This window comes from Methylobacterium sp. XJLW (assembly GCF_003254375.1).
In the GTDB taxonomy this organism is placed as follows: Bacteria; Pseudomonadota; Alphaproteobacteria; order Rhizobiales; family Beijerinckiaceae; genus Methylobacterium; species Methylobacterium fujisawaense.
In genome coordinates this window covers 2,388,287-2,501,245 of sequence record NZ_CP016429.1, presented here as the reverse complement: position 1 = coordinate 2,501,245, position 112,959 = coordinate 2,388,287, and the positions used below count along the sequence as shown (strand labels likewise).

General features: G+C 70.3%; 101 protein-coding genes, 1 tRNA gene, 2 pseudogenes and 1 riboswitch (2 of these 105 only partly in view). Of the genes and pseudogenes, 54 read left to right on the top strand and 50 right to left on the bottom strand.

Translation table 11 applies throughout. From position 1 onward, the window contains the following. Positions 1 to 379 carry the 5' portion of a DUF6455 family protein gene (locus A3862_RS11535; RefSeq protein ID WP_043759279.1) on the bottom strand. The gene continues 23 nt to the left of window position 1, outside the view, so the window shows 379 of its 402 coding nt (coding positions 1-379); the start codon lies at positions 377 to 379; its stop codon lies off the left edge, out of view. Positions 380 to 517: 138 nt separating this feature from the next. Here A3862_RS11535 and A3862_RS11530 point away from each other — a divergent pair, with 138 nt between their 5' ends. The 8 genes from A3862_RS11530 (at position 518) to A3862_RS31505 (ending at position 9,715) form a co-directional block, all read left to right on the top strand. Continuing rightward, positions 518 to 991 carry an SPW repeat protein gene (locus A3862_RS11530; protein ID WP_052083678.1) on the top strand — a complete coding sequence of 158 codons (474 nt, stop codon included), beginning with the start codon at positions 518 to 520 and terminating at the stop codon, positions 989 to 991. Beyond that, on the top strand, positions 952 to 2,610 hold the full coding sequence (locus A3862_RS11525; RefSeq protein WP_100794010.1) for a bifunctional aminoglycoside phosphotransferase/ATP-binding protein: 1,659 nt from the start codon (positions 952 to 954) through the stop codon (positions 2,608 to 2,610). Before A3862_RS11530 ends, A3862_RS11525 begins: the two co-directional genes overlap by 40 nt. A gap of 73 nt (positions 2,611 to 2,683) precedes the next feature. Next, positions 2,684 to 4,045 (top strand): S41 family peptidase, encoded by a 1,362-nt coding sequence (locus A3862_RS11520; protein ID WP_043387207.1) that lies wholly within the window; start codon positions 2,684 to 2,686, stop codon positions 4,043 to 4,045. Positions 4,046 to 4,084: 39 nt separating this feature from the next. Continuing rightward, positions 4,085 to 6,688, top strand: coding sequence for a magnesium-translocating P-type ATPase (gene mgtA / locus A3862_RS11515; RefSeq protein WP_111473605.1), 2,604 nt, complete (start codon positions 4,085 to 4,087; stop codon positions 6,686 to 6,688). Between the two features lie 90 nt (positions 6,689 to 6,778). Next, a complete protein-coding gene (locus A3862_RS11510; RefSeq protein ID WP_043352687.1) occupies positions 6,779 to 7,126 on the top strand; it encodes a DUF1476 domain-containing protein in 348 nt (115 codons plus the stop codon). Positions 7,127 to 7,206: 80 nt separating this feature from the next. Next, on the top strand, positions 7,207 to 7,857 hold the full coding sequence (locus A3862_RS11505) for a BON domain-containing protein (protein WP_043352676.1): 651 nt from the start codon (positions 7,207 to 7,209) through the stop codon (positions 7,855 to 7,857). Positions 7,858 to 7,868: 11 nt separating this feature from the next. After that, on the top strand, positions 7,869 to 8,345 hold the full coding sequence (locus tag A3862_RS11500) for a hypothetical protein (protein ID WP_081948758.1): 477 nt from the start codon (positions 7,869 to 7,871) through the stop codon (positions 8,343 to 8,345). A 656-nt stretch (positions 8,346 to 9,001) separates the two neighbouring features. After that, positions 9,002 to 9,715: a Crp/Fnr family transcriptional regulator gene (locus A3862_RS31505; protein ID WP_158498466.1), complete on the top strand. Its 714-nt coding sequence runs from the start codon at positions 9,002 to 9,004 to the stop codon at positions 9,713 to 9,715. A 402-nt stretch (positions 9,716 to 10,117) separates the two neighbouring features. Here A3862_RS31505 and A3862_RS11485 read toward each other — a convergent pair whose 3' ends face one another. Then, positions 10,118 to 12,664, bottom strand: coding sequence for a phosphoketolase family protein (locus A3862_RS11485; protein ID WP_111473603.1), 2,547 nt, complete (start codon positions 12,662 to 12,664; stop codon positions 10,118 to 10,120). 132 nt (positions 12,665 to 12,796) lie between these two features. Here A3862_RS11485 and A3862_RS11480 point away from each other — a divergent pair, with 132 nt between their 5' ends. Genes A3862_RS11480 through A3862_RS11470 form a run of 3 tightly spaced genes read left to right on the top strand, consistent with a single transcriptional unit; the run spans position 12,797 to position 14,661 of the window. Then, the gene (locus tag A3862_RS11480; protein ID WP_043352670.1) at positions 12,797 to 12,997 is read left to right on the top strand and encodes a hypothetical protein; all 201 of its coding nucleotides are present in this window, start codon (positions 12,797 to 12,799) and stop codon (positions 12,995 to 12,997) included. A 25-nt stretch (positions 12,998 to 13,022) separates the two neighbouring features. Beyond that, positions 13,023 to 13,667, top strand: coding sequence for a BON domain-containing protein (locus A3862_RS11475; protein ID WP_111473602.1), 645 nt, complete (start codon positions 13,023 to 13,025; stop codon positions 13,665 to 13,667). 10 nt (positions 13,668 to 13,677) lie between these two features. Further along, positions 13,678 to 14,661 carry a zinc-dependent alcohol dehydrogenase family protein gene (locus A3862_RS11470; RefSeq protein WP_111473601.1) on the top strand — a complete coding sequence of 328 codons (984 nt, stop codon included), beginning with the start codon at positions 13,678 to 13,680 and terminating at the stop codon, positions 14,659 to 14,661. Positions 14,662 to 14,778: 117 nt separating this feature from the next. Here the strand turns inward: A3862_RS11470 and A3862_RS11465 are convergent, their stop codons facing one another. Next, on the bottom strand, positions 14,779 to 15,774 hold the full coding sequence (locus A3862_RS11465; protein ID WP_043352660.1) for an ABC transporter ATP-binding protein: 996 nt from the start codon (positions 15,772 to 15,774) through the stop codon (positions 14,779 to 14,781). A gap of 212 nt (positions 15,775 to 15,986) precedes the next feature. Between A3862_RS11465 and A3862_RS11460 the strand changes: the two genes are divergently transcribed. From A3862_RS11460 to A3862_RS11450, 3 genes are read left to right on the top strand one after another with little or no spacing between them, the layout of a single operon-like run. After that, positions 15,987 to 16,802 (top strand): universal stress protein, encoded by an 816-nt coding sequence (locus A3862_RS11460; RefSeq protein ID WP_043387218.1) that lies wholly within the window; start codon positions 15,987 to 15,989, stop codon positions 16,800 to 16,802. Then, on the top strand, positions 16,802 to 17,134 hold the full coding sequence (locus tag A3862_RS11455) for a c-type cytochrome (protein ID WP_043759294.1): 333 nt from the start codon (positions 16,802 to 16,804) through the stop codon (positions 17,132 to 17,134). The genes A3862_RS11460 and A3862_RS11455 overlap by 1 nt, the downstream gene beginning before the upstream one ends. 12 nt (positions 17,135 to 17,146) lie before the next feature. Next, complete coding sequence (locus tag A3862_RS11450) at positions 17,147 to 18,007, top strand: universal stress protein (RefSeq protein WP_043759296.1); 861 nt, start codon at positions 17,147 to 17,149, stop codon at positions 18,005 to 18,007. 320 nt (positions 18,008 to 18,327) lie between these two features. Here A3862_RS11450 and A3862_RS11445 read toward each other — a convergent pair whose 3' ends face one another. The 7 genes from A3862_RS11445 to A3862_RS11415 form a co-directional block, all read right to left on the bottom strand. Further along, positions 18,328 to 18,774 (bottom strand): host attachment protein, encoded by a 447-nt coding sequence (locus A3862_RS11445; RefSeq protein ID WP_043352661.1) that lies wholly within the window; start codon positions 18,772 to 18,774, stop codon positions 18,328 to 18,330. A 17-nt stretch (positions 18,775 to 18,791) separates the two neighbouring features. Then, a complete protein-coding gene (locus A3862_RS11440) occupies positions 18,792 to 19,598 on the bottom strand; it encodes a universal stress protein (protein WP_043352654.1) in 807 nt (268 codons plus the stop codon). Positions 19,599 to 19,697: 99 nt separating this feature from the next. Continuing rightward, positions 19,698 to 20,345: a BON domain-containing protein gene (locus A3862_RS11435; protein WP_043759307.1), complete on the bottom strand. Its 648-nt coding sequence runs from the start codon at positions 20,343 to 20,345 to the stop codon at positions 19,698 to 19,700. A gap of 48 nt (positions 20,346 to 20,393) precedes the next feature. Then, positions 20,394 to 20,846: a response regulator gene (locus A3862_RS11430; RefSeq protein WP_043759308.1), complete on the bottom strand. Its 453-nt coding sequence runs from the start codon at positions 20,844 to 20,846 to the stop codon at positions 20,394 to 20,396. A 110-nt stretch (positions 20,847 to 20,956) separates the two neighbouring features. Then, positions 20,957 to 21,214, bottom strand: a complete 258-nt coding sequence (locus A3862_RS11425) for a hypothetical protein (protein ID WP_043759309.1) — start codon at positions 21,212 to 21,214, stop codon at positions 20,957 to 20,959. Positions 21,215 to 21,226: 12 nt separating this feature from the next. After that, complete coding sequence (locus A3862_RS11420) at positions 21,227 to 21,442, bottom strand: hypothetical protein (protein ID WP_043387181.1); 216 nt, start codon at positions 21,440 to 21,442, stop codon at positions 21,227 to 21,229. An 84-nt stretch (positions 21,443 to 21,526) separates the two neighbouring features. Next, positions 21,527 to 22,045: a potassium channel family protein gene (locus A3862_RS11415; RefSeq protein ID WP_043759311.1), complete on the bottom strand. Its 519-nt coding sequence runs from the start codon at positions 22,043 to 22,045 to the stop codon at positions 21,527 to 21,529. Between the two features lie 175 nt (positions 22,046 to 22,220). Here A3862_RS11415 and A3862_RS11410 point away from each other — a divergent pair, with 175 nt between their 5' ends. From A3862_RS11410 to A3862_RS11400, 3 genes are all read left to right on the top strand, one after another. Continuing rightward, the gene (locus A3862_RS11410) at positions 22,221 to 22,460 is read left to right on the top strand and encodes a biotin/lipoyl-containing protein (protein ID WP_043352632.1); all 240 of its coding nucleotides are present in this window, start codon (positions 22,221 to 22,223) and stop codon (positions 22,458 to 22,460) included. 71 nt (positions 22,461 to 22,531) lie between these two features. Further along, entirely contained in the window at positions 22,532 to 22,906 is a 375-nt protein-coding gene (locus A3862_RS11405) for an SPW repeat protein (protein ID WP_043387180.1), read from the top strand. Beyond that, positions 22,903 to 23,256, top strand: coding sequence for a c-type cytochrome (locus A3862_RS11400; protein WP_043352630.1), 354 nt, complete (start codon positions 22,903 to 22,905; stop codon positions 23,254 to 23,256). The genes A3862_RS11405 and A3862_RS11400 overlap by 4 nt, the downstream gene beginning before the upstream one ends. Positions 23,257 to 23,470: 214 nt before the next feature. On the opposite strand, the gene A3862_RS11395 is transcribed toward A3862_RS11400, so the two are convergent. The 5 genes from A3862_RS11395 to A3862_RS11375 form a co-directional block, all read right to left on the bottom strand. After that, positions 23,471 to 24,166 (bottom strand): dienelactone hydrolase family protein, encoded by a 696-nt coding sequence (locus A3862_RS11395; RefSeq protein ID WP_043387178.1) that lies wholly within the window; start codon positions 24,164 to 24,166, stop codon positions 23,471 to 23,473. A gap of 39 nt (positions 24,167 to 24,205) precedes the next feature. Further along, positions 24,206 to 26,224 (bottom strand): erythromycin esterase family protein, encoded by a 2,019-nt coding sequence (locus A3862_RS11390; RefSeq protein WP_043759314.1) that lies wholly within the window; start codon positions 26,222 to 26,224, stop codon positions 24,206 to 24,208. 101 nt (positions 26,225 to 26,325) lie between these two features. Then, positions 26,326 to 26,856, bottom strand: coding sequence for an Hsp20/alpha crystallin family protein (locus tag A3862_RS11385; RefSeq protein ID WP_043759316.1), 531 nt, complete (start codon positions 26,854 to 26,856; stop codon positions 26,326 to 26,328). A gap of 263 nt (positions 26,857 to 27,119) precedes the next feature. Beyond that, on the bottom strand, positions 27,120 to 27,539 hold the full coding sequence (locus A3862_RS11380; protein ID WP_043761449.1) for a CBS domain-containing protein: 420 nt from the start codon (positions 27,537 to 27,539) through the stop codon (positions 27,120 to 27,122). A gap of 206 nt (positions 27,540 to 27,745) precedes the next feature. After that, positions 27,746 to 28,564: a universal stress protein gene (locus A3862_RS11375; RefSeq protein ID WP_043386946.1), complete on the bottom strand. Its 819-nt coding sequence runs from the start codon at positions 28,562 to 28,564 to the stop codon at positions 27,746 to 27,748. A gap of 191 nt (positions 28,565 to 28,755) precedes the next feature. Here A3862_RS11375 and A3862_RS11370 point away from each other — a divergent pair, with 191 nt between their 5' ends. Then, positions 28,756 to 29,322, top strand: a complete 567-nt coding sequence (locus A3862_RS11370; RefSeq protein WP_075380915.1) for a flavodoxin family protein — start codon at positions 28,756 to 28,758, stop codon at positions 29,320 to 29,322. On the opposite strand, the gene A3862_RS11365 is transcribed toward A3862_RS11370, so the two are convergent. After that, positions 29,312 to 30,193 carry an RMD1 family protein gene (locus tag A3862_RS11365; RefSeq protein WP_403091468.1) on the bottom strand — a complete coding sequence of 294 codons (882 nt, stop codon included), beginning with the start codon at positions 30,191 to 30,193 and terminating at the stop codon, positions 29,312 to 29,314. The two genes, A3862_RS11370 and A3862_RS11365, sit on opposite strands and share 11 nt — an antisense overlap. Positions 30,194 to 30,270: 77 nt before the next feature. Here A3862_RS11365 and A3862_RS11360 point away from each other — a divergent pair, with 77 nt between their 5' ends. Beyond that, positions 30,271 to 30,639, top strand: a complete 369-nt coding sequence (locus A3862_RS11360; RefSeq protein ID WP_043759318.1) for an SPW repeat protein — start codon at positions 30,271 to 30,273, stop codon at positions 30,637 to 30,639. Between the two features lie 287 nt (positions 30,640 to 30,926). Here A3862_RS11360 and A3862_RS11355 read toward each other — a convergent pair whose 3' ends face one another. From A3862_RS11355 to A3862_RS11320, 8 genes are all read right to left on the bottom strand, one after another. After that, positions 30,927 to 32,324, bottom strand: a complete 1,398-nt coding sequence (locus tag A3862_RS11355; RefSeq protein ID WP_043759320.1) for a bifunctional enoyl-CoA hydratase/phosphate acetyltransferase — start codon at positions 32,322 to 32,324, stop codon at positions 30,927 to 30,929. A 12-nt stretch (positions 32,325 to 32,336) separates the two neighbouring features. Beyond that, positions 32,337 to 34,193, bottom strand: coding sequence for a PHA/PHB synthase family protein (locus A3862_RS11350; RefSeq protein ID WP_111473600.1), 1,857 nt, complete (start codon positions 34,191 to 34,193; stop codon positions 32,337 to 32,339). A 103-nt stretch (positions 34,194 to 34,296) separates the two neighbouring features. Beyond that, a complete protein-coding gene (locus A3862_RS11345; RefSeq protein WP_111473599.1) occupies positions 34,297 to 35,418 on the bottom strand; it encodes an ABC transporter permease in 1,122 nt (373 codons plus the stop codon). Positions 35,419 to 35,437: 19 nt separating this feature from the next. Continuing rightward, positions 35,438 to 38,182 carry a ribosome-associated ATPase/putative transporter RbbA gene (gene rbbA / locus A3862_RS11340; protein ID WP_111474337.1) on the bottom strand — a complete coding sequence of 915 codons (2,745 nt, stop codon included), beginning with the start codon at positions 38,180 to 38,182 and terminating at the stop codon, positions 35,438 to 35,440. Positions 38,183 to 38,190: 8 nt separating this feature from the next. Further along, the gene (locus A3862_RS11335; RefSeq protein WP_043386900.1) at positions 38,191 to 39,510 is read right to left on the bottom strand and encodes an HlyD family secretion protein; all 1,320 of its coding nucleotides are present in this window, start codon (positions 39,508 to 39,510) and stop codon (positions 38,191 to 38,193) included. Further along, on the bottom strand, positions 39,507 to 40,403 hold the full coding sequence (locus tag A3862_RS11330) for a CBS domain-containing protein (protein WP_111473598.1): 897 nt from the start codon (positions 40,401 to 40,403) through the stop codon (positions 39,507 to 39,509). Before A3862_RS11330 ends, A3862_RS11335 begins: the two co-directional genes overlap by 4 nt. A gap of 147 nt (positions 40,404 to 40,550) precedes the next feature. Further along, on the bottom strand, positions 40,551 to 40,841 hold the full coding sequence (locus A3862_RS11325; RefSeq protein ID WP_051044756.1) for a hypothetical protein: 291 nt from the start codon (positions 40,839 to 40,841) through the stop codon (positions 40,551 to 40,553). 195 nt (positions 40,842 to 41,036) lie between these two features. After that, entirely contained in the window at positions 41,037 to 41,381 is a 345-nt protein-coding gene (locus tag A3862_RS11320; RefSeq protein WP_043759339.1) for a hypothetical protein, read from the bottom strand. Positions 41,382 to 41,676: 295 nt separating this feature from the next. Here A3862_RS11320 and A3862_RS11315 point away from each other — a divergent pair, with 295 nt between their 5' ends. Beyond that, positions 41,677 to 41,931, top strand: coding sequence for a hypothetical protein (locus A3862_RS11315; RefSeq protein ID WP_043386906.1), 255 nt, complete (start codon positions 41,677 to 41,679; stop codon positions 41,929 to 41,931). Between the two features lie 81 nt (positions 41,932 to 42,012). Here the strand turns inward: A3862_RS11315 and A3862_RS11310 are convergent, their stop codons facing one another. The 8 genes from A3862_RS11310 to chpT all read right to left on the bottom strand — a co-directional run bounded on the left by A3862_RS11310 (position 42,013) and on the right by chpT (position 50,645). Next, the gene (locus tag A3862_RS11310) at positions 42,013 to 43,029 is read right to left on the bottom strand and encodes an asparaginase (protein WP_043386909.1); all 1,017 of its coding nucleotides are present in this window, start codon (positions 43,027 to 43,029) and stop codon (positions 42,013 to 42,015) included. A 146-nt stretch (positions 43,030 to 43,175) separates the two neighbouring features. Continuing rightward, positions 43,176 to 43,793 (bottom strand): hypothetical protein, encoded by a 618-nt coding sequence (locus tag A3862_RS11305; protein ID WP_111473597.1) that lies wholly within the window; start codon positions 43,791 to 43,793, stop codon positions 43,176 to 43,178. A 171-nt stretch (positions 43,794 to 43,964) separates the two neighbouring features. Then, the gene (locus A3862_RS11300; protein ID WP_043386914.1) at positions 43,965 to 44,828 is read right to left on the bottom strand and encodes a CheR family methyltransferase; all 864 of its coding nucleotides are present in this window, start codon (positions 44,826 to 44,828) and stop codon (positions 43,965 to 43,967) included. Then, a complete protein-coding gene (cheB, locus tag A3862_RS11295) occupies positions 44,825 to 46,045 on the bottom strand; it encodes a chemotaxis-specific protein-glutamate methyltransferase CheB (RefSeq protein ID WP_043386917.1) in 1,221 nt (406 codons plus the stop codon). Before cheB ends, A3862_RS11300 begins: the two co-directional genes overlap by 4 nt. A 57-nt stretch (positions 46,046 to 46,102) precedes the next feature. Continuing rightward, positions 46,103 to 46,495, bottom strand: a complete 393-nt coding sequence (locus A3862_RS11290) for a response regulator (protein ID WP_043352407.1) — start codon at positions 46,493 to 46,495, stop codon at positions 46,103 to 46,105. Positions 46,496 to 46,506: 11 nt separating this feature from the next. After that, a complete protein-coding gene (locus A3862_RS11285; protein WP_043386919.1) occupies positions 46,507 to 47,025 on the bottom strand; it encodes a chemotaxis protein CheW in 519 nt (172 codons plus the stop codon). A gap of 64 nt (positions 47,026 to 47,089) precedes the next feature. Further along, positions 47,090 to 49,819 (bottom strand): hybrid sensor histidine kinase/response regulator, encoded by a 2,730-nt coding sequence (locus A3862_RS11280; protein WP_043352405.1) that lies wholly within the window; start codon positions 49,817 to 49,819, stop codon positions 47,090 to 47,092. 103 nt (positions 49,820 to 49,922) lie between these two features. Further along, positions 49,923 to 50,645 carry a histidine phosphotransferase ChpT gene (chpT, locus tag A3862_RS11275; protein ID WP_043352403.1) on the bottom strand — a complete coding sequence of 241 codons (723 nt, stop codon included), beginning with the start codon at positions 50,643 to 50,645 and terminating at the stop codon, positions 49,923 to 49,925. A 375-nt stretch (positions 50,646 to 51,020) separates the two neighbouring features. Here chpT and A3862_RS11270 point away from each other — a divergent pair, with 375 nt between their 5' ends. Both A3862_RS11270 and A3862_RS11265 read left to right on the top strand, forming a co-directional pair. Beyond that, on the top strand, positions 51,021 to 54,002 hold the full coding sequence (locus A3862_RS11270) for a bifunctional [glutamine synthetase] adenylyltransferase/[glutamine synthetase]-adenylyl-L-tyrosine phosphorylase (protein WP_043759341.1): 2,982 nt from the start codon (positions 51,021 to 51,023) through the stop codon (positions 54,000 to 54,002). A 97-nt stretch (positions 54,003 to 54,099) separates the two neighbouring features. Next, positions 54,100 to 54,963 carry a 3'(2'),5'-bisphosphate nucleotidase CysQ family protein gene (locus tag A3862_RS11265; RefSeq protein WP_043759342.1) on the top strand — a complete coding sequence of 288 codons (864 nt, stop codon included), beginning with the start codon at positions 54,100 to 54,102 and terminating at the stop codon, positions 54,961 to 54,963. Here the strand turns inward: A3862_RS11265 and A3862_RS11260 are convergent. Then, positions 54,944 to 55,489: a YHS domain-containing (seleno)protein gene (locus A3862_RS11260; protein WP_043759343.1), complete on the bottom strand. Its 546-nt coding sequence runs from the start codon at positions 55,487 to 55,489 to the stop codon at positions 54,944 to 54,946. The genes A3862_RS11265 and A3862_RS11260 overlap by 20 nt on opposite strands. 183 nt (positions 55,490 to 55,672) lie before the next feature. Between A3862_RS11260 and A3862_RS11255 the strand changes: the two genes are divergently transcribed. The 9 genes from A3862_RS11255 to A3862_RS11210 all read left to right on the top strand — a co-directional run bounded on the left by A3862_RS11255 (position 55,673) and on the right by A3862_RS11210 (position 64,544). After that, positions 55,673 to 56,305 carry a DUF1134 domain-containing protein gene (locus tag A3862_RS11255; protein WP_043386928.1) on the top strand — a complete coding sequence of 211 codons (633 nt, stop codon included), beginning with the start codon at positions 55,673 to 55,675 and terminating at the stop codon, positions 56,303 to 56,305. A 111-nt stretch (positions 56,306 to 56,416) separates the two neighbouring features. Beyond that, a complete protein-coding gene (locus tag A3862_RS11250; protein ID WP_043759344.1) occupies positions 56,417 to 57,157 on the top strand; it encodes a hypothetical protein in 741 nt (246 codons plus the stop codon). Positions 57,158 to 57,301: 144 nt separating this feature from the next. Next, positions 57,302 to 57,604 carry a hypothetical protein gene (locus tag A3862_RS11245; protein WP_043352393.1) on the top strand — a complete coding sequence of 101 codons (303 nt, stop codon included), beginning with the start codon at positions 57,302 to 57,304 and terminating at the stop codon, positions 57,602 to 57,604. A gap of 169 nt (positions 57,605 to 57,773) precedes the next feature. Beyond that, positions 57,774 to 58,118, top strand: coding sequence for an LPS translocon maturation chaperone LptM (gene lptM / locus A3862_RS11240; protein ID WP_043759345.1), 345 nt, complete (start codon positions 57,774 to 57,776; stop codon positions 58,116 to 58,118). 165 nt (positions 58,119 to 58,283) lie between these two features. Next, positions 58,284 to 59,552: a diaminopimelate decarboxylase gene (lysA, locus tag A3862_RS11235; RefSeq protein WP_043759346.1), complete on the top strand. Its 1,269-nt coding sequence runs from the start codon at positions 58,284 to 58,286 to the stop codon at positions 59,550 to 59,552. Continuing rightward, positions 59,549 to 60,397, top strand: coding sequence for a glycosyltransferase family 2 protein (locus A3862_RS11230; RefSeq protein ID WP_236961952.1), 849 nt, complete (start codon positions 59,549 to 59,551; stop codon positions 60,395 to 60,397). The genes lysA and A3862_RS11230 overlap by 4 nt, the downstream gene beginning before the upstream one ends. Before the next feature lie 12 nt (positions 60,398 to 60,409). Continuing rightward, positions 60,410 to 60,501 (top strand) — tRNA-Ser (locus tag A3862_RS11225). A gap of 463 nt (positions 60,502 to 60,964) precedes the next feature. Next, the gene (locus A3862_RS11220; RefSeq protein ID WP_043759406.1) at positions 60,965 to 61,402 is read left to right on the top strand and encodes a hypothetical protein; all 438 of its coding nucleotides are present in this window, start codon (positions 60,965 to 60,967) and stop codon (positions 61,400 to 61,402) included. A 672-nt stretch (positions 61,403 to 62,074) separates the two neighbouring features. Next, a riboswitch (cobalamin riboswitch) is annotated at positions 62,075 to 62,272 on the top strand. 133 nt (positions 62,273 to 62,405) lie between these two features. Further along, positions 62,406 to 64,544: a TonB-dependent receptor gene (locus tag A3862_RS11210; protein ID WP_193376731.1), complete on the top strand. Its 2,139-nt coding sequence runs from the start codon at positions 62,406 to 62,408 to the stop codon at positions 64,542 to 64,544. Between the two features lie 1,661 nt (positions 64,545 to 66,205). On the opposite strand, the gene A3862_RS11205 is transcribed toward A3862_RS11210, so the two are convergent. Then, positions 66,206 to 68,674, bottom strand: coding sequence for a 2Fe-2S iron-sulfur cluster-binding protein (locus A3862_RS11205; RefSeq protein WP_100794019.1), 2,469 nt, complete (start codon positions 68,672 to 68,674; stop codon positions 66,206 to 66,208). A gap of 585 nt (positions 68,675 to 69,259) precedes the next feature. Here A3862_RS11205 and A3862_RS11200 point away from each other — a divergent pair. Then, the gene (locus A3862_RS11200; RefSeq protein WP_043759408.1) at positions 69,260 to 70,345 is read left to right on the top strand and encodes an efflux RND transporter periplasmic adaptor subunit; all 1,086 of its coding nucleotides are present in this window, start codon (positions 69,260 to 69,262) and stop codon (positions 70,343 to 70,345) included. Beyond that, positions 70,342 to 73,458 (top strand): efflux RND transporter permease subunit, encoded by a 3,117-nt coding sequence (locus A3862_RS11195; RefSeq protein ID WP_043759410.1) that lies wholly within the window; start codon positions 70,342 to 70,344, stop codon positions 73,456 to 73,458. The genes A3862_RS11200 and A3862_RS11195 overlap by 4 nt, the downstream gene beginning before the upstream one ends. A 527-nt stretch (positions 73,459 to 73,985) precedes the next feature. Here A3862_RS11195 and A3862_RS11190 read toward each other — a convergent pair. The 5 genes from A3862_RS11190 to rsgA all read right to left on the bottom strand — a co-directional run bounded on the left by A3862_RS11190 (position 73,986) and on the right by rsgA (position 78,643). Further along, complete coding sequence (locus A3862_RS11190) at positions 73,986 to 75,143, bottom strand: L-dopachrome tautomerase-related protein (protein WP_111473596.1); 1,158 nt, start codon at positions 75,141 to 75,143, stop codon at positions 73,986 to 73,988. 38 nt (positions 75,144 to 75,181) lie between these two features. Then, positions 75,182 to 75,454, bottom strand: a complete 273-nt coding sequence (locus A3862_RS11185) for a hypothetical protein (RefSeq protein ID WP_179697375.1) — start codon at positions 75,452 to 75,454, stop codon at positions 75,182 to 75,184. Next, positions 75,451 to 75,951, bottom strand: coding sequence for a hypothetical protein (locus tag A3862_RS11180; protein WP_124262962.1), 501 nt, complete (start codon positions 75,949 to 75,951; stop codon positions 75,451 to 75,453). The genes A3862_RS11185 and A3862_RS11180 overlap by 4 nt, the downstream gene beginning before the upstream one ends. Before the next feature lie 437 nt (positions 75,952 to 76,388). Continuing rightward, complete coding sequence (locus A3862_RS11175) at positions 76,389 to 77,360, bottom strand: NAD(P)H-binding protein (protein ID WP_083936173.1); 972 nt, start codon at positions 77,358 to 77,360, stop codon at positions 76,389 to 76,391. Between the two features lie 248 nt (positions 77,361 to 77,608). Further along, complete coding sequence (rsgA, locus tag A3862_RS11170; protein ID WP_111473594.1) at positions 77,609 to 78,643, bottom strand: ribosome small subunit-dependent GTPase A; 1,035 nt, start codon at positions 78,641 to 78,643, stop codon at positions 77,609 to 77,611. 348 nt (positions 78,644 to 78,991) lie between these two features. Between rsgA and A3862_RS11165 the strand changes: the two genes are divergently transcribed. The 5 genes and pseudogenes from A3862_RS11165 (at position 78,992) to istB (ending at position 84,606) form a co-directional block, all read left to right on the top strand. Next, positions 78,992 to 79,279 carry a co-chaperone GroES gene (locus A3862_RS11165; RefSeq protein ID WP_043356833.1) on the top strand — a complete coding sequence of 96 codons (288 nt, stop codon included), beginning with the start codon at positions 78,992 to 78,994 and terminating at the stop codon, positions 79,277 to 79,279. Positions 79,280 to 79,377: 98 nt separating this feature from the next. Continuing rightward, positions 79,378 to 81,030: a chaperonin GroEL gene (groL, locus tag A3862_RS11160; RefSeq protein WP_111473593.1), complete on the top strand. Its 1,653-nt coding sequence runs from the start codon at positions 79,378 to 79,380 to the stop codon at positions 81,028 to 81,030. Between the two features lie 295 nt (positions 81,031 to 81,325). Then, the gene (locus A3862_RS11155) at positions 81,326 to 82,141 is read left to right on the top strand and encodes a transglutaminase-like domain-containing protein (protein ID WP_043356830.1); all 816 of its coding nucleotides are present in this window, start codon (positions 81,326 to 81,328) and stop codon (positions 82,139 to 82,141) included. A 129-nt stretch (positions 82,142 to 82,270) separates the two neighbouring features. Further along, positions 82,271 to 83,768 (top strand): annotated as a pseudogene (gene istA / locus A3862_RS11150) (IS21-like element ISMdi7 family transposase). Next, positions 83,765 to 84,606: pseudogene (gene istB / locus A3862_RS11145) on the top strand (IS21-like element ISMdi7 family helper ATPase IstB). Before istA ends, istB begins: the two co-directional pseudogenes overlap by 4 nt. A gap of 117 nt (positions 84,607 to 84,723) precedes the next feature. Here istB and A3862_RS11140 read toward each other — a convergent pair. The 4 genes from A3862_RS11140 to A3862_RS11125 form a co-directional block, all read right to left on the bottom strand. Continuing rightward, the gene (locus A3862_RS11140; protein ID WP_111473592.1) at positions 84,724 to 85,092 is read right to left on the bottom strand and encodes a TIGR02300 family protein; all 369 of its coding nucleotides are present in this window, start codon (positions 85,090 to 85,092) and stop codon (positions 84,724 to 84,726) included. A 449-nt stretch (positions 85,093 to 85,541) separates the two neighbouring features. After that, positions 85,542 to 86,483: a cobalamin B12-binding domain-containing protein gene (locus A3862_RS11135; protein WP_236961950.1), complete on the bottom strand. Its 942-nt coding sequence runs from the start codon at positions 86,481 to 86,483 to the stop codon at positions 85,542 to 85,544. Positions 86,484 to 86,886: 403 nt separating this feature from the next. Then, complete coding sequence (locus tag A3862_RS11130; protein WP_051045092.1) at positions 86,887 to 87,363, bottom strand: BLUF domain-containing protein; 477 nt, start codon at positions 87,361 to 87,363, stop codon at positions 86,887 to 86,889. Between the two features lie 516 nt (positions 87,364 to 87,879). Continuing rightward, complete coding sequence (locus A3862_RS11125) at positions 87,880 to 89,328, bottom strand: DUF1254 domain-containing protein (protein ID WP_043759420.1); 1,449 nt, start codon at positions 89,326 to 89,328, stop codon at positions 87,880 to 87,882. A 737-nt stretch (positions 89,329 to 90,065) separates the two neighbouring features. Between A3862_RS11125 and A3862_RS11120 the strand changes: the two genes are divergently transcribed. From A3862_RS11120 to A3862_RS11105, 4 genes are all read left to right on the top strand, one after another. Further along, positions 90,066 to 90,551: a response regulator gene (locus A3862_RS11120; protein WP_078947140.1), complete on the top strand. Its 486-nt coding sequence runs from the start codon at positions 90,066 to 90,068 to the stop codon at positions 90,549 to 90,551. Positions 90,552 to 90,906: 355 nt separating this feature from the next. Continuing rightward, a complete protein-coding gene (locus A3862_RS11115; RefSeq protein ID WP_111473591.1) occupies positions 90,907 to 91,212 on the top strand; it encodes a hypothetical protein in 306 nt (101 codons plus the stop codon). 326 nt (positions 91,213 to 91,538) lie between these two features. Continuing rightward, positions 91,539 to 92,126, top strand: a complete 588-nt coding sequence (locus tag A3862_RS11110) for a phasin family protein (protein WP_111473590.1) — start codon at positions 91,539 to 91,541, stop codon at positions 92,124 to 92,126. 141 nt (positions 92,127 to 92,267) lie between these two features. Then, complete coding sequence (locus A3862_RS11105; protein ID WP_043356801.1) at positions 92,268 to 92,513, top strand: hypothetical protein; 246 nt, start codon at positions 92,268 to 92,270, stop codon at positions 92,511 to 92,513. A gap of 386 nt (positions 92,514 to 92,899) precedes the next feature. Here the strand turns inward: A3862_RS11105 and A3862_RS11100 are convergent, their stop codons facing one another. After that, positions 92,900 to 93,265 (bottom strand): hypothetical protein, encoded by a 366-nt coding sequence (locus A3862_RS11100; RefSeq protein WP_236961948.1) that lies wholly within the window; start codon positions 93,263 to 93,265, stop codon positions 92,900 to 92,902. A gap of 130 nt (positions 93,266 to 93,395) precedes the next feature. On the opposite strand from A3862_RS11100, the gene A3862_RS11095 reads away from it, so the two are divergent. From A3862_RS11095 to ftsH, 7 genes are all read left to right on the top strand, one after another. After that, positions 93,396 to 94,526, top strand: a complete 1,131-nt coding sequence (locus A3862_RS11095; RefSeq protein WP_043356800.1) for an ABC transporter permease — start codon at positions 93,396 to 93,398, stop codon at positions 94,524 to 94,526. Continuing rightward, a complete protein-coding gene (locus tag A3862_RS11090) occupies positions 94,523 to 95,269 on the top strand; it encodes an ABC transporter ATP-binding protein (protein WP_053609592.1) in 747 nt (248 codons plus the stop codon). The genes A3862_RS11095 and A3862_RS11090 overlap by 4 nt, the downstream gene beginning before the upstream one ends. Positions 95,270 to 95,565: 296 nt before the next feature. Beyond that, positions 95,566 to 96,786, top strand: coding sequence for an ATP-grasp domain-containing protein (locus A3862_RS11085; protein ID WP_111473589.1), 1,221 nt, complete (start codon positions 95,566 to 95,568; stop codon positions 96,784 to 96,786). A 144-nt stretch (positions 96,787 to 96,930) separates the two neighbouring features. Beyond that, positions 96,931 to 97,956, top strand: coding sequence for an NAD-dependent epimerase/dehydratase family protein (locus A3862_RS11080; protein ID WP_043759427.1), 1,026 nt, complete (start codon positions 96,931 to 96,933; stop codon positions 97,954 to 97,956). A 223-nt stretch (positions 97,957 to 98,179) separates the two neighbouring features. Beyond that, positions 98,180 to 98,905: an HAD family hydrolase gene (locus A3862_RS11070; RefSeq protein ID WP_053609596.1), complete on the top strand. Its 726-nt coding sequence runs from the start codon at positions 98,180 to 98,182 to the stop codon at positions 98,903 to 98,905. Next, positions 98,902 to 101,193, top strand: coding sequence for a glycoside hydrolase family 65 protein (locus A3862_RS11065; protein ID WP_111473588.1), 2,292 nt, complete (start codon positions 98,902 to 98,904; stop codon positions 101,191 to 101,193). The genes A3862_RS11070 and A3862_RS11065 overlap by 4 nt, the downstream gene beginning before the upstream one ends. A 401-nt stretch (positions 101,194 to 101,594) precedes the next feature. After that, positions 101,595 to 103,493, top strand: a complete 1,899-nt coding sequence (ftsH, locus tag A3862_RS11060; RefSeq protein ID WP_075380941.1) for an ATP-dependent zinc metalloprotease FtsH — start codon at positions 101,595 to 101,597, stop codon at positions 103,491 to 103,493. A 668-nt stretch (positions 103,494 to 104,161) separates the two neighbouring features. Here ftsH and A3862_RS11055 read toward each other — a convergent pair. Next, entirely contained in the window at positions 104,162 to 104,563 is a 402-nt protein-coding gene (locus tag A3862_RS11055) for an EF-hand domain-containing protein (RefSeq protein WP_043383999.1), read from the bottom strand. Positions 104,564 to 105,495: 932 nt separating this feature from the next. Between A3862_RS11055 and A3862_RS11050 the strand changes: the two genes are divergently transcribed. Together A3862_RS11050 and A3862_RS11040 are read left to right on the top strand one after the other, a co-directional pair. Next, positions 105,496 to 105,702 carry a hypothetical protein gene (locus tag A3862_RS11050; protein WP_043353665.1) on the top strand — a complete coding sequence of 69 codons (207 nt, stop codon included), beginning with the start codon at positions 105,496 to 105,498 and terminating at the stop codon, positions 105,700 to 105,702. 1,056 nt (positions 105,703 to 106,758) lie between these two features. Beyond that, complete coding sequence (locus A3862_RS11040) at positions 106,759 to 107,250, top strand: BA14K family protein (RefSeq protein ID WP_043759434.1); 492 nt, start codon at positions 106,759 to 106,761, stop codon at positions 107,248 to 107,250. Positions 107,251 to 107,394: 144 nt separating this feature from the next. Here A3862_RS11040 and A3862_RS11035 read toward each other — a convergent pair whose 3' ends face one another. From A3862_RS11035 to A3862_RS11025, 3 genes are all read right to left on the bottom strand, one after another. After that, positions 107,395 to 108,090: a VIT1/CCC1 transporter family protein gene (locus tag A3862_RS11035; RefSeq protein ID WP_043759436.1), complete on the bottom strand. Its 696-nt coding sequence runs from the start codon at positions 108,088 to 108,090 to the stop codon at positions 107,395 to 107,397. Positions 108,091 to 108,401: 311 nt separating this feature from the next. Continuing rightward, positions 108,402 to 108,653: a hypothetical protein gene (locus tag A3862_RS11030; RefSeq protein WP_043353668.1), complete on the bottom strand. Its 252-nt coding sequence runs from the start codon at positions 108,651 to 108,653 to the stop codon at positions 108,402 to 108,404. A 257-nt stretch (positions 108,654 to 108,910) separates the two neighbouring features. Then, entirely contained in the window at positions 108,911 to 109,171 is a 261-nt protein-coding gene (locus tag A3862_RS11025; RefSeq protein WP_111473587.1) for a hypothetical protein, read from the bottom strand. Positions 109,172 to 109,464: 293 nt separating this feature from the next. On the opposite strand from A3862_RS11025, the gene A3862_RS11020 reads away from it, so the two are divergent. After that, complete coding sequence (locus A3862_RS11020) at positions 109,465 to 109,716, top strand: hypothetical protein (protein WP_111473586.1); 252 nt, start codon at positions 109,465 to 109,467, stop codon at positions 109,714 to 109,716. 103 nt (positions 109,717 to 109,819) lie between these two features. Then, a complete protein-coding gene (locus A3862_RS11015; RefSeq protein ID WP_107059924.1) occupies positions 109,820 to 110,395 on the top strand; it encodes a phospholipase A2 family protein in 576 nt (191 codons plus the stop codon). Between the two features lie 104 nt (positions 110,396 to 110,499). Here A3862_RS11015 and A3862_RS11010 read toward each other — a convergent pair whose 3' ends face one another. After that, positions 110,500 to 110,955, bottom strand: a complete 456-nt coding sequence (locus tag A3862_RS11010) for a DsrE family protein (protein ID WP_111473585.1) — start codon at positions 110,953 to 110,955, stop codon at positions 110,500 to 110,502. Positions 110,956 to 111,083: 128 nt separating this feature from the next. Here A3862_RS11010 and A3862_RS11005 point away from each other — a divergent pair, with 128 nt between their 5' ends. After that, positions 111,084 to 111,902, top strand: a complete 819-nt coding sequence (locus tag A3862_RS11005) for a hypothetical protein (RefSeq protein ID WP_111473584.1) — start codon at positions 111,084 to 111,086, stop codon at positions 111,900 to 111,902. Positions 111,903 to 112,062: 160 nt separating this feature from the next. Here A3862_RS11005 and A3862_RS11000 read toward each other — a convergent pair whose 3' ends face one another. Next, on the bottom strand, positions 112,063 to 112,959 hold the end of the coding sequence (locus A3862_RS11000) for an efflux RND transporter permease subunit (RefSeq protein ID WP_043759442.1). It continues 2,277 nt past the right edge of the window; 897 of the gene's 3,174 nt are visible here — the last part of the coding sequence; its start codon lies off the right edge, out of view; it ends in the stop codon at positions 112,063 to 112,065.

The window sequence follows — 112,959 nt, the reverse complement described above, 5'->3', positions numbered from 1 at the left end:
GGCGCGCGGCGTTCGGGCAGAAATCCGGGTAGGTGCGGGCCGCCGTTCCGGCCCGGAGCTCGCGTTCGCAGCGGCTCCGCGCGCCGCAGGCCCGGCAAGCGGACTCGAGCGCCCGCATGGTCTCGGGCTCGCTCCGCCGAACGGCTTCGGGGTCGAGCTGCAGGCGTCGCATCAGGCTGACGACGCCCTGGAGCTTCGCGCAGGCTTCCGGCGACAGGCCGGCGGGCGCCGCGGCGTCGGCCTCCATCATCGTCTCCATCATCTCCTGGTCGATGTCCCGGATTTCCTGCGCCGCCTTCAGGAGGCAGCACCATCCGGTCATCGCGGCGGCGACGCCGAATGGATCGAAGGGGTCGGTCTTGTCGGCTGGTGCGGCCATCACAGACTCCTGAAAGTCCCTGCGTGCCCCACCGCGGCGGCGGCGCCCTTGATCCATCTCAAGGCCGATCCGGCGACATCGGCGCACATCTCGGTCGGCGGCGGCCCAGGGCCCGCCACACCCTGGGGACGAGGGGCGATGCGCACCATCGACAACCAGCCGGAAGACGTCTTCCTGGGGGGCTGGAACCTCATGCTGGGGGCGGGCCTGATCCTGGCGCCCTGGTACTTCGGCTTCCGATCCGAGGACATCGCGGCCTGGAACGCCTGGATCACCGGGGCGACGATCCTGGCCTTGGCGGCCCTGACGCTGATGCGCACCCGTGAGGGGGAGGTGTACGCCATCGGGGCGGCCGGTCTCTGGTCCTGCGCGGCCCCCTGGGCGCTGGGCTTCCAGGACGCCGCGGCCTGGGCTCACGTGGGCTTCGGCGTCGCCCTCCTCGTCTCGGCCGGCTCCTGGCTGTGGCGGCTGCAGGACCTGCCGGCTTCCCAGGGATCTGCCCAGAAATCCGCTTGGCAAACCGCGCCGCCCGCGGCCCGCGCGACGCCCAGGGTCAGCGAGGATCGATCCGCATGTCGACCGGGGACCAGGACGCCGTCGCCGCGTTCCTGACGCAGGCCCTGTCGGGCACGGGACAGGTGGAGACCGTAACCACCCACATCTCCCAACTCTTCCTGGCCGGCAGCCGCGTGTTCAAGCTCAAGCGCGCCGTCCGCTTCCCCTATCTCGACTTCTCGACCCCCGAGCGGCGCCTCGCCGCCTGCGAGGCCGAGGTCGTGCTCAACCGCCGCACGGCACCCGCGCTCTACCTCGGCGCCCGGCGGATCACGCGCGGACCGGACGGAGGCCTGGCCTTCGACGGGACCGGGAACCTCGTCGACGCCGTGGTCGAGATGCGGCGGTTCCCGCAGGCGGACCTGTTCGACACCCTGGCGTGCGAGGGGCGCCTCGGACCGGACCATATCGCGGACCTTGCCCAGGTCATCGCCGCCTTCCATGCCGGCGCGGAGATCCACCGCGACAAGGGCGGGGCCGCCGCCCTGACGGCGCTCGTCGACTTGAACGCGGCGGCGCTCCTGGCGACGGGGCTCGCCTCGACCGGCGCGGTGGCGACGCTGACGGCGCGGTTCCGGGCGGTTCTGGCGCGGCATGCCCCCCTGCTCGACGCCCGCCGCGCCGCCGGCAAGGTCCGCCGCTGCCACGGCGACCTCACCTTGCGCAACATCTGCCTGTTCGAGGGCAAGCCGACGCCGTTCGACTGCATCGAGTTCAGCGAGACCATCGCGACGACCGACATCCTGTACGACCTCGCCTTCGTCCTCATGGACCTCTGGCACCGGTCGCGCTTCGACCTCGCCAACCTCCTGCTCAATCGCTACCTCGATGGGGCGGACGAGACCGACGGTCTCGGATTGCTGCCGGTCCTGATGGCGCTGCGCGCGGTGATCCGCGCCCACGTCACGGCGGCTCAAGCGGCGGACGGAACCGGCGCGGCCGCCGCCGCCAGGACCGCCGAGGCGCGCGCGTATCTCGCCCTCGGGGAAGACCTGCTGACCGACAGGCCGGCGGGCCTCCTGGCGGTCGGCGGCTTCAGCGGTTCCGGCAAGTCGAGCGTCGCGGCGGCGGCGGCCCCCTGGATCGGCGCGGCCCCGGGCGCCCGGATCCTGTCGAGCGATCGGATCCGCAAGCGCCTGCACGGGGTCGACGCCCTGACGCGGCTCCCGGCGGCGGCTTATGCCCAGACCGTGTCGCGGCGCGTCTACGCGATCCTGCGGCGGGACGCCGGGCGGGTCCTGGCCGCGGGCCATTGCGTCGTCGCCGATGCGGTCTTCGACCGACCGACGGAGCGGGCGCAGATCGAGGCCCTCGCCCGAGACCGGGGGGCCCGGTTCTGCGGCGTCTGGCTGGAGGCCCCGGCCCCATTGCTCGCGCGCCGCATCGACAGCCGCGCCGGCGACCCTTCGGATGCCACCGCGACGGTCCTGGCGGCCCAGGTCGCGCGGGGTCGCGGCGCCCTCGCGTGGCACGAGCTCCGCGCCGATCAGCCCGTGGACGCGTTGCGCGCGACGGTCCTGTCGCTCCTGCGGAGCGTCGGCGTGACGGGCTGGCCGGCGGCCCGGCCACCCGACGGGTCACCGGCGACCCCGACCCCGCCGGATCGGCCGGAGCGGGCAGCGAGCATTCCGACGACGATCGCCATCGCGCAGGGCCCGCCTCCGCACACGCGGTGACGTTGACGCACGTCAAGGCGAGGCCGGGCGCGGAGAGCCATCCTCACCGCGCGCGTGGACGTCGAACCGGGCGATGCCGTTCAAACCGATCGCAAGCAAGGCGGCACGCGACCGGTCGGCCCCCGGTCGCGGCGCCGCGTGCTGCCTCGCCGGGGCGGCCTGGCTCGCCGGCGCCGCCGGCGCGCTGCTCACGAGCCCCGCCGCACCCGACGTCGGCCTACGCCCGGACGGGTTCCAGGACTCGCCCTATCGGGACCTGCGGCTCTTCGGGGCCGCATTCCACGCCATCCGGTCACGGGCGGCCGACATGCGCGGCGACGGTCCGTTGATCGACGCGGCCATCGTCGGGATGCTCGCCGCGCTGGACCGGCATTCACACTACCTCACCGCGGCCGAGTTCCGCCGGCTCGATGAGCAGGATACGGGGAGCTATGCCGGCATCGGCGTGGTCGTCGACGCGGACGGGACGGTGCGGCGCACGCTTCCCGATGCCCCGGCCGCGCGCGCCGGCCTCACACCCGGGACAATCATCCAGGAGATCGACGGCGTCGCCATCGGGCGCATCGCGCCCGACCAGGTCGCCGACCGCCTGCGCGGAGAGCCGGACTCGGCAGTGCGCGTGCGGGTCGTCCGGCCGGGCGAGCCTGCCCCGGCCGAGATGGTCCTGATCCGGGAGTGGCTGCCGCTGCACCCGGTGCGTCTGAAAGCCCTGGATACCGTCGCCTATCTCGGGCTCGACCACTTCGACGAATTCACGACCGGCCGGCTGCTCAGGGCGGTGGCGAACCTGAAGGCCGGCATCGGCCGTGACAGGCTCACGGGGTTCATCCTGGACCTGCGCGGCAATCCGGGGGGCCTCGTCGTGCAGGCCGTCGCGGTGGCCGGGGCCTTCCTCGGACGGGGCGAGATCGTGCGCCTGGTCGGCCGGGACCCCGGCAGCGTCGAGCGGTTCGCGCTGGACAGGACCGGTGCCGACGTGATCGACGGCCTTCCGCTGGTCGTGCTCGTCGACGGCGGGACCGCGTCCGCGGCCGAAATCGTCGCCGGCGCCCTTCAGGATCACCGGCGGGCGATTCTCATCGGGACGCGCACCTACGGCAAGGGGGCGGTCCAGACCACCTATGCCCACCGCGACGGGCGCGCGCTGCGCCTCACCACGGCCTGGTTCGTCACGCCCGCGGGCCGCCGGGTGGACGGCAACGGCATCGCACCCGACCGCGTGGTGACCCCGGACGGCATGGCGGCCGGGACGCAGGGCCGCCTATCGCCGGAGCCCGGTGCGGGCGGCGGCTCGCTGCAGGACGGCTTCGTCGCGGACGGCCTCATCGATCCGTCGCGGGACCGGCCGTTGACGGCGGCCGTGCAGCATCTGCTGGCCGTCAGCCAGAGCGGCGGCGGCTTGATCCACCGCAACGACCCCAGTCCCAACCGGTGATGTCGTGCCGCCGCGAGCGGGAGAGCGACGGGTCGACCCATGGAGATGACGGCGGTTCCGGCGCGCGCGCGCGACATCGCCACTCCGACGGAGCTGTCGTCGCCCGGGCCGAGCGGGGCGTTCTGGGTGCGCGGCCTCGAGACGCTCTGCGCCGAGCTCCAATGCGGGCTCGACGGGCTCGGCGCGGTCGACGCCGCGCGACGGCTCGAACGCTACGGGCCGAACAGCGATGCCGGGACGCGGGCCGGCGGCGCCCTGCAGGCCGTGCTCCGCCGCCTGCTCGAACCGCTCGCCCTGATCCTGATCGCGGCCGGCCTCGTCTCGGTCGTGACCGGCGACGTGGTGGGAGGCGTCATCATCGTCGCCATCCTCGGCCTGTCCATCGGACTCGACACGGTGCAGGAGGGCCACGCCACACGGGCCGCCGAGGCCCTGCGCCACACGGTGGCGCTGAAGGCGGAGGTCAGGCGGGACGGCAGCTTCGTCACGGTCCCGGTGGAGCAGGTGGTTCCCGGCGACATCCTGCGCATGCGGGCCGGCGACATCGTCCCGGCCGATGCCCTCGTGATCGACGGCGACGCCTTCACGGTGGCCGAGGCCGCCCTGACCGGCGAGCCCTACCCGGTGGAGAAGCGGGCCGGGCCGGTGACGTCTCCAGAGCCGGCGGAGGCCTCGAACGCCGTGTTCCGCGGCGCCGTCGTGCGGACGGGCAAGGCAACCGCCCTCGTCGTCGCGACCGGCCCCGCCACGATGTTCGGCGCGGCGGCCTCGGTTCTGGCCGAGGCGCGGGCATCCTCGCCCTTCCAGCGCGACCTCCACGCCTTCGGGCTCATGGTCGCCCGGCTGACCCTGGCCCTGGTGCTCAGCGTCCTGGCCGCCCGCGTCGTGCTCGGCCGCCCCGTGCTCGACTCCCTCCTGTTCGCGGTCGCGCTCGCCGTCGGCCTCACCCCGGAACTGCTGCCGATGGTCACGACGGTGACGCTCTCGCGGGGCGCTCTGCGCATGGCGGCCCGCAAGGTCATCGTGAAGCGGCTCGCCGCGATCCACGACCTCGGCGCGATGACGGTGCTGTGCACCGACAAGACCGGGACGCTAACCTCGGCCGAGATCGCCCTGGGCCGCAGCCTCGATCCGGCGGGCCGCGAGGACGCGCGGCCGTCGCGGCTCGCGGCGGTCGCGGCCGATCTCGGCGGGGATCGCAGCTCGCTCGACGCGGCCCTCGTCGACCATCACCCGAACGCGGGCCGGGCGTGGGTCCTGGCCGGCCAGCGGGCCTTCGACTACGGGCGCCGCACCGGGTCGGTCCTCGCGCAGGGACCGGAGGGGCCGCTGCTGATCCTGAAGGGCGCGCCGGAGGCGGTCCTGGCGCTGTGCACCGTGCGCCGCGCCGGCGAGGGGACGGAGCCGATGGGCCCGGAGGAACGCGGCGCGGCCCTCGGGCAGGTCCGGAGCCTGGCCGAGGAGGGGCTGCGCACCATCGCGGTCGCGTCGCGGCCCTGGTCGGGGCCCATGCGGCCGCCCGGAACCGCGGATGAGGCCGACCTCGTCTTCGAGGGCTTCTGCGCCTTCGCCGACCCGCCCAAACCGACGGCCGCCGCCGCCGTCACGCGGCTCGCGCGCGCCGGCGTGCGCCTGAAGATCCTGTCCGGCGACGACCCGGTGGTCGTGCGCCGCCTTGCCAGCCTCGTCGGGCTTCACACCACCACGGTCCTGTCCGGCTCCGAGGTCGCGGCCCTGAGCGATGCGGCGCTCGCGGTGCAGGCCCGCAAGGTGGACGCCTTCGGACGGCTCACCCCGGACCAGAAGGCGCGCATCGTGCGGGCGCTTCAGGCCAGGGGCGCGATCGTGGGCTTCCTGGGTGACGGCATCAACGACGCGCCGGGCCTCGCGCAGGCCGATATCGGCCTCTCCGTCGAGGGCGCGACCGGGGTCGCGCAGGCCGCGGCCGACATGATCCTGCTCGCCTCGGACCTCGCGGTCGTCGCCGACGGCGTCGAGGAGGGGCGGCGGACCTTCACCAACATCCTGAAGTACATCCGCATGGGCGCGAGCTCGAACTTCGGCAACATGCTCTCGATGGCGGTCGCGTCGGTGACGCTGCCGTTCCTCCCGATGCTGCCGACGCAGATCCTTCTCAACAACCTGCTCTACGACCTCTCGGAGGTCGGCATCCCCTTCGACCATGTGGCGCCGTCCGCGACCGCCCGGCCACAGGTCTGGGACATGGCGGCCATCCTCCGGTTCGCGGGCGTGATGGGCCCGCTCTCGTCGCTGTTCGACCTCCTGACCTTCGGCGCCCTGCTCTTCCTCTTCGGTGCCTCGGCGGAGGAATTCCGGACGGCCTGGTTCCTAGAATCCATGGCGACGCAGATCCTCGTGATCTTCGTCATCCGGACGAGCGGGCGCCCCTGGCGGGATCGTTCGAGCGCGGCGCTGGCGTGCTCCTCGCTCGCCGCGCTGGCGGCCGCGCTGGCCCTTCCCTTCACGCCGGCAGGGCCTTGGTTCGGCTTCCAGGCCCCGCCCCTGCCGACGCTCCTCGGCATCGCGCTGATCACCCTCGCCTACCTCGCGGCGGTCGAGACCGTGAAGCCCTGGGCCGCCCGCCCGCCGCACCGCGCCCGCCACCGGCGCGCCGAACCTTGATCTGCCTCAAGGCCGGCGGCGCCGGCCGGTTGAAGGATGGCCGAACCGCAGCCGGCGCGGTCCGGCACCGCTCACGGGATGGAGGCTTCCATGACCACGACGTTCGACGAGCGCGAGCGAGCCGCCGAACGCCGCTTCGTCCAGGAGGAGGAGGCGCGGTTCCACGCCCGCAACCGGCGCAACCGGCTCCTGGCCGCCTGGGCCTCCGAGCGGATGAACCTGACCGGCCAGGCGGCGGAAGACTACGTCACCGCCGTCACGGAGTACGCCGTCGTGACCGAGGACGAAGCGCTGATCGACAGGCTTCGGTCGGATCTCGGGGCGGCCGGCATCGACGCGACGATCCCCCGCCTGCGCACGGAGCTGGAGCGGTGCGCCGCGCTCGCCCAGGCCGAACGGCGCGTCGGCGTCGCGCTGAATCGAGGCTCCTCCGTCTAGGCCGCGCCGCAGCGCCGAGGAGCCCCCGCGCCATCGCGCCAGCCAGAACGATCGGGAGACACGCCATGAGGAAGGACCCCATGACCGACAAGGACCTGCGCCGGGCGGTGCTCGACGAACTCGACTTCGACCCGAGCCTGGACGCCGGGGATATCGGCGTCGCCGTCTCCGAAGGGGTGGTGACGCTCACCGGCCATGTCGGCAGCTACGCCGAGAAGGTGGAGGCGGAGCGCGCCGTGCGCCGCGTCCGGGGCGTGCGCGCCATCGCGCAGGAGATCGCGGTCCGCTACGCCGACGAGAAGAAGGTGGCCGACGACCAGATCGCAGCCCGGGCGCTCGCGATCATCGACTGGTCGGTGCATCTGCCGAAGGACGCCATCCAGGTGAAGGTGGCCGGCGGCTGGGTCACGCTGACCGGCACGGTGGACTGGCAGTACCAAGTGGCGGGCGCCGAGGCGGCCGTCCGGAAGCTCACCGGCGTGCACGGCGTGACCAACCTCATCGAAATTCGGCGGCAGGTGCCGCCGGCGGCGGTCAAGGACAAGATCCTGGAGGCGTTCCGGCGGGGCGCCCTGTTCGAGGCGGAGGGGATCAAGGTCACCGTCACGGGGGACAAGGTGACCCTGGAGGGGGCGGTGACGGCCTGGGCCGAGCGCGATGCGGCCGAGCGCGCCGCGTGGTCGGTGCCGGGCGTGCGCGCCGTCGAAGACCGCATCGTGGCCCTGAGCTGAGGAGGACCGCCATGTCCGGCGAATCGCACGCGCTCGACGCCGCCCCGCTCCAGGGTGGACGACCTCCGGGGAAACCCGATGCCCGGCCCGGACTGTCTCGCGTGACGCTGACGCTGGCGCGCTGCCCGGAGCATCCGGACGGCAGCACCGGACGGGGCTACGAGATCGTGGCGCCCCTCACGCCAGACGGGCACCTCGACCCGGCGCTCTGGCGCGAGACCCGCGACCGGTGCCGCGTCCGCCGCTTCTGGATCGGCGAGCCGGACCGGCACGGCCGCCTGGTGCACCGGGCCGGTGGCGAGGGCGGCGCGACTTGGCTGATCGACTACGAGGACTGGACGAACGAGGATGACGAGGCCGGCTACCATCTGGGTACCCACGTCTTCGTCGAAGGCGAGTACGTCTCGATCCGGGATGCCGGCGGCGCGGTCTACCGCACGTTCAAGGTCGCCCGCCTCACCCATCCGGACGGCGGGGACGGATCATGACGGGCGGGGGCGCGGACTGTCCCGTCTTGCCCCTGTGCCCGCCTCCGTCGGAGTTCGGGCCCGCCGAGAGCACCCTTCTGACGCGGTGGCGCACCTTCTGGCGCGATCTGCCGCTCGCCCGGGCCGGCGCGGTCGACCGTCTCCTGTACCGATGGGTGCGGCCGGCCGACATCGCAGCCTGTTCCGTCGGTTCGACGGAGGGGCGCGACGGCCGCGATGGCGGGGTCGGGATGGGGGGTGTGTGCGCGTGAGCGCGATGGAGCGTGCAGCCCCCCGCCGTCCCTCAGGGTGCGGCGATGATCTCCGGGGGCCGCCGGGCGGCAGGCGGTGCACCGTGCCGCGATGCCGGATGGCGTGGAGGCTTCGAACCGGGCGCCTTTGATCCACCGCAAGGCACGACCGCGGCGCGGCGCCGACCTGTTTCCATCCAGCGAGACTGGGGGCGCATGATGTCGATAGCCGAAGGGAAGACGCGCTCAAGGCTGAGCCACGAAGCGATCACCGCCCAGGGACGCGAGGCGGCGCAATCCCCCCCTGGCCCGACACGGCCCCCGACACTACCGCCGACACTCCCCCTGGCACGCGCCCGGGACGCGCAGACGGGCCGGCGGAAGTTCGCCCACGACCCCACGCGCCCGTCGGGCGTGGATTGGACCTTGACCATCCGGCGCAGGCTGGATCGGTCCGGCGGCGTCTGGGCCGCGGAGATCGATGCCCTCGCCGCATCCGTATCCCGGGTCGTGAACGTCGAGGCGGACACGGACATCGTGCGCGAGGGCGACACGCCGACCGAATGCCGCCTTCTGCTGGAGGGTTGGACGTGCCGGTACGTCCCCTTGAAGGACGGCAGGCCGCAGATTCTCGGCCTGCAACTCGCCGGCGACGCCCTGGACCTGCAGGGCCTTCTGCGGGGCGAGATGGATCATGTCATCGCCACGCTCACCCCATGCCGCATCGGCATCATTCCGCACGGCGTCCTGCACGGGCTCGTCGAGCGGCATCCCGGCATCGGCCGTCTGATTCAGGTCGAAACCGCCACCGAGGCGGCCATAACCCGCCGCTGGCTCCTGAATGCGGGGCACCGTCAGGCCTATGCGGGGATGGCGCACCTGATCTGCGAACTCTTCACCCGGGCCGCGGCGGCCGGCATGACCGAGGCCTTCCGATTTCCGATGCCCCTGACGCAGACGGAACTCGGCAGCGCCCTAGGCCTCACATCGGTCCACGCGAACCGAACCATGAAGAGGCTCCAGCAGGCCGGGCTCGTGTCCAAGCGATGCCGATGGATGACCATCGAGGACTGGGACGGTCTCCGGAAGGTCGCCGAATTCGACCCTGCCTACCTGAACCTGGATTTCCCGCCCCCCTGACCCGGGGTGGACACGGCCCGGGTTCGGCTCCCCCCGGATCCGGGTTTGGGGTGGCCCTCGCGGAGGGACTCATCCGCGATTGCGTCCAGCCCGGGGGATGGCGCGGCCCCGAAGACGGCCCGAAGACGCCTCGAAGACGCCTCGGGCGGCACGCGCGCTTCGGGCCGTCGCGACACCCCGAAGGTCGGGCACCGATACCGTGATCGCAGTCAGGAAGGGACGCCCGGGGGGTTCGTCCAGCGCGCCCAGCACCGGCGCGTCGAGGCCTCCGATCGGGAGCGCCGGTCATGACCGGTGTCGGCGACCGCGGGCGCGCCACGCCGGGTCGTCGGCACCCGGCCGGGACAGGGCGCGGCGCAGGCTGGAGGCGCCGGCGTCGAGGACGCGGATCATCGCCCGGCCTCAGGTGACGACCGTCCAGTCGTCCAGGGTTTCGCCCGGGCGAGGCTCTTCTCCCGTGGTCGGACCGCACTGCATGATGTCGCCGTCGATCCGCCGACGGTCCGGATGCGGGTGCGCATGCCGGTCCGGCCAGACCCAATCCCGCACCTCCGGCAGGTCGTCGCCGGTGCGACGGACATACGCGTGATGGGCCGCCAAGGCATCCCGCAGCGCCTGCTCGGCATGCTCGGCGCATGCCCCGAGATGGGGGACCGTCTGCAGCGCGGCGAGCGCGAGGTGGAAGCGGTCGAGGCGGTTCAGCACGCACATGTCGAAGGGCGTCGTGGTCGTGCCCTCCTCGATGAAGCCGTGGACGTGGAAGTTGCCATGGTTCGTCCGCTTGTAGGTCAGCCGATGGATGAGCCACGGATAGCCGTGATAGGCGAACACCACGGGCCGATCGGAGGTGAACAGGCTGTCGAAGGTTGCGTCGTCGAGCCCGTGGGGGTGCGTCTCGGGCGCAGGCAGCGTCATCAGGTCGACGACGTTCACCACCCGGACCTTGAGCGCGGGGACATGTCGGCGCAGCCAATCCACCGCGGCGAGCGTCTCCTGGGTCGGCACGTCGCCCGCGCAGGCCATCACCACATCCGGCTCCCCCGCACCCTCGTTGGAGGCCCAGTCCCAGATGTCGACGCCGGCCGCGCAATGGCGAACGGCCTCGTCCAGACTCAACCACTGCAGGGCCGGCTGCTTGCCGGCCACGACGACGTTGATGCGGTCGTAGGTGCGCAGGCAATGATCCATGACGCAGAGCAGGGTGTTCGCGTCCGGCGGCAGGTAGATGCGGGCCGTGTCGCCCCGCTTGTTCGCCACGAAGTCGATGAAGCCGGGGTCCTGGTGGCTGAAGCCGTTGTGGTCCTGCCGCCAGACATGGGACGAGAGAAGGATGTTGAGGGACGGCACCGGCCGGCGCCAGGGCAGGTCGCGCGCGGATTTCAGCCACTTGGCGTGCTGGTTCACCATCGAATCGACCACGTGCGCGAAGGCCTCGTAAGTCGCGAACAGGCCGTGCCGCCCGGTCAGCACGTAGCCCTCCAGCCAGCCCTCGCAGAGGTGCTCGCTCAGCACCTCCATGACGCGGCCGTCGCGGGCGAGGTTCTCGTCGCCCGGCAGGATCGCCTCCTGCCAGGCGCGGCTCGTCACCGCGAAGACCGCGTCGAGGCGGTTCGAGGCGGTCTCGTCCGGCCCCATGATGCGGAAGTTGCGCGTCGGCGCGTTCAGGGTCAGCACCTCCCGAAGGTAGGTCCCGAGCGCGCGGGTGGCCTCGGCCCTGGTGCGGCCGGGCTCCGGCACCGCGACGGCCGCCACGCTCAGGTCGGGTAGGCGCAGGGGCGCGCTCTTGTGCGCGTTGGCGTGCGGATTGGCCGAGATGCGCCGCGCCCCCTTCGGCGGCAGCGCGGCGAGTTCGGGGACGAGGGCGCCGTCCTCCGCGAACAGCTCCTCCGGACGATAGGAGCGCATCCAGGCTTCCAGGATCGCCCGGTGCTCCGCATTCTCCCGGACGGCGGCGACCGGCACTTGGTGCGCGCGCCATGTGCCCTCGACGGGCTTGCCGTCCACGCAATGCGGCCCCGTCCAGCCCTTGGGGCTGCGCAGCACGATCATGGGCCAGCGGGGCCGCTCGACGGCGCCGCGTCCGGCGCGCGCCCGGATCTCCGCGATGGTGTCGAAGGCGGCATCGAGGGCCGTGGCCATGGCCTGGTGCATCGGGGCCGGGTCGTCGCCCTCGACGAAGACCGGCGCGTAGCCGTAGCCGACGAGAAGGCTGCGCAGCTCGTCCGCGGGCATGCGGGCGAGGACCGTCGGGCTGGCGATCTTGTAGCCGTTGAGGTGCAGGATCGGCAGGACCGTGCCGTCGGAGCGCGGGTCGAGGAACTTGTTCGCGTGCCAGGCGGCGGCGAGCGGCCCGGTCTCGGCCTCGCCGTCCCCGACGATGCAGGCGACGGTCAGGCCCGGGTTGTCGAGGGCTGCCCCGAACGCATGCGCCAGAGAGTAGCCGAGTTCGCCGCCCTCGTGGATCGAGCCCGGCAGCTCGGGCGAGGCGTGGCTCGGGATGCCGCCGGGGAACGAGAACTGCCGGAACAGGCGGCCCATCCCGACCGCGTCCCGGGCCACGTCCGGGTAGATTTCGCTGTAGGTGCCCTCCAGGTAGGCGTTGGCCACGAGACCCGGCGCACCGTGGCCCGGTCCCCAAACGGCGATCATGTCGAGGTCGCGCTGCCGGATGATCCGGTTCAGGTGCGCGTAGATGAAGTTGAGGCCGGGCGTCGTCCCCCAGTGGCCGAGGAGCCGCGGCTTGACGTGCTCCGCCTTGAGCGGCTCGCGCAGGAGCGGGTTGGCCATGAGGTAGATCTGCCCGACCGACAGGTAGTTGGCGGCGCGCCAGTAGGCGTCGATCGTCCCGAGGCCATCGGGTCCGAGCGGCCCGGGCACGAAGGCCAGGCCGTGTCCGTCGTCCCGGCCTTCGCCGTCGTGGCGCTCCTTCGAGCCGTGCCTCGCGTCCATGTCGGCCTCCCGGCGGATCCGTAACCCGGGGCGGACCCTGCCGGGGGCCGGGCCCGGCGGCGTTGAGGTGGATCAAGGCCCTCCCCGGGCAGGACGGCAAGATGGCCCCGTCAGCCAAGACGGGAGCGAACGATGACCCTGGTGCTTCGATCCACCCACATCCGGACGGTGCGCCGCGTATGGATGCCGCTCAGGCTCGAGCCGCGGAACGACGCGGGCCGGCGCATCGTGGCGGATGGCTACCACTACGGGCGCATCGGCAGTCTGCAGGCCCTGGCCCTGGCCATCGCGGCATCGGCGGTGACGACTGTGCTGCTCTGGCTGGTCCTCTGAACCGAGCGACGCGGGGAGACGGGTGATGGACGACAAGACCGTGCACCAGCATGTGCTCGACGAGCTGGAATACGCTCCGATGATCGACGCGGCGCAGATCGGCGTCACCGTCGAGAACGGCATCGTGACCCTGACGGGGCATGTCCGCAACTACGCCGAGAAGGGCATCGCCGAGCGCGTCGTGCTGCGGGTCCGCGGCGTGCGGGGCGTGGTGGAGCGGATCGAGGTCCGTTATCCGAACTGCCCCATCGTCGGCGACGAGGCCCTGGCCGAGCGCTGCGCCCGGGTGCTCGCATGGGACGTGCAGATCCCGGAGAACGCGGTCACGCTCAAGGTCGAGAAGGGCTGCGTCACGCTCGACGGCTGTGTCCCGTTCTATCACCAGAAGGCGGCCGTCGATCAGGCGCTGCGGCGCCTGGCCGGCGTCATCGACATCGTCAATCTCATCGCGGTGAAGCCGCTGGCGCAGGCCACCGAGGTGAAGTCCCGCATCCTCGCGGCCCTGAGACGGAGCGCGCGGGATCCGGATACGATCCGCGTGCACGTGGACGGCGACAAGGTCACCCTCGACGGGTGCGTCGATGTCTGGAGCGAGCGCCAGATCGCCGAGCGGGCCGCGTGGTCGGCGCCCGGCGTCCGCGCCGTCGAGGATCGCCTGACCCTCGCGTGAGGCCGGTCCGATGCTGGCCATGGTCCTGCGGGAGATCGGCGCGGCCCTCGTCCCGGAGGAGCGTCCGGACCCGGACCCCGGGCCGGGCGAGGTGCGCATCCGGGTCGAGGCCTGCGCGGTCTGCCGGACCGACATCCACGTCATCGACGGCGACCTGCCCCAGGCCGTCTATCCCATCGTGCCGGGACACGAGGTCGTCGGGCGCGTCGAGGCGGTCGGCGCGGGCGTGACGGCGCCGCGACCGGGCATGCGGGTCGGCGTGCCTTGGCTCGGGCATGCCTGCGGGCACTGCGCCTACTGCGAGACGGGGCGCGAGAACCTCTGCGACGCCCCCGGCTTCACCGGCTGCACCCGCGACGGCGGCTTCGCGAGCCATCTCCTGGCCGAGGCCGCCTTCACCATCCCGCTCGACGCGCGCCTGGACCCGGTCGCGACGGCGCCCCTCCTGTGCGCCGGGCTGATCGGCTGGCGCACGCTGCGGATGGCCGGCGATGCCGGAACGGTCGGTCTCTACGGGTTCGGGGCGGCCGCCCACATCGTCGCCCAGATCTGCCGCTGGCAGGGGCGGCGCGTGTTCGCGCTGACCCGGCCGGGCGACCGGGACGCCCAGGACTTCGCGCGCACGCTGGGGGCCGCGTGGGCCGGCGGGTCGGACGAGGCGCCGCCCGAGCCGATGGACGCGGCCCTGATCTTCGCCCCGGACGGGAACCTCGTCCCGCGGGCCCTCGGCACCCTGCGCAAGGGGGGCCGCGTGGTCTGCGGCGGCATCCACATGAGCGAAATCCCGGCCTTCCCCTACGACCGGCTCTGGGGCGAGCGCTCGGTGCATTCGGTGGCGAACCTCACGCGCGAGGACGCCCGCACCTTCTTCGCCGTCGTGCCGCGGGCCGGCCTCGTCACGCACACCCGCACCTACGCGCTGACCCGCGCCAACGAGGCCGTGGCGGATCACCGGTCCGGCGCCCTCCGGGGCGCGGCGGTCCTCGTGCCCTGATCCCACGTCCCGGGCGTGAGGCTTTCCGGGAGGGCCACCGGGTCGAGGCGGTTTCGGGCGATCGGCGGGCGCGATCTGGCCCGGCCGGGCGTCGGGGCCCCCGGCCGGAGCGCCGCCTCAGGCGCCCTGCCGCGGGAGCGTGTCGAGGGCCTGCCGGAGCAGGGCGTACTTTGCCAGCGTGACGCGCCACTCCCGGAACCAGTCGATCAGGCCGCCCCACGGATCGTTGAGCTGCCTCAGGCCCGCGACGAAGGCCACGACGGTCCCGAGATCCGTCTCGCCGTTCACTACGAGGTAGCCGCCCAGCCCCAGGGTCAGCGCCACCCCGGCGTGGTGCATCAGGTTCATGAGGAAGTTCATCGAGAACTTCAGCTTGAAGATGCCCATGTTGAGCCGGAACACCCGCTCGATGCGCGCGTCCTGAAGTCCCGTGGCCTCGTGTCGGTGCCGGCCGATGATGCCGCCGCTGATGCGGCGCAAGGCGCCCGTCCGCGCGACCACGCGGCGGTTGATCGCCTGCTGCATCAGCGGCACGAAGACCATCTGCGGTACGAACACCGCCAGCGCCAGGGCCGCCATCAGCGGGTTGAGGTACAGCATGTACCCGAACGTCCCCAGCACGATGCCGCCCTCCAGGACCGGTTCCGAGACGCTCACGCCGACGAAGGCGCCGACCGGCTCCGCCTCCGCCAGGACGAGGGAGACCTCCACGCCCTCGACCGCCGCACGGTCGCCCGGGGCGAGGGTGCCGAGGTCCTGCAGCAGCGTCCTGCGGAGCCGGCGGACCGCGCTCTCGCTGACGTAGCTGCGGTATATGTTGAGCGCGAGCTTGAGGGCCCCCATCGCCGTGGCCGCCGCGATGTACAGGGCCGCGAGCAGGAGGATGGTTCGGGCGCTCCCGCCGGGAAGGGCCGCGTTGACGACCCGCCGCTGCAGCTCGAGGGGCGCCAGATCCGCCACGAAGAGGGCCGTCGCCATCGCCACCAGGGCCAGCTGATGGGCGCCGCTCGCGCTCGCGATGAAGGCCGGGAGGGTCCGCGGCGTCGCCAGCCCATCGCGGGAGGGCCCGAAACCGGGCAGGCCTGAAGCCAGGATCGCGGAAGCGGACGGCATGAGACCTCCATCCGCAACCTCATGTCCCCATCCGGCGGGACCGGGCATTGCGATCGGTCAATCGTCCCGGACATCGCGCCCACCGCGCGGCGGGACACGCGCCCTCGCGGCTTGCGCCGGCCCCGGTGCGGTTGAGCTGGATCAAGGCCCCGGCCACCCGCACGGGCAACAGTCGCCGGGCCGGGCGGACGGGCCCGCGCCGGGAGGTGATCATGCGGATCTCCAACATCTTGGTCTCGGTCGACCGCGGGGCCACGGCCGTCGACCGCGTCCGGCTCGCCGCCGACATCGCCTGGCGCTTCGACACCACCCTGATCGGCGTCGCCGCGCGGCAGCTCGTCACCATGATCCCGGTCGAGAGCGCCGACGCGTCGCAGCGCATCTTCGAGATCGAGGAGACGCGGGCGAAGGAGGAGCTGGCCGAAGGGCGGGCGCTGTTCGAGCGCGAGGCCGGCGAGCGGGTCAGGACCGCGTGGCGGGAGGCGCTGGCCGAGCCCCTGGCCTTCCTGGTGGAACAGGCCCGCGCCGCCGGCCTCGTGGTGGTGAGCCGTCAGGGGCCGGCCGACGGCGATCCCGGGCCGATGGGTGTCGCCGCGGGCGGCCTGCTGATGGAGGCGGGGCGTCCCGTCCTCATCGTGCCGCCCGGCCTCCATCGGCTCTCGGCCAAGCGGATCGTCGTGGCCTGGAAGGACACCCGCGAGGCGCGCAGGGCCGTCCACGACGCCCTGCCGTTCCTGGTGCGGGCCGACCAAGTCCATGTCGCGGTCGCGGGTCCGGAGGCGCGCCGCGAAGGCGCCACGGACGTCGCCGCGTACCTGTCGGGGCACGGCATCCGCGTCGCCACGCACCTGCTGCACAAGCCCGAGATCAGCGTCGCGGACGAGATCCTCCGCTTCGCCCGGCGGGAGGAGGCGGATCTGATCGTCATGGGCGCCTACGGCCATTCCCGGCTGCGCGAGTGGGTCTTCGGGGGCGCGACCCGCGAGATGCTGGAGACCACCACCGTTTGCTGCCTGATGAGCCACTGATGCGCACGACCCGCCTCCTTCTCGCCGGCGTCCTGGCTGCCCTCCCGCCTCTGCCCGCCGTGCCGGCGACGGCCTGGAACCTGCAGATCCGGCAAGGCGAGACCCTCGCGCGGACCAACTGCGCCCGGTGCCACGCCATCGGGCGGGCCGGGGAAAGCCCGCTGCGGGCCGCGCCCCCCTTCCGCGATCTCCACACGCGCTACCCCGTCGAGGATCTCGGCGAGGCGCTCACCGAGGGGATCCGCACGGGCCACCCGACCATGCCCGAGTTCCGGTTCGATCCGGACCAGGCGCAAGACCTGATCGCCTACCTGAAATCGCTGGAACGCTGAGGGAGAGCCTCGATGTACCTCCGCTGCCTCCTCGTCCCGACCGGCCCGGGGATCGACGCGACGCGTCGGCTGGAGGCGGCCATGCGCCTCGGGCGGCGCCTGCACGCGCATATCGGCGTCGCCTTCATGGCGCCCGGCCCGGAGCACGTGCTGGCCGCCATGGCGAGCCTCGTGCCGATGGACGGCACGACCATCGAGGCCATCCAGCAGAGCGTCCGGGAATCGGCGGCCGAGGGCAAGGCGGCCTTCGAGGCGTGGTGCGGACGCGCGGGCGTGCCGGTGATCGCGAAGGCCGAGCGCCTGGACGCCACCTTCGCGACGTGGACCGAACTCTCCGGAGAGGTCGAGCCGCTCCTGACGCTGACCGGGCGGGTCAACGACCTCGTCATCGTCGACCGCCCGGATCCGGACGAGCCGTTCACGGGCCGCGCCCTCGACACTGCCCTGTTCGCCGTCGGCCGGCCGACCCTGGTCGTCGGCGAACACATCCCCCACGACCTGCTGGACCACGTCGTGATCGCCTGGAACGGCAGCCTGGAGGCGACGCGCCTGATCGGCCAGTCCATCACGCTGCTGCACGAGGCCGCGCGCGTCACGGTCGTCCACGCGCAGACCGAGCGCTTCGCGGAGGTGCGGGCAGCGGATCTGTGCGCCTATCTGCGCTGGCACGGCATCGTGGCGGAGGCCGTCAGTCTGCCGGTCGAGGACGGGACCCCGGTCGGCGCGGCGATCCTGGCGGAGGCGGGACGGCGCAACGCCTCCCTGCTGGCCATGGGCGCCTACACGCACAGCCGCGTGCGCGAGTTCCTGCTCGGCGGCGTCACCCGCCATGTCATCGAACACGCTGGCATTCCGGTGCTCATGGCCCACTGAGTGCGGGCCTGGGCAGGGGCCTCGGTTTCGGCCGGGCGCCCGGTCGCGATGCGGTTCCACCGCCGCAGCCGGGTCCGGGGGGCGCCGGTTGCGCCTCTGCGTCCGGATCCGGCCGGAGAGCGCAATTGTAGCCGGTATCGACGGCGCGCCAGAACAGGTCCCGGAACGCCGCCCCGTGGCGCGAGAGGATGGCGTCGATCAGGACCCGGGCCGCGGCGGCGTCCGCCGCGCTCCAGTCCCCCGGGCATGGGGCCGGCGGCGTCCCGGCCTCGTCGGCCCCTGCCGCGTCGACTTCTGGCGCGTCGGCTTCTGGCGCGGGGTCAGGCATTGGCGAGGCAGCGCTCGATCTCCTCGACCGGGTGCTTGGTCAGATCCTTGTCGACCTCCGCCACGACGACCCGCCGCAGGCGCTCGGGCAACGCGCGCCGCATCTCGGCGAGGGTCTTCGGCGGGGCGACGACGATCAGGGCCGTGACCGGATCGAAGGCGTCCAGCGCGTGGGCGACCGCTTTCGCGAAGCGTCGCTCGGCGAGATCATGCCAGTCCGTCTGCGCGATGGCGCTGCGCTGGTCTCCGAGCCTGACCCGCGGCGGCCTGTCGGTGCCCTGCGCGTGGGTCGGCGGGTTCGGGGGCGCCTCGAACGCGAGCTGGACCTGGAGGTCCGGCTTCGGGTGGACGCTCACGTTGCGGAGCACCAGGGCCTTGCGGCCGTCGCAGACGACGACGTAGCCGCCGTGCGGGATCATGCGGGTGCGTGTATCGGACATGCCGCCCATCCCTGCTCTCAGTGGCTCATCAGGCAGCAGACCGGGGCGCCGGCCAGCAGTTCGCGGGTGACGCCGCCGACGACCCACTCGCGCAGACGCCCGTGCCCGTAGGCGCCCGTGACGATCAGGTCCGCCCCATGCTCTGCCGCCGCCTCGACGAGCGCCAGGGACACCAACTCGCCCTGGGCATCGCGCCGGACGCGGATGGCGGAGACGTCATGGGCCTGAAGGAGGCGGAGGGTATCCTGCCCCTCGGAACTGGCTCCGTCGTCGACGGAGACGACGAGCACCTCCGAGGCGCGCTTCAGGAAGGGCAGCGCGTCCCAGACCGCCCGGCGCGCCTCGCGCGTGTTCTTCCAGCCGATCACCACGCGCTTCGCGTCGAGATGGTCCAGATCCGGCGGCACCACCAGCACCGGACGGCCGAGCTGCATGACCGCATCGGCCGGATCCACCGCGAACAGGGGGGGCCCGGGGACTCCGCGGCCGACCACCACGAGGTCGGCGGCCGCGGACTGTGCCGCCAGGAACGCCACCGGGACATCGAGGTTGGAGCGCCACTCGAGGCGGTTGCGGCCGCCGGCCGCCGCCGCGAAGGCCTCGTGGGCGACCCGGAGGTCGTTCAGGACGGTCTCGCCGGAATCGGCCAGCGCGTAGGCGCTCGCCGGCGTCGGGCCCACCGGCGGGACGACATAGGCCGGCTGCTCCGCGGCGACGCCGATCAGGCGGGCGTTGAAGTCGTCGGCGAGGCGGCCTGCCAGGCGCACGCGGTTTCGCGCGCCATCCGTCAGGTCCATGGCGACCATGATGCTCGCATAGGTCATGGAACGTCTCCGGCTCGAAGGACGGTGGCGGGACGGCGGCGGGATGACGGCGGGCCCGGCCGGCGCCTCCCGTCGGTTCGGGCCTCAGCCCAGCGTCGGTCAGCTCAGCGTCAGGTGGTCCTCGACGGCGCGCACGCCCGGCGCCGACCACGCCGCGTTCTCGGCGAGCCGGCGCTCGTGCCACGCGTTCACCTTGCCCTCCAGGACGACCTTCGCGTCCTTGACGGTGACCTTGATGGCGTCCGCCTCGAGTTCGGCGTTGCGCTTCAGCGCCGCCAGGATCTTCGCACGCACATCGGGCACGCTCGCCTTCGGCGCCACCTCGATGGTGTTGAGGATGCCGGCCACGCCCGCGAGGCGCTTGATCGACCGGTAGGCTTCTTCCTTCTGATACTGCCAGTCGACCCGGCCGGTCAGCGTCACCCAGCCGTTCTGAACTTTCACCTGCACCGCACCCTTCGGCACGGTCGCGGACCAGTCGAGCATCTGCACGGCGCGCTGGGCGAGGTCCTCGTCGCGCGGCGGCGTCTCGCCGCCGAAGCGGACCTTGATCTCCTCGACGACGCCGCGCACCCCGCGCACCTTCTGGGCCGCCTTCTCGGCGGCGACGCGCTCCGTGTAGCTGGCGACGTGGCCCGTGAGCGTGACGATGCCGTTCTCGACGGCGACGCCGATATGTGCGGCGTCGATGCTCGGATCGAAGTCCAACTCGTCGATGACGTTCTGGCGGATCAGCTTGTCGCCCATGTCGGTCTCCTCCGATGAGGTCCAGGCCGTGCCCGGTCGACGCCGACGCTAGGCCCGGCAGGCGGTCGGGCATTGATCCAGCGCAAAGGGGGCGCCCGCCGGCCTCCGATCCGGCATCGGGCAGGCCCGGGTGCCGCCGGCAACGGCGCAGCCGGCGGTCACGGTGGAGACCATCGCCCGGGCCTCGAACAACCGGTCGAACTGCGGCACGTCCGAGAAGGCGCGCGGAACGCGTGCGTTGCCCGAGATCAGGGCGAAGGGGATACCCTTCCGGCGCAGGGCGCAGGCCAGCGGGAAGCCGGAGCCGTGATTCAGGTCGATGCTGACCACCGCGAAGTCCGGAGGCGTCTCGTCCAGGCAGCGGGCCGCCTCCGCGCTGGTTCCGTAGGGTCCGCGCACCGCGCAGCCGGCCTCGGCGAGGACGTCCTCCAGCCACATGCCCGGCAGGGCCTGCGGCTCCGCCACCAGCACGACCGGCCTGCCCCCTGGTCCGCTCCTCATCGCCCGTCTCCCAGTGCCGTTGCGGTGCGGCCAGGATGGACCGGTCGGTCCGGTCCGCGTTGCGCCAGGTCAAGGGCGGCGTGACCGTACCGCACAGGGCCGTGCCGGGCTCATGCCGCGGAACGCGCCGCGGCCGGCTTCGCCGCGAACCGGATCGAGCGGGCCACCCTGAGGGCCGCCGCGAGGTCGTCCCGGTCGGTGCCGTAGCGGTGCCAGAGATTCTCCAGCCAGTCCGGAGGCCCGGCCTCGGCCTCCGGGATCTCGGAAAACGGCACATGGTACATGCCGTCGAGCGCCTCGATGCCGTAGCCGGTGACGGCCCATTGCCGGCCCTGCCAATGCACGGGGGCGGTGAGATCGTGGCTCATGGGGATGCCTCCTTATACCGTGGCCTCGGACAGTTGGGCGACCAGGCAGGTGTCGGCCCGCAGACGCCAGTCGACGATGCCGGCCGCTTCGCAGAACAGCGCCTGGGCCGCGCAGGCCGCGGTCACCTCCGACCGGGCGGGGACGATGACCTGGTGCTGCAGGATACGGTGGTCGTGGCCGCTATCGTCCGGCACGACCTTGTGGAAGGTCACGAGGTATTGGCGCATGGTGCGCCTCCTGTCCGAGAATCCCTTCAGCCTGGGGCCCACGGGGACCGGCGGCCTTGATCCAGCGCAAGGATGGGCGCCCGGTCAGGTTTCCGGGGCCGGCGGGAAGAGACTGTCTCGGCTGGGCTCGGTCCCGATGCCGGCCGCCGCCCGGGCGGCCCGGTGCGCCTGCGTCTTCCCGTGCAGCGGCCAGTACCGCTCCATCGCCAGGTAGGTGAACGAGGCCGACCACCCGATCAGGAGCAGGCCGTTGAGGGCCTCGACCCCGGCGAGCAGCCGCGTGTGCGAGCTCGGGAAATGGTCGCCGAACCCGAGGGACGTGTAGGCCACCACGGAGAAGTACAGGCAGTCCTCGAAGGTCTCGACCGGCGCGCCCGCGAAGGTGCCGATGCCGAGCCGGAGCACGAGCAGCCAGTAGGCGCCGGCGTAGATCCAGACGGCGACGGTGTGTCCGACGAAGGTCATCAGCACCACGGCCAGGATGCGGACCCGCGGCGGGACCGGCAGCTCGGACAGGTGCTCCGAGGTCAGCCGCAGCGTCTCGTAGAGGACCAGGATCGTGGACACGACGAGGGCGACGCTGGCCGTCATGGCGAGAAGCATGGCGCTGGACCGGACGACTGTTCCCCTCGACCCTGCCTGAGACACCGCGGACCTCATTGACCTGGCTCAAGCGGCCCCGCAGCCGCGCGGTGATCCAGATCAAAGCGCGTCCTTCCCGGATGGCCTCCTCTACAACCGGCGCCCCGCGACGGGCGCCCCGACAGGGGAGACGACCATGGCCGACGTGCATGTGGCCGAGGAACTCTGGTCCACCAGCATGCTGCCTGAGGGCATTCTGGAGCGGTGGTTCGTGGCGGACGGAGCGCGCGTGCGCGCCGGCGAGGCCGTGGCCGCCGTCCGCATCGGCGATGCCCTGCACGACATCGCCTCGCCGGCCGAGGGCTGCCTGACGGTCCTCGCCCCCGTGAACCAAGTGGTCGACCCCGGCTGCGTCATCGCCGAGGTCCACGCCTGACGCCGCGCCGCGGCGATGGTTTCCACACCGGCCGTGGCGCGGCGCCCGGCCGGTCCTATCGGAGGCAGATCATGTCCCGCGCGGACCCGGCCCCAACACAATCGCCGACGTGGCGGACGGACGAGATTCTGGTCAGCATCCTGCAGTACACGGCCGGCATCGCGCTGGTGCTGACGGCGTGGGTGCTGGCCTTCACCGACCATGCCCGTGCGGCGGGGTCCGCGCTGCTGCCGGGCTTGCTCATCATCATGCTCTACGGCGCCAACCAGATCCGCTTCCGGGCCGTGCTGGAACGGACGGTCCTGCTCGTCGGGGTTTGGACGCTGGTCGCGCCCTGGGCCCTCGGCTTCGCGGCGAATGACGGCGCGACCTGGGCGCATGTCGTTCTCGGGAGCCTGGCCGTCGCCTCCGCCACGGCCCTGCTGCGGATCGCGAGGCGGCCATGACGGTCTCGCGGCCCGCCGCCTGCGCGGCGCTCCTCGCCGGCCTTCTGGCGGTCGGAACCGGCGCCGCGGCGGCCGATCCCGACGAGGGTCACCGCCTCCGGGGATGGACCATCGCCACGCAGCTCTGCAGCCCGTGTCACGTCATCGGTCGGGTCCCGCAGGCCGGCGACGCCATGGGACCGTCCTTCGTCCGGATCGCCAACATGCCCTCGACGACCGGACTGGCGCTCAACGTCTTCCTGCAGAGCCACCACCAGCGCATGCCGAGCCTGCGGCTCGACCGCGACGAGATGGATGCGGTCATCGACTACATCCTCAGCCTCAAGGAGGCCGAGGCCATCCGGCCATGAGGCGCGGCACGCTTTCGGAGCCCGTCAGGGACGAGACGCGGATACGCCTGCAGACATGCCTGCCGCCCGTCAGGCCGCACGCGACGGCCTCGGAGCCGGGCAGGCCCCGCGCCGGACGGCCGTTGCTCTCCGGCGTCAGTGATGGGCTGGGCGTCGGCGATGCACCGGTTGCCCGGGTCGCGGCCTTCGGGGCGGCCGTCGCGTCTCCGCGCCGTCAGGATACCGGAACCGAGGCGCCGGAGGTATCGGCCTTCAGGTGCTCCCGGAACCACCGCGCCGCGTGCTGTGCCACCGTCTCGAGCGTCCCCGGCTCCTCGAAAAGGTGCGACGCACCGGGCACGACGACCAGGCGCTTGACGCAGGTCAGACGGGCCAGGGCCGCCTCGTTCAGGGCGAGGACCTCGGGGTCGCGGCTCCCCACGAGCAGCAGCGTCGGAGCCCGCACGCGGGCCAGGGTCGCGCCCGCCAGGTCGGGGCGGCCGCCGCGCGACACGATCGCGCCGACCTGATCCGGCTCGGCGGCGGCCGCAATCAGCGCGGCCGCAGCCCCGGTGCTCGCGCCGAAATAGCCCCGCGGGAGCCGCCGCAGATCCCGCTGGCCGGAGAGCCACGCGGCCACGGAGCGCAGCCGCCCGGCCAGGAATGGGATGTCGAAACGCAGCTGGCCGGTCCGGCGGTCGGCCGTCTCTTCGCTCGGGGTCAGAAGGTCCGCCAGCACCGTCGCGAAGCCCACCGCATTGAGCGCCTGCGCGACGCTGCGGTTGCGCGGGCTGAAGCGGCCGCTTCCGGAACCGTGCGCGAACAGGATGACGCCGCGGGGCGTGCGTGGAACGTGCAGGTCGGCCGCCAGGAACGCCGCGGCGGCCGGAATCCGGATCTGCTGCTCGCGCGGAGCGAGGATTTCGTCCATGGCCAGCTCCTCCGCTGGGGAGAGGATCGCGCCGGCGGCTCAGAGGCCGACCGGGAAGGTTTCCGGCACCTCGCCCGCATCCCACTCGGCCGTCCGCTCCAGGGGCGTCACCGCGCGTGTCTCGTCGAAGTGGAGGATCGCGTCGAACTGCTCCGGAAGGCAGGCTCGGGCATAATGGCTCTGCAGCTCCGTATCGGGCCGGTAGATGACGCCGATCGCCCGCTCGATCCGGTCGGTCCGGAGGATTTGCTCCGCCTCCCCGCCGAGGGTGAGGGGCAGCAGGAAGCGGCCTATGCCGAGGGCGTGGAACAAGGCCTCGTAGCTGTCGGGTCGCGCGGGACGCACGCGCTTGCGTTCGGCCGGCTGATCCCAGTCGGAGGCGGCCGTCACGGTCCCCGCGTAGGTGGTGAAGCCGACGCTCACGACGGCGCGGCCGTGGCGTTCCCGCAGCAGCTGCCCCAGGTTCAGTTCGCCCCGCTCGCCCATCGCAGTGGCGCGGGCGTCGCCGAGATGGGAGTTGTGCGCCCAGACGGCGATCTTCACCGGGCCGGGCCGGCGCTCCAGATGCGCCACCAGCCGCTCCAGGCTGTCGGCCATGTGGCGGTCCCGCAGGTTCCAGGAGGAGACCTCCGCCAGGAACATCGTGCGGTAATAGGCTTCGGCGCTCTTGACGACGCGTGCGTTCTGCTCGGCGTTGAAGAGTTCCTCGCCATCGGCGCTGCCGCTCCAGGACAGGGTATCGGCCGTGCGCCGCTGCAGCGCCAGGAGCTGGGCGACGGCCTGCTCCTGGCAGGATCCGATGCCCTTCAGCCCGGTCATGAAGCCGTAGGCCTGGCCGCTGTCGCCGAACCGGTCGAAGCAGGCGTAGCGCGTACGCGCCACCGCGGCGGCGGCCGGGTCGACGGCTTCCAGGCAGCGGAGCACCGCCTTCATCGAGGCGCGCAGGCTGTAGAGATCGATGCCGTACACGCCCACCCGCGCCTGCGCCGGCAGGCCCTGGTTGTGGATGCGCAGCCACTCGACGAACTCGACCATCTCGGTGTTGCGCCACATCCAGGTGGGGAAGCGGCGGAAGCCGGCGAGCGCCTCGACGGCGTCGAGGTCGTCGCTGTCGCCGCGGACGTAGCGGTTCACCCGCCAGGCATCCGGCCAGTCGGCCTCGATGGCCACGGCCCCGAAGCCCTTGTCGGTGATCAGCCGCCGGGTGATCTCCGCCCGTTCCCGGTAGAATTCGTGCGTCCCGTGGGAGGCCTCGCCGAGGAGCGCGAAGCGCGCGTCGCCGATCAGCGCCAGCAGCGGATCGTAGTCGTCGGGGCCGCCTTCCAGGGGGATCGCCGCCGCGCCCAGGCGGCGGAGGACCGTGGGGTCCGGCGCGTCGTCGGCGTGCGCCGCGTCGGGATCGGCCGCGCCCGCGGCCTGCGCGCGCCCGAGCAGCCGGCGCACCTCGTCGTCGCTCGTCTGCGTGAAATCCCGGTACGCGGCGCCCACCGCCCAGAACGGTTCGGGCAGGTCGGCGCAGACGACCGCATCCGCCTCGTGTTTCAGCCGCTCGACCGTCTCGCGGGAGGCGGTGGGCACGGCCACGACCACCTCCTTCGGCTGGCGCTGCCGGATCGCCCGGATGGCAGCCTGCATCGAGGCGCCGGTGGCCAGGCCATCGTCCACCAGGATGACGGTGCGCCCACGGACATCGGTGGGCGCGCGCCCGCCGCGATAGACGCGCTCGCGCCGCAGGAGCTCCTCTTGCTCCTGCGCGGTGACCGCGTCGATCAGGTAGGGGGGGACCTTCAGGGACGCGACGATGTCCTGGTTGAGAACCCGCACACCGCCGCTGGCGATGGCGCCCATGGCGAGTTCCTCGTAGCCCGGCACGCCGAGCTTGCGCACGATGAACACGTCGAGGGGCGCGTGCAGCGCGTCGGCCACCGCGGCCGCCACCGGAACGCCGCCGCGCGGCAGCGCCAGGATCACGACGTCGGAGCGCCCGGCGAAGGCGGCGAGTCCCTTGACGAGTTCCCGGCCCGCTTCGGCGCGGTCGCGAAAGATGCGCTCGGCCATCGCCACCCTCCCGCTGCGCGGATCCCGGAACAGGATCGTCGTTCGCCGGGGCGGGCGACCCGACGCGTCGGGCCCGCCCCGGGCTCGCGTTCGAAAGCCGGCTACGCGGCCTGAACGGCGATCGTCTTCTCGGCCTTCGCCTCCGCGGTCTTCGGCAGCGTCACCGTCAGCACGCCGTTCTTGAGGACCGCCTCGATCTTGCTCGCGTCGACGCCCGGCGGCATGCGGAAGGCCCGCTCGATGGCGCCGAACCGGCGCTCGGACAGGTAGAAGCCCTCGCCCTTGCGTTCTTGGTCTTGCCGCTTCTCCCCCTTGATCATCAGCATGCCGTCGGTGACTTTGACCTCGACATGCTTCTCATCGATCCCGGGAAGCTCGGCCGTGACTTCGTAGCAGGTCGGCTTGTTCTGTATGTCGGCCACGGGAGACAGTTGCCACAGCGCGCCGCCGGTGAACGGCGTGGTGGCCGCCCCGAGGAAATCGAAGGGCACGCGCTTCAGGCTGCGCGCCAGGTCGTCGATGAGATGATCGATGTCCCGGCGCACATTCTCGAACGGACGCCATTCGGCCGGTGCGGACGCGCGCTCCGACCCGTCGCTGCTGACCGACACTTTTGTACCAGACTCGGCCATGGGGAATGCCTCCTCTCAAAAAGTGGTCCGCATCGGTAGGGCCCGCACCCCGATGCGGCATTGATCCACCTCAAGATCAACCGCGCCCGAAGACACGGAAATAAACTATAATCAGAGTACGAATATTTGGAAAAACGACGACATCAACAAGACATCGAGACAGCCTCAGGCTGTCCACGCAGGATCTCCATCCGCACCGCAGGCGCGCGCGGGCGGCCGGGATCCAGCCGTCAGTCCCAGGGCGGCCTGCCCGCGCGCCTTCGTCAGCGATGATGCGCGGAGACGGCGCGCAGAACCTCGCCCGACAGCCCGGCGCCGACCTTGTGGGAGATGTCCCCGAGGCTCACCATGCCGATGAGCTTCTGGTCGGCGTCGATGACCGGAAGGCGGCGGACCCGCTTGTTCTCCATGATCTTGATCGCCAGAGCGAGATCGTCATCCGGAGCGCAGCAGGCGACCCGGGTGGTCATCACGTCGGTCGCGGTCATCGTCTGCGGGTCCTTGCCGTCCGCCAGGGCGCGGCACGCGATGTCCCGGTCGGTGACGATGCCGACCAAGTGGCCGTCCGACTTGACGGGCAGCGCGCCCACATCGGCATCCCGCATCTGCCGCGCAATCACGTCGACGCGCGTCTCGGCCGAGACGAAAGTCGCACCTTTGTGCATGACGTCACGGACTTTCATGAGCTTGGCCTCGTGCTGATGGTTTCGGATCCGCCCCGGAATCGCCTCCGCGCGGATTCTGTCGGAAACCCTCTTCCGGCTGGAATGACCGGCATTGATGCAGGTCAACGGAAGTTTCGTTCAGCTCAAGACTTCGTCCGAAGCTCTCGCCCGAAGCACAGGCGTTCCGCGGGCCCCGGCGACCGGTGCGCGAAGCCTTCCGCGGCTCAGTGCGCCATCAGGGTCGGCACCGTTATCCTGCGGAGGAGGTCGCGGCTCGCCCCGCCGAGGAAGACCTCGCGCAGGCGGGAATGGCCGTAGGCCCCCATCACGAGAAGGTCGACGCCGGCCTGGGCGACCTCCGCCAGCAGGGTTTCGCCGACGGTGGTGCCGCTGATGATCGCGCGGTAATCGGCGGCGATGCCGTGGCGACCCAGATGCTTCACCACGCGGGCGCCGCCCTCGCTGACGCCGGCCACCGCCTCCGTCTGCACCGTGAGGACGCGCACGCGCTCGGCGCGGCTCAGGAGCGGCAGCGCATCGGCCAGCGCCCGTGCGGCCGCGGCGCTGCCGTCCCAGGCCACCGTGACGGCCCCGAACCGCGCCGGCCGGCCCCACCGCGCCGGCACCACGAGGATCGGCCGGCCCGCTCCGAGGAGAAGGTCTTCGATATAGGCATCCGCCGGCTTGTCGCGGCCCGGATCGGCCCGCTCGACCACGATGAGATCGGCGAGGCGGGCCCGATCCAGCAGGCGGCTCCGGATGTCGCCCGCGCTCCCGCTCAGGGTTTCCATCTCCATCGGCACGTCGGCGGTTCTGGCGGCGTAGGACAGGTCGTCGGCGGCGTCGCGCACCACCGCGAGGGCGGCCTCACGGGCCGAGAGGGCGAAGCCATAGGGCAGCTCCGCCAGGGGGGCCTCGTCGCCGCCCTCCGGCTGGAGGTACAGGCATCCGGCCGCGGCCCCGACCTCCCGGGCCAGGGACAGCGCGTAGGGCCCGGCGGCCTCTCCGACCGCGTCCGCGACGATGAGCAGATCCTTGATCATGGCGCGCATCCTGTGAGGGCGAACCGGAGGACGATCCGCGTTCCGGTCCAGGCCGCCAGGGTGCGCCGATGGGCACGGCGAGCCTTGATTCATCGCAAAGAGGCCGGACGGCCGGCCTTTGATGTCCCTCAATGCCGCGCCCGGGCGTGAGGCGGATCCTGGCGGCTCACTCGGGCACGCGGAGGCGGGCGATGCGTGACGTCCTGGTCGTCTATTATTCGCGCTCGGGCACGACCGACGTGGTGGCCCGGGCGCTCGCGACCGCGCTCGGCGCCGACCTCGATCGGATCACGCCTGCGGTTTCCTATGCGGGGGCGGCGGGATTCGTGAGAGGCCTGTGGCATGCGCTCCGTCGGATCGGGCCGCCGATCCGGAAGCGCTTCGATCCGGCGCCGTTCAAGACGGTCGTCCTGTGCTCACCCGTCTGGGCCGGCCGGCTTCCCGGGCCGGTGCGGACCTACCTCCAGGAGGCCGGGGCGCCGCCGCACCTGCTCGGCGTCGCCGTCTCGGGCTCGGGGGGCGCGCAGGCCGCCTTCTTCCGGGATCTGGAGCAGATCAGCGGCTGCGCCGGCATGCCCACCCTCTCGTTGACCCAACGCCAGGTCCTGACCGGCGCGTATCGCCCGTCCCTGGACGCGTTTGCCCAGACGGCGCGTCGCGGCTTGAGCGACGCGGCCCCGGCCCGGCCCCGCGCGGACGGCAACGCGCCGGATCGGTCCGGTCCGGACGGCCTTCCGGGCGGCGGACTCATCGCCTGAAGGCGGGCAGCAGGGGAAGGAACGTGATCGCGATCTCGAGGGCGATCAGCAGGACGACCACGATCTCCAGGCGCAACGAACGGTTCGTGTGCATCAGGTCGGTGAGCGCGGTCGCCGTCGCGCCGATCACGGTGAGCTTGCGATTCAGCGTGGCCGTCCGCTCCCGCAGCTCGTACTCGTCCTCAAGGCGCGCGTAGAGGCGTTCCAGGCCGGGCTGATCCCACAGCACCTCGGGCTTCTCCTCGACCGCCACGCGCCCCGACACCCTGTGCTGGACGAGCAGCGTGCTGCCGACATGCTTCAGGACGGCCCGACGGCCGCCCGATGCGCGCCCCGTCTCGGCCAGGCGCCGCGCCAAGGGCTCGATCACGTCGAAGACAGCCGCGACCTCGATCTCGTTCTGCGCCAGCGCCGTGCTCTTGGCGAGGATGTCGGCGATGACGATCAGGCGCCCGGGCGTCAGCTGGCGGATGGCGATCCGGCCGCCGGGCACGACCTGATCGTCGTGATCCGGCCCGATCTCGATCGTGGCGGTCTCCTCTTCCGGCCGCGTCACGGGACCGCGGACGCGCGACAGCAGGCCTGCCGCCATCGCCTCCTCCTCGCTCGGGGACAGCCCGACCGTCACCACGACCCCGTAGCGGAAGACCACCGCGAAACCGCACCCGACCCGCAAGGCGAGCGGGTTGATCGCGAGCGTGTCGTTGCGTTCGAGACCCGCCGTATCGATGCGGTCGCCGAGGATCCGGGCGCGGGCGATCAGGCGTTGCGGTTCGACCGGCAGCGTGTCCTGGCTCAGCGGAACCCCCGACCGCGTCGATCCGATGCCCGGCCGCGAGAGGGACCCGGCGCCCGGTTTGATCCAACGCAAGGTGTCCCGTCGCCCCGCGCAATACGGTCCCGGGCACGGCGGCGACACGCGCGCCGGACCCGTTGAGGGAGCGGAGGATGCGCACCATCGACAATCAATCGCAGGACATCTTCCTGAACGGATTGAGTCTCCTGCTGGGCGTCGGCCTGATCGCGGCGCCCTGGTATTTCGGATTCGCGTCCGAGACCGCCGCGGCTTGGAACGCCTGGATCTTCGGCACCACGGTCGCGATCCTCGCCGTGCTGGCGCTGATGCAGACCTACGACTGGGAGGTCTACGCCATCGCGGCAGGGGGACTCTGGGTCTGCCTGGCCCCTTGGGCACTCGGCTTCCAGGAGGCCACGGTGGCGACGTGGGCGCATGTGAGCTTCGGCATCGCGCTGATCATCTCGGCGAGTTCCGAAGTCTGGCGCCTGCGCGAATCCCCGTCGGCCTACGAGGTCTGAGCCGGCGCCGCCCCCCTGGCCCGCACCCCCGCCGTGCCGCGGCCTGCCTCGTCCTCCGGGGGGCCGCCGTTCCGACCCTCGTCGGATCCGGCCCTGGAGGCGTGGCGCCCGCGCCGATGCGCTGGAGCCCCCGTCGGGGATCGACCGTGCGGGAGCGCGGGTCCGCCCTCGGTCCGTCGAGGGCCGTGAAGCCATCGTGGTCGTGACGCTCGTAACGCTGCCGTGGCCCCTCGGGGCGCATTCGAGGCGCGGCGCGCCGGCGTTCCCCCCGCTGCGCATCGGATCCATCAGGGCGTCCCGGAGCGGTGGGCGAAGAGCTGCGCCAGCGCGCAGGAGGCCAGCCGCACCTCCGGGCTGTCGGAGCGGCTCGTCAGGATGATCGGGACACGGGCGCCGAGCAGCAGACCGGCGGCGTCGGCGCCCGCGAGATGGATCAGCTGCTTGGCGAGCATGTTGCCCGACACGAGGTCCGGCACCACGAGGATGTCGGCCTCACCCGCGACCGGCGACACGAGGGCCTTCGCGGCGGCGGCGGCGCGGGAGATAGCGGTGTCGAAGGCCAGCGGCCCGTCGACGAGGCCGTCCGTGATCTGCCCGCGCCCGGCCATCTTGCACAGGGCCGCCGCGTCGAGGGTCGAGCCGAGCTTCGTGGAGACCGTCTCGACGGCCGAGAGGATCGCCACCTTGGGCTGCGCGATGCCGAGCGCGCGGGCGAGGTCGATGGCGTTCTGCACGATGTCGCGCTTCTCCTCCAGGCTCGGCGCGATGTTGACGGCGGCATCGGTCAGGAACAGCGGCTTGGGGTAGCTCGGCACGTCGAGGGCGTAGACGTGGCTCATGCGCCGCTCGGTCCGCAGGCCCGTCGCCCGGGCGATGGCGGCCGCCAGGATCTCGTCGGTGTGGAGCGCGCCCTTCATCAGCGCCGTCACCCGGCCGGCGCGGGCGAGGGAGACCGCCTTCTCCGCCGCGGCGTGGCTGTGGGGCGCGTCGACGATCTCGATGCCGTCGAGGACGAGGCCGGCTGCGCGCGCCGCGGCCTCGATCTTCGGCCGCGGCCCCACCAGAACCGGCACGATCAGCCCGGCCTCGCGCGCGGCGCGCGCGCCCTCGAGCGAGACCGCATCGCAGGGATGGACGACGGCCGTCAGCGCCGGGGCGAAGCGGCGCGCCGCCGCAATCATGGGTTTCCAATGCACGCCCCGCTCGTGCAGGTGGACCTCCGGCAGCAGGACGCGCGGCCGGCGCACCTTGTCGGCGGGGGCCAGCACCTCGGCCTCGCCGGTGATGACCGTCTCGCCCTGCGCATTCAGGCAGACGCAGTCGAGGCGGACCCGCTGATCGGCGGCCTCCTTGGCGCGCACGGTGACGCGCGCCGTCACCGTGTCGCCGATCCGGACCGGATGCAGGAACCGCAGGGACTGGCTGAGATAGACCGTGCCGGGCCCGGGCAGCTCGGTGCCGAGCACCGCCGAGATCAGCGACCCGCCCCAGAGCCCGTGCGCGATCACACCGTGGAACCGGTCCGTGGCGGCATAGTCCCGATCGAGATGGGCCGGATTCACGTCGCCGGAGGCCAGGGCGAACAGGCTGATGTCCTGCGCCTGCAGGGTGCGGGTCAGGCTGGCGGTGTCGCCCACCGCGATCTCGTCGAAGGTGCGGTTCTCGATGAAGCGGGGCGGTTCCATCGGGCCACCCGCTCAGGCTTCCAGCACGTAGGCGCCGGGCGCGTCCCCGAGCACCGCGTAGCCCGAGGCCGGTGCGCCCATCGCGGGCGGCGGGGCGGGCGGCCCCGACCGCTCGGCGAGCCAGGCGGCCCAGGCGGGCCACCAGGACCCTTCGCACTGCGGCGTCTGCCCGATCCAGGTGTCGGGATCGCGGTAACGGTCGGTCGCCCGCGTGGTGCGGATCCGATGACGGGCCTGCTTCCGCCCCGGCGGCGCGACGATCCCGGCATTGTGGCCGCCGCTGGCGAGGACGAAGGTGACGTCGGTATCGGCGAGGGGGTGGATCTTGAACACCGAACGCCAGGGCGCGACGTGATCGCGCTCCGTGGCCGCCGCGAAGACCGGGACGCGGATGTCGCTGATGGAGACCGGCCGGTCTCCGGCCAGGAAACGCCCCTCCGCGAGATCGTTGTCGAGGAACAGGCCACGCAGATATTCGGCGTGCATCCGCGCCGGCAGGCGCGTCGCGTCCGCGTTCCAGGCCGTCAGGTCTGTCATCGGCTGTCGCCGCCCCAGGAGATAGTCGCGGACGATCCGGGACCAGATCAGGTCGTTCGAACGCAGGAGCTGGAAGGCGCCGGCCATCTGCCGGGCATCGAGGGTGCCCTGGCTGCGCATCAGGCTCTCCAGGAAGCTGATCTGGCTCTCGCCGATGAACAGCGTCAGCTCTCCGGCCTCGGTGAAGTCGAGCTGCGCGGCGAACAGGCTGAGTGAGGCGAGGCGCGCGTCGCCGTCCCGGCTCATCGCGGCGGCCGCGATGGCGAGCAACGTCCCGCCCAGGCAATACCCGGCCGCGTGGATCGGATGGCCGGGAACGATGGCCGAGACGGCCTCGAGGGCCGCCATCACGCCGAGCCGGCGATAATCGTCGAAGGACACGTCCCGGTCCTCCGGACCGGGATTGCGCCAGGAGATCATGAAGACGGTGTGGCCCTGGCCCGTGAGGTACCGGACCAGGGAGTTTTCGGGCGACAGATCGAGGATGTAGAACTTCATGATCCAGGCCGGGACGATCAGCACCGGCTCCGGCCGGACCGCGGTCACGGTGGGGGCGTACTGGATCAGCTCGATCAGCCGGTTGCGGAACACGACCTTGCCGGGCGAGACCGCCACCGCGCCGCCGACCGGGAAGGCGTCGGCGCCGACCGGCTTCAGACCGTCGGCCGCGCGCAGGGCGTCCTCGGCGGCATTGAGCAGGCCCGTGACGAGGTTCGCGCCGCCGGTCCGCACGGTCTCGCCCAGCACGACCGGATTGGTCCAGGGCAGGTTCGAGGGCGCGGCGGCATCGAGGACTTGGCGCGCCGCGAAGGCGACCATGGTCTCGTGGGCGCGGCACACGCCGGGCACGCCGGTCGTGGCGTTGTGCCACCATTGCTGGGTCAGCAGGAACGACTGGCAGGCGAGGCTGAAGGGCCAGACCTGCCAGGCCGGATCGTCGAAGCGGTGGTCCTGGGGCAGCGGATCGATGCACGGCGCAGCGTGACCCTGCAGGACGGCGCTCCGGGCGGCGAACTGCGCGAGGCGCACCTGCTTCCGCAGGAGCTTCATCACCAATGTGGCCTGCTTGCCGGGCGAGAAGGCCGCGTGGATGGCCCAGTCGAACCACGCCTCGGCGAGGGCCGCGGGGGAGAGGCCGGCCGTCATCCGGGCGACGGACGCGTGCACGCTCTGATCGATCGCGCGCCGGACCGGCGCCAGATCGTCCTCGTCCTCGGGGGGATCGGGCCGGGATGCCGGGCTGGGGACCTCCGGGATCGGGCGCAGACGCAATCCGGGCCGCGGCGGCTCAGCGGCCGTCTCGGCCCGGTCTCTCACCTCAGCGTCGAGCATGCACGGTCTCCTGCGACGCCGCGCAGGGTACGGCAGGCGCAGCCGCCCTCCCGTGATTCAGATCAAGGTGCGGCGGACGGCCCCCGGCCGCGGTCCCCCGATGTCACGGGAGGGCGACCGTCTTGCGGAACCGCAGGATCGCCGCGACGACGAACACGGCGCCGATCGCGCTCACCACCACGATGCGGGGCCAGACCGCGTCGAGACCGGCGCCCCGGTAGAGGATCGCCTGTGCGAAGGCCACGAAATGGACCGTGGGGGAGGCCTGGAGGAGCGTGGCGAGCCAGGGCGGCATGCTCTCCAGCGGCGTGTTGCTCCCGGACAGCATGGCGAGCGGCAGGTAGACCAGGAGGTAGATCAGGCCGAGCTGCGGCATCGAGCGCGCGAGGGTGCCCAGGAACAGGCCGATCGCCGTCGCGAAGAACAGGTACGCCGCCGTCCCGACCAGAAACAGCGGGATGGAGCCGATGATCGGCACGTGCAGCAGGCCCCGCACGACGAGGACGAGGGACAGGCCCACGGCCACCAGGATGACGAGGCCGTTGGACCAGACCTTCGCCATGGCGATCTCGAAGGGCGTGACCGGCATCACCAGCAGGTGCTCCAGCGTCCCCCGCTCGCGCTCCCGCACCACCGCCGCACCGGCCAGGATGATGGCCAGCATCGTCACGCTGTTGAGAATCCCCATCACGCTCGTGAACCACGCCGTCTCGGCATTGGGGTTGAAGGCGATGCGCGCGACGAGTGCCACCGGCGCCGGCGCCGGCCCCCCTGCGCGGCTGACGAAGCGGGCGACCTCGTCGGCCACGATCTGCTGCGCGTAGGCTGCGCCGAGGCCGGCCTGCACCATTGCGGTGGCGTCGATGTCGAGCTGGAGCCGGGCTGGCTTCAGACCGAGCAGGTCGGCTTGGAAGCGCGGCGGGATGTCGAGCACGAACGTGTGGGTGCCCGCGTTCAGCGCCGGGACGATGTCCCGTTCGGCGATGGCGACGGGCGGCTTGAAATGGGGGGGCAGGAAGGCCTGCGTGATCTGCCGGGACAGCGTCGAGCGGTCCTCGTCGACGATGGCGATCGCGGCGTTGTGCAGTTCCTGCGAGCTGCTCTGCGCCTGCGCCAGGATGGCGAGGGAGAAGCTGTAGACGACGAGGCCCAGCAGGACGTAGTCGCGCCCGAAGCTGCGCAGCTCCTTGGTCCCGAGCCAGACGATGTTCGCGAGGGTGGCCACGGCGCAGTCCCGTCCGCGATCAGGATTCCTGCCGGGGCATCGCCAGGCAGGCCGCCGCGGTCAGGACGGGGACGAATACAGCCAGGATGGCGAGGCTGCCGGCGAGGTCGGCCCAGCCGAGGCCCTTGGTGAAGGCCCCGAGGCTCACCGGCAGGTAATAGGTCATGGGGAAGAGCCGCCCCAGGATCCGCCCCAGGCCCGACAGGGAGGCCACGGGGACGAGCATCCCGGCGAACATGGTGGCGGGCAGCACGGTCAGGATGGCGGTGCCGAACAGGGCCGCGATCTGGGTCCGCGCGAAGGTCGAGACCAGCATCCCGTAGGCCGTCGTCGCCGTCACGTAGATCAGCGTGCCGACGATCAGGACCGAGGCGCTCCCCTTCAGCGGGACCCCGAAGACGAACTGGGCCAGCAGGACCATCAGCGCGAAATTGACGAGCGCCAAGCCGATATAGGGGAGCTGCTTGCCCAGCAGGAATTCCAGGCGCGTCAGGGGCGTCACGTAGAGATTGGTGATCGAGCCGAGCTCCTTCTCGCGCACCACCGCCAGCGCCATCATGATCGCCGGGATCAGGGCGAGCTGGAGGGCGATCTGCGCCGGCACCATCGCGAAGATGCTGTCGAAATCCTGGTTGTACTTGAAGCGGACCGCGATCTCGGCCTGGGGAGCCGGATCGGCCTTGGCAGGAAATCGCCGCGGATCGGACAGATAGCGCTGGTGCACCCCGGACAGGTAGCCCCGGATGGTCTGCGCGAAGAACGGCCGGGCTCCGTCGATCCAGGCCGCCACCTGCGTCGGCCGCCCGCGGGCCACGTCCCGGCCGAAGCCCGGCGGGATCTCGATCGCGGCCGCGATGTCCCCCCGGGCGAGCCGCCGCTCGAGATCGCCGAACCCCGACAGGGGCGGGGTCTCCACGAAATAGCGCGAGCCGCGCAGGTCCTCGAGATAGGCGCGGCTCGCGTGGCTCCGGTCGTGATCGAGCACCGCGAAGGCGACGCTGTTCACGTCGGTGGAAATGCCGAAGCCGAAGACCAGCATCAGGAAGGTCGTGCCCAGGACCGCGAAGGCGAGGCGGACCCGGTCGCGCGCCAGTTCCAGCGCCTCGCGACGTGCGCAGGCGAGGAGCCGGCGCGGGCTGACCGGGATGATGCCGTCCGTCCGGGGGACGGACGGGGGAAGCCGCGCCTCCGTGATCGCGGGCGTCTGCGGGGGCGCTCCGGTGCCGCCGGCTCCGGCCCGTTCGAGGAGGGTGACGAAGGCGTCCTCCAGGGTGGCGGCCCCGCAACGCGCCACCAGTCCCGCGGGGGTGTCGATGGCCAGGACCCGCCCCGAATCCATCAGCGCGAGGCGGTCGCAGCGTTCGGCCTCGGCCATGAAGTGGGTCGACACGAAGATCGTCACGCCCTGGCGGCGCGCGAGATCGAGCAGGAGAGCCCAGAAGCGGTCGCGTGCCGGCGGATCCACCCCAGAGGTCGGCTCGTCGAGAATGAGGAGTTCGGGCCCGTGGACGACGGCCACCGCCAGGGACAGGCGCTGCCGGATGCCGAGCGGCAGGTCCTCGGCACGCTGATCGACGTGGCGGGCGAGGTCGAACTGCGCGACGAGTTCGGCCACCCGGGCGCGCCTGGCCTCGGGGCTGAGCCGGAACAGGCGGGCATGCAGGGCGAGGTTCTGCCGGACGGTCAGCTCGGCATAGAGCGAGAAGGCCTGCGACATGTAGCCGACCCGTCGGCGCGCCGCGATGCCGCCCGCGGCGACCGGCTGCCCGAACAGGAGCGCCTCGCCCTCGCTCGGCGGCAGGAGGCCGGTCAGGACCTTCATGGTCGTGGTCTTGCCGCAGCCGTTCGAGCCGACGAACCCGAAGATCTCCCCGGGCAGGATGTCGAAGCTGACGCGGTCCACCGCCGTGAAGGCGCCGAACCGCCGTGTCAGGTCGCGGGCGGTGATGATCGGCCGGTCGCGCCCGGGGGCGGCCCTGGGCGGCACCGGCGCCCGGGACGGGGGCGCGTCCGCCTGCGGCAGCAGGGCCGTGAAGGCGGCCTCGACGCCGGCCGCGCCGGTCCGCCGCCGCAGCCCCTCCGGGGAGCCCGTGGCGACCACCCGGCCGTCGTTCATGGCGACGAGCCAGTCGAAGGCCTCCGCCTCCTGCATGTAGGCCGTGGCGACCAGCACCGACATGGCCGGGCGCCGCGCCCGGATGCGCCCGATCAGCTCCCAGAACTGCCGGCGCGAAAGCGGATCGACCCCGGTGGTCGGCTCGTCGAGGATCAGCAGGTCGGGATCGTGGATCAGGGCGCAGCAGAGGCCGAGCTTCTGGCGCATGCCGCCGGACAGCTTCCCGGCCGGGCGGTCCGCAAAGGGCGCGAGCCCCGTGGCGGCCAGGAGTTCGGCGATCCGCGCGTCCCGCTCCGCCGGCTCCTGCCCGAACAGCCGGCCGAAGACGTCGACGTTCTCGCGCACGCTGAGGCTGGCGTAGAGATTGCGCCCGAGTCCCTGTGGCATGTAGGCGATCCGCGGACACGCGGCCGCCCGGTGCCGAGCCTGCGCGATGTCGCCGTCGAGCACCGTGGCGCGGCCCGCCTGAAGCCGCCGGGCCCCCGCGAGAATCGCGAGCAGCGACGACTTCCCGACGCCGTCCGGCCCGATCAGGCCCACGAGCCGGCCGCCGGGGATCGCCAGCGTCACGTCGTCGAGTGCGACGGTCCGGCCGTAGCGGTGGGTGAGATGCTCGACCCGGGCGACGGTGAGATCCGGCGGCCCCATGACGCGTCTCAGGGCGCCGTGGGGATCGGCGCGGGAGCCGGTGCAGCCGGCGGCGGGCTCGGGAGGAGCGAGGCCGGCCAAGCGGCCGTCTCGTCGGTCCGCACATAGGCGATCCCGGGCAACCCGCTGCGGATGAGCCGCTCGCGTCCACGGAGGCGCTCCGGGTCGATCCGCACCCGGATCCGGAACATCAGCTTGTCGCGCTCGTCACGGGTCTCCACGGTCTTCGGCGTGAACTGCGCCTGGCTCGAGACGAAGACCACCCGCGCCGGGATGACATGCCGAGGATAGGCGTCGAGCACGATGCGCGCCTCCGCGCCGATCCGGACACGGCCCGCCTCCGGCGTCGGCAGGTAGACATCCATGCGGACGTCGGCGGCGTCGAGCATCGTGAAGACCTTGCCGCCGGCGCCCAGGACCTCGCCGACATTGGCGACGCGATACTCGATGGGCCCGTCGCGCGGCGCGACGAGGGAATTGTCGGCGATGTTGACCCGGATAAAGGCGGCGCTCTGCGTCTGGGCTTCGAGGGCGTGCCGGGCCGCGCCGACCCGCGCGGCCGCCGCCTCCCGGGCGGCCTGCGCCGCGTCGGCGTTCTTCCGCGCGACCTCCAGCGCATGTTCGCCGCCGCCGAACCGTGCCTCGGCCGCGCTCAGCGCCGCGGCCGCCTCGTCCGCCGCCTGCCGGCGCGTGTCGAGCTGCTCGGCGGACGCGTAGCCCCGCGCCGTGAGATAGGTCGAGCGGCTCAGCTCCTGCTGGGTGAGCTTCACGTGGCTCTGCCGCTCCTGGATGTTGGCGCGGGCCTCCGCGACGGCGCGCTCGGCCTGGCTGACCGCCGCCTGGGTGGCGAGAACCTGGGCCTGCTGCTGGACGAGGGTCCGCTCCGCCTCCTCCACGCCCTTCTGGGCCTGGCGGATCTGCGCCTCCGCCTGGCTCAGCTGCGCCTCCAGATCCCGCGTATCCATCACGGCGACGACCTGCCCGGCCCGCACCAGGTCGCCCTCTTCGACGAGAAGACGCGCGATACGGCCGGCGAACTTGGTCTCGATGTCGATCACGTTCGCTTCGAGCCGGCCATTCCCGGAGGCGAAGCCCGGCGGCAGCAACGGGCGGTGGGCCTTCCACCACCCGTAGCCGCCCCCGGCGAGAATCAGCAGCACGATGGCGGCCGTGAGCCACAGGCCGCGTGATCGCCGATCCGGCCCGGCGGGGGGGCATGGCGCGGGAGACGGGACGCTGGCCCCGGGCGCGGGGACGACCTTGTCACGAAGCACCTCCGCCGTCCGGTTGCGGGCGCTGACGGAGGGCAGGACGGTGTCCACGCTCATGGGGACGCGCCCTCGATCCGTACGGCGCTGTCGGCAGGCGTGGCGGGATGCGTGGCGGGATGCGTGGCGGCGGAATCCTCCGCCCGGGCGTCGTCTGGGCCCGGCAGGACCGTGCCGGTGATCGGCTCGACCCACGTCAGATGGTCGCGCAGGGCGACGACGCCCGGAACGCCGTCGACGGCGGCGCGCACCGCGCCCCTCTCCCGCTCGTCGGCGATCCAGCCGTGGAGCTCGACCGTTCCGTGCCGGACGGCGACCGCGATGGTGGCCTTCGGGATGCAGACGGCTTGGTCGAAGGCCGCGAGGATGTCCTGACGGATCTCGTCATCACTGCGGTGGCCCGCAGTCCCGTCCGCGTCCAAGGCGGCGCCGAGAGCCCGGACGACATCCGCCCGGCTCACGATCCCGACGACGGCGTGCCCGCGCAGGACCGGCACCCGCTTGATCCGAGCCCGTATCAGGGTCTCGACGATCGCCTGCAGGGGCGTGTCCTCCGTCACGGTGGTCACGGGGCTGGACATCACCGCCTCGACCCGCCGGCCGTGGGCGTGGACATAATCCTCGGCGAGCCGGCCGGGGCTGCGCAGATACGCGATCCAGCGCGACATGCGGTGTTCGGTGCCGAGTTCGGCCCGGCGGAGCAGATCGCCCTCCGTCACCATGCCGACGAGCGCGCCCTGCGCATCGATGACCGGCAGGCCGCTGATCTCGGCGTAGAGCATGAGATCGATCGCGCGCCGCAGGGCCGTGTCGGGGCAGACGCTGACGACGGGCGCCGACATGATCTGCCGGGCGCACAGGGGATGCAGCCTCAGGTGCGACCGGTCGCCCGCGGACGGCGACGGGGCATCGGGCCCTGGGGCGTGATCCGGAACGGGGGTGAGCGCTGGCATTCACAACCTCCCCGGCTTGGGATCGGGGCATCGATCAACCGGCATCGGCAGGGCGGCCGGCCACGGAGCAGGGTGCGCAGCCCAACCTTCGGCCCGCCTTGCGCTGGATCAAGCCCGGTCGGACGGAGGGCCCGCCGCGGCCCGGAATCACGTCTGAGCGGGCGTGCCTCGCTCGTCCGGTTTCAGCCGCAGCACCGGTCCCGGCGAGGCCTGCCGGTCCATCACGGACTGGTCGATATCGCGCGCGGCATTCGCGTAGATCTCGAACCGCCGCTGGAGGACGGCCCGCTTGATGCGGTTCTTGCACTTGACCATGGCCGCGCGCGCCTTGTCGGCCCGCCGCCGCAGCTTGAGCGCCAGTTTCTCGTAGGATTTGTCGATGCGGGCGCCGACCCGTTCGGTCTCTTCGCTCAGGTTCGTAGCGAGATCGCGTTTCATGGCTTCACCTCTTCGCAGGTCTGCCATTCATCGCTGTCGGCGCAGCCTGGGCGTTGATCCAGCGCAACGTGCGGGCCGACGGGACGGCGCAACCGCCGGGGTGAGGCGACAGGCGGCGCCCTCCCCCGTGCGGGATCGGGGTCCCGCGCGCAGGCCGGTGCCGCAGGCTTCGGCCCGGCGGGCCGTGAAACGGCGTCAGGCCATCCGTTCGCTGCTGTGGCTCATCCGGCGCGCGACGTAATCCGTGCGGTGCCAATGCTGGCCGAAGATCAGCCATGCCAGCCCGAAGCCGACGCCGCCGGCGGCGAGCAGCGCCGCCACTGCGGCCGGATCGTGGCCGTTGGCCACCCGGCGGCTCAGCGCGTGTTCGTGCGGTCCCAGATGGATCGCCTGCCGCAGCGCTTCGGGGCTCTTCAGGATGTCCTGCAGGGCCCGTCTCACGTGTTCGCCGATGCGGCCGGCAAGCCGCTCATCCGGATGGGCGCCCTCCCCGCCCCGGCCCTCATGCTCGACGACCTCGTGTGCGTGGCTGTCCGTCATAGCGCGTCTCCATGGCTGGCTGCGGGTTCACGGGCGATCCGGTCTGCCGCTGCCCGGCCGTTCCGTCCAGACGAGAGCGACGATGCGGTCCTCGACGGCCCGGATGCGGGGCGCGGACCCGCGGCAAACTCTGCTCGCCCCCGGCCGGCGAGCCTTGATCTAGCGCAACGGCAACCGGGCCAATGACGACGAGCCCGGCGCCGCACGCGGGCCGAGCCTTGCGATAGGTCAATGCGGGGAACCCGGATCGGACTGTGATGCCGTCACACGCTCTACCTCTACGGCGGAGGCGGCCATGCGGTATCCTCTCGTTCTCGGATGTTCGATCGCTCTTGCGGTGGTCTCGTCGGCTCTGGTCCGGGCCGGCGACAGGCCGGATTCGATGGATGTTGCGGCCAACCGAAGCGACTACATCGCCAAGAGCGGTGCGACCGTGCCGAAACCGGACAAGATCGACGTCGACGAGAGCAGCCAGATCCAGCGGCGCACGCCGGAGCAGATCCGCGACGACGCCATCACCCGCGGCATCTGCGTCGGCTGCACTCGGTGATCCTCCGGCCGGGCGCGGACGACCCCGGCGCGGATCGGCCCGAACCGCGGCCCCGCCCCCCTCTCGCGCCGAGCCGGTCCCCTAATAGGTCGCGAACAGCCGCGCCACCGCCTCCGGCTCCGTCGTGACGGTCAGCGCCAGGGCCAGCAGGATCCTGGCCTTCTGCGGGGTGAGGTTGTCGGCGCTGAGGATGCCGCGGGTGCGCAGCCGGGTGGTGAGCGGGACGACGCCGCTGCCGGCCCGGGTCGACATCACCACCACGATCCCGGCGGCAGCCGCCGCCTCCAGGGCCTCGGCCTCGGCCGGCGGGGTCATGCCCGGGGCAAGACCGGCCGCGACGAGGCCGCGCGCGCCCGCCGACAGGAAGGCCCGGACCGCGGTGCCGTCCGCGTCGGCGTAGCCATAGACGATATCGACCCGCGGCAGCGCGGGCAGGCTGCGGATGTCGAAGGGCGTGCCCGGTGCGTGCGCCCGCTCGGAGCGGCGATAGTAGCGGACGCTGTCGCCGTCGACATGGCCGAGCACGCCGAAATCCGGCGTCCGGAACGTCTGAAGCCGGGCCACCGAGGTCTTGGTCACCTCGCGCGCCGCCTGGATCTCGTCGTTGAGCACCACCAGCACGCCGCGCCCGCGGGAGGCCGGCGCCGCGGCGGTGCGGATCGCGGCCACGAGATTGAGCTTGGCGTCGGTGGAGAGGGCGCTCATCGGCCGCTGCGAGCCGACCAGCACCACCGGCAGGTCGATCGTCAGGGTCAGGCTCAGGGCGTAGGCGGTCTCCTCCAGGGTGGCGGTGCCGTGCCCGATGACGATTCCCGCGAGATCCGCATGCTCGGCCGCGAGGCGCTCGCACAGGCGCACGAGGTCGCGCCACTCGGCAAATCCGATCGCCGGGCTCGGGACCGCCTGGAACGGGACCGGCACCACCGTGGCGACGGTGGCGAGTTCCGGGACCGCCTCCAGGATGCCGCCGGCTTCGAGGCGCCGGTCGGTGGCGGTGTAGTCGAGGATGTCGAGGGTGTCGCGCCCGAGGGACGAGATCGTCCCGCCCGTGCCGATGAACGCGACCTTGGGCAATCCGGTCCCCGATCCTGCCGCCATGCCGTGCCTCCCGACCCTGTCCGGTCGCGCGAATGCGATGGCGGAGTGATGCCGCGTCGCGCGGCCGAGGTCGACCCCGGCCGCGCGCAGGCGGGCGATGCGTCGGGCGGGCGGCCCCCTCGGCCGGCCACGCCCGCACCGCCGGCTCAGCTCTGGAAGTCGACCAGAAGGGCCGAGAGGCTGCTGCTGCTGTTGGTGGTGCCGTTGGCGCCATAGCCGGCGCCGACCGACTGGGTGCTCTGGAGCTGCTGCATGAAGGTCGAGAGGAGGTCGTTCGTCGACTGCGTCACCGACGTGGAGGACGAGGTCCCGCTGCCGGTGCTGCCGGAGGCGGCGCTCCCCGGCGGCGGACCGGGCGGGGGGCCGGGCGGTGGACCGTCCGGCCCGGACACGTCGCCGGTGGCGTCCGCGCTCTGAAGGCTCTGGCCGTGGCTGGAAAACAGGTTCTTCAGCTCCGTGGCCTGGTCGGTGGTGAGGCTGCCGCTGCTGACCTGATCGGCGATCAGGCCGTCGATCCTGTCCTTCATGGAGGACGGGTCGAGCTTGGACCGGGTCGTGGTGCTGCCCGAGGCGGAGCTGTCCGACGACAGGCTCGAATCGATGCTGCTCAGGGCGCTGGTCAGCGCCGTCGCGTCGGTGCTGCTGATCGTGCCGGCCGACAGCGCGCTGCTGATCGTGTCGGACATCTGGGTCTTGGGCGACGGAGGCGGCGACCATCGCTGCGCGGAGAGCTGCGATGTCGCGGTGGATGAGACGGTACTCATGAGGGGGCTCGGGTCACGGATGAGCCGGATTCGCCCGGCGGCGGGTCCGTGTGCAAATTACCCACGCGAGTCTTAAGGCCGCGTTTCCGGAACCGCCTGGATCCCCGTCGCGGTGCCGGGTGCAGGGACGGCCCGGAGCCGGGGCGCGACCGGGAACCCCGATCGCTGGATTCAGAGGCTCGCGGCCATGCGCAGCGGCGGCGCCTCGGCCGGGCGCGCCGCGGCCTCGGAATGGCCGTAGAGGCCGCGGTGCTTCGGGTTGGGCGACAGCCGGTCGGTGAGGCCGATCACCGTCTCGGCGGCCCCCAGCAGGAGCGCGCCCTCCGGTGCGAGCTGCGCGGCGAGCCGCGCCAGCACGTCCGACTTCGTCGGCGCGTCGAAGTAGATCAGCACGTTGCGGCAGTAGATCACGTCGAACTGGCCCAGCGAGGCGAAGCTGTGCAGCAGGTTGAGCTGGCGGTAATCCACCATGCTGCGCAGGCTCTGGGCGATCTGCCACTGCTCGCCGACCTGGGTGAAGTACTTGATCAGCCACTGCACCGGCAGGCCGCGCTGAACCTCGAAATGGCTGTAGAGCCCGAGCTTGGCCTTCTCGATCACCTCGGTGGACAGGTCGGTGGCGACGATCTCGACTTGCCAGCCGGCGAGCCGCGGCGCCGCCTCCTGGAGCAGCATGGCCAGCGAGTAGGGCTCCTGCCCGGTGGAGGCCGCCGCGCACCAGATCCGCAGCCGGCGGCGGCTGGCATTGCGCGCCAGCACGTCCGGCAGGAGCGTGTCGCGGAACAGGTCGAAGGGGATCCGGTCGCGGAAGAAGAAGGTCTCGTTCGTGGTCATGGCCTCGACCACGGCCCGCTCGATCGTTCCGTTCTGGGCGAGCTTGAGGGCGCCGATCAGGTCGCCCAGGCTCGCAAGCCCGAAGCGGCGGCAGACCGGGGTCAGCCGACTCTCCACGAGGTAACGCTTCTCCGGCGTCAGCGCGAGGCCGGAGCGCTGCTTCAGGAAGCTGCGCAGGAATTCGAACTCGAGTTCGGTCATGCCGGCTGCCCCGTGATCATGGCGCGGAGCGCCGTCGCGAGTTCGGGCAAGGGCAGCACGGCCTCGGCGAGCCCGGCCCGCGCGACGCTGCCCGGCATGCCCCAGACCGTGCTGGTGGCCTCGTCCTGGGCCAGAACCGGGCCGCCGGCCTCGGTGAGGGCCCGGGCGCCGTTGGTGCCGTCCGAGCCCATGCCGGTGAGGATCACGGTCGCGGTGGCGGCGCCGAACACGACGGCCGCGTCCTTGAACAGGACGTCGACCGCGGGGCGGCAGAAGTTCACCGGCGGGCCGTCGGTGAGCTTGATGATCGGGCCGCCGGCCGCCGCGGCCAGTCCCATGTGGCGGCCGCCCGGGGCCACGTAGATGCGGCCCGGTTCGACCCGCTCGTCGGCCTTGCCCTCGGCTGCGGGCAGCCCGGTACGGGTGGCGAGGTGTTCGGCGAAGACCGCGGTGAAGATCGGCGGCATGTGCTGGACGATCAGGACCGGCAGACGGCGCAGGGCGGCCGAGCCGATTCCCTCCAGCATCTCGCCCACCGCCCGCGGGCCGCCCGTGGAGGAGCCGATCAGCAGGGCCCGGGGCTGGGTCCGGTTGCGGACCTTCGGCCGCAGCGTGAAGGGGGTCGCGGGGCGCGCGGCGGCCGGCGCCGGATGCGCCACGACCGCGGGTGCGTGGTGCCCGACCGCAGGCCCGGCGGGGGCGTGCGGGGTGGCCGGCACATGGCCGAAGGCGGGGCGCCGGCTCCGCGCGCGGGCGGAGCCGAACACGCGGACGCGCTCGATCAGCTCGACCCGGAACGTGTCCGAGGTGGTGACGCCACGGCTGCTCTCGGGCTTGGCGATGTAGTCCACCGCCCCGAGGGCGAGGCATTTCAACGAGATGTCGGCGTTGCGCGTGGTCAGCGTCGACATCATCACGACCTGCACGCTCGGGCTCATGGCCAGCATGCGCGGCAGCGCGGTCGTGCCGTCGAGTTCCGGCATCTCGATGTCGAGCAGGACCACGTCCGGGTCGTGCTTGGCCATCAGCTCGAGGGCGATCCTGCCGTTCGAGGCCGTGCCGACGAGCTCGAATCCGGCCTCGCCGATCCAGCGGGCCACGAGGCCGCGCACCACGGCGGAATCATCGGCCACCAGAACCCGGATCGTGGTGGCGGATGCGGTCGTGCTCGGGGTGGTGGGTGTACGGAGCGGAGCAACCGCGGGACTCAGGGCCATGATGCTTGCCTCGGGTACAGGTCGCGGGTGCAGGGGCGTCGGAGCCGAATCGTGCGGTCAGGCCGCGTCGGCGACGAGACCGACCTGTTCGAGCTTGGCCGTCAGGATGTCGCGGTCGAAGGGCTTCATGATGTATTCGTCGGCCCCCGCCCGGAGGGCGCGGGCGATCGCCCCGACATCGTTCTCGGTGGTGCAGAACAGGACCTTCGGCACGCCCCCGCCCTCGCTCTGGCGCAGGGCCTGGAGGAAGGCGTAGCCGTCCATGTTCGGCATGTTCCAGTCGAGCAGGATCGCGTCCGGCATGCTGGCGGCACAGGCTTCCAGGGCGGCGCTGCCATCCTCGGCCTCGCTGACGTTCATGCCGAGATCCTCGATGATCCGCCGGGCGACCTTCCGGATCACCGCGGAATCGTCCACCACCAGGCAGGTGGTCTCGTGGGGCGCCTTCATCGACCTCTCCCTCAAGCCGCCTTGGCGCCGGCGGGCGTGAAGCCGAGGAGCGCGTCCACGTCGAGGATCACCAGGAGCCGCCCGTCGAGGCGATGGACGCAGGTGGCGAGATCGCGGAAGCGCGGATCCAGGTTGATCGGCACCGCCTCGCGGCTGTCGGCCCCGAGCTTCAGCACCTCGCCGACGCCGTCGACCACCAGCGCGAAGGTCTCGCCGGCCTGCTCCAGGCCGATCGCCATCTTCGGGCTGGCCTTGGTGCCGTCCGCCTGGGCCTCCGCGTCGGGCAGGCCCAGCCGCCGGCGCAGGCTCATGGCCGTCACCACGCGGCCGCGCAGGTTCAAGAGGCCGACGATCTCGGCCGGCGCCAGGGGAACCGGCGTCACGCCCGAGGGGACGAAGACGTCGTGCACCCGCTCGATCGCCAGGCCGAACAGCGTCTCGCCGACATAGACCGTGACGAAGTCGTCGGTGGCGCCGGTCTCGACGCCGTTGGTGGTGGCGCCGCTGGTGTTGGCGTTGGCAGCCTGCATCGGAACTCTCCGGATTCGATCGTCTCGATCGTCTCGATCGTTTTGGGGCGGGCGGCGTGCAGGCTCAGGCGGCTTTCGACACCGTGGCGGCGCCGATCTCGGCCAGCGCCGAGATCAGGCCGCTGCGGTCGAACTTCGCCACGAGGTCGCTGATCGCCAGGGCCCGGGCGCGCTCAACCGCATCGGCGCCGATCGCGCCGCTGAGGCCGATCACCGGGAGCCCGGCGAGGCGCGGCTCGGCCCGGCGCATGGCGGCGACGAGGTCGAAGCCGCTGCGGCCCGGCATCTCCAGATCGGTGACCACGACCTCGATCTGCGGATCGGCCTGGAGGGCCGCCAGCGCCGCGTCCGCGCTCGCCGCGGTGACCACCTGGTAGCCCGCCGCCTTCAGCACCGGGCTCAGCATGTCGCGGAAGAAGGCCGAGTCGTCGACCAGCAGGATCGTGGAGATCTGCTCGGGCCGCTTCAGGCCGCGCGCCCAGTCGTCGTAGGCCAGCGGCAGGAAGTGGGCGATGTTGATGATGTCGGTCGCCCGGCCCCGCAGCACCGCCGAGCCGATCAGGTCCGACCGGTCGGCCGCGATCTCGATGTCGAGGCGCTCCTCGACGATGTCGACGATCTCGTCGACCACGAGGCCCATGGCGCGCTCGCCGTCGGAGAACACCACCAGGGCCTGCGTCCCCTCCGACTTGATGGTGATCGCCGCGTCGGCCGGGACCAGGGGCATCAGGCGCCCGCGATACTGGATCAGCGCGCGGCCGCCGAGCCACTCGACCTTGGCGCACTCGATCTCCTCGAGGCGGGTGACCAGCGACAGCGGCACCGCCTTGAAGCTGCCCTGGCCGCCCTTGAACACCAGGAGCGTGGTCTTGGTGTCGGCCATCTCCACCGCCTCGTCGGCGTCGGCGTCGATGTGGCCGCCGCTGCCCTGGACGCCCTGCGCCACCTGGCGGGCCACGCCGTTGGGATCGACGATCAGCACCACGGCGCCGTCGCCGAGGATCGTGTTGCCGGCAAACATCGGGATGTGCCGCAGCTTCACCGACATCGGCTTCACGACGATCTCCTCCGTGTGGAAGACCTCGTCGACGAGGATGCCGAAGCGCTCGCGCCCGACCTGGGCGACCACCACGAAGCCGGCCTGCTCCGCCTCCCCGCCCGGGCTCGACTGGCCGAGCAGGCCGGTGAGCGAGACGATCGGCAGGAGCCGCTCGCGCAGGCGCAGCACCGGCGCGCCGTTGATGTGCTCGACCCGCTGCGCCCCGGCATCGACCCGCACCAGCTCCAGCACCGCCACCTGCGGCAGGGCGAAGCGGTGCTCGCCGGCCCGCACGATCAGCGCGGCGACGATGGCCAGCGTCAGCGGGATCTTGATGGTGAAGGTCGTGCCGCGCCCCGCCGTCGTGGCGATGTCGATCAGGCCGCCGATGGTCTCGATGTTGGTCTTGACCACGTCCATGCCGACGCCGCGGCCCGAGACCGAGGTCACCGCCGCCGCCGTCGAGAAGCCGGCGTGGAAGATGAACTTGGCGACCTGGGCGTCGGTCATCCGCTCGACATCGGCCTGGGAGGCGAGGCCGCGCTGCACCGCCTTCTGCCGGATCGCCGCGAGGTTCAGGCCCTTGCCGTCGTCGGCGATCTCGATCGTGATCGTGCCGCCCTCGTGGTAGGCGGCGAGCCGGATCGTGCCGCGGGCGGGCTTGCCCGCCGCCACGCGCTCGGCGGTCGATTCGAGGCCGTGATCGGCCGAGTTGCGGACCATGTGGGTCAGCGGATCCTTGATGACCTCAAGGACCTGCCGGTCGAGCTCGGTCTCGTTGCCGACCATCACGAGGTCGATCTGCTTGCCGAGTTCCGCCGAGAGGTCGCGCACCACGCGCGGCAGCTTCTGCCACGCGTTGCCGATCGGCTGCATGCGCGTCTTCATGACGCCTTCCTGCAGCTCGGCGGTGACGTGCGACAGGCGCTGCAGCGGGACCTTGTAGCTCGAATCCTCGTGGCGGCGGGCGATCTCCAGGAGCTGGTTGCGGGTCAGCACCAGCTCCGAGACCATGGTCATCAGGTGCTCGAGCGTGTCGACGTTCACCCGGATCGTCTGATTCTTGGCGGCGGCGGTCGTCTCACCCTCGGCGCCCTCGGCCTTCTCGGCGCGGGCCGGCTCGGGCTTCTCGGCCTCGACCGGCTCGACCCTGGCCTCGGCCTTCGGCGGCGCGCTCGCCGCGGGGGCCGCGGGCGTCGGGGCCGGCGCGGCGGCAAGGGGGGCCGGCGGCGGGAGGAAATCCGATTCGTCGGGACCCGGGGCCGACAGGAAGGCGGCTTCCAGCTCGTCCAGGGTGACCTCGCCGGGCTTCAGCTCGCGGACCACCGGATCGGGCAGCACCGGCTCGGGCGGCGGCGGAGCGACGGCCTGCGGCTCGGGCGCGCCCTCGGCCATGCGCTCCAGGGCGGAGATGAGGTCGTCATCCGAGCCCGAGGGCTCGGTGCCGGTGGCTTCCAGATCGGCCAGGATCGCCTTGAGCCGGTCCAGCGTCAGCAGGATCAGGGTGACGGAATCCGACGTGGCGGGCAGCCCGTCGCGGAAGCGGCCCATCAGGGTTTCCGCAGCATGCGCCAGGGCTTCGAGCCGCGGAAGGCCGAGGAATCCGCAGGTTCCCTTAATCGTGTGCACGAGACGGAAGATGTTTCGCAGAATAGTCTCGTTGTTCGGATCCTGCTCGAATCGAACAAGTTCTGCATCAACCGTGTCGAGATGCTCCCCGCTCTCGGTCAAAAACTCGCGAAGCAGGTCGTCCATAGGCGCTACTCGTTACGCGGAGAAGGTCTCGCGCAACCTACTTACTCGCGCGGGGTTAGGGAAGCGTTTCCATCCCGGCCCCGCGTCTCGGTTTTTCAGAATTTCACGCCAGGGCCGTGTCCGAAGCCTCGCCGTCGGGGTCTTCGGGCGCTCCGATCACTGCGGGGCTCGCGGCGGGCGTGGCGGTGATAGTCACTTCATCACCCTCGATGGCGAATCGCACATCCATGGCGGCGGCCCGCGCCACGAGGCCCGCGTAGAACGGCAGGATGCCGTGCGCGTCGACGGTGCCGCTCTCGGGGCGGCCGGCCATCAGCTCCTCCACGTGGGGCGGGATGCGGGCATGCGAGCCCTTGGCCTTGAGCACCAGCGTGGGCGCCTCGGCATCGCCGGAGACGACGACGTCGATCACGCCGCCCCGGGGAATCGCCGAGGTGGCGACCATCACGAGATTGAGGAGGAGCTTGACCTTGTTCTTCGGGAAGAGGGCCTGGGGGGCGCTCCAGGTCAGCTTGGTCTTCTCGTCGGAGAACATGCCCTTGGCCACGCCCTCGGCGTCGGCGAGGTCGATCGAGGCGCCGGCCGAGCCCGCGGCCCCGAAGGCGATGCGGGCGAATTTCAGCCGCGCCGAGGCCTGCCGGGCGCTCTTGCCGATCAGCTCCAGGGCGAAGGTCCGCATCGATTCGTCCTGGTCGTCCTCCAGGACCTCGAGCCCGTTCACGATCGCGCCGACGGGGCTGATCACGTCGTGGCAGACGCGGGAGCAGAGCAGGGCGGCGAGGTCGAGGCCGTCGAGATGCAGGGTGGGCGAGGTCGGGGAGGACATGGTGCGCTCCGGGCGGGCGGATCTGAGGTGCGGACGTCTGCGGGTCGGGGCCCCGATCGAGGCTGCCGGGTTCCGGCCGCCCGGCTCCCGGGCGCCCAGTCCTCGGCCGCCCCTGTGGCGATCGAGTCGCCCGAGGGGGTCCCGCACGGCCTGCAGGTCGGACCGGGGGCGACGACCGGTCCGCACGGATAGACGCCACGGTCAGCTTTGAAAAGCGTTACCGGATCGGACGGAGGGCGGGGCGGCCCCCGATTCCGGATCCGCATAGCCCAGGATCCGCCCAGCCCAGGATCCGCGCGTCCCTGCGTGCGGGGCCGGACACGGGCGGCCCGGTCGGTTACGATGCCCGTCCCGTCGCGCCAGGGAGGATGCGGCATGAGAGACGAGACCGGTCTCCGGAACGGATCGGCCACGACGCTGCGCGCGAGCCTGAGCCCCCGGCTCGGCCTCGCCGATCCGGACGCCGCGCAGGCCCGGCTCGCCGAGATCGCGCCGGCCCTTCCGGCCGGTTTCCTGACGCCGCCGTGCCGGGACCTGCTCCTCGGCCTCGCGGACCACTCGCCCTTCCTCTGGCGGGCGGCCACCCGGTCGCCGGACCGGCTCGTCGCCCTGCTGGAACAGGCGCCGGACGCGGCCAGCCGGGACATCATCGCCCGGCAGCGCGCGGTCGGCGCGTCCTGCGGGGCGAACCCCGACCTCGGCGAGGTCGGCCGGCGGCTGCGCGCCAACCGGGAGGAACATGCCCTCCTGGTCGCGCTGGCCGATCTCGGCGGCTGCTGGGATCTCGACGCGGTGACCCAGGCCCTGTCGGCCTTCGCGGACGCCTCGGTGAGCGGGGCGGTCGAGGCGCTGCTCCGGCAGGGGATGGCGGCCGGGCGGTTCCGGCCCGCGGATCCGGAGGCGCCGCAGGACGGGTCCGGCCTGATCGTCCTCGGCCTGGGCAAGCTCGGCGGCTGCGAGCTGAACTATTCGAGCGACATCGACCTCGTCGTCTTCTACGAGGCCGGCTCCGCCGCCGCGGCCACCGGCGGCGATCCGAAGCCCTTCTTCGTCAAGCTGGCGCAGGGGCTGGTGAAGCTCCTGGCCGACCGGACCGCGGACGGCTACGTCCACCGCATCGACTACCGGCTGCGGCCGGACCCGGGCTCCACCGCGGTGGCGCTCTCCACCGGCTTCGCCTTCGACTACTACCAGACGCTCGGCCAGAACTGGGAGCGCGCGGCCTTCATCAAGGCCCGACCGATCGCCGGCGACATCCCGGCCGGCGAAGCGTTCCTCGCGGAACTGGCGCCGTTCATCTGGCGCCGGCACTTCGACTTCCCGGCCATCGCCGAGATCCACGCTCTAAAGCGGCAGATCCACATGGTCCGCGGACACGAGACCATCGCGGTCGGCGGCCACGACATCAAGATCGGCCGCGGCGGCATCCGGGAGATCGAGTTCTTCGTTCAGACCCAGCAGCTCGTCTTCGGCGGCCGCAAGCCCGCCCTGCGGGGGCGGCGTACGGTCGCGATGCTGGCCGAACTCGTCGCGCAGGGCTGGATCGACGGGCAGGCCCGGGACGAGCTGCGTGCGGCCTACACGTTCCTGCGCACCCTGGAGCACCGGATCCAGATGATCCGGGACGAGCAGACCCAGCGCCTGCCCACCGGGACCGAGGCGCTGACCGCGCTGGCGCTGTTCGCGGGCTTTTCCGACCTGGCGGCCTTCGAGGCGGCGCTGCTCCACCACGCCGGCCGGGTCCAGGCGCATTACGCCCTGCTGTTCGAGGCCGGGCCGGAGGCCGGCGGGGACGGGGCCCCCCTGGTCTTCGGCGCGAGCGAGCCGGAGCCCGCGACCCTGGCGCGGCTCGGCACCTTCGGGTTCCGGGATCCGCCCCTGGCCTGGGAGACCGTGCAGGGCTGGCATCTCGGGCGCCGCCCGGCCCTGCGGACCGGACGGGCCCGGGAGATCCTCGCCGAGGTGCTCCCGGCGCTGCTGCGGGCGCTCGGCGGAACCGCCGATCCGGACGCGGCGCTCCTCGCCCTCGACCGGGCCTTCGCGCGGATGCCCGCGGTGGCGGAACTCCTCGCCATCCTGCGCTCGCACGAGCGCCTGCGCCTCCTGTTCGCCGACATCCTGGGGACGGCACCCCGCCTCGCCGACACGGTGGGCCTGAGCCCGCACGTCCTCGACACCGTGCTCGACGCAGATTTCGTGACGCCGACCACCGATCCCGATCAGGTCCGCGCGCAGTACCGGGCGCTCCTGGGACAGCCGGCGAGCCACGAGGAGAGCCTCGACCGCTGCCGGGACGCCACGCGGCAGATGACCTTCGTCACCGGCGCCCGCCTCCTGTCGGGCATCCTCACGCCGCGCCAGGCCGGGGAGGCCTACGCGGCGATCGCCGACGCGACGGTGGCGCTGAGCCTGGAGGCGGAGGAGCGCCGGTTCGCCCTGGACCACGGCACGCTGCCCAAGGGACGCTGCTGCATCCTGGCGCTGGGCCGCCTCGGATCCCGGCAGCTCAGCGCGGAATCCGACCTCGACCTCGTCTTCCTCTACGATTTCGACCCGGAGAATCGCACCAGCGACGGCCGGCGCCCCCTCGACGCCGTGGTGGCCTACAACCGGCTGGCGCAACGCGTGTTCGCGGCGCTCACCACGGCCACGCGGCGGGGGCGGCTCTACGCGGTCGACCTGCGGCTGCGGCCCTACGGCAGCCACAGCCCGCCCGCCGTGCAGCTCAGCGGCTTCGCGGCCTATCACGGCGGCGAGGCGGAACTCTGGGAGCACATGGCGCTCGCCCGCGCCCGGGTCGTGGCCGGCGACGCCACCCTGGCGGCCGACGTCACGGCCGCGATCGCCCGGGTGCTCCGGCAACCGCGCGAAACCGCCGCCGTCTGCGCCGAGGCGGGCGCGATGCGGGCCCTGGTCGCCCGGGAGCGGGGCCATGCCGGCCCCTTCGACCTGAAGCTCGCACCGGGCGCGCTGTTCGACCTCGACTTCCTGGCCCAGGCCCTCGTGCTGAGCCGGGCCCGCGACTGGCCCGGCTGCATCGGCCTCGGCGCGGAGGCGCTGTTCCGGGAGGCGGCGGCGCGCGGCCTCCTGCCCGCGGCAACGGGCGAGGCCCTCGCCGAGACCTACGGGTTCCTCGACGCCGTCTATCAGTGGCAGCGACTCGTGATGACCGATCCCGCCGCGGAGCCCTCCGAGACCGCGGCCCGGCAGATCGCCAAGGCCGTGGGCCTTCCGGACGCCCGCAGCCTCGCGGCGGAGCTGCGCCGCCACCGGCGCCGGAGCCAGGCCCTGCTGGCGCGGATCCGGCGGACTTTGCGGATGCCGGGCGCCGCGGATGTCCCGCCGGAGCACGGCTGACGGGGCCGTCCCGGCCCGACAGGCTGGCCGCACACCCGGGAGACACGGTCGACATTGCCGGCGGGCTCGGGCATTCAGGGTCGCCTCCGGAGGGACCATGACGAGCGCGACGACGATCTCGGAACCGGAGCGTGAGCGGATCGCCGCGGCGCTCGCCGAGATCGCCTGCGCGGCGGGCAAGATCCTGCGCCGCTACCATCGGGCCCCCTGCCCCCACGCCCTGAAGCCGGACGGCTCACCGTCGAGCGCCGCCGACACCGAGGCCGAGGACCTGATCGTCGAGGCCCTCGCCGGACGCTTCCCGGGGATCGCGGTCGTGGCCGAGGAGCGCGCCCAGACCGACGCGACGCGGCCGGCCGACCTCTTCTTCCTCGTCGATCCCCTGGACGGCACCCGCGACTTCCTCGCCGGGACGCCGGACTACTCGGTCAACATCGCGCTGGTGTCCGGCGCCCGCCCGGTGGCCGCCGCCCTGGCGGCCCCGGGGCTCGGCCGGGTCTGGTGGGCGGGCGCAGCAACCGTCGAGGGCGCGGTGGTCGCCGGCCGGCCAGGGGCCGGGCGGCCGGTCCACACGCGACCGGCGCCGGAGGCCGGCCTCGTCGCCCTGGGCAGCCGGCGGCACGGCGATCCCGAAACCGCCGCCTGCCTCGCGGCGCTGCCCGTCCTGGAGACGCGCCAGGTCGGATCCGCCCTCAAGTTCGGGCTGATCGCCGCCGGCGAGGCGGACATCTACGTGCGCTGCGGCCCGACCATGGAATGGGATACGGCCGCGGGCGATCACATCGTCGCGGCAGCGGGGGGCTGCGTGGTGGTGCCCGGCGGTGGCCCGATCCGCTACGGGCAGCACGGGCCCGATCATCGCAACGGGCCCTTCGCGGCCCTGGGCGATCCCGCCCTGGCCCCGCGCCTCGCCCTGCCGACCAGCAGGCCGACGGTGCCGCTCAGCGCGGCGCATCCATAGGCGGGACGTCCTGCAGGGCACGCAGGGCCGGCCACGCCGCCTCCGCCTGCCGGACCAGGTCGGGCTCGGCCAGGAACCGGGCGCGGCGCTCGGCATTCCGGAACAGGTAGAGGCGCTCGCCGATCACCGCGAAGACCAGGGGATCGGCATCCACCAGCCGGCCCTCGAGGATTCCGGCAGCGTCGTAGCCCCCGAGGCGCGGGGCGTAGACCGGCGGATCGTCCCGGAAGGCCTCGCGGTTGGCGCCGCTGGCGAAGCGCCAGACCCGGCCGTCCCAGGACAGTTCGAACCGGGCCGCCCCGGCCTGCGGCCCGCCCTCCAGGAAGTAGCTGACGGGGTCGAAGCCGTTGAGCGTCAGCAGCGCGATCCGCGTCTGGGACGGCAGGCCCTCTTCGGCCGCGGCGCGGCGGGGGCCGACCCCCGGCAGAGGGGCCAGCGTGGCCGTCAGCGCGAGGGCCAGCGTGATCGTCAGCGCCGCCCCCGGGATGATCGCCGCGGCCGCGGGGTCAGGACGCGTTAACCACATCTTGCGAATTCCCTCAGAAGCTGGTCCGACTCATCCGCCCGGGTTCGCGGGACGCACGGCCCGGATGGATGGCGGCGCCCCGGCCGATCCGGGGCGCAGGCGCGGCCGCTGCCGGCCCGGCGGGACGAGAGCGGCCCAGGTCCATCGCACGAACCGTTAATCGAACCGGGCGAGGAGACAACGATGATGGCACGAGACGATCGCGGCACCGACCGCCGCACCCTGCTGCGGGCGGGCCTCGGCCTGGCTCTCGGCGCGCCCTTCGGCGCCTCTCTCGCCGGCCTCGCCGCCGCGGAGCCGGCCCGGGCGGCCGGCGAGGACCTCGACACGCCCGAGACCTTCCGCCCCGGCGAGATCGTGGAATCCGGCCACCGGTTCTTCGGCACCGTGTCGCGCGGCCTCGCGCTCACCGTCGAGGAGGCGGGCCGGCGCTGGGGCGAGCCCAACGGCTATATCCTCGGACAGGAGGGCGGCGGCGCCCTGGTGGCGGGCGTCCGCTACGGCGAGGGCACCCTCTACACCCGCAATGCCGGGCAGCGGCGCATCTACTGGCAGGGCCCGTCCCTCGGCTTCGACGTCGGCGGCGACGGCGCGCGCACCATGATGCTGGTCTACAACCTGCCGAACGTGCGCAACCTGTATCGCCGCTTCGCCGGCGTCGACGGCTCGGCCTACCTCGTGGGCGGCTTCGGGATGACCGCGGTGGTCAACGACCGGACCATCGTCGTGCCGATCCGCAGCGGCGTGGGCGCGCGCCTCGGGATCAATGTCGGTTATTTGAAGTTCACCCGTGAGCCGACTTGGAACCCGTTCTGATCAGGAATCCGTTCTGATTGACCGGTGCCGCAGGATTTCACCCCCGCGGCCAACCTGGGCTAGAGTGGACTTGGGTCGGGTTTTCCGGCCGGATGCGCGGACTGCACCCTCGTGATCGAAACGGTGATGATCTTCGCGCTGGGCTTCCTGGCGGCGAGCCTGTGCGGCCTGCTGCTGCTGCCGGCCCTGAATGCGCGTGCCGCACGCCTGGAGCGACGCCGGGCCGAGGCGCGCCTGCCCCTGTCGCCGGCCGAGATCGCGGCGGAGCGCGACTTCCTGCGCGCGCAGTTCGCCGTCCAGCAGCGCCGCCTGGAGCGCCGGGTCGAGACGGTCGAGGCGCGGCGGCAGGCCGACATGGCGGCGATCGGAGCCGGGACGATGCGGGTCGCCGCCCTGGCACGCGATGTCGCGGCCCGCGATGCCGAAATCGCCCAGGTCCAGGCCAAGACCCGGGAGCTCGAGGCCGAACTGGCGATCGCCCGCGAGGACGGCACCGCGAGCCTCGCGACGCTCCAGGCCCTCGAGGACGCCCATGCCGACCTGCTCGACAGCCTCCTGACGCTCCGGCAGGGCACGGCCCCGGCACCGGACGCCGCCGCGCTGGCGGCCGAGCGCGACGATCTGCGCGCCAGCCTGAAGGCGGCCGAGGAGGCTCTGGCCCTGACCCTGGCCGACCGGCAGAACGACCGCTCCGGCGACCGGCAGCCGGACCGGCAACCGGATCGGCAAGCCGGGATCGAGCGGGAGAACGCCGATTTGCGCCGGCGAATCGTCGAGGTCGCCGACGCCCTCACGGGCCCGGGCCGGATGCCCCGCGCCGCCGCGCCGATGCCGCAGCACGAACGGGTTTGAGCGGATCCGCCTCCGAAACGGGGCCTCTACCACCAGAACCGGACCGAAAACCTGCGACGACTGCCTTGTTTCGACCACGCAAAGGCATCATCGCAACGTCGACGCGTCACGCATTCACAACTTCGACAGATGGTACGGATACCCATGCGCCTGAAGCCGATCGCCCTCGCCGTCGCGGCGTCCGTTGTCCTGACGCTGCCGGCGGCGGCGCAGCAGACGAAGCGCGGCAACGAGACCCTGAAGAAGTACTGCACCGGCGATTACCTGACCTACTGCGGCAATCTGGCCCCCGACGATCCGGCCACCGACGCCTGCTTCCAGAAGAACTGGAAGAAGCTGAGCGAGAACTGCCGCCGGGCGATCGACGCCTACGAGGCCGAGCAGCAGCAGAACGCCCCCGCCAAGAACCGGCAGGGTTCGCAGGGCGGCAAGGAGCGGCGGGGCTGACGCCTCTCCGCTGACAATCCTCGGCCGAAAGTCCCCCGAGCGGGCCGTCGGCCGAGGACCGAGCCCGGCCTGTGGCGGGGGCGCGCTCGCGCCGGGGCTCGGCAACGGCTAAGGTAGCGCTCCCGCCGGCCCTCGCGTGCCGGTGCCGAGCCCGCCGGACCCTCGCGCGATGTTGTCGAAACCCGCCCTGAAACTCCTCGCCGTGTCCGGCCTCGTGGCCCTGGCGGTCTCCGCCTGCGGGCGGCGTGGTGCCCTGGAACCGCCGCAGACGGCGGCCCCGGCCGCCGCGCCGGCGAGCGTGGGCGCGGCGACCGGGCGGCGGACGCTGCCGGTCTCCGTCGGCCTCGGCGGGGGCGCCCCGGAGCCGGATGCGGCCTCGGTGCGCGCCGGCGACGAACTCTCCGTGGCGGCAGTGCCGCCGGGCGGCACCGATGCGCCGGTGGAGACCAGCCGCGGCGCGCGGCGGGGCTACCGCGTGCCGAAGGAGCCTTTCATTCTGGATCCGCTGCTGTAGAGGGCTGAGGCCGGCACGGCGCCACGCCGCCGGCAGGCCGTCGTGGTGCTCCGCGCCCGGTGACCCGGTCGGATCCGGTCGTCGGCGTGCGCCCGCGTCGACCTGCGGCGGGGTGTTTCACGGGAAACAGGCCGCGCTCCGGCGCGCAGACGAGACACGGCCGAGATGCACCATTTCCACTATCGCGACGGCCGCCTGCACGCCGAGGCGGTCGACCTGACCGGCCTCGCCGCGGAGGTCGGGACGCCGTTCTACTGCTACAGCACCGCCACCCTCGAGCGGCATTACCGCGTCTTCGCGGAGGCCTTCGCGGCCGACGACGCGCTGGTCTGCTTCGCCATGAAGGCGAATTCGAACCAGGCCGTCCTGCGCACCCTCGCTTCCCAGGGCGCCGGGATGGACATCGTCTCGGGGGGCGAGCTGCAGCGGGCGCTGGCGGCTGGGGTGGATCCCGGCAAGATCGTGTTCTCCGGCGTCGGCAAGACCCGCGCCGAGATGGAGGCCGCGCTCAAGGCCGGCATCTTCTGCTTCAATGTCGAGAGCGAGCCGGAACTCGCGGTCCTGTCCGACGTGGCCGTGGGCCTCGGCCTCAAGGCCCCGGTCTCGATCCGGGTGAACCCCGACGTGGATGCCGGCACGCACGCCAAGATCTCCACCGGCAAGTACGAGAACAAGTTCGGCATCCCGATCACCCGGGCGCCGGCGGTCTACGCCACTGCCGCCGCCCTGCCGGGGATCGCGGTGCACGGCGTCGACATGCATATCGGCAGCCAGATCACCGATCTGGCGCCCTTCGCCGACGCGGCCCGGCTGCTGGCGGACCTCGCCCGGACGCTCATGGCGGCCGGCCATCCCCTGCGCCACATCGATTTCGGCGGCGGTCTCGGGATCCCCTATCGCGATGACAACGCGCCGCCGCCGGATCCGGCCGCCCTGGCGGCGACCCTGCGGCCGCATTTCGCCCCGCTCGGCCTGCGGCCGGTCTTCGAGATCGGCCGGATGATCGTCGGCAATGCCGGGATCCTGGTGATGCGGGTGCTCTACGTGAAGCACAGCGAGGGGCGCACCTTCGTGATCGTCGACGCGGCGATGAACGACCTGATCCGCCCGACCCTGTACGAGGCCTATCACGCCCTGCGGCCGGTCCTCGAGCCAAGTTCCGGGACGCCGCGCCTCGTCGCCGACGTGGTGGGCCCGGTCTGCGAGAGCGGCGACTATCTCGCTCTCAACCGCGACATGCCGGCGGTGGCGGCGGGCGACCTGATCGCCGTGATGAGCGCCGGCGCCTACGGGGCGGTGCAGTCCTGCACCTACAACACGCGGCCCCTGGTGCCGGAGGTTCTGGTGCGGGGGGACCGGGCGGCCGTGGTGCGACCGCGCCTCGACGTCGACGCGCTGATCGCCCTCGACCGGGTGCCGGACTGGCTGGCGTGAGCGGCGCGCCCGCATCCCCGTCGGTCGCGGCGGCCGACCGGCGGCTGCCGCTGTCGGTCTTCATCATCGCCCACAACGAGGTGGACCGGATCGGCGCGACGATCCGGGCGGTGCGGGGCCTGACCGACGATCTCGTGGTGGTCGATTCGGGCTCCACCGACGGCACGCAGGCGCTGGCGGCCGCGCTCGGCGCGCGGGTGATTCACAATCCCTGGCCGGGCTACGGCCCGCAGAAGCGGTTCGCCGAGGAGCAGTGCCGGCATGTCTGGCTCCTGAACCTCGACGCCGACGAGGTAGTGCCGGAGGATCTCGTCCAGGAGATCCGGGCCCTCTGGGCCGCGGGCGAGCCGCGCCGGCCGGCGTGGCGGATCGGCATCGCGGAGATCTTTCCCGGCGAGGGCCGCCCGCACCCGCTCGCCTACACCCTGACGCCGGTCCGGCTCTACAGGAAGGACCGGGGCCGTTACGCCGCCTCGCCGGTGCACGACCGGGTGGCGCTGGAACCCGGCGTCACGCCGGGGCGGCTCAGGGGCGTGATCCATCATTTCTCGGTGCGCTCGCTCGGCGACCAGCTCGACAAGCTGAATCGCTACTCCGACCAGCAGGCGGAGGACTTGGAGACGCGGGGCGTGGTGATCCCGACCTGGCGGGTGTTCGTGGAACTGCCGGGCAACTTCCTGAAGGCCTATCTCGGGCGCCGCCACTTCGTGCGCGGCACCTACGGCTTCCTGACGGCGATGAACTACGCGATCTCGCGGCATCTGCGCGTCGCGAAGCATGTCGAGCGCCGCCGCGTGGCCGCCGCCCGCCAGGATCGGGTTGACCCGCCGGATCCGACCTTCTAGAGCCAGAGCGCCGGAGACGTGGCCGAGCGGCTGAAGGCACTCGTTTGCTAAATGAGCATACCCAGAAATGGGTATCGAGGGTTCGAATCCCTCCGTCTCCGCCATTTAGCCCTAAGATGTTATAAAAGCAGCGCTTTTCTCGCTTCGTCCGGCCAGCTTTGGTGACACAGCGTCATCGTAGCCGTACGGGATGAGGCCAAAGGTGCGGCGCGCCGACGACCTGCAATGCCGTCGTGGGCGCTGGTCCGTGCGACTCAGGGTGCCATCCCATCTCGTCTCCACGGTCGGACAGACCCACCTCGTCCGGGGTCTCGACGCGAGCACCGAGGCTGTTGCGCGGCAGCGACGGTGGATCGCGCTGGCGCTGCTCTGGGACTGGATCGGTGCGCAGACCGTTTCGGACGGTTGGCAGCCCGCCCGGGCGGCTGCCCTGACCGGTTCAGGACGGTCCCGCGACGATACCGGGCGAGAGTGCCCCGACCCAACGCCTCATTCTCTCCCCAAAAGACGACCCGAAAGGATGGCCGCGATCATGCTCATCCAGGGGGGGCATCGCGCCAGACCACAATGCTCACGACGCTGGAGCGCTGGTTGATGGAGATCGATGGGGTCCAGACCAAGCAATCTCGGATGCAGCATGCCCTTGCCGTCCGGGAGTTCGCACAAACTCAGCCGTTAAACTATGCCGTCCGCGGCGTGGATCGACGCACCGCGGGTGAGTTCGTCAGCGACGTGCTCCTGCGGAGTCGGGCGTCTCAGGCCACGGTCCATCGACAGATCGCGGCGCTCTCTTCGATGTGGCAGCGGCTCATCAAGCGTGGCTTTGTCGCCGACAATCCGTGGCAGGGGCAGGGTAGCTTCTCGAATAGATCGAGGCAGGAGCCATCGAAGCGCGCCGACACCGCTGATGAGCTTGTCACGCTCCTCACGGCTGATCCTGTGGCGATCATGGGCCTGCGCGGTAGGGGACGGTGCTGTTCGACCTCATGCGGGTCGGCTTACTGACCGGCTGCCGCATCAGCGAGCTTTGTCAGCTTCGCACCGCCGACATGCGCACAGAGGGGCGAGCGTTCCGCATCTCTCACGGAAAACGGAGCATGCCCGGCGCGTCGTACCAGTTCATGGATCAGCTAGGCCGATCTTGCAGCAGCGCGTTGCACGCTCGTCAGACGGCTGGGTATGCTCGGGTCTCACGCCCGCGGGGCCGGACGGGAAGCGAAGCTGGATCGTGGTGAAGCGATTTGCCACCTTTTGCCAGAAGGTGCTTGGGCCCAGCAAACAGGTCGATGTCCATAGCTTCAGACGATGCTTCGCAACCTATCTCCAACGGGCCTCTAAGCACACCACAACAGTAAACAGCAGCGTTATCGCCGAGCTTATGGGTCACGCCAAGCCGCGCTCGGCCTTGCCGTATACGCGTCAGGACTCGGACCGGAGCAACTCCGAGCCGCCATCGAGGCTTTAGATCGGGCGATCGAACCACAGGTGATCAAGCCTCTTATAGCCAAACCGTGTCGCTTCGCGTCCGGTCAAGTTCGGCAATGGGTGTGACGCGGTAATTGGCTCGATGCGCGGAAGCGACCGTTCGATAACGGCGAGGTTACGGACCCCATTGTCACAGCGAGGCCACACACGGTCGCCGATCTTCCTCATGGCTTGACGTGGCCTGACAAGGCGACGGATGGTGACAGCGACGGTTCCCTTCGGGGATCAAAAGGGAACGCGGTAAAGGGCTTGCCCTGAAGCCGCGGCTGCCCCCGCAACTGTAAGCGGCGAGCCCAGCACCACCGCGTCACTGGATGTGCCTCATCCGGGAAGACGGTGCGAGGGCGGTGACCCGCGAGCCAGGAGACCTGCCGTCAGTCGTGGTCACACGCGAAACGCGTCGGGCGGGGTGTCCTGACGGGTGTCGAAGCGCCGGGCTGACGCTGGGCGTGGAGACCTCATTCGCGGTGACGTGCCACTCCCGTCGCCCGAGGCTCCCGTGTCCCGTCGTCCCACCATCCGAATGCTCTCGACCTGGTCGGGCGTCGGCCTCGCCGCCCTGGCCTCGGCGGCCGCAGCTCAGGACCGCTCCACGCCGAGTGCGGCGACCACCGAGACGACGCTGGAGGAGATCTCGGTCACCGCCGACACAGCCGTAGCCGCATCGCCGCGCGTCGGTCCGGCCGCGAGCGCGGGCTACGTCGGGGGTACGACCGGGATCGGTGGGATCAGCACCCCCGTGGCTTCCGCCAGTTCGGGTGTCATCACGGGCGCACAGCTTAACAGCCGTCCGGTGACGCGCCCCGGCGAAGTGTTGGAGTCGGTGCCGGGCCTGATCGTCACGCAGCACTCCGGCGAGGGCAAGGCCAATCAGTTCTTCTTGCGCGGGTTCAACCTCGACCACGGCACCGACATAGCCCTGTTCCTCGACGGCATGCCGCTCAACATGCGAACCCATGCCCACGGTCAAGGCTACGCCGACATCAACTTCCTGATCCCGGAACTCGTCGGCGCGGTGGAGTTCCACAAGGGTCCGTACTTCGTCCGCGACGGTGACTTCGCCTCTGCGGGCTCCGTGCGGATCGACTATCTCGACACGACCGCGAAAAACGTCGCCCTGACCTCCATCGGCAGCTTCGGCTACAAGCGCGCGCTCTCGATCACCACCGTACCACTCGGTGAGGGCAACCTCCTCCTCGCGGGGGAAGCCCAGGTCTACGACGGCCCGTGGGTGGTCCCGGACGCCCTGCGCAAGATCAACGGCGTGGCCCGCTACAGCCAGGGTACGCCGCTCGACGGCTTCTCGGTCACCGGCATGGCCTACGCGGCGCGCTGGACCGCCACCAACCAGATCCCAGAGCGCGCTGTGGCGGAGGGGCTGATCAGCCGCTACGGCACGATCAACCCGACCGATGGCGGCGACACCTCGCGCTTCTCGCTCTCGGGCAAGTTCAGCGCAACGGACGACACGGGCGTGACGCGGGCCTCGGCCTACGTCATCCGATCCCAATTGAACCTGTTCAACGACTTCACTTACTTCCTCAACGATCCGGTGAACGGCGACCAGTTCCACCAGCTCGATCAGCGCATCATCGGCGGCGGCGAGGCCCTGCACATCTTCCAGGGCGACCTGTTCGGGAGGCCGATGGAAAACGAGATCGGCGTGCAGACCCGCACCGACTCGATCCGCGTCGGCCTGTTCAACACAACGAACCGGCAGTATCGCTCGGGCGTGCTCGACGACCGGGTGCTGGAGACAAGTGGAGCCTTCTACTTCGACAACCGCGTGCGCTGGACCGACTGGCTGCGCACCAGCGTCGGTTTCCGCGCGGACGGATACTACGCCAGCGTCGTCTCGGACACGCCGGCCAATTCGGGCAAGGCGCGCGATGGCATCGTCAACCCAAAGCTCGGCCTGACGCTCGGGCCGTGGTTCGACACCGAACTCTTCGTGAACTACGGCGGCGGCTTCCACTCGAACGATGTGCGCGGCGTGACCGCCACGGTGGATCCGACCTCCTCGCTGTTCAACACGACCCGCTCGCCCTTCCTCGTGCCCTCCACGGGCTACGAGATCGGCCTGCGCAACCGGTCCATTGCCGGACTGGAGACGAGCCTCGCCCTGTTCCGGCTCGATTTCGCCTCAGAGAACCTGTTCCAGGGCGATACCGGCACCACGGAGCCGAGCCGCCCGACCCGCCGCTTCGGCGTGGAATGGACCAATCGGTATGCGGTGACGCCCTGGCTCGCGCTGGAGGGCGACCTGACGATCACGAACGCTCGCTTCTCGGACTACGACCCGGTGGGCAACCGGGTTCCTGAAGCGCCGACGACCATCGCGTCGGCGGGCGTGACCTTCGGCGAGCCGCTAGGCTGGTTCGGATCACTCCGCTTCCGCTACTTCGGCCCCCGGCCGCTGATTGAGGACAACGCGATCCGCTCGCGGGCGACCGCGCTGTTCAACGGCCGGGTGGGCTACAATTTCGACAACGGCATCAGCGTCTCGCTGGACGTACTGAACTTGACGAACAGCAAGTCTGACCAGATCACCTACGCGTATGTTTCACGGTTGCCCGGCGAGCCCGCCGAGGGGCTGATCGACCGCGTGTTTCACCCGGTCGAGCCTACGGCGGTACGTCTAACCATCGCTGGAAAATTCTGAAGGACCGGTCCGGTCCACACGGGCTCGTATAAGCCCACCGAGTGCCCCGGAAGCGGGGACGAGGCTTTTGAGCGCTCGCGGGGGCGGGTGCGCCAAGCCGGAAGCCCTGGCAGCTCCGGCGGACCTGCCGTCGCGGGCCTCGATGCAGTGAGGCCGCCGGGAGGCTGCAATGGGCCCTATCTGAACAGCGGCAACTCTGCGCCGAGCACGCAAAGGCCGACCAGAAACAGGGAGCCACCCGCAGCTTCAAGAATGACGCGCAGACGGTCGCTGATGAGAGACGCCGCGGCAGAGGCCGTTCCAGCCACGAAGCAAGCCAGACTGATCAACGTCACCGCAGCGCCTCCACATCGGCATGGGACGCCTACGCTACGGCGTGAGGGAGCAGGAAGTTTCGGCGAGGGTTCGCCGAGCCGGCGACGACGCGGTCGAGCTTAGGGGCAGCGTTTCGCGCCCCCCTTGGCATCCATGCCCGCCCTTGTCGCTGAGGGGCGAACGGTAGGCGGACGTGGACGGCCAGCCTGAAGCCGGCGGCGGCGGCCTAATGTCTGATTGGAGACATTTCAATCCAAACTTGCTCTTCCCGGTGAACGCCGCTCGCACATCCCGTGCAGGCGGTGGGAGGGATCTCGGAGGCCTCAGGAAATCCAGCCGAGCACCGCCACCAGATGGTCGGCCTGGGCTCGGGTCAGGCCAGAGGCGACGGCGGATCCATTCCGGCAGACCGCAAAGGTCCCGTCAGCGGACGCACGAATTTTGATGGAGGCCATGGAGCTAAACCCGCGATCATGTCGCGGCCGATGTCGACGGCTCCGTACGAGCCGCGTGAGATGTGACCCCGGTTCCCCCATGGGAAAATGCGGCGGACCGCCTCAGGTCTGTGGCTGGAACCCAAGCATGTCCCGCTCGCGCATCCGATGCGCGCTGATCAATCCGTCGTCGTCCGCAGCACTACCCGGAGATCCGCGTTGATCACGTGGACTGGGATGGGTGGCAAACGCAGCCATCGAGGTAAGCAGCGGATAAAAAACACGAAATTCGAGATCATGGGCGGGTCGCGTCTCCGCGGTCGCCCACCAACCCGAAACCGGTGTTTCCTCACAACGGGTTGGCACGCCAAAAGTCGGTTCGCCCCCGCAGCCGCGGCCTGTGGATTGCACTCCCTGAGCGCCCTCCCATCCCGTCGCCGCGACGTCGCACTGGACGCTGCCGAGCTGCGATCAAAAACGGTGCGAACGGCGCCCCCTGACGCAAACCGACCTGCGCCTGGTGAGAGTGCCCGGCCCAAAACGCGTTTGGACTCATCGGCGACGGCTTGCCGGGATCTTGAGCGGGCGGGGCCTTCTCCCCGGCGGAATGACGTCAGGCCGGCGTTCTGGCAACGGAGGCGAGCAACCGGCGGCCCGGGACGGCCCGCTCAGGGGCGGCGCGGGTGCTTGGAGCCGAGTTGGCGCTAGGCTTGGCCACAGACCCGTGCCGGTCTCGACGTCGAGCGTCATGGCCCCAACGCGATAGCGGCCTGAAGCGAAGCCCGCATTGGCCAACGCGAGCAGCCGGTCGAAGCCAAGGATCACCCCGCCCTGGGGGTGTCCCGCCGCGCGGCACGAGATGCGCTCATCGCCGAGGGCTGAACGGCATCAATCCCCCCCCCGAACGCGGGGCTACGCTTCCAACTCCACGTCGCCTTCAGGCTCGGCCTGGCAGGCGAGGATGTAGCCATCCTCCCTGTCGCCGTCGCCGAGTGCGTCCTGCACGGGCATCCGAACCGTCCCGCTCCGCAGCTTCACCATGCAGGTTCCGCACGTCCCGGAGCGACAGGCGCTGTCGATGCGGACCTTCGCCTCGTCAGCCACGTCGAGCAGCGTCGCTCCCTCGCGAGCCGTAGACGTCTTACCGGTGTCCAGGAATTTGACCTGACCGACGACCGTGCCGGACTGTCCGGTCCTTCCGGTCGGATCGCGACGGTCCGTTCCGAAGGCCTCTGTCCGTATCTGACCGGCCGGCACGCCCAGATCGAGCAGGACCGCCTTGACCGCGTCCATCATGGGCGTCGGTCCGCAGATGTGGGCGCGGTGGAGCGCGATATCCGGCACGGCGGCCGCGACGAAGCGGGCATCGATGCGACCGGTATGACCCTTCCAGGCCTCCCTACCCGGTGCGGACATCGCGACCGAAACGTGTAGCCTGGGATTCCGCTTCCTCAGCGTCTCGATCTCGTCCTTGAAGATGTAGTCCTGCGGGCTTTTGAAGCTGAGGAGGAGGTAGATCGTGCCGGGCCAGTCCGTCTCGGTCAGGTAACGCACGCTGCTCATCATGGGCGTGATCCCGACGCCGCCGCCGATCAGCACGACGGTCGGCCATTCCCTGCCGGAGAACACGAAGCCACCGCTCGGCGCCTCGACCTGGACGCGGTCGCCCGGTCGCATCTCGTCGTGCAGCCAACGGGAGACTGCGCCGTTCTCCTTGCGCTTGACGGTGATCTCGATACGGTCCCGCCACGTCGGCGACGAGGCGATGGTGTACGAGCGGCGGGTCGGAATGCCCTGCCGCGTGATCTCCAGCGTCAGGTACTGCCCGGCCACATGCCGGAAGGGGATCTCGCCGCCCTTCGGATCGACGAAGCGGAACGTCCTGACCGTGCGGGTGACCTGCGCGACGTCGCGCAGTTCCAGCTCGCCGAACCACCGCACCGTCCCGGTCGCCTCGTCGTTCCGCGCGTAGGGCGTTATCGCGGGACGCAGCAGCGAGGTCTCGGGCACGATCTCGACGGGTTTGCGCCGGATTTCGGGCGACGGGAAGCATTTGCCGAAGGCCAGCAGCAGCCGGGGGTCCCCGGAGATCCGGATCTTCCGCCTCGCCAGAGCCCAGACCAAGCTCTTTTCCCTGGCGAGGAACCCGAGCCACGTCTTGGCGTCGGCAATCACACGCAGGTTGGGCTTGTCGACCAAGCCGTCGCGAACGGCGATCTTTCCATCGCGGACGGTGACGGTTGCTTGGCGGCTCTCGGCGCCGGTGAAGGTGAAATGGAAGACCGCGTCGAGATCGCGCGCCTGCGCCCGCTGGAACACGATGGGCATGAAGGTCAGGAGGCCACCGATGGTCCGGGGGGTCATGCCATTGCCGACGGGCTTCACCGTCTTGTGCTTCCACTTGCGTCTGGCGATCTCCTCGGCGTCGGTGCCGGCCACGACGTAGACCGGTTCCGGGCGATCCTGGAGCGGCTTCAGAATCTCGCGCCGGTGCGCGCCTTTATCCTTCAGGTACGAGCCGATGACGTCCTCGCCCGCCGGGCACACGGCGATGCAGTAGGCCGACTTGTAGTTCGCCCCATAGGTCAGGCTCTGCCACATCGAGGCGGTCTCGGGCTCGTTGACCCGCCGGCGATAGTCGAGCGCGTCGCGGGAGTCCGCAATCTGCTCCACCCAGTCGGTGAAGCCGCCCATGAATTCGCGGTAATTGTGGGTGAAGCAGGCCTGGAAATCGAAGGTGCCTTCGAGCTTGATCGCACCGACCGGGCAGGCCGCGACGCAGAGCTTGCATTCCAGACACGGGTTGTAGTCGATGGGCGCGTCGGGGATGTCGATGTCCTGGTCGAGCAGGACCGTGCCCAGCAGGATGAAGTTCCCGAATTTCGGGTGGATGACGTTGCGGTGGATGCCCATCCGGCCGAGACCTGCCGCGACCGCCACGGGCTTGTGAGCCACGATCCAGATGGCGTGCCCGGGGTTCTGGTTCATCTCCATCGGGAAGCCCATGGAGGGGTTGACGGCTCGGATGCCATGATCCTGAAGGCGCGCGACGATGGCGGCGCAGATGGCGTTGATGTCGTGACCGGCACGGTGGAATTCGAGGTTGGCAACGGACCGCGGCGTCCCGCGAACCGGTGCCTGCGCCATCTTGACGACGATGCTGACGAGGGACCGCGTCCAGGGATAGTGCCGCAGGATCTCGTCCCGCTGCGGCTCAAGCTCGAACCGGCCGATCTCGACGAACCCGACGTCGTCCGCACCGCATTCGAGGGCCAGCTGTCGCAGTTCGCCCGCCCCGAATGGCCTCCTTGCAGCGGCCGGCCCGCTCGATAGCTCGGCGGCACGGAGACGCTTCACCGTGGGATGATCTTCGAGGTTCATCAGGCAGGGATCTCCGCCCCAGGCTGGCTTCGCGATCCGGGATGCTCCGGACGACAGGCGCCGAGCACCCGGCGCCTTCGATGCCGAAAAATAGATGTTATTCGTAATCTATAAGTGTCTGCGCTCCGATCCGCAAGCCGGCCTGGGCGCCCTGTGACTTCGCCGGTCGAGATTGCCGCCTTCCGACGTGACCGCGCACCGCCAAGACAGGACGCATCAGGACGAATGGTTCGTCGTCTCGAGGCTGGGCCTCCGCCTTGGAGCCTTCGAGGCGCTCCTCCGTGTCGGGGAGGGCGCGGTCTTGCTCGGCGCTGCCAGAGGAGCCACGCCTTCCGCGTGGCAGGCCGCGGCCTTGAGCTTCAACGCAGCGCGACGATCCGGAGCGATCTCCCGGACCCGACCCCGGCGGTGTGCGTCCCCTGCCCCCAAGGTCGCCGGTCGCCATGGAGCCCATCGCGTGGCCCCGGCCTTCCGTGATCGTGTCCCCCGGGATGGGCGGCAGCACGGGCCATTGACGATGGAACCGAGCCGGAATAGATGACGACTATCATATCAAAGCCCCTCAAAGGTTACGGGGAATCGCCAATGGACGCGCGATGGATGGTCGGACTGACCGGATTGGCCCTGGCGGCCTGCTCGCCCGCCGAGACAGCGGTCAGCCCCGAGCCGCCCCTGGTGCAGATCGCCGAAGTCGTCCCGAGCCCCGGCGCGGTCTCCCGTTATACGGGCGTGATCCGGGCGCGCACCGAGAGCAACCTCGGCTTCCGGGTGGGAGGCAAGATCTTCGAGCGCCTCGTCGATCCTGGTGACCGCGTGCGCCTCGGCCAGCCGCTGATGCGCCTCGACCGAACCGACTTCACCCTCGCGCTCAACGCGGCGCGCGCTTCCGTCGATGCCGCCCGCGCCCAGATGATCAAGGCCAAGGCCGACGAGGAGCGCAGCCGTAAGCTCGTCTCGGACGGCTGGACCTCCAAGCAGACCTACGACCAGAACAAGGGCGCGGCCGACGCGGCCATCGCCCAGTTCGCCAATGCCGAAGCCCAAGCCAGCCAGATCGAGAACCAAGCGGGGTATGCTGAGCTCAAGGCCGATGCCGACGGCGTCGTCATGGAAGTGCCCTCCTATCCTGGGGAGGTGGTCGCCGCCGGCCAGACCGTGGTCAAGCTCGCTCGCGACGGGGCGCGCGAGGCGGAAGTGTTCATACCCGAGGGCAGCCGGCGCGCCGCTCAGGGCGAGGCTTCCGCCACGCTCTATTCCGAGGACGCGGCGACCTATCCGGCCCGACTGCGCGAATTGTCCGCCACCGCCGACCCGGCCACGCGCACCTACCGGGCGCGCTACATCCTCTCGGGGGACGGCGAGGCGGCGCCGCTCGGCGCCACCGTCACCCTGCAGCTCAAGGCCCATGCGGCGGTCCGCACAGCGAGCGTGGAGGTTCCCCTCGCGGCGCTGTTCGACCAGGGCCGCGGCACCGCGGTCTGGCGCTACGACGTCGCGACCGAGACCGTGCGGCCGCAGATGGTGCAGGTCGCCCGAATGGGCGAGGAGCGGGTCGAGATCGTGGCCGGCCTGAACCCCGGCGACCGGATCGTAGCCCTCGGCGCCCATCTCCTCAAAGCCGACCAGAAGGTGCGGCAAGCGCCGGTCAGCATGACCGGGGTGGCCCGATGAGCCGCTTCAACCTCTCGGCCGTGGCCGTCCGTGAGCGGGCCGTCACCCTGTTCCTGCTGATTGCCCTGACGGGTGCCGGCTTCTTCGCCTTCCAAAAGCTCGGGCGTGGCGAGGACCCGAGTTTCGCGGTGAAGACAATGGCCGTCTCGGCCGCATGGCCTGGGGCGACGACCACCGAGATGCAGCGGCAGGTCGCCGACCCGCTCGAGAAGCGGCTGCAGGAACTCGCTTACTACGACCGTGTCGAGACGACGACCCGGCCCGGACTGTTGCTGATGAAGGTCTTCTTCAAGGACAACATGCCTCCGGCGAAACTTCAGTCGGAGTTCTACCAGACGCGCAAGAAGCTCTCCGACCAGGCTTCCAGCCTGCCGCGCGGCGTGCTCGGGCCGCTGTTCAACGACGAGTTCTCGGACGTCTACTTCTCTCTCTATGCGCTCCAGGCCAGGGGTTTGCCGCACCGTCAACTGGTGCTTCGCGCCGAGGACCTGCGGCAGCGCCTGCTGCGGGTGCCGGGCGTCGAGAAGATCAACATCCTCGGCGAGCAGGCGCAGAAGATCTTCGTCGAGATCTCCTACCAGCGTCTCGCCACGCTCGGCATCAACGGCCAGCAACTGCTGGCGGCGCTCGCCAACCAGAACGACGTGACGCCGGCTGGCTTCGTCGAGGCCGACGGCCCGCGGGTGTACCTGCGCCTGGACGGCGCCATCGACGGGCTCGACGCGATCCGCAACCTCCCGGTGGCCGTCGGCGACCGCAGCCTCAAGCTCGGCGACATCGCCGCGGTGAAGCGCGGCTACGAGGACCCGAAGACCTTCGAGATCCGTAACGACGGCGCGCCGGCCCTGATGCTCGGCCTCGTGATGAAGCCCGGCTACAACGGCCTCAAGCTCGGCGCGGCGCTGAACGCCGAGGAAGTGGCGATCCACCACGAGACGCCGGTCGGCATCACCTTCACGAAAATCACCGACCAGGCGAAGGTCATCGACGATGCCATCAACGAGTTCATGGTGAAGTTCTTCACCGCGCTCGGTGTGGTCATCCTTGTGTCGCTGGTGGCTCTGGGCTTCCGCGTCGGCATCGTGGTGGCGCTGGCCGTGCCGCTGACGCTCTCGGCGGTGTTCGTGGTGATGATGGTCACGGGCCGTGACTTCGACCGCATCACCCTCGGCGCCCTCATCATCTCGCTGGGCCTCCTCGTCGACGACGCCATCATCGCCATCGAGATGATGGTGGTGCGCATGGAGGAAGGCGCCGACCGGATCGAGGCCGCGACCTACGCCTGGAGCGCCACGGCCGCGCCGATGCTCACCGGCACGCTGGTCACCATCGCGGGCTTCCTGCCCGTGGGCTTCGCCGCGTCGACGGCGGGCGAGTACGCCGGAAACATCTTCTGGGTGGTGGCCTTCTCGCTGATCGTCTCATGGATCGTGGCCGTGACCTTCACGCCCTATCTGGGCGTCAAGCTCTTGCCCAACATCAAGAAGGTCGAGGGCGGGCACGACGCCATCTACGCCACGAAGAACTACGAACGCCTGCGCCGCGTCGTGCGCCTGTCTGTCGACCATAAGTGGATCGCCGCCGGCATCACGGTGGGGTTGTTCGCACTCGCCGTCGTGGCCATGGGCAAGGTCGAGCAGCAATTCTTCCCGAATTCGGAGCGCCCCGAACTCATCGTCGAGGTCACCCTGCCGGCGGGCTCGGCCTTCGCCACCACCGAGGCCAGCGTCAAGCGGATTGAGGCGGCGGTTCGCGAGTTGCCCGAGGCGCGTGAGATCACGAGCTATATCGGCCAGGGCATGCCGCGCTTCGTGCTCTCTTTCGACCCGGAACTGCCCGATCCCGCCTTCGCGCAGATCGTGGTGCAGACCGCCGATTCCCATGCCCGCGACGCCCTCCGGGGCAAGGTGCGCAAGCTCGTCGAGGACGGCCGCTTTCCTGAAGCCCGTGTGCGGGTCCTCCAGATCGTGTTCGGACCACCGGTCCGCTTCCCCGTCGCCTTCCGCGTCGTGGGACCCGACCTCGAAATCATTCGCGGCATCGCCGGTGAGGTCGCCCAAGCGATGGCCACGAACCCCAACATGCGCATGGTCCATCTCGACTGGGGCGACAAGACCCCGAGCCTCCACCTTGCCCTCGACCAAGAGCGCCTGCGCTTGATCGGCTTGACGCCCAAGGAGGCCGGCCAGCAGCTGCAGAGCTACCTCAACGGCACGCCCGCCACCCAGGTCCGGGAGAACCTGCGTTCCGTCGACGTCCTCCTGCGCAGCCCCGGCCCCGAGCGGCGCTCGCTGGGGGAGATCGGCGACCTGACGCTGGCGACGAAGGACGGGCGCCAGGTGCCGGTCTCGCAGGTGGCGCGCTTGGAGAGCCGCACCGAGGATGCGGTCCTGAAGCGCTACAACCGTGAGACCTACATCCGCGTGCAGGGCGACGTGCTCGACGGCAAGCAGCCGCCCGACATCCACGCCCAGGTCGTTCCGCTGCTGGCGCCGATCAAAGCCAAGCTGCCGCCGGGCTACCGCATCGACACGGCAGGCTCCGTGGAGGAGAGCGAGAAGGCGATGCTGTCGCTGGTGGCGGTGTTCCCCATCATGCTCATCGTGACGCTGACGGTGATCATGATCCAGGTGCGCTCGTTCGCCACCATGTTCATGGTCTTTGCCACCGCACCGCTGGGCCTCGTCGGCGCCGCGCCGACCCTGTTGGTCTTCCACCAACCCTTCGGCTTCAACGCGATCCTCGGGCTGATCGCGCTGTCGGGCATCCTCATGCGGAACACGCTGATCTTGGTGGACCAGATCCACCACGACCAAGCGGCGGGCCTCGGGGATTATGAGGCCATCGTGGAATCGACCGTGCGCCGGGCGCGGCCCGTCATCCTGACGGCGGCGGCTGCGATGCTGGCCTTCATCCCGTTGACCCACTCGGTGTTCTGGGGTGCGCTAGCCTACGTTCTCATCGGCGGCGTCGGTGTCGGTACGGTCCTGACGCTCCTGTTCCTGCCCGCCCTGTACGCCCTGTGGTTCCGGGTGCAGCGGCCGGAAAAGGCCGTCGCAGGGCCGGCCGTGGTGACAGTCGACGGAGCGGCCGTAACGCCCCGCTCAACGTAAGGACGCCGTCTCCAGAGACGTCCAGAAGATCGCACGCGCTTCCAAATTCGCGTGTGATTGCCCGGCGGGCCCGTATCTGCCCCCCCACGGGCCCGCCGGGATCATTGATCGTACCCGCACGCCGTCGCCCCTGTGGACCGCCGCTCGTGTGCATCGGGACGCTGCAAAAGGCGGACGGGATCCTGAAGATCCGACGCCAGCATGACGCGATCAAGAGTGCTTTCTCGCGCGCCGATCGTCCACCGCCGCAACGCGGATCCATGGAGCCGAACGGGCGGATCCCGGAACCGTCCCCGCCGCCGCAGCTTCCGGCCCTGGAGCTTGGCGGCAGCGCCCCCGCGCTCAAGGTCGTGGGGAGGCTCTGGCACGGGGTCATGCCGGGCAGCCTTTCGGTTCGCCGATCTCGCCCCCTCGAGAAGGCTCCCCGGCGAGGCGCGGCGAGGTCCGTCATCACGGCAGCCGGGCGTCGGATCTGTCGCCGGAGAACGTCCACGCGATCCGGCACAGGCCTCAGCCGCGACGCGGTCTCAGGGGCGGGTCAGGAGGACGGGCCCGCTGTCGATCCGGATGCGCAGCACCGCGTAGGGCTTCCGGCGAAGGTCGCGGCCCTCGTGGAAGCCCGCTTGCCGGTGCAACTGGTTGGCGGTGAAGTACAGGTAACCGTCGCGCCCGATCGACAGCGTATCGGGCCAGCTGATGGCCGGATCGGTGACCACGGTGGACCACTTGCCCTGGTCGAGCACGCGGATGGCGTTGTGCTCGTAATCGCCGGCGAAGACCCGGCCGCGATCGTCTTCGGCGATCCCGTCCGAGGCGCCCTTGGCGCCCATGTCGCGGATCTGGCCGGCGAGATCAGCCTCGCTCACCCGGGGATCGCGCAAGGCGGCGGTCGGCACGGCATAGAGCGTCCGGCCGGAGAGCGGGCCGTAATAGAGCAGCGACCCGTCCGCCGAGAGCGCGATGGCATCGCTGGCGACGCGGACCGGCTTCGCCGGCCCGTTGGCGGGGCGGTTCATCAGCGGCTCGCTATCGACGACGGGGGTGAAGTCGGGCTCCGGCGCGGTGCTCGCATGGCCGGAGAGGCGGCGGAATGCCTTTCCGGTGGCGAGGTCCACCACGATGATCCCGCCGATGCCCGCGTTGGAACTGTCGGTGATGTAGGCGACGCCGGCCTCGCCCTGGCGCAGGTCGAAGCGGACGTCGTTGAGATAGGTCGTCGGCAAAACGACGCTGTCGGGCAGGACGATGGTACGGACGATCGTGTTCGTGGCCAGGTCGATCGCCACCAGCTTGGCACCGCCCGGCTGCGGCGTGCGGAAGCCGGGCGCGGCCGTATCCAGCACCCAGAGCCGGTTCGCGCCGTCGGCGACGACGCTCTGCACGGAGATGAAATGCGCGGCCGGGGCGGCCGGATCGGGCTGGTTCGTCGCGAGATCGGGATAGGGCACCGTCGTCCCGTTCACCACCTCCCCCACGGTGAAGGGCGCGTTGTCGCCCCATTGCGGGAAATTCACGAACATCCGCCCGTTGGGCGCGACAGTGATGCCCGTCGGCATGGCGCCGTCGAATTGTGCGACCTGCTCGATGGCAGGCGCCGGCGCGGTGGAGGGCTCGGCCGCGCGCGCCGCGTCGTTCGCAAGCGCGATGGACAATGCCGCCGCCAGGGTGGCGGTGAGACTCTTCATGATGTCCTCTCCCCCCGACGCCGCGTCGAGGTCTGTCGTTAGGCGCAGCAGGTAAGACGTCGGCACCGGTCGGCAATGGCGGGACTGAACGGCTCCAGCACCGGCGCGAGCCGCCCTGCGGCGAGATCCGCGGAGACGTAGGACCGGCCGAACCGTGCGAGGCCGGCGCCGCCGAGCGCCATCAGGCGCACCACGTCGCCGGACAGGCCCTTGTGCTTGGCGAGATCGACGCGCATCCGCGGATGTGCCGCGAGAGATCGCGGCCGGACCGGCAGGATGACCTGGGTGCCGAACGGGACCGAGGCGTTCACCCGGAGCCGGGCGCTCGGCTCGGCTGTCCCTCGGCCCCTGACGACTTGCAGGCGTCCGCGCGCTGGTCGCGCAGGCTGCGCAGGCCGGCGAGGCTGATCTCCTCCGTGATGGCCTCGTGCCATCTGTCGAGCAGGCGGATGCTGAATCGTCGGCCGTTCAGGATGCTCTTGAGCACATCGCCATTCAGCGAAATCACCCCGATTTCCTGCATCTGCGCCGTGGGGAACATTGCGTTCGACACCGGCCCGTCGTCGATCCGATACTGATAGTTGAGGATGGAATTCTTCGGCAGCCCCGTCACCTCGAGCCGGTCGCCGACGATCTGGATGCGCGATCGGGTCTTCGGCGCCAGGATGCAGCCAGCGTCCCCGCTCGACGGGTGACCGGCCTTCCTGAGCACCCAGTCGCCCTCGCTGGCGACCGTCTGTCCCGCATCCTCGGGGGCGCCCAGGGGGGAGGCCAGGCAGGCCGCGACGGCGAAGAGTGCAACCCTCATGAACGACATCCTCGTCTCACACGTCGGTTCGGTCCTGGACCCAACATCGTTCTCCAAGCCGGGCTGTCGATCTGAGACACATTCGCCCGGTCACCCCGGCAGGCGATGGCTGGCAGATCCGCCCCAAGACCGGTCGGCAACGTGGTCCGCGACCGCCCACGCCCGGTTGCAGCAGCAGCCCCGGGAGACCTGTGGTCAGGCGCGCGAGGACGCGCCGGTCGTGCCTGTTCGCGCCACCCCCGGCTCGGGAGCAGGCCGGCCTCAATCCACCCGACCAAGGCTCTCAGGCGATCACCGGCGCCCGCCGGTTCCGGCCGACGATGGTCAGGCTGCCTCGACGTGGGTGAAGCGGAGAAGCTGACGCCGGTCGGCGCGTCGGCTTCCGCCCCGCTTGGGCGGCCCTGCGGCCCGCTTGCGGGCGTCCAGACGGCGCGCCGTCAGAACACGGCGTGGTCGCCGCGCTCGGCAACGGCCTCGCCTCGGATCACGCGCGCATAATAGTCGAAGAGAGTTTCAGAGCCGGTCGACGGTGTGGCGCGCGCATCATATTGCCCCGTCACCGGATCCAGAACGAGCATGGATTCCGTCGCGTAGTAGCGCCCGATGCGCGCGAGTTCGGCCTTGGCTGCCATGGTCGGAACCAGCCGTCCGAGCATGGCCAGAGTGACTATGATGACGTCCAGAAGGGCCACGGGCACATGCGTGAATCGCGCTTCGCGCCCGAGCAAGGCGAAGAGCTGCTCGCCCTGCGCCTTCGGGGTCACGGCTTCGCCCGGGCCGCCGATCGGCAGCACGCGATTGCGCCGGTCCGGGTCGTCGAGGCACTCGGCAATGTAGGTGCCCAAGTCGTCGTCGCTGATCGGTTTGCAGGCCGTCAGCGTGCCGTCGCCGAAAATCAGGAACGACTTCCCGCGTTTCAAACGATCGATTTGCCCCGACAGTGATTTGAAGAAGGCCGTTGGTCGTACGATCGTGTAATCGAGGCCCGACGCGGCCAGAACGCCCTCGAACGCGCGCTTGGCATGCTGGAACGCCAGGACCGGCTTCTGGACGCAGATCGCCGAGAGAAGGATGACGTGGGTCACGCCGGCCGCCTTCCCGGCGTGCAACGCACTTACATGCGCGCGATAATCGATCGCCCAGGCGTCGTCGGGCAAGCCCGTGCGCGAGGCGAGACACGAGACCAGGACGTCGAACGGCTCGGCGCGGAAACCCGCCTCGGCGAGGGACGATGGATCGGTCACATCCACCACCCTTGCGGTCGCGCCCGGAGGCAGTCGGGAGCACGCGGGCGGCCCTGACGGGTCGTCGATGTCGGCGCGACGCCTGACGAAGCAGACCACGTCATGGCCCCGTGACACCAGCGCGCGCACCGTCGCGCGCCCGATCGTCCCGGTGCCACCGAGCACGGCGACGCGTCGCGGGCGCAACGCGTCCGATTGGTCTCCGGTCACGCTCACCTTATCCAGCCACTCAGGGTTCCGGCATGTCCGGTCGTTGTGACGAGACCGTATCGATCCACCCGAACAGGAGGCCGCCTTCGCAGCCTGGATTGCCACGGGTGTGGGCGAAGGGTCAGCGCGTCATGCCGGCGTCATAGCACGGAGCGCGCCGCCGGCGCCCGCTCTCGCGGCAGCGGGACAGTCAGGGCCGCAGCCTACCTGCGAGGACGTCGGTGGCTGCGTGGACCAGCCGGTGTCGGTGTATTGGTCCGGTTCTCGTCGAACAGCTTGCGCCAACGGATCAGCCGCTCAGGTGCGAGGCTGCCGTCCGCGACGGCAGCCTGCACGGCGCACCCGGGTTCGCTTGTGTGGGTGCAGTCGCGGTATCGGCACAGGGGCGCGCGTTCGATGATCTCGGCGAACAGCGTTTCGATCCCTTCCGCGGCGCCGCTGACATGCAGCGTGCGCATCCCCGGCGTGTCGATGACCCAGCCGCCGTCGGCGATGGCATGCAGCGAACGCGATGTGGTCGTATGGCGTCCCTTGGCATCGTGCTCGCGAATGCCGCCGGTCAGCTGGGCCTGGGCCTGACCGGGACCGACCAGCGTGTTCACCAGCGTCGATTTGCCGACGCCGGAGGAGCCGACCAGCGCCACGGTCTGCCCCAGCCCACACCACGGAGCGAGGGCGTCTGCAGCCGCGGAGAGACGGGGGTTGAGGGTTACGACGTCGAGCCCGCGCTGCAACTCGGACGCTTGGCGCTGGTAGGTTCCCAGATCGGCTGTCGTGTCGGCCTTGGTGAGGAGGATCACCGGAATTGTGCCGCCTTGATTGGCCAGAGCCATATAGCGCTCCAGTCGCGCCGGATTGAAATCGGCGTTGCAGGAGGTGACGATGAACAGCGTGTCGACATTGGCCGCAGCGGCCTGAAGGGTCCGGCTGCCTTCGGTGCGGCGCTCCATGACCGTCCTGCGGCTGAGACGGCGATGCACGGTCTGGGTTCGTGGATCGACGAGAACCCAATCGCCCACGGTGAAGTCGCTCGTGCTGGCGTGGATCGCGAGCGTCAGTTCGACGGATCCGGCCTCCGACAGGGCGGTCAAGCGAGACCGGTGAAGCGTCGCGATCCGCATCGGGGCGAGATCGGCCTCGTGGGGTTCACGCTGGACTTCGAAGAAGTCGGACCAGCCCAAGCTTGCAAGCGACAGGGGCTGGAAGGAAGGGGGATGATCGATCACCGCCCTGCCCATGACATGGCATCCTGCGCCTGGCCAGCCCTCCACCGCCAGGCGCACGTCGATGCCCGGCCGAGTGCAAGGACCGTCGCCCTGCGCCGTCGCCCTGCGCCGTCTCCCTTGGCCATACCCACGGGAGGCGGACGGTCGTGTCGCCGCGCGGGTCAATCGGGAGCGGCCGCGAAGGCGCGCCCCAATGCCCGGATGAGCCGGTCTCCGGCCCATTCATAAGATTAGCACTTCCACTCGGTGAGTGCTAACAATGCGTCGATCGGGCGGCGATGACAGTCTCGCCGTAGCCTTTCCCGCGACAGCGCCAATCATGTCGGTTGGATCTCGCTTGGGAACGATCAGGATACCACGATGAAATTCCGTCCGCTGCACGACCGCGTGGTCCTCCGTCGCATCGAAGGCGAGGAGAAGACCAAGGGCGGCATCATCATTCCCGATACGGTCAAGGAGAAGCCGCAGGAGGGCGAGGTCGTCGCCGCTGGACCGGGCGTGCGCGACGAGGCGGGCAAGATCAACCCGCTCGAGGTGAAGGCCGGCGACCGCGTCCTGTTCGGCAAGTGGTCCGGCACCGAGGTCAAGATTGACGGTCAGGACCTCCTGATCATGAAGGAATCCGACATCCTGGGCATCGTCGCCTAGCGCGGATCAGGCCGCTCAGAGCCTCACGACGATCTGCCCTTCGAGGCGCCCGCTGTGGCGCGCCTCAGGGCCAAACGACAGATGACGAGTGCTCCACCATGTCCGCCAAAGACGTTCGCTTTTCGGTCGATGCCCGCGAGAAGATGCTGCGCGGTGTCGAACTGCTCGCCAGTGCGGTGAAGGTGACGCTGGGCCCGAAGGGCCGCAACGTCGTGATCGAGAAGAGCTTCGGCGCCCCGCGCATCACCAAGGACGGCGTCACCGTCGCCAAGGAGATCGAGCTCGTCGACAAGTTCGAGAACATGGGCGCCCAGATGGTGCGCGAAGTGGCCTCCAAGTCGAGCGACACCGCCGGTGACGGCACGACGACCGCGACCGTTCTCGCGGCCTCCATCGTCCGGGAGGGCGTGAAGTACGTCGCCGCCGGCATGAACCCGATGGACCTGAAGCGCGGCATCGATCTGGCCGTGGCCGCGGTCGTGAAGGATATCGGCGCGCGCTCCCGCAAGGTCGCCTCGTCCGAGGAGATCGCCCAGGTCGGCACGATCTCCGCCAACGGCGACAAGGAGATCGGCGAGATGATCGCCCACGCCATGCAGAAGGTGGGCAACGAGGGCGTCATCACGGTCGAAGAGGCCAAGACCGCCGAGACCGAGCTCGACGTCGTCGAAGGCATGCAGTTCGACCGCGGCTACCTGTCCCCGTACTTCATCACGAATGCGGAGAAGATGGTCGCCGAGCTCGAGGATCCCTACATCCTCATCCACGAGAAGAAGCTCTCCTCGCTCCAGGCGATGCTGCCGGTGCTCGAGGCCGTGGTCCAGACCGGCAAGCCGCTCCTGATCATCGCCGAGGACATCGAGGGCGAGGCGCTCGCCACCCTGGTGGTGAACAAGCTGCGCGGCGGCCTGAAGGTCGCGGCCGTCAAGGCGCCGGGCTTCGGTGACCGCCGCAAGGCGATGCTCGAGGACATCGCGATCCTGACCAAGGGCCAGATGATCGCCGAGGACCTCGGCATCAAGCTCGAGAACGTGACGCTCCCGATGCTCGGCCGCGCCAAGCGCGTGCGGATCGAGAAGGAGACCACCACGATCATCGACGGCGCCGGCGAGAAGACCGACATCGAGGGCCGGATCAGCCAGATCAAGGCGCAGATCGAGGAGACCACCTCGGACTACGACCGCGAGAAGCTGCAGGAGCGCCTGGCCAAGCTCGCGGGCGGCGTCGCGGTGATCCGCGTCGGCGGTTCGACCGAGGTCGAGGTCAAGGAGAAGAAGGACCGCGTCGACGACGCGCTGCACGCCACCCGCGCGGCGGTCGAGGAAGGCATCGTCCCCGGCGGCGGCACCGCGCTCCTGCGCGCCAAGGCCGCCGTCCAGGGGCTCGCGAACGACAACCCCGACGTCCAGGCCGGCATCAAGATCGTCCTCAAGGCTCTCGAGGCCCCGATCCGTCAGATCGCCCAGAACTCGGGCGTCGAGGGCTCGATCGTGGTCGGTAAGATCCTGGCCAACAGCTCGGAGACCTACGGCTTCAACGCCCAGACCGAAGAGTATGTCGACATGCTCAAGGCCGGCATCGTCGACCCGACCAAGGTGGTGCGCGCGGCCATTCAGGGCGCGGCCTCAGTCGCCGGCCTGCTGGTGACCACCGAGGCGATGATCTCCGAGGCGCCGCGCAAGGAGGCTCCGGCCATGCCCGCCGGCGGCGGCATGGGCGGCATGGGCGGCATGGGCGGCATGGATTTCTAACCGGCCGAAACAGGTCCGAAGCGCCCTCCGGCACGCCGACAGGCGGATCGCCGGAGGGCGCTTCGGCGCAACACGAGGGGGTGGATCGACGGGCTGGACCGACCTTCTCTCGCTATCGACCGCTGCCGCCTCCGCCGGGCTGAAACCGGCAAGCTTGTGCCGTTCGCTCCGGGCGCCTCATCCTCGTGACGGATGCGTTGGCTCGCAGGGCGATCGCGCCGACGAGGGCCCTGCGAAATTCGTCCTGTCGGCATGACCCGCGCCGATCTCGCGGTTGCCATCGAGGAGAGAGCACATGCGCATTCTTGTCGGCTGCGAGATGACTTACGAGTTTCCGCAGCCCACGCCCGTCATCGCGACGCTCAACGTCCACGCATCGCGCTTCCCTGACCTCGAACGGCCCGATTACCTGATCACGAGCCCGGCCGTTCCCCTGGAGGGCTATCGCGACAGCTTCGGGAATTGGTGCTCCCGTATGGTCGCTCCGGCGGGGCGCTTCATGCTCAAGACCGACACGGTCGTGCGGGACCACGGCAGCGGGGATCTGCAGGAACTCGACGCTCCGGAGATCCCGGTCGAGAAGCTGCCTTCGGACAGCGTGCTGTTTCTCCTCGGCAGCCGGTACTGCGAGACGGATCGCCTCTCCGCCATCGCGTGGGATCTGTTCGGACATGTCCCGCCCGGCTGGGGACGGGTGCAGGCGATCTGCGACTATGTGCATGATCGGATCGCCTTCGGGTATGAGCACGCGCGCGCAACCCGCACGGCCTTCGATGTCTTCGAGGAGCAGCGGGGCGTCTGCCGCGACTATGCGCATTTGGCGATCGCGTTCTGCCGCTGCCTCAACATCCCGACGCGCTACTGCAACGGCTATGTCAGCGACATCGGCCTGCCGCTGCCGCATGCGCCCGGTGATTTCGCCGCCTGGATGGAAGTGTATCTCGGTGGCCGTTGGCATACCTTCGACCCTCGCAACAACAGCTCCCGGATCGGCCGGATCCTGATCGCCTATGGGCGCGACGCCGCGGACGTGCCGTTGACGCTCACCTTCGGGCCCAACGATCTCACCGGGTTTCGCGTGACGACGGAAGAAGCGCCCGGCCCGGCCTGAACCGGCGCCGTATCGAAGCCGATGTGTAGGGCGGTGACAAAACCATCCACTGGAGCGTCGGCTTTGTGCTGATGCGGGCGGTGTAAAAGCCGGCCAGTGGAGAGGCTTCTCTTTCGAGAGGAGCCGAGGATGTTCGTCGTGGAAGTCTACGCAGCCGTTCGGCAGTTCGTGTTCATCGAGGGCCAGTCCCGGCGTGAGGCGGCTCGGGTCTTCGGGTTGAGCCGAGAGACGATCGCCAAGATGTGTCGGTTCTCGTTGCCGCCGGGCTACACACGCTCGAAGCCGGTCGAGAAGCCGAAGCTCGGGCCTCTTCTGCCAGTGATCGCGGCGATCCTTGAGGCGGACCGGACTGCACCGCTCAAGCAACGCCATACGGCCAAGCGGATCTTCGAGCGCCTACGCGACGAGCACGGCTATGCCGGTGGCTATACCGTGGTGAAGGACCACGTACGGATCTGCCGAGCACGGGGCAGGAGACTTTCGTGCCGCTCGCCCACCCGCCCGGCCATGCCCAGGTCGATTTTGGCGAGGCGGTCGCCACCATCGCTGGCGTGCGCCGCAAGATCCATTTCTTCTGCATGGATCTGCCGCACTCCGACGCCTGCTTCGTGAAGGCGTATCCGCGGGAGACCACCGAAGCTTTTCTCGACGGGCATGTCGCCGCCTTCGCCTTCTTCGGCGGCGTGCCTCTGTCGATCCTGTACGACAACACCAAAATCGCAGTGGCCAAGATCTGCGGCGACGGACAGCGTGAGCGTACGCGCGCCTTCACCGAGTTGGTGAGCCACTGCCTGTTCCGGGATCGCTTCGGCCGTCCGGGCAGGGGCAACGACAAGGGCAAGGTCGAGGGGCTGGTCAAGTTCGCCCGGTCCCACTTCATGACCCCGGCTCCGGAGGCGGCCTCGTTCGAGGCGCTGAACGCTGACCTGGAGCGCCGCTGCCGAGCTCGGCAGAACGAGTGCGCCGGGCGGCATCCCGAGAGCATCGGAACGCGGCTCATGGCCGATCGAGTGGTTCTGCGAGCCCTGCCGGCGGTGCCGCTGGAGCCGTGCGAGAAGAGGGCCGGGCGCGTCTCGTCGACCGCGCTGGTGCGCTATCGCGGCAACGACTACTCGGTGCCGACCACCTACGGCTTCCGGACGTGCTGGTGAAGGGCTTCGTCGAGGAAGTCGTGATCCTGTGTGCGGGGGTCGAGATCGCCCGGCACCCGCGCAGCTACGGCAGCGGCGTTTTCGTCGCCGAACCTCTGCACTACCTCGCGCTGATCGAGACCAAGCCGAACGCCCTCGACCAAGCCGCGGCACTCCAGGGCTGGGATCTGCCCGAGGCGTTCCAGCACCTGCGCCACCTTCTGGAGGCGCGCATGGGCAACCGCGGCAAGCGCGAGTTCATCCAGGTGCTGCGCCTGATGGAGGCGATGCCGAAGGACCTCGTGGCCTGGGCCGTCACCGAGGCGATCCGGCTCGGGGCGATTGGCTTCGATGCGGTCAAGTTGATCGCGCTGGCCCGTCTCGAACGGCGGCCGCCTCGGCTCGACTTGTCGGCCTACCCGCATCTGCCCCGGCCTGCGGTGCGCGCGACGATGGCCGCCGACTACACGGTGCTGGTGCCGGAGGTGGCGGCATGAGCGTGAGCGGCGATGAGACGACACCGGGCGTCCTGCTCGCCCATCACCTCAAGCAGTTGAAGTTGCCGACGGTCCTGCGCGAGTACGACAAGGTCGCCCGGGACTGCGCCCGGAGCGGCCTCGACCACCCCCGCTATCTGCTGCGGCTGGTTGAGCTGGAACTGATCGACCGCGAACGGCGCATGGTCGAGCGCCGGATCCGGGCGGCACGCTTCCCGGCGGTGAAGAGCCTCGACACCTTCGACTTCGCCGCCATCCCGAGCCTGAACAAGATGCTCGTGCTGGAGCTGGCGCGCTGCGGCTACGTCCTCGGTCGGGAGAACGTCATCGCGCTCGGCAACTCCGGCACCGGCAAGACGCACATCGCCCTGGCTCTCGGACTGGCAGCCTGCCAGAAGGGCTTCTCGGTCACGTTCACCACGGCGGCCTCGCTGGTCAACCAGCTCATGGAGGCGCGTGACGAGCGCCGCCTGCTCCGGCTTCAGAGGGAGCTGGCCGCGGTGAAGTTGCTGATTGTCGATGAACTCGGCTACGTGCCGCTGTCGCCGACGGGGCCGAGCTTTTGTTCGAGGTCCTGTCCCAGCGCTACGAGCGCGGCTCGACGGTGGTGACCTCGAACCTTCCGTTCGAGGACTGGACCTCGGTCCTGGGCTCGGAGCGGCTGACCGGTGCGCTGCTGGATCGGCTGACCCATCACGTCAGCATCCTGAGCCTGAACGGAGACAGCTACCGCCTCAGATCCTCCCGCAGCCGGCGGGGCCGCACAGACAGGGCGGAGCAAAACCAGGCCACCCTTGATGACCCTGATCCCGCGACGGGCGAGATCCGGCCAGCCTGACCTCACGATCCGCGACAAACGATGAAGAGGCCCGATCGGGCCCCTTCATCGTTCAGGCTGTCCGCAGTCCGTGGCCTGGTTTTACTCCGCCACGGCGGCCTAAAATTGGTCCGCCCTTTACACCTCGATCAGGTCGCTGGTGTCCTCGTCGTCCTCGTCGACCACGAGGGTGTCATCCTCGACCGTGTCGCCGTCGTCCTCGATATCGAGCGTGTCATCGCTCTCGGTATCGGTGTCCTTGTCGGCTTCCTCGGCCTCGGCCTCATCCAGTGAGACGAGTTCCGGCCCGTCCGTCTCCTCCTCATCGTCGACCGGCGTCTCCTTGCGCGCCACCACGGGTGCGGCCGCTCGGGCGGAGGACGGCGACACGGAGGTGGGGACGACCTCGCCCGAGTAGGGCGAGATCACGGGGGTCTTGTTGAGGTCGTAGAACTTCTTGCCCGTCACCGGGCAAATGCGCTTCGTACCAAGGTCCGGACGTGCCACTGCGACTCTCCAAAAGGACGTTCCACGCTGGACGGGCAGCGCACTCTCCGGCTCGTCTATCATAGATGGCGGCGGATCACCCTGCCCAACGCGAGTCTGAATCGGATCCGGGCAGCGGCTTGCCCGCCCGCAGACGTCCCGCTGCCGGTGACGGCCTGGCTGACCCCGCGAGGGGGCAGACACGCGCCCGCCCGACCGACCGCTTGAACGTCGGCTCTCGGACGCCGCCATTCCCAGGCCGCCCGGCAACGTCGCCCCGGGGTAGTCAGCGGCCCCTGGCCCTTCGCCAGACTGCACAGGGACCGTCTTCGGGCCGCCCCAGTCGGCCGCCTCGCGCCCGTCCCCTGAGAGCGATTCCGAGGCTCAATCGGCCGGATGCCGGATGGCACGCGGCTGACCTCTCAGAGCCGCAGGAAGGCTGATGAAGCCTTGCTTCTCCTGCGGCGGTGTCAGGCCCCGCACTCGGTCGCAACCGCGTCTGCTCCTGACGTCCCGGCCTCGTCGGCCGCAAGATCGAGCAGTCGTTGCGCGAGTAGCACCGCCGTCGCCGCGTCCACCGCGGATGCGTCCGCTCCGACCCGTTGGACGAGGTCCGGCTGCTGCAGAAACATCGGTCCTCCGACCATCACGCAGATGGCTCGGTTGCACGACGCATCGCGCACGGAGCGGATCGCCGTGGCGAGCTGGTCGACGCGCGTCTCGCTGCTGAGCGTCAGACCGACGACGCCGAACCATTCGGACGCCACCAGAGCGGCGATCTCCTCTGGACTGGAGGAGAGGCCGATCGACACGGCCCAGCCTGCCCGACGCAGGAATTGCTCGACGATCCGCACGCCGAACGTGTGCTGTTCACCTGGAGCGCCCATCAGGAGCAGACGACGCCGATCATCGCGCGAGGCGGCCCCCGGCGCGGCTCGGAAACGCGCGACGAGCCGTTGGAGCCGGGCCACCCCCGTGGTGACCTCGACGAAGTCGCACAGATCCTCGTCCCACATCCGGCCCAAGAGAGCCGCGGAGGGGGCCAGAAGATCGAGGAACAGGCGATCGACAGGGTGCCCGGCCGCCACCAGGGCCGAGAAAGCCTCGATGACGGCCCCATCGTCCGTCGCGAGCGTGAGATCGGTGAAGGCCGCGATCTGTCCCGCGTCTGGTTTGAAGGCGGGTATGGCTCCCTCGGTCCCCAAACCGCGATGGCGCAGAACCAGTTGCGGGATGATCTCGGTCTGGACGACCTGCCCCAGGGCCAGGCAGCGCTCGCGTGCGGCCTCGGCGGCACGCTTGCGCGCATAGAGCCGACGAGCCTCGGTCGCACGTTCGGTATCGTGCGGGAGACCGTCGCCCCCCAGATGGTCGGACGAACCGAAATTCTGCATCGTCCCCCCCGGCGCCACAGCGTCGGCGGCCTTGCTGGCCTATCGATCGCTGCGCAGCATGAGAACTGTTGTCAGCGCGGATGTAAAGGCTAAGTCAAATTTCCTGGGATAAGACAACGCGGCCCGGCTTGGCCGAAAGACAAAGTTTTGCGCGCGGGCGAGACAACGGTCGGGCTCGGGCTCGGGCTTAGACAGGCGATCGCGCGCCCCCTTGCCCGTGAAGGGTCTTTGCGTGGTCGGACTGGCTCGCGGGCCCAACCGCGCAGCCGCAGGGACTGGAATGGAGGTTCGCCACGGCGACGCGGTCGATCCTGGAGAACGGGATGCTCTGCGACGCTCGGTCGAGGTCGAATGGGGGCCATCGAAGTCCTGGCCCACCACGCCGATCGGGCGCCGGACTGGATGTTACGGGCTGGCCCGATCAGCTTCGTCCCAGCGAATCGAGCGGTCCCGAATCGAGTTGCTTGAGAATCCGCTTGAGGGCCGCGATGTTGCTCTTGTCTTCGGCGCTTTCAAGCGCGTCCGTCAGAACCATGCGGATGTCCTCGGCTTCGACCTTCTCCATCTCCCAGTCCGGATAGAGACGCTCTCGCTCTTCCTCGCTCTGGCTCAGCGAAACGACATCGTAATGGCGCGAATCGCCATGCAGGCGCGCGATCAGCTTGTGTATCTGGGCAGCCGGCCCCTCGATCCACTGGAAGAAGACGCCGCTGCCGAACACCAGGACCCCGGTGATGCCATGCGCGAGATTGTGGAGCTGGGCCGCCTTGACGATGCGGCCGACCTCGGCATCGTCGACGCCGTCGGCGGCACGGCTGCAATAGACGAAATGATACAGCGCGGGCAGCGGGACTTCGTTCAACTCAGCGCCGCGTGGAATGCCGTATTCATCGAACATGAGCGGGCTCTTTCCGTCTATGCCAAGCAGGGCGTTCCCCCCGGCGCGTCAGCGGCAGGATAGCGCAACGAACCGGATTTGGCATTGAGCTTGGTCGCCCCGGCCATCACGCGGACACCGAAGGTGCTGCGGATCGACCGGCCATCAGCGTGCTCACCCGCGATCAGGCCGATGCGGTGACGACGAAGCGGGCCTGTCACGGGCCTGCCATTGGCCTGCCATGGGTCGTGTGCAGGCGCGGAACCGACGTCGGCTTCCCTGCCTGGCGGTCCGAAAGCGGTCGGACCGCTCTCGCCCTGAGCGGCCCTGCAGGTTTCGACCCATCTCGGTCGTCAGGACCGCGTTCGTCTCGTCCTCAAAGGAGACGTTTGCCTGCGGTAAAGCGACTTCGGCTCGGGGTGAGGAGCCGGCCTTCGGCGGGGCGGTCGCAACGGACTGCGTCACCGTCGCAGGCGGACGTTCGCGGATTGGATCTTATGGAGCGCTGCCTCTCGGGCAGGGATCCGGCCGTGCGGCCTAGAGCGTGGCGCTGGAGCTGCGGGTGACCGGCGGCGGCGCCCAGGAGCCGTTCAGGAGGACGTCCTTCGGCCAGTAGGTGCGGAGCATCAGGATGAAAGGCCCGGCCGGGGCAGGTAGCCAGTTCGCCTCCCGCTGCGGGCCAGGGCTCTCATGCTGGATGAGGAGATCAACCGAGCCGTCCGGGTTGGCCTTGAGGCTGTCGCGCGGGCTCAATGAATAGCGGTTGATCGGGTTGTCGACGAAAAAGTAGTCCGCGTCATACATCGTCAGCGACCAGAAGCCGTTGACGGGCGGCAGCTCGCCGGCCGGGAAACGCATCACGTACGTCGAGGCGCCGGTCAGCCGACGGCCCGCGGCATCAACCGTGGCGACCGGGTAGACTGCGTCCTGCGGCAAGTTGCAGCCGAGCCCGACCGCCGTCACCAGAGCGCGTTGCAGGTAATCCTTGCCGTAATCCCCGCCGTTGGTCGTGAAGGTCCAGCCGTTTACGTGCTCTCCCGCCGTCTTCATGTGCCCTATGATGCGAGGAATGGCCTCCTTCGGCGCCTGCGCGATTGCCTCGCGGGTGGCAGGCGGCAGGCGTGCGGGATCGAAGGGCTGGCCCGGCACGATGCCGAGTGAGGCCATCTTGGCGACCGGAACCCCATCGGCGAGCGCCGGCGAGTTGTCCTTCATGAGGGTGGCCAGCATGTTGAAGTAGGTCGTCGCATCCATGCGGTTGACCTGCTCGCGCACCGCCGTCTTCGTGTCGACGCTCGGATCGACGCGCCCCGGAGGCGGTGTGTACGGCTTGCCGGCCGCGCTCGCCGGGATGAGCCGGTACTGGTCCTGCAGCGCGTGCACGGCCCTATAATCCTCGGGAGCCCCCGTGCAGTAGGTCCGGCCAAGGATCCAGATCAGGTTAGTCGGCGCCTGGATCAGCTTGGCGCCGGACGGCACGCTGCCGCTCCAGCCGGGTCCGGCGATGAAGTAGGTTTGTGGCCCGGTTCCCGTCGTGCGCTTGCCCGGCACGGCGAACACGTTCGTCCAGGCGCTCAGCATCGGCATGAGATAGTATCGGCCGTCCTCCTCCGGGATGCTGAGAAGGTGGGGCTCTGTCCCGACATCGATGAAGGCGCTGGAGTACAGAGTATCCGCGTTTGGTGCGGTGACGGCCCGGAACTTCGCGTCTGGATATTCGCGCAGATTGGCGAATTGGCCCATCGGGGCGTTCTTGCCCTCAGGCGCCGCCACATTGGTGAGCACGCGCCGGGTCATCTCCATGGTGACGAGCGGGTAGCCGTAGATATAGGCGTCCGTCGCCAGCTCGATCGGATCGGCCACCGCGTTGTTGCCGATGAGTGGCGCGTCCTGGGCCGTGCTCTGAGCCCGGGCGAGAGGCAGGCCCGAGCCGACGAACGGGATCGTAGCGGCGCCGGCGGCGAAGATCCGTCTGGTGACATCCATGACCGTCTCCTCGGAATTGCCCGCTCAGGCAGGCGGCTTCAGGAAAAATCTCGATCCCCCAGACGCGCCGAATGCAGCGCCCTCTCGCCGGACCGGCTTTGCCGACCGTCAGAACAGAGAAACCTTCGAGAGCCACATCGGATCGCGGCGCGCGGCAGCATACCGAAGCTGAGCACGGCAGCTTGACCGAATGGGACAGCGGCTTGGCTCGACCCGGAAGCGCACTGTGTGTCTGACAGTCCAGTAAGGCTTGTCCTAGCGGAACGCTCCAGTTCGAAGCGGCCACAAACGGCGGTCTGCTGAAGGCGCCCCATAGCGAACCGGCGGAGTTGGTCTTCATCCGCATGCCCAATCTTTACCGGTGGGATCGGCTGCTTGGGATCGTGAGCAGGCGGGAGGGCAAGGCCCGCTCCAACGTCTCTGCGCCCGGGAGCAGCCCGGCAGAAATCCACCCCGCGCGGTCCGTCCGCGGCCGACCCATGTCGGCCCTTCGGCCCGCTGTTGGACGCCCCGAAAGCAGGGGCGTCCACAGACGCCATTCGTCGGCCGTCCGGCAAGTTCGGCTCTGGGCGGAAGGCGGCCGGACCAGGGCGCGCCCTCGGGTGACGCGCTGCCACAACCAAGGTCATCGCGCCCGGCGGACAATTGGCGCATAAGGGGGAATCACTGGCTTCGGACCCGGCCGTCAGTGCCTGAGAGCAGCGAGCGCTCCCGCCCTGATCACGCGGAGCATGTCTGTGTCTGACAGCAGGCCTTTAGCCATCCTCATCGCCGAGGCCGATGAACTTGTCCGTATGGTCACGGCCGACATGCTGGAGGATGTTGGCTTTCAGGCCATAGAGGTCCGCACAGCCGCCGAGGCGCTGGCGGTGCTCGAAGGACCGACCCCGGTGAGCATGCTGGTGACGGGGCGCGGCATCGTGGGTGATGGTGTTGCCCTTGCCCACCTCGTTCATCACCGTTGGCCCGCCGTCGGCATCATTGTCACCTCTGGAGCCGGATCGGATCTTCAGCGGGCGCTGCCGCCGGGCACACGCCTGCTCAGCAAGCCCTACGACTTTGCAGACCTCATCCACGAGGTGGACGCCGGCCTCGCACAGGTGCAGGAGGCGCCCGCAACCGCCCCCGTATTGCCGAGCGGAGTACCGCCTCACAGGGGAGTGAACCTGGGCAACGGCCTGGGAACCGTTGCCGGCCCCTCGACCGAGCCGGACAAGACGTAACCCCTGCTTCCATCACGGCCAGGTCTGAAGCCCGTCAGTTTGGCCGAGGCGATGTTCGGTTTGATGCGTCGTCGCTCGCAGGCAGACGAGCGCAAACCCGCCCGTCTCGCCGATCCGGCGTCCTTCGTTGGCGTCTCCGAAGCGGACAGAGCCCGCTGCCGGTCCGCGACCTTTCGAACGCCTCGATCACCACGGAGCTCCGGAAGCAGGCCGAGCGCGAGGCCACCCGGGCCGACTTGGCGACCCGCGCGCGGAACACGGCTGCGATCGAGAGGGCGCTCGATACCGCCGGCGGGACCGCCGACGACCGGACGCCCGTGCTCGACCGCATGGCCAAGTTCGTCACGATCACCGCGTGCGACGGCGAGCGCGTGCCGAGCGTCGGAGAGGAGGCCGGCGGGATCCGGAGCGGGTCACGATCGCTCCGGCAAGGGTCGACGTCCTGGCGGCCGAGCTTCGCGAGACGGACCCGCGGAACGTCAGCCGGCAGGCGCCGAAGGCCCGCTCGACGCCTGCGCCGAAGTCCGCGGCGGCTCCGCTGACGGGCGATCTCGGGCGGTTCTCCCGACCGGGGCCGGACTACAGCTTGACCATGACCGGCGGCGTCGACCGCGAGGATCGTGCCGCTGACGACCGCTTCGCGGCAGCCCGGGCCTCCTGAGCGCCTCGCAAGCCGTTGGCGACCACGGGACGGCCTGCGCCCAATACGCCGTCGCGGTCTCACGCGACCCACCCTGACCGCAGTGCATCCTGCCGAAACTTTTATTGTGCAGCGCAATCAGCGACTTATCATTTAAGTATCTCCGTTCTGGAAAATCACGGATCATTATTTGGATCAAATCTTCATTTCAGACATTGTTTATATGATCCGGCGCACGATTTAAATGAGGCGCAATAAGAGGGATAAATAACTATCCCCGCATCCCGATTGGCATCTGAATTTCGCAGAGCAGACATCGCCAATCGATTATAGGACAGGAATTTACAATGACATCCAATCAAAACACTGACCAGAACAGGCACAACAGGCAGTTCGACAAGGCCGCCGAGACCCTGAAGGCCAACGCCGACAAGTCCGCCGAGCAGACCACACAATTCGCCGACGCCGCTCGCGACGGTGTGAACAAGTTCGTCGATCTCAACGAGCGCGCCGCGGAGAACACCCAGCACATCGTGCAGAAAGGCGTCGAGACGGCCTCGCACCAAGCGCGCCAAGCCGCGGATCGCTTCAGCCGCACCCTCGGCTACACGGGCGAGGGCAGCGAGCGCTTGGCTCGGCAGTCCAAGCAGAACATGGAAGCAGTCGTTCGCTGCGGGACCGTGATCACCCAGGCCTTCCAGGACACGTCACGGATCTGGCTTTCGCTGAGCCAGAAGCAGTGGCAGCGCAACCTCGACGGCGTGAACAAGCTGGCTCGCGCCAAATCGGTGCAGGAGTACTCCGCGATCCAGAGCGAGCTCGTCCGTGAGGGGCTGCAATCCATGGTTCAGGACGGCAAAGCCCTCTCCGAGACCTCGGCGCGCGCCATCGAGGAGGCCGGCAAGACCTTCTCCGGCATCGCGCAGCAGGGCTGAACGCGCGTGCGCTGAGACGCCGGACCGAAGGTCGAGCGATCCTCCTCGATCCGGCAATCATCCCGAGGGCGGTCGCTTCGGCCGCCCTTTTCGTTTGTCGCAGTCGCGTCGGTTCTCGCGCGGCGTGGCTCGGAGTGCGCGATGTACAACCCCTATGCCGTGACCCTGCTCGCTCTCGAGGCGCAAAGGGTCGTCGAACTTCGGCTTGTGAAACTCGCCTTGGGCGGTGCCGACGGTCAGCTTGAGGCGCACCGAATGGTCAGCGAGAAGATCAGCGCATTCATCGAGGCCTCGGGCACCTTGATGACCGGAGGTTCGGTCGACGTGGTTGTCGCCCGCTACCGTGAGCACGTGGCTGCGAACGAGAAGCGTCTCACGGCGACCTGATCGGGATTGGCCGGCAATCGCCTTCGGGCAATCCGTGAGGCTCACGCAGCGCGCACAGACGTGGGAGCCGGGCGTGTCGCCGCCGCAGCCGCGTCTGCGTCTTCCAAACCCTTGTCCAGAAGCAGGCTGTCGCTAAACCACCCGACTGAGACACTCGGTGACCTGTCGGAGCAGGGCCGGAAACGACTTACCCGAGTCGGCGCGCCTGACCAGGTGAAACGCACACGCAGCCCATGGCCCGACTGAGGCGGGCGAGAGACCGTTACCCTGCAGAGGGCCGCGGCACACAAGGAAGGCGCCGGTGATCGTGATGCGGAAGCGCTCACCGCCGGGGCCTCGACGTGGCGGCGACAGCAGGTCCGGCTCCCTTCAGCCACGGCTCGGATTCAGTCCGGACACCTGTAGATGTCGGCCTCGAAATCCCCGTCCCCCTGGGTCATGTGCCAGACGCCGCCCCGCTGGCGCGTGAAGACGATGTCCGATCCCATCGTGATGCCGCTGCGAAACCGGCACGCGACGCCGAAGATGAGCCTGCTCCCTTCGCCGCGCCTGGTCTTTATCGCGCATGTTCCGCCCGCGTACGTGATCTGCTGCGGTGTGATCGTCACCCTCAGGCTCGGGGGATCGGTCCTGTCGCCACGGCATGGCCGGTTCTGCAGGTATCGCCCCTCGAAAGCGTCTTCTGCGCAAGCGCGGGCGCCGACCAGGACCATCGCTGCCGCCGCCCCGGCGACACACCACGCGCGGCCCATATCGCCCTCCAGATCAAGATCAAAGCGAATGTGAATACAGAGCCATGGCGCCGCAATTGATCCATATCAATCTCATTACTGGCAATTTATGCTGATTTTTACATGACAATGGCACATATCGAGCACGCGAATGCCGCTTGTCATGACGCTGGCGCTCCGGAATCTGCTTCAGGATCGGCTTCGGTTCGTGGCCGCCGTCACCGGGATCGTGCTCTCGGTCGTCCTCATCCTGGTGCAGATGGGCTTGTTCTACGGCTTCGGGCGGATGGTGACGCTGATCGTCGATCACACCGCAGCCGATCTCTGGATCGTCTCGAAAGGAACGCAGTACTTCGAGGACATCTCGATTCTCGACGCGGAGATGCGCCAGGAGCTGAGCGCCGTCGACGGGGTGTCGGAGGCCGTCCCGGTGGTGGCGGGCTTCTCGGCTTGGCTGCCGCCGGACGGCGGATTGATCGGGATCTTCATCATCGCGTCCGACCCGGTCGGTGGCCTGGCGCCGTGGAACATCGTGGAGGGTGGCCTCGACGATCTCGCGACCGCCGGCACCGTGTCGCTCGAACGGTCCTACGCAGACCAGCTGGGCGTGTCTGCGCGCGGCGAGACGGCACAGGTTCGCGGGCACCCGGTGACGGTCGGGGCGGTCACCTCCGGCCTGCGCTCCTTCACGACGCGGCCCTACGTCTTCACCGATTTCCGCAGCGCCCGATCCTATGTCGGATTACCGGCCAATCTGGTCACGTACTTCCTCATCCGGGCGAAGCCGGGGGCCGATATCGCGCGCATCCGGCAGGAGGCGCAGGCGCGTGTCTCCGGCATGGAGGCGCTCACGCCGGAACAGTTTCGCGCGCGGTCCCTGAATTTCTGGCTCTACCGGACGGGGGCCGGCGCGGCTCTCGTCGCGGGCGCCCTGCTCTCCATCATCGTCGGGACCGTCATCATCGCGCAGACGCTCTACTCCAGCACGAAGGAGCACCTCTACGAATTCGCGATGGTCCGGGCGATCGGTGCCTCCAACCGATACATCTACAGGGTCATCGCCTTCCAGGCGCTCGTGAACGCGCTGATCGGTCTCTCGGTGGCGACCGTAATCAGTATCGGGGTCGAGCGTCTGACCGCGACGAGCGTCGCCCCGGTGATTATTACCCCCGCCTTGGTGGCGGTCGCCTTCGCCCTCACGCTCCTCATGTGCGTCGCCTCCGGCATCGCCTCCATCGTCCGGATCATCCGGGTCGATCCCGCGAGCGTGCTCACCCGATGAGTGCCGCGATCGAAGCCGCGCGGGTGTGCAAGACCTACGGGCAGGGGCCGACGCGCGTCGAGGCGGTGCGGGCACTCGACCTTGTCGTCCGCGCCCACGAGTTGACGGTCCTGGTCGGGCCCTCGGGCAGCGGCAAGACGACCCTGCTGTCCATCCTGGGCTGCATGTTGACGCCCACGAGCGGGACCGTGCGGGTCTGCGGCGTCCCGACCGGCGACGCCCGGCCGGAGGCGCTGGCGGCCATCCGGCGGCGGCACATCGGCTTTGTCTTCCAATCCTACCATCTGTTCTCCACGCTCACCGCGGCGGAGAACGTCCAGCTCGCCCTCGATATCCGCAGCGAGCGCGGCCCCGGGGCGACCGCGAAGAGCGCCGCGGTCCTCGCCGATGTCGGCCTCTCCGCCAAGCTGAACGCGTTCCCGCGCGAGCTGAGCGGCGGCGAGCAGCAGCGCGTCGCGATCGCGCGGGCGCTGGTCGCGGATCCGTCCGTCATCCTCGCGGATGAGCCGACGGCCGCTCTCGACTCGGAAAACGGTCGGGCGATCATGGCCATCCTGTCATCGGCGGCGAAGCAGCGCGGGCGGGCCGTCCTCGTCGTGACGCACGACGCGCGTCTCTTCCGCTTCGCCGATCGGATCGTGCACATCGAGGACGGGGCGATCACGCGCGAGGAACGGCCGGACACGGACGACTGCGAGACGCATGCCCGGACCGTGGGTTCGCAGAGGGCCGGCCGCCCATGATCGACAGGCGGCAGAATCATCGCGGCCGGGCGGGTGCGGCGCGCGGCAGGCGGTCTTCTGGACGTCCGCGAGCCCGGGCCGCGGTGGCTTCGCGACCGGCCATGCGTGCCCCCGCCGCGACAGCCGTCTCCGTCTGCTCGTCCCGGCGAGGCGCCCGTGTCCGGACCATAACGGGCCTCCGCCATCGGCGCGTCCTGGCGCGGACGGACGCTCTGCCCTGAAGGCATCGACACGGGCATCGACGGCCTCGGCGCGACGGGCATGCCGCCGAGCATCCTGGAGGCGACGAGCACCGCATGCGCGTTCTCCTGACCGAGGGCAGCAGCACGTCTGCGCGCCAAGCCATCACGGCCCTGGCGCTCGCCGGGCACGAGGTCGCCTACTGCGATCCGGCCCGGATCTGCCTCGGGCGGTTCTCGCGCTTGGTCGTCCGCCGCTATCGCTGCCCGCCCCTCGGCACGGATCCGGAGGGGTTTCGACACTTCCTCCACGAGACGCTCTCGCGGGAGAGATTCGATGTCCTCTTGCCCATCCACGAGCAGGGATACCTCGTCGCCCGCTTGGCCGACGAACTGCGCCCGCGGGTTGCGTTCGCGGTTCCGGCCTTCGAAAGCTACGAGCGCGTCCTGACGAAGCTCGGTTTTCGCGGCCTGCTGACCGAGCTCGGCCTGCAACAGCCCCCAACACATTTGCTCGACGATCCGCGCAGCCTCGCCCAGCACGCGGCCTACCCGTTCGTCGTGAAGGCCGCCCTGGGCACGGCGAGCCGCAGCACCTGGTTGATCCGTTGCGAGGCGGACCGGGACCGTGCCGCGGCCGAACTCGCGCATGTGGCGAGCCCGGGCGAGCCGATCCTCGTGCAGGCATGGGTGTCCGCGCCCCTCGAGCAGGCGCAGGCCGTCTTCCAGGAGGGGCGGCTCGTCGGGTTCCACGCCACGCGCAGGCTCGTCGAGGGAGCAGGCGGCGGCGCGGCGCTCAAAGAAAGCGTTCATCGCCCCAACGTCGCCAGCGATCTTGCAAAGATCGGCTCCCATCTGTCCTGGCACGGCGCATTGTCCGTCGATTACTTCACGGACGACCGCGGCGAGCGCCCGCTCTACATCGACGGCAATCCGCGTCTCGTCGAGCCGATGGCCGCCAGCCTCGCGGACCTCAACCTTGCGGACCTGCTGGTCCGCGTATCTGCCGGTCACAGCATCGCGCACGGCCGCATGGGTCGGCCGGGGGGGCGCACGCGGCTCGCCCTGCAAGTCCTCCTCGGTGCGGCGCTTCGGGGCGCCCGCCGGCGGAACCTCGTCGCGTCGCTCCTGCAGCTTGTCGGCCGCCCAGGACCCTTCGCGCAGGCGCGCGAAGAATTGACGCCGGTGCGTCTCGATCCCTTGAGCGTCCTGCCGGTGGTGGGTGCGGCGCTCATGCTCCTCGCGCGGCCGGCCTGCGCCGGAGCGATGGTGCGGCAGGGATGGGGCGCTCACCTCCTGACACCCGAAGCGATGCGGCACATTCGAGATCTGGCCTAAGCCTCCAGCTCGCCCGACCCGGGCCGCCCAATCGCTGCATTGTATTGGCCGCCAATTCCGCACCGATACACCGGCGGAATTGATCGAGATCAACGCAATAAATGAGCAGAACATCAGCATCGCATCGAATTCCAGAGAAATCCGATGACCGCCGTCGATCTCGTTACGGGTGGATGCGGCTTTATTGGCCGCCATCTCGTCCAGTCGATCATTGCCACAGGGCGCAGCGTGCGCGTGCTTGACTGTGGCGACCCGCGTGGCCTTTCGGCTGACGCCGAGTATCGCCGCGGCTCGATTCTCGATGCCGCCGCCCTGTCGTCCGCGATGGTCGGGATCGCGCGCGTCTATCATCTGGCCGGCGACGCGCACCTGTGGGCCCCCGAGCGGGGTGCCTTGGCCCGCGTGAACGCCGAGGGCACGGAACGCCTGCTGGCCGCAGCGCCGCCTGCCGCACGGGTCGTGCATTGCTCGACCGAGGCGGTGCTGCTCACGGGATTTCGGGATGGTGCGCGGGTGCGCGACGGCGATCTCCCATCCCTGGACCGGATGGCCGGTCCCTATACACGATCGAAATGCCTGGCCGAGCAGGCGGCGTTCGCCGCCGCGCAGGCGGGCCGCGATGTCGTGATCGCGAGCCCCACGGTCCCGATCGGACCGGACGACTGGAACATGACGCCGCCCGCGGCGATGCTCGCCCTCTTCCTGACCGGGCAGACGCCGTTCTTCCTCGATTGCACGCTCAACCTCGTCGATGTCCGGGACGTGGCCGAGGGGCTGCGTCTGGTGGGGGAGAAGGGACAAGCCGGGCAGCGCTACGTGCTGGGCGGCGAGAACGTGCCGCTGCGGCAGCTCCTCTCCAGGCTGGAGCGGATGACGGGCCGACGCATGCCGTCCATGGCGTTGCCGGGCAGCCTCGCGATGGCGGTGGCCATCGTTGCCGAGTGGTTCGCCGATCATATCTCCCACCGAAGTCCGGTGGCCGTGCGCGAGGGCGTGCGCCTTGCGCTGCGTTCCACGGCGTTCGACCACAGCAAGGCGCGCCGGGAACTCGGCTACGAACCCAGACCGATCGACGAAGCCCTGGCGCTGGCGGTCGCATGGCTCACCGAGCGGTCCGTCCCGCGCGCGGATGTGGCCGCACCGGCCCGCAGCACCGGCTTTGCGTCCTGATCGGCCCGATGCCGTCGAGCGGGGTGTCGCCGGCAGGCGGGCTGCCGGACGCGCATCGGTCGCCGGAGAGGCTCGAGGCCGGCCCAGCCCGCAAGTCACTGGCGCTCCTGACAATCGGCGGCCGGATGCTCTCCCGCGCCGACGCCAGGTCGGTTCTGGTCTTCGGCGCGACCGGGAGATGGCTGATCCGCAGGACGCGCCATTCGGCCGGGGGAGCGACGGGATGAGGCCTCCACCGATCACGCGCCGCCCGAGCGCCCCCGCCTTCATCTTCGACGTCGACGGCGTCCTGCTGGCGTCCCCGCATGAACGTGCCTGGCGCGAGGCGCTCGCCGGCGTCGCGGATCCTCGGCCCTTCACCACCGCCCTGTATCAGGCGCAGGTCGCCGGAAAGGCCCGGATCGACGGGGCCCGCGCGGCCCTCGCCGCGCTGGGTCTACCGGATACCGAGCGCCTCGTGTCGGCCTACGCCGATGCGAAACAGCGCTGTCTCGAGCGGATCGTTGCGGCCGAGGGCGTGACGGCCTTTCCGGACGCCCTCCGCTTCGTCCGGGCCCTCGCCGGCCGGGGCTGGCCCCTGGCGGCGGCCTCGTCCTCGAAGAACGCGGAGGCCATGATGCGCGCGGTGCCGCTGAGCGAGGACCGGACGCTGCTCGACGCGTTCGCGGCCCGCATCTGCGGCCGCGCCCTGCGCCACGGCAAGCCGGACCCCGAGATCTTTCTGCTGGCCGCCGCCGAATTGCGGGTCGTCCCGGCCCGCTGTTTCGTGGCCGAGGACGCCCCCGTGGGCATCCGGGCCGCCAAGGCCGGCGGCATGACGGCCATCGGCATCGCCCGCCTCGGCGACGCCGACGGATTGCGGGCAGCGGGGGCCGACCGGGTGGTCACGAGTTTCGACGAGATCTGCATCGAGCATATCGCGCCGCCGTCTTCGGGAGATGCCGCATGAGCGTGGCCGACACCTTGGCCGAAGACATGATCGCTGGAGGCGATCCGTCCTGGCTGCTGCGCGAGACCGGATACGAATTGCTGCGGGAGAGCACCTTCGAAACCCGCTTCGCCCTCAGCAACGGCTTTCTCGGCGTGCGGGGCGGGCTGGCTTCCCATCTCGGCGCCTGCCGGGCTGTTCCGCCGCGGATCTACGTCGCCGGATTGTTCGACACGCCGACGCCCGACAGCGTGGTTCCGGAACTGGTGCCGGCCCCCGACTGGACGCAGGTCCGCATCCTCCTGCCGGACGGCCCGCTCATGCGCTGCCCGGACCGGTCCTCGCGGGCTCTGACCCTGGACATGCGACGGGGGGCCCTGTTCATGGAGGCCCGCCAGACCTGCAACGCCCCGCTCGATGTCTGCCTGCGCTCCCTGCGGCTGGTGTCGCTGCACGCGCGTGCGATCGGCATGCAGGTGATCGAGCTTCGGATCGAGAGCGGGGTCAGCGACCTCACCTTCGAGGCCGCGTTCGGGCCCACGGATTTCGAACTCGCGCCGGAACGGGCGGAACTCGACCTGAAGGCGTGGCGCACCTGGCGATCCGGCCGGAGCCTCGCCATCGCGGCGGCGGCCTCCCTGGAGGTCGACGGGATCGAGCGTCAGCCCGTGATGCGGGGCGACCTGACCTGGAACTGGAGCTGGACCGCCCAGCCGGGCCAGATCGTGACCTTCCGGCGCATCATCGCGGTGACCCGCCACCACGCCACCGACGTCCATGCGGGCGCCCGGGCCCGCAAGGAACTGGCCGCCGCGCGCACGCTCGGCTGGCGCGGCATCCTCGCCCGCCACGAGGCGGCCTGGGCCGAGCGCTGGCGCTGCAGCGACATCCGGGTGACCGGTGACGATGCCGCCCAGGCCGCCCTGCGCTTCGCCATCTACCACCTGAACGGGGCGGCGAATCCGGAGGACCCGCACGTCTCCGTCGCAGCCCGCGCCCTCACGGGGGACGATTACCGCGGCCACGTCTTCTGGGACACCGAGATCTTTCTCGTGCCCTTCTACGCGCTGACCTGGCCGGAGGCCGCGCGCACCCTCCTGATGTACCGCTTCCGCACCCTGGACGCGGCCCGCGCCAAGGCCGCGCAGATGGGTTGTCGGGGCGCCCTCTACGCCTGGGAATCGGCCGATAGCGGGTCGGAGGTCACGCCCGCCCAGACGGTCGGCCCGGACCGCAAGATCCTGGACGTCCTCTGCGGCAGCCAGGAGCAGCATATCAGCGCCGACGTGGCCTATGCGGTGTGGCAATACTGGCAGGCGACCGAGGACGAAGCCTTCCTGCAGGAGGCTGGGGCTGAGATCATCCTGGAGACGGCCCGGTTCTGGACCTGGCGTGCGGCGCTGGAGGCGGACGGCCGGCGTCACATCCGCACGGTCATCGGGCCGGACGAGTATCACGAGGGCGTGGACGACAACGCCTTCACCAATGGGATGGCCCGGTGGACCATCGCGCGCGGCCTCGACGTCGCCGCCCTCGTGCAGGCCCGCTGGCCGGAGACGTGGGCGCGCCTCGCGCGGAGTCTGGACCTCGGCGAGGCGGAACTGGCGCACTGGCGTGAGGCGGCGGAGGCCGTCGCCACCGGCTTCGATCCGGCCACGGGGCTGTTCGAGCAGTTCGCGGGCTTCTCGGCCTTGGAGACGGTCGATTTGAACGCCTATGCCGGGCGCTCGGTGCCGATGGATGTCGTGCTGGGGCGCGAGCGGACGCAGCGGGCGCAGGTCATCAAGCAGGCCGACGTCGTCGCGCTCCTGGCCCTCCTGCCCGAGGCCTTTCCGGGCGCGAGCGGCGGGACCAACTTCGACCATTACGAGCCCCGATGCGGGCACGGGAGCTCCCTGAGCCGGGCCATGCACGGCCTCGCGGCCGCGCGGCTGGGGCGTGCCGAGGCAGCGCTGAGCTACTTCCGCCGAAGCGCGGCAATCGATCTCGCCGACACCCATGTGGCGATCGGCGGCGGCATCCACGTCGCGGCCCTCGGCGGGGTTTGGATGATAGCGATCCTCGGCTTCGCCGGGTTGTCGCTGCGGGCTGACGGGCTCGCTTTCGATCCGTGCCTGCCGGCCGACTGGCAGAGCCTCGACTTCAGGGTCCGGTGGCGCGGGCGGGACCTGGCCGTGGCCATAGACGGGACGACCCGTGTGCTGCGTGTCGCCCTCGACCGCGGGGCTCCCATGACGGTCTTCGCCGGAGGCGCCGCCTTCGTCATCGCGATGGACCGGCCCCTGACGGTCAAGGGCGTCGGCGGATGAGACCGTCGTCCTGGAGCGGGCGGCGGATCTCGGTTGCGGGACCGGGACCGCCCGCCCTCTCCCCTCCGTAAGCGATCCCCGCCGCGACGCACGCCGAGGGGCCATCCCCGGGATGTTGATCGGCGATGGGTTCGGCGCCGATCCGGCCAGCAAAGCACGGTCGCCCGTCACGGGCGGCAGCCGCCCCCCATGCCGGTCCGCGTGGGGCGACCGGAGGTTCGCTGCGGCGTCATGCGGAGCCGCGTTCGACCGCGGCTCCGAACAGGCTTCGCGTTCAGCCCGCTCGACCGACGGATGTCGCCACCCCGCGCCGCGGTTGCAGACGGGCCGAGACATTTGAGCTGGCGCAAAGCGACGAGCGGCCGAACGGCGCACTTCCCGAGGCGACGTGGGAGGCGCTCATGGACCCGAGTCAGCGCAAGTTGAGCTGGGCGCTCTGGTCCGTGGCGGCGGCCTCCTTCGGCGTCCTGCTCGTCCACGATCTCTGGGTCGGCTTCAGCCAGACGGACGCGATCCCCTACAGTCAGTTCGAGCAATTGGTCGCCCAGGGAAAGATTGCCGAGGCGACCGTCGGCACCGACCGGATTGCGGCCACGCTGAAGGAGCCGGCGGACAACGGCCACCGGTACGTGGTGGCGACGCGCGTCGATCCAGCCCTCGCCGACAGGCTTTCGGCCAAGGGCGTGGTGGTCAAGGGAGCCCCATCCACGGGCTTCATGACGGGCCTCCTCTCCTGGATCCTGCCTGCCTTCGCCGTCTATTTTCTGTGGCGCGCCCTCTTCAGCCGCGTGTCCGGGCGGAGCGGCCTCGGCGGCCTCATGGCCATCGGCAAATCGAAGGCCAAGGTCTATGTCGAGACCGACACGAAGGTGACGTTCAAGGACGTGGCCGGCGTCGACGAGGCCAAGGCCGAATTGCAGGAGACGGTCGCCTTCCTCAAGGATCCCAAGTCCTTCGGGCGGCTCGGGGCGCGGTCACCGAAGGGCATCCTGCTCGTCGGGCCGCCGGGCACCGGCAAGACGCTGCTCGCGCGCGCCGTCGCCGGCGAGGCCGGCGTACCGTTCTTCTCGATCTCGGGGGCCGAATTCATCGAGATGTTCGTCGGCGTCGGCGCCGCCCGGGTGCGAGACCTGTTCGAGCAGGCCCGCGAGGCCGCGCCCGCCATCATCTTCATCGACGAACTGGACTCCCTCGGCCGCAGCCGCAGCGGCACGCAGATCCTGGGGGGCCACGACGAGCGCGAGCAGACCGTCAACCAGCTCCTCGCGGAACTCGACGGGTTCGACCCGACCACCGGCGTGATCCTTCTCGCTGCGACGAACCGGCCGGAGGTCCTCGATCCGGCGCTCCTCCGGCCCGGCCGTTTCGACCGGCAGGTGCTCGTCGACCGCCCCGACCGGAAGGGCCGTGTCGAGATCCTGAAGGTGCATGTCGGCAAGGTTCGGCTCGCCGGGGAGCTCGACCTGGACGAGGTGGCGGGCATCACGCCCGGATTCACGGGCGCCGACCTCGCCAATCTCGTCAACGAGGCCGCCATCGTGGCGACCCGGCGCGGCGGCGCGGACGTCACCTATGCCGACTTCACGGCCGCCATGGAGCGGATCGTGGCCGGGCTTGAGAAGCGCAGCCGCGTGCTTGGGCCGGAGGAGCGCAGGCGCGTGGCGTTCCACGAGATGGGACACGCCCTCGTTGCCGCGAGCCTGCCGGGTGTCGATCCGGTCCTGAAGGTCTCGATCATCCCGCGCGGCGTCGGGGCGCTCGGCTACACGATCCAGCGTCCCACCGAGGACAGGTTCCTGATCACCGCGAGCGCGCTGCGGAACCGGATCGCGGTCCTGCTCGGCGGCCGTGCGGCCGAGGCGCTGGTCTTCGACGGGGATGTCTCGACCGGTGCCGCGGACGACCTGCAGCGCGCGACCCAGATCGCGCTGGAGATGGTGACCCGGCACGGGATGACGCCGGAGGTCGGCCAGCGCACCTATCTGCCACCCGCGAACCCGTTCCTGTCCGAGATCGGCAGCGACCGGCCGAACGCGTCCGACCTGACGGCTCGCGAGATCGACGTTGCCGGCCGGGACATCGTGGCGGGGGCATTCGAGACGGCGACAGAGATCCTGAGACGGCGGCGGCAGGATCTGGAGGGCGGGGCCGCGCTCCTCCTCGACGTGGAAACGGTGACGGCGGCGGAGTTTCCCGCGCTCAGGCCGGGCCCGGAACGAGGCCCGTCTCCCGAGCCCGAGCGGCGGCGCGCGCCGGTCGTCCGGCTGCCGGTCGATGCGAAGCAGGGCACCGACCGATGAAGCCGGCGGCCATCCGGGCCGACGGCGCGGCCGGCAGGACCGGAAGGCCGTCTGGGGCGGATCCTGGCCTTGGCGACCTGATCGTTTGTGAGGCGAACGCGCCTGGCCCGTTCCGGCTCTGGAACAGCCGCCGGCGTCACCCCCGAGCCCGCGATCCTGGGCGGATGCCGCGCACCGGTCAGCAGAGCCCGCAACGCGGCGGCGGCGGCGGGCCACCCCGTCGCGACGAGGAAGCCGCCGACGACGGCCACCGGCACGATGAGGAGATGCTTGAGCATATCTGTGTCATGGGCGGCGGACCACGCGCGCGTAGTCCGGCACGTGGTCCCGGAGGCGCTGTTCGAGGCGGGGGCACCGGGACGGCGGATCGACCCGCCGGCCGGCGCGGCGAAGGCCGGGTGCCGGTCACACGGGTGGCGCCGGGCTCGCCGAACGGCGTGGCCATGGCGGCGGCGCCCCATCTGCGGTCGGCCTCCGATCCGCACCTCATCGCGCGCCCGCACCCCGACCTTTCGCCCGCGGAAGGCGCCGGGTGCGCCGGCACGCTCATGCCTCATGGGATCGCCGACCCGCCTCATCGCCGGCCCAAGGCCGGGCTGGGCGGAGGACGACGTGGCGGCTGCGCGGGCTGGTCCCGCTCGGTCTCTGCGGCTTGCTGTGAGCTTCGACTACCGATCCGAGAAGAATTTCCGAAGCTCCTCGGGGGTCACCTTTCCATCCTTGTTGGCGTCGACCGCGTTGAAGAGACGCTTATGGATAGCCGTCACTTCGTCGAACGAGAGAGAACCGTCCCCGTCCGTATCCGCAATCGCGAACATCATCCGCATTCGGAGGCCGCCGGCCATCATCCCGTCCATCATGTGGTCCATCATGCCACACATGCCGCCATGGCCCAGTCCTCCCATGCCGCTCATCATGCCCCGCCCCATCATGCTGGGTCGGTTGGGCGGGGAGGCTGGGTCCGGCGTGTTCTCCGGGCCCGTTGATGTCTGAGCACCTGCGCTGGACAGCGAGCCGGCCGCGAGGAGTGTGGTGAGGGCCGTCACCTGCACCAGTGTCGCCAGCGTCATGAAACCCTCCCCAGCGAGAGATGTCCCTCGTCACGCGCAATGTCGTCAGCGATGCGGTCGGCCGTGGGCGCAACCGAATTCAGGTTACCTGCCCCGAGGGGTCACACATTGATGTTGATCAACCGCTCAGGACCTCAGGATCGGCGTTCGATCTGAGGCATGCCATTCCGTCGGCATCTCCGAGTCCTGAGCGCCGGATGCGCCCCGGCCATCGAAGTCCCTCGCGGGGCCCGCTGGGGGTGTCACCGATACCCGGTTGGGGTGTGATGGCGAGACCGGCGGTGCAGGCGCGCATGACGGCACGTGTCGTGGCGGATGCGCCCGTCCTGGCGATCCGGCGCAGGGGCAGACCCGCTCCGCTGATGCCGCTCCGCCCCCCGCGCTTCGACAAAGCGGCACGCGACGCTTGGCTCCCGCAGGCCCTTTGGAGTTCGAGAACCAGCCCGAACCCGCTGAGTGTGGTGTCCACCGTGCCGGCAGCAATCCGCGCCTTCGCAACGGACTCGGGAACAGCGGCTTGGCGTTGATCTGGCTCAACGACGCGAGGCTGACCTTGTATGCGAGTTCGACTTCGATCGGCCGGTCGCTGGAGCGCGAACAGGTAGGCTCATCATGACTGCGACCACCGCGGCACCCGCACGGCCTGAACCCGACCCCGCCAGAGTCACCTCTGCCCAGCGCGAAGCCTCGGCGCGCGCCGTCGCGGTCGTCTCCGGTGCAAGACCGACGCGGCGGCAGTTGCCCGAATATCTTGCACCGCGACGTCATCGTCGCGTCGGACGTCGCTATTTGCCAGTATCCGTCTCAACAAACCGAAATGGATCAAGGCCCTGGCCATCGCCGCTTCCCTTGCCGACACGAGGGATTGCGCACGTTCAAGCGGTCCGCTCCGGGGGCAAGTCTCGGCTCGGCCGTCCAAGAGGGAGGGGTCCATGCAGAGCGGCAAGGAGTTTATCGACACCCTGAAACGTGAGCACGCCCGCCTCGGCCGGCTGGTCGACGTCATCGATAACGGTCGTTGGTGGACGACGGACACGCCGGGCCGCCCGGCAGTCGCCGATCTGGACAAGCAGGCGAAACTCCTGGTGAGCGTCATCGATGAGATTGACCGTGTTGTCGGGCAGATCGGCTCGCGCTGAGCGCGACGCTTCGGCCCGCAATGCCGCCTCTGTGTCCACGGTCGGCGCATTCAAGCCTGTCTGACCGCAAAGCGATCAAACGCGTCAGCGGGAAGAGGGTGGCGGACAGCACAGAGCCAAAGGCGCAGGGATGGCCGCGACAGCTGCTCAATGGGATGCGCGGATCAGAGCCCTGGTCCAAAAGCTTCCGGCCTGGATGGGACGCTACCTTGATTGGCTCTTAGAGCCGTCACATCGCTGGTTTAGAGTTCCCGCTGCCGTCGCGTTGTTGATCGGCGGCGTGTTCGCCCCCATTCCGTTCATCGGTGTTTGCATGGTGCCGGCCGGGTTGGTGCTGCTCGGCGAAGACCTGCCTCGGTTGAAGAGGCCCCTGGAGACAGGGGCGCAATGGTTCGAGCGCGCCTGGGCTTCCCTCAGCCGACGCTTTCGCTAGACCGACAGGAGAGATCTGGCCAGTTACCTTTCATGCCCAGGGACAGGTAGGCCGGGGAGCGGAGTTCGCGGCGCTTGCTTCTGACAGATCGCGCAAACTGATCTTATTCCGCCCTGCAATCAGTACAAAGCTCATCGCATCTCGATTTTCGATCTCGGAATTCAAGAGAATTTGTACCTGTAAGTTACGAGCGCTCACATGAAGCGGAGGATCGGATTCCGAACTCCCATCGAGCTTTTGGATCCAAGATCGAGCGATGAAAGTTTTGGATGCGCTTCATCGCGGCCTGACACTTGGCGCGCGTTTGGACGTCGGCATTGGCCAAGTCAAAACCCGGAGTCGCGGCATGCAGCGCTGGGCCTGCAAGTCTGCGCTGCGGGGCGGCACGGTCTCGGCCTGTCAATGCGGGGCGCGAGCGCAGGAATTCGGTCACGCTCGGAGTGATCCGATCAGCCTTATTCGCGAAACGAATTGCTTGGCGGGAGAAATATACAACTATCAGTTATTCTAGGATGGCCATGAATTGCGCTGCATCAAAGACATAGGCTCTCAAGACAGCGAGCGTCCTTGCTCACCATCGAATCCGGCGTTGCGGGATCAACGGGTGGCAAGGGAGAACGGCCATGAACAAGATGCTTCTCGCCGCAGCCGGGATGATCGGGGCGCTCGCGATGATCCCGGCGGCAGCCGATGCGCGGGGCAGTTTCCGCGGCGGCGGCTTCCACGGTGCCGGTGGGTTCCGGGCCGGTGGAGCCCGCGTCGGGGCAGGCGGTTTCAGAGGCGGCGGATACCATGGCGGTGCCATTGTAGCGGGCCGCGGACACTATCCCGGCGTGCGGCCCGGCTACGGCTATGGTCGCCGCTACGGCTACGGGGCAGGCGCGGCTGCGGCGGGGGTCGGTCTTGGCTTGGCCGCGGGCGGTCTCGGCTACGGCTATCCCGGATACGACGACAACTATGCGCCGACGACCTACGCCTATCCCGAGTCTCCGACCGTGGCATCGGATCCAGCGGCGAGCGACGCGACCGCCTACTGCCAACGGCGCTTCCGGTCGTACGATCCGGCTTCGGGAACGTATCTCGGCTACGATGGCCTGCGGCGCCCGTGTCCTTAGCGTGTGAACCGCCGGGGTTTTCCAACACCGATATCGGATTCCCTCGGCGTTCCAGCCCGACGCTGCGTAACGCGCGCAACAGCAATGCCGCCCAGCGCTCCGTGATCCTTGGCTTGCGCCTCCGCCGTGTCTCCGGCCGAGCGGTCACACAACCTTGCCGACGAGATGCCCGATCCCCGCGGTGACCGCCATCGCCAGGGCCCCCCAGAACGCAACCCGCGCGGTCGCCCGCGGGATCGCTGCGCCGCCCACCTTCGCGCCCAACGCCCCGAGCACAGCGAGGAACGTCAGCGAAGCTGCGGACACCGAGACGACGAGATAGTCGGCCGGAGAGACCGCGGCCACGAGAAGGGGCATGGCCGCGCCTGCGGAGAACGTCGCCGCCGAGGTCAGCGCAGCCTGGATCGGGCGCGCCGTGGTGAACGTGGAGATGCCGAGTTCGTCCCTGGCATGGGCGCCGAGGGCGTCCCGCGCCATCAGCTGCTCCGCGACCTTCAGCGCGAGATCGTGGTCGAGGCCGCGCGAGACGTAGATCCCCGCAAGCTCCTCCCGCTCGGCCGCCGGGTCCTGTTCGAGCTCGCGCCGCTCGCGCGCGAGGTCGGCCCGCTCCGTATCGGATTGGGAGCTCACCGAGACGTACTCACCGGCCGCCATCGACATCGCGCCGGCGACGAGGCCCGCCGTACCGGCGACCAGGATATCGCTGGCGGCGGCGGCGGAGGCCGCCACGCCGACGATCAGACTGGCCGTGGATACGAGCCCATCGTTGGCGCCCAGCACCGCGGCACGCAACCAGCCGATGCGCTCGATCAGGTGGCTTTCCGCATGGCGCGCGCGCATCGGCGTCAGCCTCTCTCGGCGGGTGTGGATCTGCCGCTGCCGGGAAGTATGCGACGCAGGGCGCGCTCGTGCCAGAGGTGGCGATGCGCCGAGGCGGCTGTGGCGCGGGGAGGCCCGCTCGGGCCGGGCGTTTCCGCCGGGCCTGAGCCAGATGGAACGGCCGACCCCGCCGGCGCGAGGAGATCGGCAGGACCCGGGTCACACCCGGCGGGTCATCCCTCCAAAGCCCCCCTCCAAAGCCCCGACGGTTTCGGCTGCGCGCCTGTCCCGGCAGCGCCGGGCGTGCCCGCTCGGGCTGAGCGGCCGACGGCTCAGCCGCGCTTCGCCTGCTTGAAGCTCTGTATGGCCTCCCGACAGCCGGTGGAGAGCTTCGCCATGTTCTTCTCGAAGCAGGCCTGCGTTCCGGGACCATCCTCCGGGGTCAGGTCGCCGCAGAAGGTCGTGAAGTCGCCCATGCATTGCTGCTGGAACGCCGCCTTCTCGTCGGCGGACATCGGCGCGGCCCAGACGGAGGTTGCCGCGGTGGACAGAAACAGAACGGTCGTGACCAAACGTATCGGCATGGCGATGCCCCTTCGGCTCGATGAATCCGGTCGGTAAGTCGAATGGGTCGAAAGCGGTTGCACGCCGGCGGGCCCGTCGGCGCCGGCCCGGACAGCCGGCGCCGGACGGTGCCCCGGCGGGCGTTCCGGACGGGGCCCTCAGCGGATCTGTGGCCCGGCGCGGTGCAAGGGCGACGATGATTGCGCTGGAGAGCCCGACCGCCCGCGGAACTGCGCCCCGACCGGCCGACAGGGCCGGAAGGGGCGCAGCAGGTGCGTCAGCGGTGGGTTCCGGTCGAACCGGTGCCGGACGTACCGGTAGCCGTGCCGCCGGTCCGCGTGGTCGAACCGGTCGATTCCATCCCGCCGGACTTCATCTCGTGTCCGGGAGCATAGCCGGATGCGCCGGGGCTCCCCGCCCGGCTTCCGCGGTCCTGCATCTCGTGGCCGGGCGCCTTGGACGAAGCCCCCTGCTCGGCGGCCATGGCGCTGCCGCCAAGAGCGAGAGTGGTGAGAATGATGATCGGGAAGCTTCGCATTGAGCGTCTCCTGTGTTGGAGCCCCTAAACGGCAGGGTGGCCGCGACCGTTCCAGAAAAATTCGATGTCTCGAAAGTATCGCCCGATGTTCGAAGACCGGAGATATCGCCGACCTAAATACTGAAGAAATTCTTTGAGGTTGTTCCTGCCGATCTATCGCACGTCTGACCGGCTCAAACCGCGCAACCCAGTCGTCGCATGGGCCCATGGTGCTGCGCGGCGCGTGGAACGGATTTGCCCCGAGCGCCGTATCTGAGCCGCACCGGGACCAATCCCGCTGCGAGGGAGGCTCCATGTTTCGCACGCCAACGTTGTTCCTGCTCGGCGCACTGACCTTGGCGGGAGGCCTTCTCGGGACCTCGTCCGCCGCCCTGGCCGATCCGCCCTGGGCCCGTGGGGAACGCGGCTTCCGCCCCGGCGGCCCGCCTGCATGGGCGCCCGCGCACGGGTATCGCCGCCATCGCGACATGGGCGGCTACGGCCGCAGGGATGCGCGCGTCTTCGAGGAGCGTCGCTACCGCGGGTACCGGGACAACCGCTACTAGATCCGTCGCGGGCATATCCTCGCCTCGCCGGCCCGGGCAGACCGCACCCCGCTTGGGCCGAGACACCTTGCGCGCGCCTGCGCCGTAGCCATCGGGACCGGTCATGACCCTCGTCCGTGCGATTGTCCTCGCGGTTGTCGTCCTGACCTCTCAGGGTGCGCTCGCACAGGCGCCTGTGGCGCCTCCATCCGCCGAAGACGGGGAGCCTCGCCCCGGGCCGCCCCCGCCCCTTCCGGATGTCTCCGATCCGAACGGGCGGGCCGGCGGGGCGCTGAACGAGCCCGACGAACGGTCCGATATCCCGAAGACGCTCCGTTCGTCCGGATCCAAGGCCGGCGGCCCGGCCAACGACCTGAACCCGGGCGGCCGCGCCGAGGCGCCGGCCCCGCCCAAGGGCGAGCTTGGCCAAGTCATTGCCGGCAAGGAACTGTTTCACGGCAACTATTGCGGGAAGGGGCAGCGCGGCGAGGGGTTGCCGCCGACCGACGACCTGGACGCCGCATGCATGCGCCACGATGCCTGCTATGACACGGCCGGGTACAGTTCATGCGCCTGCGACGCGACGCTGAAACGGGAGGCCTCCATCGTCTCGGACAGCCCGAAGGTGACGCTGGAAGTCCGGCGCAGGGCCCTCAGCGTGATCGAGGCGACGGCCGCGATGGACTGCCGCGCCCCCTGATCCCGGTCGGTGGACCGGCTCCTCGGCCGGGACTTCGGAAGTCGCGCCCGTCCCGCACCGCCGCGGGACCGGCGGCGGCGCAGGCCGCGCGCCGGCAGATCACCCTACGGCCGCACATAGCTCCACCCCTGCTCCTGCCGCTCCATGATCTGCACGACGCCGGAGGGAACGATCGTCACCTGCGGCAGCAGCGGGATCGGATGCCCCTCGGCCTTCTCCATGGCGGTCTTGGTGTTGTTGCAGGCCGAGAACTGGATCTTCGACGGGAAGCCGGACTCGGCGAAATGCGCGATCCGGTCGGCCACGGTGGATTTGTCGGCCCGATACATGGCGAGGCCCGGCCCGAAGGCGACGATGTCGATCTCCACCGCCTCGTTCTTGGCGCGGTAATGATCGACCACGTTGGTGGCGTTGTTGAGCGTCAGGTTCATCGTGGCCGGGTCGGCTGTGTCCACCTGGAACACGACGCGGTGCCCCCTGCCCGTCTCGGCGGCGGAGACCGGGGCGGCGGCGAGCCCGGCCAGCAGGAACAGGATCGGGCGTCGGGGGAGCTGTCGCATGGCTGATCTCCGGTCGGGGCCGGCGCCTGTCGGAGCCCGTGACTTTGGCCCAGGCCCGGCGCCCGTGATAGCGAAGCCGCGGCTCCGAAGTCGATCCGGATCGGCGGTGCGATGCCGGGGAAGCGGCCGTGGCAGCGATATGGGTAACAGCCCTGGTCCGGGCGCTGACCTCGGGAACCGTCGTCGTGCTGGCCTCCGTGCTGGCGGAACTCCTCGGACCGGTCTGGGGCGCCCTCATCGTCAGCCTGCCGGTCTCGGCCGGGCCGGCCTACGTGTTCATGGCCTTGGAACACGATACCGAGTTCGTCGCCGGGGCGGCCCTCAACGGCTTCGCCGCCAATGCGGCGACGGGCCTGTTCCTGACCGTCTACGCCCTGCGGGCCAGCGGCCGGGATCTGGGCTCGACCCTCGGTCCGGCGACGCTGGCATGGCTGGCGGTGGCCATCCCCGTATCCGCCGCGTCCTGGACGCCGCTGACGGCCCTCGGGCTCAACGCACTCGTCTATGGCGCGGGGGCCGTCGCGACCCGGCAGGCGGTGCGAACCTCCCTCGTCCGGAGCGCGGTCGTCGCGCGGCCGCGACCGGTGGATCTCCTGGCCCGAGCGACGGCCGTGGCCCTGTTCGTGGCGGTTGTCCTGGCTGTCAGTTCGGCCCTGGGACCGGCGCGGACCGGGGTGGTCGCCGCCTTTCCGGTCACCCTGACGAGCACCTTCGTGATCCTGCATCGCCGGATCGGCGGGGGCGCGATGGCACGCTTGGCCAGCATTGCGATCCGGGGCGTCTTCGGCTTCGGCCTGGCGCTGCTCACGCTTCACCTGACGGTCCAGGCCCTCGGTGCCGCCGCCGCCCTGTGTGCCGCCCTCCTCGTCTCATTGATCTACTCGGCCGGGCTTCTCATCCTGCAGCGCCGGCCCAGTCCGAAGGAGCCCGGCATCGTCACGCGGTGAAGCGGCGGGGCGTCTGATCCCCGGTGTCGCGGTACGCTCGACCGCCCTGTTGCGGGGGACGCGCCAGGAGCCGAAATCCTCGCGGCGGCGTCAGGCTGGACCCGCCACGCCGCCCCCCGGGACCCGACGCAATCCGGGATGCGCGCCCTCCGTCACGGTGTCAGACCCTCTCGGGGGCCGAGGATGCGGTCCCGGTCGGCACAGGCTGCCGCCCCTGCGCGCGCCGCTCCTCGACGCGCTGCAGGATGACGTAGAAGCACGGCACGAACAGCACCGCCAGGCAGGTCGAGGCCAGCATCCCGCTGAACACCGTGATGCCGATCGACTTGCGCGCGGCAGCGCCGGCCCCGGAGGCGGTGACGAGGGGCAGGACGCCGAGGATGAAGGCGAACGAGGTCATCAGGATCGGGCGGAAGCGCAGCCGCGACGCCTCCACGGCCGCGGCCGCGATGTCGAGACCGGCCTGCCGCTTCTCGCGGGCGACCTCGACGATCAGGATGGCGTTCTTGCTCGCCAACGCGATCAGCAGGATCAGGCCGATCTGCGTGTAGAGGTTGTTGGCGACGCCGAGCAGCAGCAGCGCCCCGACCGTGCCCAGGAGCGCCAGCGGCACCCCGAGCAGGACCGCCAGCGGCAGGATCCAGCTCTCGTACTGGCCGGCCAGGACCAGGTAGACGAGGAGGATGGCGAGCCCGAACACGAGGTAGATCTGCGCGCCGACCGCCTTCTCCTGGTACGACATCGCCGTCCAGTCATAGCCCGTGCCCGGCGGCAGCACCTTGGCGGCGATCTGCTGCATCAGGTCCAGCGCCTGCCCGGAGCTGAAGCCCGGCGCCGCCCCGCCCACGATCGTGGCCGTCGGGTAGAGGTTGTAGAGGCTGATCAGGGACGGGCCCTGCACGGTCTTGATCTCCACGATGGTGCCGAGCGGCACCATCGCCCCGTTGCCGGCCCGCACCTTCAGGTTCTCGACGTCCTCGGGGCGGAGCCGGTAATCGGGCGCGGCCTGCACGTAGACCTGGAAGGTCCGGCCGAACTTGTTGAACTGCGTGACGTA

Excerpts from the sequence above, each read along its gene's own strand:
- A3862_RS11530 (WP_052083678.1), top strand. The coding sequence starts at position 518 with ATGCGCACCATCGACAACCAGCCGGAAGACGTCTTCCTGGGGGGCTGG.
- A3862_RS11525 (WP_100794010.1), top strand. The coding sequence starts at position 952 with ATGTCGACCGGGGACCAGGACGCCGTCGCCGCGTTCCTGACGCAGGCC.
- A3862_RS11520 (WP_043387207.1), top strand. The coding sequence starts at position 2,684 with ATGCCGTTCAAACCGATCGCAAGCAAGGCGGCACGCGACCGGTCGGCC.
- mgtA (WP_111473605.1), top strand. The coding sequence starts at position 4,085 with ATGGAGATGACGGCGGTTCCGGCGCGCGCGCGCGACATCGCCACTCCG.
- A3862_RS11510 (WP_043352687.1), top strand. The coding sequence starts at position 6,779 with ATGACCACGACGTTCGACGAGCGCGAGCGAGCCGCCGAACGCCGCTTC.
- A3862_RS11505 (WP_043352676.1), top strand. The coding sequence starts at position 7,207 with ATGACCGACAAGGACCTGCGCCGGGCGGTGCTCGACGAACTCGACTTC.
- A3862_RS11500 (WP_081948758.1), top strand. The coding sequence starts at position 7,869 with ATGTCCGGCGAATCGCACGCGCTCGACGCCGCCCCGCTCCAGGGTGGA.
- A3862_RS11485 (WP_111473603.1), bottom strand. The coding sequence starts at position 12,664 with ATGGACGCGAGGCACGGCTCGAAGGAGCGCCACGACGGCGAAGGCCGG.
- A3862_RS11480 (WP_043352670.1), top strand. The coding sequence starts at position 12,797 with ATGACCCTGGTGCTTCGATCCACCCACATCCGGACGGTGCGCCGCGTA.
- A3862_RS11475 (WP_111473602.1), top strand. The coding sequence starts at position 13,023 with ATGGACGACAAGACCGTGCACCAGCATGTGCTCGACGAGCTGGAATAC.
- A3862_RS11470 (WP_111473601.1), top strand. The coding sequence starts at position 13,678 with ATGCTGGCCATGGTCCTGCGGGAGATCGGCGCGGCCCTCGTCCCGGAG.
- A3862_RS11465 (WP_043352660.1), bottom strand. The coding sequence starts at position 15,774 with ATGCCGTCCGCTTCCGCGATCCTGGCTTCAGGCCTGCCCGGTTTCGGG.
- A3862_RS11460 (WP_043387218.1), top strand. The coding sequence starts at position 15,987 with ATGCGGATCTCCAACATCTTGGTCTCGGTCGACCGCGGGGCCACGGCC.
- A3862_RS11455 (WP_043759294.1), top strand. The coding sequence starts at position 16,802 with ATGCGCACGACCCGCCTCCTTCTCGCCGGCGTCCTGGCTGCCCTCCCG.
- A3862_RS11450 (WP_043759296.1), top strand. The coding sequence starts at position 17,147 with ATGTACCTCCGCTGCCTCCTCGTCCCGACCGGCCCGGGGATCGACGCG.
- A3862_RS11445 (WP_043352661.1), bottom strand. The coding sequence starts at position 18,774 with ATGTCCGATACACGCACCCGCATGATCCCGCACGGCGGCTACGTCGTC.
- A3862_RS11440 (WP_043352654.1), bottom strand. The coding sequence starts at position 19,598 with ATGACCTATGCGAGCATCATGGTCGCCATGGACCTGACGGATGGCGCG.
- A3862_RS11435 (WP_043759307.1), bottom strand. The coding sequence starts at position 20,345 with ATGGGCGACAAGCTGATCCGCCAGAACGTCATCGACGAGTTGGACTTC.
- A3862_RS11430 (WP_043759308.1), bottom strand. The coding sequence starts at position 20,846 with ATGAGGAGCGGACCAGGGGGCAGGCCGGTCGTGCTGGTGGCGGAGCCG.
- A3862_RS11425 (WP_043759309.1), bottom strand. The coding sequence starts at position 21,214 with ATGAGCCACGATCTCACCGCCCCCGTGCATTGGCAGGGCCGGCAATGG.
- A3862_RS11420 (WP_043387181.1), bottom strand. The coding sequence starts at position 21,442 with ATGCGCCAATACCTCGTGACCTTCCACAAGGTCGTGCCGGACGATAGC.
- A3862_RS11415 (WP_043759311.1), bottom strand. The coding sequence starts at position 22,045 with ATGCTTCTCGCCATGACGGCCAGCGTCGCCCTCGTCGTGTCCACGATC.
- A3862_RS11410 (WP_043352632.1), top strand. The coding sequence starts at position 22,221 with ATGGCCGACGTGCATGTGGCCGAGGAACTCTGGTCCACCAGCATGCTG.
- A3862_RS11405 (WP_043387180.1), top strand. The coding sequence starts at position 22,532 with ATGTCCCGCGCGGACCCGGCCCCAACACAATCGCCGACGTGGCGGACG.
- A3862_RS11400 (WP_043352630.1), top strand. The coding sequence starts at position 22,903 with ATGACGGTCTCGCGGCCCGCCGCCTGCGCGGCGCTCCTCGCCGGCCTT.
- A3862_RS11395 (WP_043387178.1), bottom strand. The coding sequence starts at position 24,166 with ATGGACGAAATCCTCGCTCCGCGCGAGCAGCAGATCCGGATTCCGGCC.
- A3862_RS11390 (WP_043759314.1), bottom strand. The coding sequence starts at position 26,224 with ATGGCCGAGCGCATCTTTCGCGACCGCGCCGAAGCGGGCCGGGAACTC.
- A3862_RS11385 (WP_043759316.1), bottom strand. The coding sequence starts at position 26,856 with ATGGCCGAGTCTGGTACAAAAGTGTCGGTCAGCAGCGACGGGTCGGAG.
- A3862_RS11380 (WP_043761449.1), bottom strand. The coding sequence starts at position 27,539 with ATGAAAGTCCGTGACGTCATGCACAAAGGTGCGACTTTCGTCTCGGCC.
- A3862_RS11375 (WP_043386946.1), bottom strand. The coding sequence starts at position 28,564 with ATGATCAAGGATCTGCTCATCGTCGCGGACGCGGTCGGAGAGGCCGCC.
- A3862_RS11370 (WP_075380915.1), top strand. The coding sequence starts at position 28,756 with ATGCGTGACGTCCTGGTCGTCTATTATTCGCGCTCGGGCACGACCGAC.
- A3862_RS11360 (WP_043759318.1), top strand. The coding sequence starts at position 30,271 with ATGCGCACCATCGACAATCAATCGCAGGACATCTTCCTGAACGGATTG.
- A3862_RS11355 (WP_043759320.1), bottom strand. The coding sequence starts at position 32,324 with ATGGAACCGCCCCGCTTCATCGAGAACCGCACCTTCGACGAGATCGCG.
- A3862_RS11350 (WP_111473600.1), bottom strand. The coding sequence starts at position 34,193 with ATGCTCGACGCTGAGGTGAGAGACCGGGCCGAGACGGCCGCTGAGCCG.
- rbbA (WP_111474337.1), bottom strand. The coding sequence starts at position 38,182 with ATGGGGCCGCCGGATCTCACCGTCGCCCGGGTCGAGCATCTCACCCAC.
- A3862_RS11335 (WP_043386900.1), bottom strand. The coding sequence starts at position 39,510 with ATGAGCGTGGACACCGTCCTGCCCTCCGTCAGCGCCCGCAACCGGACG.
- A3862_RS11330 (WP_111473598.1), bottom strand. The coding sequence starts at position 40,403 with ATGCCAGCGCTCACCCCCGTTCCGGATCACGCCCCAGGGCCCGATGCC.
- A3862_RS11325 (WP_051044756.1), bottom strand. The coding sequence starts at position 40,841 with ATGAAACGCGATCTCGCTACGAACCTGAGCGAAGAGACCGAACGGGTC.
- A3862_RS11320 (WP_043759339.1), bottom strand. The coding sequence starts at position 41,381 with ATGACGGACAGCCACGCACACGAGGTCGTCGAGCATGAGGGCCGGGGC.
- A3862_RS11315 (WP_043386906.1), top strand. The coding sequence starts at position 41,677 with ATGCGGTATCCTCTCGTTCTCGGATGTTCGATCGCTCTTGCGGTGGTC.
- A3862_RS11310 (WP_043386909.1), bottom strand. The coding sequence starts at position 43,029 with ATGGCGGCAGGATCGGGGACCGGATTGCCCAAGGTCGCGTTCATCGGC.
- A3862_RS11305 (WP_111473597.1), bottom strand. The coding sequence starts at position 43,793 with ATGAGTACCGTCTCATCCACCGCGACATCGCAGCTCTCCGCGCAGCGA.
- A3862_RS11300 (WP_043386914.1), bottom strand. The coding sequence starts at position 44,828 with ATGACCGAACTCGAGTTCGAATTCCTGCGCAGCTTCCTGAAGCAGCGC.
- cheB (WP_043386917.1), bottom strand. The coding sequence starts at position 46,045 with ATGGCCCTGAGTCCCGCGGTTGCTCCGCTCCGTACACCCACCACCCCG.
- A3862_RS11290 (WP_043352407.1), bottom strand. The coding sequence starts at position 46,495 with ATGAAGGCGCCCCACGAGACCACCTGCCTGGTGGTGGACGATTCCGCG.
- A3862_RS11285 (WP_043386919.1), bottom strand. The coding sequence starts at position 47,025 with ATGCAGGCTGCCAACGCCAACACCAGCGGCGCCACCACCAACGGCGTC.
- A3862_RS11280 (WP_043352405.1), bottom strand. The coding sequence starts at position 49,819 with ATGGACGACCTGCTTCGCGAGTTTTTGACCGAGAGCGGGGAGCATCTC.
- chpT (WP_043352403.1), bottom strand. The coding sequence starts at position 50,645 with ATGTCCTCCCCGACCTCGCCCACCCTGCATCTCGACGGCCTCGACCTC.
- A3862_RS11270 (WP_043759341.1), top strand. The coding sequence starts at position 51,021 with ATGAGAGACGAGACCGGTCTCCGGAACGGATCGGCCACGACGCTGCGC.
- A3862_RS11265 (WP_043759342.1), top strand. The coding sequence starts at position 54,100 with ATGACGAGCGCGACGACGATCTCGGAACCGGAGCGTGAGCGGATCGCC.
- A3862_RS11260 (WP_043759343.1), bottom strand. The coding sequence starts at position 55,489 with ATGTGGTTAACGCGTCCTGACCCCGCGGCCGCGGCGATCATCCCGGGG.
- A3862_RS11255 (WP_043386928.1), top strand. The coding sequence starts at position 55,673 with ATGATGGCACGAGACGATCGCGGCACCGACCGCCGCACCCTGCTGCGG.
- A3862_RS11245 (WP_043352393.1), top strand. The coding sequence starts at position 57,302 with ATGCGCCTGAAGCCGATCGCCCTCGCCGTCGCGGCGTCCGTTGTCCTG.
- lptM (WP_043759345.1), top strand. The coding sequence starts at position 57,774 with ATGTTGTCGAAACCCGCCCTGAAACTCCTCGCCGTGTCCGGCCTCGTG.
- lysA (WP_043759346.1), top strand. The coding sequence starts at position 58,284 with ATGCACCATTTCCACTATCGCGACGGCCGCCTGCACGCCGAGGCGGTC.
- A3862_RS11220 (WP_043759406.1), top strand. The coding sequence starts at position 60,965 with ATGCTCACGACGCTGGAGCGCTGGTTGATGGAGATCGATGGGGTCCAG.
- A3862_RS11210 (WP_193376731.1), top strand. The coding sequence starts at position 62,406 with ATGCTCTCGACCTGGTCGGGCGTCGGCCTCGCCGCCCTGGCCTCGGCG.
- A3862_RS11205 (WP_100794019.1), bottom strand. The coding sequence starts at position 68,674 with ATGAACCTCGAAGATCATCCCACGGTGAAGCGTCTCCGTGCCGCCGAG.
- A3862_RS11200 (WP_043759408.1), top strand. The coding sequence starts at position 69,260 with ATGGACGCGCGATGGATGGTCGGACTGACCGGATTGGCCCTGGCGGCC.
- A3862_RS11195 (WP_043759410.1), top strand. The coding sequence starts at position 70,342 with ATGAGCCGCTTCAACCTCTCGGCCGTGGCCGTCCGTGAGCGGGCCGTC.
- A3862_RS11190 (WP_111473596.1), bottom strand. The coding sequence starts at position 75,143 with ATGAAGAGTCTCACCGCCACCCTGGCGGCGGCATTGTCCATCGCGCTT.
- A3862_RS11180 (WP_124262962.1), bottom strand. The coding sequence starts at position 75,951 with ATGAGGGTTGCACTCTTCGCCGTCGCGGCCTGCCTGGCCTCCCCCCTG.
- rsgA (WP_111473594.1), bottom strand. The coding sequence starts at position 78,643 with ATGGGCAGGGCGGTGATCGATCATCCCCCTTCCTTCCAGCCCCTGTCG.
- A3862_RS11165 (WP_043356833.1), top strand. The coding sequence starts at position 78,992 with ATGAAATTCCGTCCGCTGCACGACCGCGTGGTCCTCCGTCGCATCGAA.
- groL (WP_111473593.1), top strand. The coding sequence starts at position 79,378 with ATGTCCGCCAAAGACGTTCGCTTTTCGGTCGATGCCCGCGAGAAGATG.
- A3862_RS11155 (WP_043356830.1), top strand. The coding sequence starts at position 81,326 with ATGCGCATTCTTGTCGGCTGCGAGATGACTTACGAGTTTCCGCAGCCC.
- A3862_RS11130 (WP_051045092.1), bottom strand. The coding sequence starts at position 87,363 with ATGTTCGATGAATACGGCATTCCACGCGGCGCTGAGTTGAACGAAGTC.
- A3862_RS11125 (WP_043759420.1), bottom strand. The coding sequence starts at position 89,328 with ATGGATGTCACCAGACGGATCTTCGCCGCCGGCGCCGCTACGATCCCG.
- A3862_RS11110 (WP_111473590.1), top strand. The coding sequence starts at position 91,539 with ATGACATCCAATCAAAACACTGACCAGAACAGGCACAACAGGCAGTTC.
- A3862_RS11105 (WP_043356801.1), top strand. The coding sequence starts at position 92,268 with ATGTACAACCCCTATGCCGTGACCCTGCTCGCTCTCGAGGCGCAAAGG.
- A3862_RS11100 (WP_236961948.1), bottom strand. The coding sequence starts at position 93,265 with ATGGGCCGCGCGTGGTGTGTCGCCGGGGCGGCGGCAGCGATGGTCCTG.
- A3862_RS11095 (WP_043356800.1), top strand. The coding sequence starts at position 93,396 with ATGCCGCTTGTCATGACGCTGGCGCTCCGGAATCTGCTTCAGGATCGG.
- A3862_RS11090 (WP_053609592.1), top strand. The coding sequence starts at position 94,523 with ATGAGTGCCGCGATCGAAGCCGCGCGGGTGTGCAAGACCTACGGGCAG.
- A3862_RS11085 (WP_111473589.1), top strand. The coding sequence starts at position 95,566 with ATGCGCGTTCTCCTGACCGAGGGCAGCAGCACGTCTGCGCGCCAAGCC.
- A3862_RS11080 (WP_043759427.1), top strand. The coding sequence starts at position 96,931 with ATGACCGCCGTCGATCTCGTTACGGGTGGATGCGGCTTTATTGGCCGC.
- A3862_RS11070 (WP_053609596.1), top strand. The coding sequence starts at position 98,180 with ATGAGGCCTCCACCGATCACGCGCCGCCCGAGCGCCCCCGCCTTCATC.
- A3862_RS11065 (WP_111473588.1), top strand. The coding sequence starts at position 98,902 with ATGAGCGTGGCCGACACCTTGGCCGAAGACATGATCGCTGGAGGCGAT.
- ftsH (WP_075380941.1), top strand. The coding sequence starts at position 101,595 with ATGGACCCGAGTCAGCGCAAGTTGAGCTGGGCGCTCTGGTCCGTGGCG.
- A3862_RS11055 (WP_043383999.1), bottom strand. The coding sequence starts at position 104,563 with ATGACGCTGGCGACACTGGTGCAGGTGACGGCCCTCACCACACTCCTC.
- A3862_RS11050 (WP_043353665.1), top strand. The coding sequence starts at position 105,496 with ATGCAGAGCGGCAAGGAGTTTATCGACACCCTGAAACGTGAGCACGCC.
- A3862_RS11040 (WP_043759434.1), top strand. The coding sequence starts at position 106,759 with ATGAACAAGATGCTTCTCGCCGCAGCCGGGATGATCGGGGCGCTCGCG.
- A3862_RS11035 (WP_043759436.1), bottom strand. The coding sequence starts at position 108,090 with ATGCGCGCGCGCCATGCGGAAAGCCACCTGATCGAGCGCATCGGCTGG.
- A3862_RS11030 (WP_043353668.1), bottom strand. The coding sequence starts at position 108,653 with ATGCCGATACGTTTGGTCACGACCGTTCTGTTTCTGTCCACCGCGGCA.
- A3862_RS11025 (WP_111473587.1), bottom strand. The coding sequence starts at position 109,171 with ATGCGAAGCTTCCCGATCATCATTCTCACCACTCTCGCTCTTGGCGGC.
- A3862_RS11020 (WP_111473586.1), top strand. The coding sequence starts at position 109,465 with ATGTTTCGCACGCCAACGTTGTTCCTGCTCGGCGCACTGACCTTGGCG.
- A3862_RS11015 (WP_107059924.1), top strand. The coding sequence starts at position 109,820 with ATGACCCTCGTCCGTGCGATTGTCCTCGCGGTTGTCGTCCTGACCTCT.
- A3862_RS11010 (WP_111473585.1), bottom strand. The coding sequence starts at position 110,955 with ATGCGACAGCTCCCCCGACGCCCGATCCTGTTCCTGCTGGCCGGGCTC.